The sequence below is a fragment of the Pseudomonas sp. DWP3-1-2 genome (assembly GCF_049896285.1).
In the GTDB taxonomy this organism is placed as follows: Bacteria; Pseudomonadota; Gammaproteobacteria; order Pseudomonadales; family Pseudomonadaceae; genus Aquipseudomonas.
Map to the genome: position 1 here is coordinate 57,105 of NZ_JAFCTZ010000007.1, position 115,343 is coordinate 172,447.

Consider the following 115,343-nt stretch of genomic DNA (forward strand, 5'->3'; position numbering starts at 1 on the left):
CGCGCCCGCCTTGCCGATGGCCAGGGTCGCAACCGGAATGCCCGCAGGCATCTGCACAATGGACAGCAAGGAATCGACACCGGACAGCATCGACGACTGCACGGGAACACCCAGCACCGGCAGGTGCGTCTTGGCTGCACACATGCCCGGCAAGTGCGCCGCGCCGCCTGCGCCCGCGATGATGACTTCAATGCCACGGCCTTCGGCCTGCTCGGCGTACTGGAACAGCAGGTCCGGCGTCCGGTGGGCCGAAACCACTTTGACTTCGTACGGAATGCCGAGCTTTTCCAGCATATCGGCGGTGTGGCTAAGGGTGGACCAATCGGACTTGGAGCCCATGATCACGCCAACCAGTGCGCTCATCGTCGTGCCTCTCATCGGGCGCCCGCAGGCGCATCAAAAAACAAACAAGCCACGCGGGAGGACCGGCGTGGCTTGCTGTACGAATAATGACCGGTCGAACCGGCCAAAGGCCGCGCAGTATACCGTAAAGAAGTGCGTTTAATGCACCCTCGTTGACCATCCGTCTTGCCAGCCGTTTCTGCCCTGTGAGGCACGTATTTACTGACTTGAGGGTCAAGCATTATCCGACGCGGCGCCACCTTCGAGCTTGCGCCAGAGCAACCGCACGTTGGCCTTGCGCACCAGTGCACAGCGATACAATCGAATCTCCAGAGGCACCTCCCATTGCGCGCCGCCACACACCACCAACTCGCCTCGCGCCAGTTCGGCACGCACGCTCAGTTGCGGCACCCAGGCGATGCCCAGCCCTTCGAGGGCCATGCTTTTCAAACTGTCCGCCATCGCGGTTTCATAAACCGTGGTGAAACGCAGGTTGCGCTGGCGCAGCAGCAGATTCACCGAACGTCCAAGGAACGCGCCCGCGCTGTACGCCAACAGCGGCACGCTGCCTTCGCCCTCCAGATCAAACAAGGGCTCGCCTTCAGCATTCGCCGCACACACCGGCAGCATTTGCGTATCGCCAAGGTGCAACCACGGGAAAATCTCCGCATCCATCTGCAGGGCGGCGTCAGGATCGTAGAAGGCCAGCATCAAGTCGCATCCACCTTCACGCAAGGCGTGTACGGCATCGCCCACGTTGGTAGCGACCAGCCGGGTGGCGATATTCAGCCCCTCGTTGCGCAACTGGGCAATCCAGCGCGGGAAGAACCCCAGCGCCAGCGAATGCGCCGCCGCAATCTGTATGACTTCACCCTGCCCGCCTTCCAGATGGTGCAGATGGCGCAACACCTCACCCAGTTGCTCGACCACCGTACGTGCCGTCACCAGAAATAACTGCCCGGCCGCCGTCAATTCGACCGGCGTGCGCGAACGATTGACCAGCGTCAGCCCCAGCGCCGATTCGAGGCTGCGAATGCGCCGACTGAACGCTGGCTGCGTGACGAAACGACGCTCGGCAGCCTTGGAAAAGCTGCGAGTCGCGGCAAGGGCACTGAAGTCCTCAAGCCATTTGCTTTCCAGATTCATCGGGTTCTCCAGAGTTGCCTGTCGATTGGCGGTCATGCTGCAGGAGCCAACTTGTTGGCGAGAAGTCGGGCCAGGGTAAGGCCCAATGTCGCTTCGCGAACACGTTCGCTCCTGCGGGAAATGTCGGACTGCAAGGTTCACACGTTCGTCACATCTTGCACGTCACATCCGCATTATGCCGTTTGTGCATGGGCCAGCGCTTAACAGCATTGGTCAAGTTTAGCCTGAACGCCCAGTATTCGTGGCGTCCCGGCATGTTCCATGCCCTTTTGAGACTCTCTCTATCATGTCCTCGCCTGCATCATCGCGCATCGAAAAAGACCTGCTTGGTGTGCTCGAAGTACCCGCTGACGCGTATTACGGTATTCAGACCCTGCGAGCGGTGAACAATTTTCACCTCTCCGGCGTTCCGCTTTCCCACTACCCGAAGCTGGTCGTCGCGCTGGCGATGGTCAAGCAGGCTGCGGCCGATGCCAACCATCAACTGGGTTACCTCAATGCCACCAAGCATGCCGCGATCAGCGAAGCCTGTGCGCGCCTGATCCGGGGCGATTTCCACGATCAGTTCGTTGTAGACATGATTCAAGGCGGCGCCGGCACTTCAACCAACATGAATGCCAACGAAGTCATCGCCAACATTGCGCTGGAAGCCATGGGCCTTGAGAAAGGCGATTACAAACAGCTGCACCCGAACAACGACGTCAACATGGCGCAATCGACCAACGACGCTTACCCGACGGCCATTCGCCTGGGTCTGTTGTTGGGCCACGACGCCTTGCTGGCCAGCCTCGACAGCCTGATTCAGGCGTTTGCAGCCAAGGGCCAGGAATTCAGCCACGTCCTGAAAATGGGCCGCACCCAATTGCAGGACGCCGTGCCGATGACCCTCGGCCAGGAATTCCGCGCTTTCGCCACCACACTCAATGAAGACCTGAACCGTCTGCGCAGCCTCGCGCCGGAACTTCTCACTGAAGTGAACCTGGGCGGCACCGCCATCGGCACCGGCATCAACGCCGACCCGGGTTATCAGCACCTCGCTGTTTCCCGTCTGGCGACCATCAGCGGCCAGCCGCTGGTTCCGGCGGCCGACCTGATCGAAGCGACCTCCGACATGGGCGCTTTCGTGTTGTTCTCCGGCATGCTCAAGCGCACGGCGGTCAAGCTGTCGAAGATCTGCAACGACCTGCGCCTGCTGTCCAGCGGCCCACGCACCGGCATCAACGAAATCAACCTGCCTGCGCGTCAACCGGGCAGTTCGATCATGCCCGGCAAGGTCAACCCGGTCATTCCGGAAGCGGTCAATCAGGTGGCGTTCGAGATTATCGGCAACGATCTGGCGCTGACCATGGCGGCAGAGGGTGGCCAATTGCAGCTCAACGTGATGGAGCCGCTGATCGCTTACAAGATTTTCGATTCGATCCGCCTGCTGCAACGCGCCATGGACATGTTGCGCGAGCACTGCATCGTCGGCATCACCGCCAACGAAGCACGCTGCCGCGAACTGGTGGAGCACTCCATCGGTCTGGTCACGGCTTTGAACCCCTACATCGGGTACGAAAACGCCACACGTATTGCGCGTATAGCCCTCGAAAGCGGTCGGGGCGTTCTGGAACTGGTGCGCGAAGAAGGTCTGCTTGACGACGCCATGCTGGACGACATTCTGCGCCCGGAAAACATGATCGCTCCACGCCTTGTGCCACTGAAGGCATGACGTGCCCGTTTACATGCTCACCAGGCTGAGGGCCTAGACACCCCTCACCCTTTTGAGGGTCCAGAGATCCTTCTCTCGGACCCTTTTTTTTACCTGCAAAACGCGAAACCCTCAAAAACAGGGAAGTTAGATCGTTACAAAAAGGAAAAACGATTGCAGACGCAAGACAAGCGCACCGGTATAGTGCGCGCCCCCTAAAAACAACAGCGAGGATTTATCAATGCTTGAAGTCATCAACGACTTCCTTTCGGGCAAAGTGCTGATCGTACTTATCGTAGGGCTAGGCGGTTATTTCACGATTCGTTCGCGTTTCGTCCAGTTTCGCCACTTTTTCCACATGTTCGCCGTCTTTCGGGACAGCTTGCGCAGCAGCTCAACGCAACTCAGCTCATTCCAGGCGTTGATGCTCAGCCTCGCGGGTCGGGTGGGCGCAGGGAACATTGCCGGTGTCGGCATCGCCGTGACCATGGGCGGCCCGGGGGCCGTGTTCTGGATGTGGGTGACAGCGCTGGTCGGCATGTCCAGCAGCTTTTTTGAATGCTCGCTGGGTCAGCTGTATAAACGCTGCGACTCCGAAGGCCAATACCGCGGCGGCCCGTCGTATTACATCCAGCACGGTTTGGGGAAACGCTGGCTGGGCATGGTCATGGCGGTTCTGCTGCTGGTGACTTTCGGCTTCGCGTTCAACGGCCTGCAATCCCACGCCGTCACCGACTCCCTGCACGCCGCTTTCGGCCTTGATCCGCTCAAGACCGGCATTGGCCTGGCGGTGTTGCTGGGTCTGGTGTTCATCGGCGGGATCAAGCGCATTGCGGCCATCGCTGACTTGCTGGTGCCGGTCAAAACCCTGGCTTACATCGGTGTCACGATCTATGTGATCGTGCTGCAGTTCGATCAGGTCCCGGCCATGCTGGAAACCATCGTCAAGAGCGCCTTCGGTCTGGACCCGGTGTTCGGCGGGCTGATCGGCAGCGCCATCGTCATGGGCGTGAAACGCGGCGTGTTCGCCAACGAAGCAGGCCTGGGCAGCGCGCCGAACGTGGCAGCCGTGGCACAAGTTGAGCACCCGGTGGCACAAGGCGTGGTACAGGCGTTCAGCGTGTTCCTCGATACGTTCGTGATTTGTACCTGTACCGCGTTGCTGATTCTGCTTTCGGGTTTCTACACCCCGGGCTTTGAAGGCAACGGCATCGCCCTGACGCAGAATTCGCTGGCGGCAGTGGTAGGCGATTGGGGCCGGATGTTCATCAGCGTCGCCTTGGCGTTGTTTGTGTTCACCTCCATCCTCTACAACTACTACCTGGGCGAAAACAGCCTGCGCTTCTTGATCGGTGAGAGCCGCAAGGCGCTGATCGCTTATCGTGCCCTGGTGTTGGTCCTGATCATGTGGGGCGCGGTGGAAAACCTCGGCACTGTGTTTGCCTTCGCCGACATCACCATGACTTTGCTGGCGTTCGTGAACCTGATCGCGCTGGCAATGCTGTTTAAAGTGGGTATGCGTATCCTGCGTGACTACGACGACCAGCGTAAGGCAGGGATCAAGACGCCCGTGTTCGATTCGAGCAAGTTCCCGGATCTGGACCTGGACCTCAAGGCCTGGCCGAAGCCCCCAACCGTCAAGGCTGAAGCCGAAACGGTGCCTGCCGGCAAGCCCGTTACAGACGCTCGGTAACCATCCGGCAGGCCTGACCGGCCTGCCGTTTGTTTGATCACTCAGAGGAAAGGGTATGCACCACGAAGCTCGACACGTCATGGTCCTCTACACCGGTGGCACGATTGGCATGCAAGCCGGTGCCAACGGGCTGGCTCCGGCTTCGGGCTTCGAGGCGCGAATGGCCGGGCAATTGGCCGCTAACCCCGGGTTGACCGTCCCTCAGTGGCGCTTTCGCGAGATGTCGCCCCTGATCGACAGCGCCAACATGACGCCGTCTTATTGGTTGCGCCTGCGCGAAGCCGTGGTCGAAGCCGTGGATGTTGACGGTTGCGACGCGGTTCTCGTGCTGCACGGCACCGACACCCTGGCCTACAGCGCGGCGGCGTTAAGCTTCCAGTTGCTTGGGCTGAACGCTCCGGTGGTGTTCACCGGCTCCATGTTGCCGGCGGGTGTGCCGGACAGCGATGCCTGGGAAAACGTCAATGGCGCCCTGCTCGCCTTGGGCAAAGGTCTGGCGTCGGGCGTGCATCTGTTTTTCCACGGCGAACTGCTGGCACCGACGCGCTGCGCGAAAATTCGCAGTTTCGGTCGGCACCCCTTTGCTGCGCTGAACCGCTCCCATGGCGGGGAATCAGCCGATCCGCGTCCCGCTTCACTGGACTACCGCCAACCGCAAACCCTGGCCCGCGTCGCCGTGTTACCGCTGTTTCCGGGTATAGGTGCGGCACAGGTGGACGCCATGATCGGCAGTGGTATTCAGGGACTGGTGCTGGAGTGTTTCGGCAGCGGCACCGGGCCGAGCGATGATCCCCGGTTTCTCGCCAGCCTCAAGCGCGCCCATGAGCGCGGCATCTGCGTCGTGGCGATCACTCAATGCCACGAAGGCGGCGTTGAGCTGGACGTCTACGAAGCAGGCAGCCTGCTGCGTAGCGTCGGCGTGCTGTCCGGCGGCGGCATGACCCGCGAAGCCGCGTTGGGCAAACTGCATGCACTGCTGGGCTCGGGGCTGGACACCGAACAGGTGCGGCTGTGGGTTGAGCGGGATTTGTGTGGGGAACTGCGGTAACAACATCGTGCCCGCTGCCGCTCAGCAAACATCGAACCCAATGTGGGAGGGGGCCGGGCGGCGTTCCGCTTGTCCTCGAAGGGGGCAGCTCAGGCAACGTTAACGTCTGGACGATCTCATCGTCCGGCCGAGGCGTTAGTCCTGAGGACCGTCTCGGCCAGGGGCGTAGCGATTTTCCCTGGCTTCGCGCTGTAGCCTATCGCTTGCAACTCAAGTGCGGTGACAGCGATCGTCCTCGGCATAAATCGCCGTATGCAGATTACCCTCGGCGTCACGCCATGCCCGATACATGCCTGGCGTGTTGAAGCTCAGCACGGTCTCGCCTGACGGAGAGACGGCGATGACCCCGCCATTGCCGCCCATGGTTTTCAATTCGCCAGACACAACGGTATCGCAAGCAGTGTGAAGGTCTTCGCCAGCCAAAAGTACGCGGGACGCGATGTTGTGAGCGACAACCGTGCGAATGAAAAACTCGCCGTGCCCGGTCGCGGAGATAGCTGCGCTGCGGTTATCGGCCCAGGTTCCGGAACCAATCAAAGGCGAGTCGCCGACGCGTCCGTAACGCTTGTTGGTGATGCCGCCCGTGGACGTGGCCGCTGCGACATGGCCACTGCGATCCAGGGCAACCGCACCTACCGTACCGAACTTTTTGTCGATACCGCCCGGCTCCAGGGAAACGCTATCCGGCTGTTGGCGTTGCCTTTCCCACTGACCACGGCGCAGGTCGGTGTCGTACCAATCGTTGGCGACCCGCTCCAGGTCCTGCTCGGCAAGAAAGCTATCCGCGCCAACACCAGCGAGCAGGACGTGCTCGCTGTGTTCCAGTACCGCTCGCGCCGCCAGAATCGGATTGCGCACATAGTGAATGCCCGCAACCGCACCGGCTTCGCGATTACCGCCGGTCATGATCGCCGCATCCAGCTCGTGATCCCCCGCATGGGTGAAGACGGCACCTTTGCCAGCGTTGAACCATGGGCATTCTTCCAGTTCGATGACCGCCGCCTGCACGGCGTCCAGACTGCTGCCATCCTGCTCCAGCAACACCAGACCCGCTTTCAAAGCACGCAACAAGGCGTCGTGAATCGCGTTTTCATCATCCACCGTCAACAGACCGGGGGTCAGCACGCCTGCGCCGCCGTGTAGCGCAATAGCGATAGGATTGGCCATCAAGCATGGACTCCGTGATCGAGAATCTGATTGAGAAAGCGTCGGGTGCGCTCTGATTCGGGTGCCGAGAAGAAGCGCTCCGGGGTGGCTTGCTCGACAATTTCACCCTGATCCATGAACACCACGCGGTCCGCCACTTTTCGGGCAAAGCCCATTTCGTGGGTCACGCAAATCATGGTCATGCCGTCCTGAGCAAGACCGGTCATGACCTCCAGCACTTCGGCGATCATTTCCGGGTCCAGGGCCGAGGTCGGTTCATCGAACAACATCACTTTGGGCTGCATGCACAGCGCCCGGGCGATGGCGATGCGTTGCTGCTGCCCGCCGGACAGTTGGGAAGGAAATTTGTTGGCGTGGGCGCGCATCTGGACTTTGTCCAATAACGTCAGCGCGCGCTCAATCGCTTCATCCTGCGGCACACCGAGGTTGGAGGTTTGCGGCAAGGTGCAGTTTTTCAGCACGGTCAGATGAGGAAACAGATTGAAATGCTGAAAGCACATGCCGACCTGGCGACGAATCCGCTCCAGCCGTTTCACGTTGTCGTCCAGTACTTCGCCCAGCACCTCGATAACGCCCTGCTGGTGGTGTTCCAGTTGATTGATGCAGCGGATCAAGGTCGATTTTCCCGAACCCGACGGCCCGCAGATCACGACCTTTTCGCCCGGCTTGACCGAGAGTGAAATGTCCCGCAGCACATGAGCGTTGCCGTACCATTTGTTCAGGTTTTCGATGCGCACGATGGGCGCTGCATCAGTCTCGCGATGATCAGTCATGAGCGGTTCTGTTCCAGTTTCTTTTCAAGGTGCCGGGCATAGCGCGACAGTGCGAAGCAAACTACGAAGAAATAAATCGCCAGAAAAATGTAGATCTCATGGCCATAGCCCACCCATTCCGGTGCGGCCGCCGTACTCATGGCGATGCCGACGATGTCCAGCACGCCCACGATCATCACCAGCGTGGTTTCCTTGAACAGGCCGATGAACTGAGTCAGAAGCGGAGCAATCGACTGCTTCAAGACTTGCGGCAGAACAATCTGACCCATGGTTTTCCAATAGCCGAACCCCAACGCCAGCGCCGCTTCGTATTGACCCTTGGGCAGGTTCTGCAAACCGCCGCGCAGGGTTTCAGCCATGTAGGCCGCCGTGAACAGAATCAGTACCAACTGCACCCGCAGCAGGATGTCGAACACCGAACCCGGTGGCAGGAATAGCTGAATCATCAACGAGGCCATGAACAGCAACGAAATGACCGGTACCGAGCGCACCAGCTCGATATACATCACGCTCAAGATGCGAATCACCGGTTTCTTCGACCGGCGCCCCAACGCCAGCAGGATGCCCAGCGGCAAGGCGAAGATCATGCCCACGGTGCCGAGGAAAACCGTAACCATCATCCCGGCAAACTTGGTCGATGAAATTTCCGGCAAGCCAGCGCCACCCTTGAGCAGCCACCACATGACCACCGGCAGCAGCGCCAGATAGCCCATCAGCACGCGACGATCCAGACGCCGGAAGAACAGCAGCACGAACGCGACGACGGCCAGCACCAGCGCCAGCGTCACCCGCCAACGCTCGGCTTCGGGATAGAAGCCGTAGACGAACAGGTTCCAGCGCTGGGTAATGGGCAACCAGCACGCCCCGTGGGGGTTGCATTCTGTGCGGCTGGTCCCGACGAACGTGGCATCAAAAATCAGCCAGCTCAGCGCTTTTGGCACCAGCCAGAACAACAGGGCCAGTACCAGCAGAGTCAGCAAGCCATGACCGATACTGGGAAATAAATGTTTACGGGTCCACACCTGAGCACGTGCCAGCAAAGGCAGGCGCGGCGGCAGGCGTACGACGGCGGCTTGATTGATCGCGTTCATCCTCAATGACCCCGCAGGCTGATACGGTGGTTGTAGATATTCATCGCAATGGAAATCAGCAGGCTGATCACGCAATACGTCCCCATGACCAAGGCAATGCATTCAATGGCTTGCCCGGTCTGGTTCAAGGTGGTTCCGCCCGTTGACGACACCAGTTCCATGAAGCCCACCACGACGCCCAGCGAGGAGTTCTTGACGATGTTCAAGTAGGTGTTGGTGATCTGCGGAATCATCGGGTAAACCGCTTGCGGCACGATGAGCTGGCGCATGGTCGGGCCATATTCGAAACCCAACGCCTTGGCCGCTTCGTACTGGCCGCGCTGTACCGATTGAATCGCGCCGCGCACGGTTTCAGCGATGTAACTGGCGCTGTAGAACGACAACGCCAACCATAAAGCCAGCATCTCCGGCACCAATGCCACGCCGCCGATGAAACCGAAGCCTTTGCGGGTCGGGACTTCCCAGGTCAACTGTGCATCGCTCAGCGCATAGACCAGCAGCGGCAACAGCACTGCGCACCCCAGCAGCCGGGGCCAGCGACGCCCGCCAAAGCCATGCCAGGGCGCTTTGGCTTCGCGCACACGGCAGCTGATATAAGCCAGCAATGCGCCGGTCACCATCAACAGCACACACCAGCCGACCAGCGAACCCTGGGCCAGCCACGGCAACATCAGACCGCTGTTGCTCAAATAGGCGACATCGAACAACGGAATCGCCTGCCTGACGCCGGGCAATGCCAGCGCCAGCCCATACCACCACACCAGGTGCACCACCAACGGAACGTTGCGCAGGAATTCGATACAGGCACCGGCAAGGCGGCTAATCAACCAGTTCTCCGAAACCTTGCACAGGCCCAACGCCACACCCAGCACCGTAGCCATCACAATGCTCATCACCGACACCAGCAAGGTATTGAGCAGCCCCACCAGATACGCACGAGCGTAGGTATCGTTGGGGGTGTAATCGATCAATTTGAAGCTGATGTCGTAGCCGGCCCGCTCATCCAGAAAACCAAATCCGGATGCAATATTCAGTGCCTTCAAATTGAGGCTGGCGTTATGCGCCAACAGGTAAAAAACAGCTGCAACAATGGCCAGCACAAGCCCTTGTTGCAGCACGCTCAGTACTCGAGCGCTCTGCAAGCGTTGGGTCCACATGACAGTTATTCCGTTGGGTGGTGTTGCGATCAGCGGATAGGTGGCGCGTAGAGCAAGCCCTGGTCTTTCCACGAGCGATTCAGGCCGCGAGGAAAGTTGAGGACGGTTTTTTCGCCCAGATTGCGCTCGTAGATTTGCGCGTAGTTACCCACTTGCTTGATTGCCCGATAAGCCCAGTCGTTATCAAGACCGAACGATTTGCCGACAGTCCCTTCGCTGCCCAGCAAACGTGCAACATCCGCTGACCCACCTTTCTTGTCGCGCATCTCATCGACGTTTGTGGAAGTGATACCGAACTCTTCTGCGGTCATCAGCGCGTAGGCGGTCCAGGTCACCACATTGCGCCAAACGGTGTCGCCCTGCGCCACGAACGCACCCAAAGGTTCTTTGGAAATCACTTCAGGCAGCAGCGCGTAGTCCTGCGGGTTATTCATGATTGCGCGTCGGGAGGCCAGGCCTGACAGATCGTTGGAGATGGCATTGCAACGTCCGCTTTGAAACGCCGCGAACAACTCGGGGCTCTTTTCGATGATCACGGTTTTGTACGTCAGGCCGCGCTGACCGAAATAGTCTTCCAGATTCTGTTCTGAGGTGGTTCCCGGTGACAGGCAGAACGTCGCGCCGTCCAGATCGGTCAGTTTCTCGATACCGTCCTTGGCGTGGGTCATGAAACCCTGGCCGTCATAGAACCAGACGGTGGTGAAATCCACACCGAGGCTGGCAACACGATCTGCAGTCCAGGAAGTGGCGCGTGACAGCACGTCGATTTCGCCGGAAGCCAGCGCGGTAAAGCGATTCTTCGCGGTGGTTGCGATGTACTCCACCTTATTGGAGTCGCCCAATACGGCAGCGGCCACGGCACGGCACAGATCCACATCCATGCCCGTCCATTGGCCCTTGTCGTCGATCAACGAAAAACCTGGTTTATCACTGGCAACACCACAGCGCACCGCACCATGGGCTTTCACTTTGTCCAGCACACCTGCCTGGGCGGCGGCAGCGCCCATAAGGCTTGCCAGCAGCATCGATGCGGTAAGAAAACTCTTTAGGCCATTCCGTTTTTGCATAACATGCCCCTTCTACAACGTTTTCGTTTTTTTATATTGGATAAACCACGACGTATCGGCAGGTGGCGACTGTCTGCACAATAACGATAGAAAACAGGGATGCGTTAGTAACTGTTGATCCACTATGCTGAACAGGCTATCGAATTTTGGAATAACACGATGGACATCGATTGGTATCAGGATTTTCTTGCGCTGGCCGACACCGGTAAATTCACTGCCGCCGCCAGCATGCGTGGCTCTTCACAATCAGCACTCAGCCGGCGCATCCAACTGTTGGAGGCGTATCTGGGCGCAACCCTGATTGATCGGGGCAAGAACCCGATCCGCCTGACGGCCGCCGGTGAGGCGCTGCTACCCAATGCTCTGGAGCTGGTGCGCCTGGCGCGCGATTGCGAGCAAAGCGTGAAGATCCTTGATCGGCCGCTGACCTTTGCTTCTCTGCATACCCTGGCCTGTAATTTCTTCCCTGACTGGATCAGCCAATTCTCGTCGCCGCAAACCCCGATGTTCACCCGGATCGACACCGGCTACCGCAGCACCGACGATTACTACATGGCCCTGATGTCGGGCCGTTGCGACTTTATTCTGTTTTACGGAGATGCCCAGACAGAGCCTTATTCGCGGCAGAGCGAATTTGAAGTGGTGTCCCTGGGGCACGACGAACTTTACTGGGTGGCAACCCCCGAGCTGGCGGCGCGCTGTGCGGCATCGGACGACCCGATTCCCTGGCTGACTTACGCCCGCAGCGCCCAGTTGCACGATCTTTCACGCATCCAGATCGAGCGCCATCCTGAACCGCATCGCTTGCGACGGGTATTCGAAGCAACCGTTTCCGAAGCGCTCAAGCCAATGGCCGCCAGCGGCCATGGCGTCGCCTGCATGCCGCACACAATGGTGGCGCCCTTGATCGAGCGCCAGGAATTGGTGCGTCTTTATCCTGACATGCAGTCCGATCACCTCGAAGTCATCCTGGTCCGCTGGCGCGGCAACCGTAATCCCGAGGCGGATGCGTTCTGGCAGAAAATTTCCTGAGGGGCCTTCAAACCAGTAAACATGGAATCTTTAGGCGCCAACGTGTTGGCAAGGCATCAGTACTGCTTAAACAGGACAATCGTTTCGCGAACAAATTCGCGCTTATCAAACAATGCCTACCCCTCTGAATTGAAATGTTTCTGCTTATACAAACGCAAGCATTCAAAAAACAGGACGATTCCTACCGTGCTCGAGGAATCTGCTTATACCCCGCATTGAGAGATAGAAAGAAACTCTTACTACTTTCGTGAGAGGCTGACTTCCAATGCGCAAACTGCTGTCGACGGTTTTTGCTGTTTTATTCATGAGCACACCTGTTTGGGCTGCTACTTGCTCATTCAGCCCTCCGAATTCAAAGTTCCTGAATTATGAACCGGGAAAAGGACTGCCTGTTATCACCGGGCCGTATCAGTTCAACCTGACTGAAAAGCCCAAGGCACTGTTAGCATTTGATGGCGTTATGGCAGTTTATCCGAACAAAGAATATATAAGCTACCAGTTAATCTCAGACGAGATCATCGCCGAAACACTGTCCCAATTCACCACCCGCGTTCTATCCGCAGCCGACCTTGATCGCTATTTGTACGGCGTCTTCAGGCTTGACGAACTTAACGACGCGGATCAAAAACTTATAGTAGCCATGCGTGCAGACCTGAAACTTGAATGTCAGGTACAGATCACCCATTACCACATTGGTTCTGAAGTAGAAGCCCTGCTCCATGAAGGTGCAGGCTCAGAACACCGCATTCTCGTTTTATCAGAAAAATCGACTCACTTGATCAGTGTGAAAGGCACACAAACAAAAGCACTGGAAGTTCTACAAAGCATCAAGAAAAGGAGTTTGTAAGGCATGGATGACAAAGACAAGCGGGAACTGAAAAAAGTACTCGTGACCTGGTATGGACCTCAAGCTGAGAACTGGGAAATGACCCCTGCATTACTGAATCTCGTCATAGAGATGATGAGAGAGATGCGAAGTTGTACTGCCGCGATGATCCTCGTCCCAGAGCCTGTGACATTCGGAAAGGCGCTATCGCAACTGGCCAAGTCAGCGATAACGCGATTTATAACACGGCTGCATGACGACTCAGAAATATTCAAGACGTGTGGAGGGCGAGTTTTGTTGAATTATAAAAGCAGGGTAGCCATGGCCGGGATGGGGATCTGACTGTTTTCAGACGGCATGACTCGATAACCCGGAGCTACTAAACTACTAAAGCCAACTTGCTGACGAGGCACTCATGCTTCTCTCGCGAACAAGCTGGCTCAACATGGGGATTGATTACGGAGTCAAACCGTACTCTCCTCCCGCGCATCCCTCAGCATCGAATCCAGATTGCGTTCGATGTTGTCGCACAGCGCTGTCATTTGAATCTCGTGCTCACTGGCGCTGAACGGGCTTTGCAGGTCGGTGCCGATTTTTTCGATGGCCAGCAGCATGAAGCCCACCACGGTGGACGCCAACGGGGTAAACCAGCCGAGTGTGTCCACCAGACCGATCGGCACGATGACGCAGAACAGGCTGATAAACAGACGCGGGAATGCCACGTAGGGATAAGGCAACGGCGTGTTGGCGATACGCTCCATGCCGCCCTGGCAGTTGGAAATCTCCACAAGGGTCGTTTCGATGCGGGCCAGACGGATGCTGTCCAGGCGGCCAGCGTCGTACTCCTTCGCCAACAGCGCGGCCGAGGCGTTGAGCACGTCGTTGGGGAAGTTATTGGTGTCGTGGCGCCGGGCATATTCTTCGCGGGTGATCAGCGACTGAACATCTTCACCGCAAGAGCCGCCCTTCAAATGCGCAGACAGGCACTTCACGTAGGCCACATGCCGACGCAACAGCACGGCCTTGGTGGGGTTGATGTCGCCGTCATCCTCGATCAGCGTCAGCACCTGGCGGGCAAAGCTGCGGGAATTGTTAACCAGTCCTCCCCACAAGGTGCGCGCTTCCCACCAGCGGTTATAGGCGCTGGAGTTACGAAAACTGGTCAGCACCACCAGCGCCGAACCGAGCAAGGTCAACGGCAATGCGGGCAGGCTGATCTTGCGGTCCAGAAACAGCATGAAATCAACCGTCACGATCACGTCCCAGATCAACAGCCAGAACAACGACCAGCCTACGTAGCCAATGGTTTTAATCAGGAACCGGTACTTCTCGATGATCGCTTGCTGCAATGGGACTACCTCATGGCTACTGCGTAGAACACGCCGTTACCCTGCTTCGAAACTGTTTGCGGGATATGGTTCGCAAACGACGGTGCAAATCGCTGAATCGTTTAAGTTTGCTCGAATCTGCAGCTGTTGCCCATCCACTCCACCTCAATCAGGAGGAACAAACACCCCTTGGGTGTGCTCCACACTTATCAGGATGTTCAGCAGCACGTCACCGAGGGTAATTTCAATGAACTCGCCTTTAACGAGTGAACAAAGCACCGCGCGCGACCAACTCTGTATCAACACCATCCGCACATTGGCCATGGATGCCGTGCAGAAGGCCAACTCCGGCCACCCCGGCACGCCCATGGCGCTGGCCCCGGTGGGCTACACGCTGTGGAACCGGTTTTTGCGTTACCACCCCGAACATCCGGACTGGCCCAATCGCGACCGTTTCGTGTTGTCTGTGGGTCACGCCTCGATGCTGCTGTATTCCCTGTTGCATCTGGCAGGCGTGATAGAGATCGACGAGCACGGCAACCCTTCGGGCAAACCTGCGGTGAGCCTTCAAGACATCCAGCAGTTCCGCCAGCTCGACTCCAAGACGCCCGGCCATCCGGAATACCGGATGACCACGGGTGTAGAAACCACCACTGGACCGCTAGGCCAAGGCTGCGCCAACAGCGTCGGCATGGCCATGGCCGAACGTTGGCTGGCTGAGCATTTCAATCGTCCACAAAAGACCCTGTTCGATTACAGCGTTTACGTGCTGTGCGGCGACGGCGACATGATGGAAGGCGTGACCGCTGAAGCCGCGTCCATGGCCGGGCACTTGAAGCTGTCCAACCTGTGCTGGATCTACGACAACAACACCATCAGCATCGAAGGCCACACCGACCTGGCGTTCAGCGAAGACGTGCAGACCCGTTTCGAAGGCTATGGCTGGAATACGCTGCATGTGGCGGACGCCAACGACACCGAGGCGCTGGCTCGAGCCCTTGAAGTGTTCAAAAAAACGGACGATGCGCCCACCCTGATTGTGGTGGACAGCGTGATCGGCTACGGCTCACCCCACAAACACAACACCGCCGCCGCCCATGGCGAACCCCTGGGCGTCGACGAGATCAAGTTGACCAAAAAATTCTACGGATGGGATGAGAACGCCAGCTTCCTGGTCCCGGAAGAGGCCCGCGACTGGCTGCGCGAGAGCCTTGTGCGCCGCAACGGCGGCACGTATGAAGCCTGGGAAGGCACGCTCAATGAACTCAAACGCAGCGACCCCCAACTGGCTGATCAATTGCAGCGCATGCGTGCCGGTGAGATGCCGGATCAATGGCAGGATCAGCTGGAAACCTTCGAAGCCGACGCCAAAGGCATCGCTACACGGGCTGCCGGGGGCAAGGCGCTCAACGCATTCGCGGCGCAGATTCCCTGGCTGCTGGGGGGTTCGGCGGACCTGTCGCCTTCGACCAAGACCAACCTGACGTTCGAGGGCGCTGGCAGCTATTCCGCCCAGGACTACAGCGGGCGCAACCTGCATTTTGGTATCCGCGAGCACGCCATGGGTTCCATCGCCAATGGCATGGCGCTGTCCTATGTCCGGCCGTACACCTCGACGTTCCTGGTGTTCAGCGACTACATGAAGCCGCCGATTCGCCTGGCCTCGATCATGGAACTGCCGGTCATTTTCGTCTTCACCCACGACTCTATCGGCGTGGGCGAAGACGGCCCGACGCATCAGCCCATCGAGCAACTTACCCAACTGCGCGCCACGCCGGGCGTGCTGACGCTGCGCCCCGGGGACGCCAACGAAACCGTGCAAGCCTGGAAAATCGCGCTGGCACAGACCAGTCGCCCCTCGTGCATTATTCTGTCGCGTCAACCCATGCCGACGCTGGATCGCACGCAATACGCTTCGGCTGAAGGGCTTGCACAGGGCGCTTATGTGCTGGCAGATGCGCAGGACGCAGAACCGCAGGTGATTCTGATTGCCACGGGCAGTGAAGTCGGCCTGGCGGTGCAAGCCTTCGAGCAGTTGAAACAAGAAGGGATCGCCGCCCGCATGGTGTCGATGCCGTGCTGGGAACTGTTCGAGGATCAGGATCCGGCTTACCGCGACAGCGTCTTGCCGCCCAGCGTCACAGCGCGGGTCGCGGTTGAACAAGCCGGCCCCATGGGTTGGGATCGCTACGTGGGCAATACCGGCGCCAAAGTGGTCATGAACACCTTCGGCGCTTCAGCTCCCATTGAGAAGCTCCAGGCAAAGTTTGGCTTCACCGTGGAAAATATCGTGAAGCTGGCGAAGGAGCAGATCGAGCGTTGATTTCAATGAAATCACCTTGTGGGTGCGGGCCACGCAATGCTCCGCGTTCCCATCAATGGAGATATCCGGTATAGATCACACACGACCGATGCCCTTGCAGCTTTTCGGCTATTTATGGAATACTGCGTTCACTACTCAGCCCCGTACGCAGTGATTCAGTTCACTGGCCGTTGGGGTGAAGAAACCGGCCTCCAGGCCGGTTTCTTCGTTTTCAAAGGACTGAAACCTTGCGTACAGCGTGCTTTGTCGACGGCTACAATCTGTTTTACGGCCTTTTAGCAGGCACTCCGTATAAGTGCTCCCTTTTGGCGCATATCATTCGGGTCGAGCATCCAGACAGCACGCTCAGCGACGTCAACTTCTTCACTTCGGGGGTCAAACCCTCACTGGCCAGTCGCGGCATCGCTTCAAAAGAAGCCCAGGATACCTACCTGCGCGCCTTGATCGCGCGAGGTGTAAACGTATTTTATGGCCGTCACCAACTGGAGTCTGGCAAGGCACCACGTTTTGTCGACAAAAACACACCTGCATCCAGAGACGATCAAGTCGAAATCTGGAAGCTGGAAGAGAAAGAAACGGATGTGCATATTGCGATCAGTATGTATCGTCTCGCCGCTCGAGAATCATCGCTGCGGCCTGAGGAGCGGACTCAGCAGATTGTCTTAGTCTCCGCCGATACCGATATGACGCCCGCCATGAGAGCCCTTCGCGAAGATTTTCCGGACCTTCACTTGGGTGTCATTCTGCCCCACCGTGAAGGTATTCAGCGCACAGCTCCCGGCTCTTTAAAACAGCATGCGAACTGGATGCGTCACGCAGTAACCGAAGTCGAGCTTGCTGCGCATCAGTTCCCGCCACGTATCCCCACCCGCAAAAAACCGGCCGACAAACCAGCGTACTGGTGAGCACCCGAAAAGCCTTTCAGCCAGACCGCTCGTTCCAACAGATCATTTTGATTCAGCAGCCGGTCAACCCGACTTGCGGCCTCTCACCCTCGAAAAAGAACGGCCGGAATTTCACGCCCACGACATTCCCCGCATACGCGGCCACGAGCCATAACCAGCCGTGCAGGCTGCCGGACGCAATGCCGCTGAAGTACGCGCCAATGTTGCAGCCATAAGCCAAACGCGAGCCATAGCCCAACAGCAAACCGCCGATTACGGCCGCCACCAGCGAGCGAGCCGGAATCTTCAGGTTGGGCGCGAATCGTCCCGCAAGCCCGGCTGCCAGCAACGCGCCGATCATGATGCCGATGTCCATCACGCTGGTGATGTCCTGCCACACCGGGGCGGCCAGTGCCTTGGCGTTGGCTGGCATTTGCCAGAACGCCCAACTGCCCACATCAACGCCCACCGAGCCTGCCACCTTGGCGCCCCACAAGGCGAACGCCGACGTGATCCCCCAGGGACGCCCGGCCAATGCCAGCGTCGCGTAGTTGAGCAATGCCAGACCAATCGCGCCCCACACCAGCGGCCAGGGCCCGCGCAGGAAACGCCGCAAGCCAACGTGCTCGCTGGTCACTGCAGCTTCCAGTTGGCCGTGACGGCTTTTTTCCAGGCGCAGTGTGATAAAGGCGATCAAGGCAAATACCGCCAGACTCAGCACCAGTGCGGGGATCACGCCGAAGCTTTTCACGATGGAGGTGGCCGGGAACGAGGGCAGCGAGAACCACCAATCGACGTGGTGAGTGGCGATCAGCGAACCGATGATAAAGAACAGCAACGTCACCAGCATCCGCGCGTTACCGCCACCGGCCGTGAACAGCGTACCCGATGCGCAGCCGCCGCCCATCTGCATGCCGATGCCGAAGATGAACGCACCAAACACCACCGATACACCGGCAGGTGCGACCAGACCGGTGACAGGCTGGCCGAACAGAGAGCCCGCGCCCAACGCCGGGAAAAACAGCACCACCGCGATGGCCAGCATGACCATCTGCGCCCGCAACCCGGCACCACGACGCTCACGGATGAACACCCGCCACGCCGAGGTAAAACCGAAGGCCGCGTGATACAGCGTCAGGCCCAGCGCCGCACCGACAATCAACAACAGCACCTGGCGGACGCCGACGCTGCTCAGGAGAAACATCGGCGCGAACAACAATAGAAAAGCAGCAATCAACGCCGCACCCGGCTTGCGCCGAGGCGCCACCGCAAGAGAAGTAGTCATGGGAAGTCTCGGTGGAAAAGTTATGGCAGCGAGTATATCGCGCTGGCAAAACACCTGGGGGAACTCCGCCGTGCAGCAAACTGTGCGACAGCTCGTGGGACCGGCTTCAACCGGGAAGACCTCGAGCGTGACGCCAGAAAATGTATGGCCGGTCGGGCCTTTTCCCGGCTAAAGCCGGTCCTGCAAGGACATTGCCGGGTCGGACCTCTTTGGCGCCCCCCCACAAGGTCATTCCCGGCCTCTATAGCTCGGCTAATCCCGCCAGGCCCGCCGCAGCTTCTCGAGCGCCTCAGCGATATCGACTTCCGGTACGGCCGCAAACCCCAGCACCAGTCCGGCGCGGTTATCCACAGGCTCGGAGGACTCCGGCAGCCAGTAATCGCTGAGCGGGGTGATTTCGACGCCCACGCTTGCGGCCTTTTCGATCAGTTCCTGCTCCCTGGCCAGGCTATCCACCCGGACCGCGACGTGCAGCCCGGCGACGACTTTGGGCATTGGGCTACACCCACGCACGCTGTCAGGCCAGCCGGCCAGCAAAGCGTCACGTCGGGTCAAGGCGGCGCGACGCATGCGGCGGATGTGGCGCTGAAAGTGGCCGGACGCAATGAACTCAGCCATCACCACTTGGGTGCTGGCTTCAGAATGACGCATGTCCACGGCGCGACGCTGGCTGAAGGGCTCGACAAAACCAACCGGCAGTACCAGATACCCCAACCGCAGCGCCGGGTAGACGATCTTGCCGAAGGTGCCGACATACAACACACGCCCCACGCGATCCAATGCGGCCAAGGGAGCCAATGGCGCGCCGCTGTAGCGGTATTCCCCGTCGTAATCGTCCTCGACAATCCAGCCTTGGTTTTTCTCGGCCCAGGCCAGCAGTTCCAGGCGTCGCGCCAGACTCATGACCACGCCCATGGGGTATTGATGTGAAGGCGTTACGTAGGCGAGTTTGCACGCGCTGTGTTCCAGTTGTGCGCAGCACATGCCCTCCTCGTCCACCGAAATACCACGCAGCGTTGCGCCGGCAAGGGCAAACGCATGACCGGCCGCGCGGTAGCCGGGATTTTCTATCGCGACACCCTCACCCGGCTCAAGCAGCAGCTGTGCACAAAGGCTAATGGCTTGTTGCGCACCGCTGGTGATTACTATTTGCTCAGCCTTGCACTGCAAGCCCCGTGATGTGCGCAAATAAACCGCGATCAACTCCCTGAGCCGCCCATCTCCCGCAGGCTCGCCGTAACCCAGCGTCTGCAAATCAGCTTTGCGCCAAAATGCCGCATGCAGCTTGCCCCACACGGTAAACGGAAACAGATCGAATGCAGGGATGCCTACCCGAAAAGCGCGTGGCGCCCCCTTGGCAGGCTTATTCAGATGATGCCGCTTGAGCCGGTCGAGTGCCGGGCTGTGGATAACTTCAATCGATGAAATCTGCTGAGAATCGGACGATTTTGTGGATAAGGTTGTGGGTAAGCCTGTTGATAACCCTGTGGACAGTTTTGTGGATAATTTATCTGGAAGGATCGGCTTTTCGGGCAGCAGCGCGACGTATGTGCCGTCACCGATACGCCCGTGGGTGAATCCTTCCGCGTAGAGTTGATCGTAGGCGCGCATCACGCTATTGCGCGAGATGGACAACGACTCGGCAAGGTCCCGGCTGGCCGGCAAACGCGTACCGCTGCTCAAGCGCCCGTCGAGAATCCGCTGTCGCAGCGCCTGATACAACTGACGACTCAAGCCCTGACGGCGGTCCAGTTCAATACCAGCCAGGTTGAAAGGAAAAGACAGCGGGCGCTCGGGCATCACATTGGTCCTGTCAAATTGGCCTTAAATGGCTCTTACAACGATCCAATAGGCTGCCTAGGATTGCACCCATCGCCAAGGAGAATTTCATGTACCTGCCAGCCGCCTTCAAAGATGACGACATCACAAACCTTCACGGCTTAATGGAGCACACTCGTCTGGCGATTCTGGTTACCTGCGATGAAAACGGCCTGCAGGCCAGCCACCTGCCTTTACTGCTGAACCCGGAACAAGGCACCTACGGCACGCTTTATGGGCATCTGGCCAAGGCCAATCCGCAGTGCCAGGCGTTGGCCAGCGGCGCACAACTCATGGTGATTTTCCCCGGCGCAGATGCTTACGTCAGCCCGTCGTTCTACCCCGCCAAAGCCGAGCACGGCAAGGTGGTGCCCACCTGGAATTACCTGGCCGTTCACGCTTACGGCATTGCCGAGGCGTTCACCGACCCCAAGCGTCTGCTGGAGGTGGTCAGCGGGTTGACCCATAAACATGAGACCAGCCGCGCCAGCCCGTGGTCGGTGGACGATGCCCCCGCCGATTACATCGGAAAAATGCTCGGTGCTATTGTCGGTTTTGCGTTGCCCATCAGTCGCCTGGAAGGTAAACGCAAACTTAGCCAGAACCGGTCCCCCGCTGATATTGCAGGTGTACGTGAGGGATTGGCTGCCAGCGCTGATGCCAAAGACCAGGAACTCGCTCGTTTGATGAACTGAAGGAGAGACCGTGACTGATATTCAGATTCGCCCCGTCACCGAGCAGGATCACGCCGCATGGTGGCCGCTCTGGCAGGCGTACTTGCAGTTCTACAACACCCAATTGCCCGACACGGTCAGCGCCTCCACCTGGCAGCGCCTGCTTGACCCCAGCGAACCCACCCACGCCGCCCTGGCCTGGAAGGACGGCAACGCGGTCGGCATGGTGCATTACATCTATCATCGATCAAACTGGAGCATCGCCAACGCGTGCTATCTGCAGGATCTGATCGTCGCTCAGCAGGAGCGCGGCACAGGCATTGGCCGGTTGTTGATCGAGCACGTTTACGCGACCGCCAAGGCGGATGGCTGTGACAAGGTGCATTGGCTGACCCACGAAACCAATGTCACCGCCATCCAGCTCTACGAACGCATCGCCGAGCGCCCCGGCCTGATTCAATTTCGCAAAGCCCTTTAGGAAGTCTGCCCATGTCGAACGATGAACTGCACTGGCAACCGGCTAGCCTGCCGACCCGCAAGACCCTCGAAGGACGCTTCATTACCCTGGAAAAACTCGACGCGGCGCGCCATGGCGACGGTTTGTGGACGGCGCTGGAAGGGCCGAATTCAGACCCCAAGCTGTGGGATTACCTGCCCTACGGTCCGTTTGATCAGCGTGACGAATTCAACGCCTGGCTGACGCGCCACGCCGCCGACACCGATCCATGGTTCTACGCCATCGTCGATCAGGCCACGGGCGCGGTCGAGGGTGTCGTGAGCCTGATGTCCATCGTCCCGGCTCACGGCCGCATCGAAATCGGCCACGTTACTTTCAGCGCCGCCATGCAGCGCACGCCCAAAGGCACCGAAACGATTTACCTGCTGGCCAGGGAAGCTTTCGCGCTGGGCTACCGTCGTCTGGAGTGGAAATGCAACGGCGACAATGCCCGCTCCAAGCGTGCCGCCGATCGTTTCGGGTTCAGCTACGAAGGCACTTTCCGCCAGCACATGGTGGTCAAAGGCAAGAATCGCAACACGGCCTGGTATTCGATACTGGACAGCGAATGGCCTGACTTGCAAAAGGCATTCGAGGGATGGCTGGGCGAGGGCAATTTCGCGGACGGGCAACAGGTGAAGGGGCTGGAGGCGTTTCGCGGGTAATCACTGGCGCTTCAACCGTCGTCCGTTGGAGCGCCGCCCGCTCGCTCCCACGATCTTTTTACAACCTGACACATCAGCTGATCTGCCGATGCCGCCTCACCACGCCCATCTGCAAACCGAACGGCCGCAGAACCGCATTTAACGACTTCAACGTCGGATTGCCCTCGCCTTGTTCGATCTGGATCAGCGTCCTTACCGAAATCTTGCACATACGCGCGAACGGGCTCTGGTGCAGGCCGGCCCCTTCGACTCGCAAGCGTCTGACGGCGGCCCCTATCTCCAGACTGCCATCGGCAATCTCTTGCTGGACGCTTTCGATCAGCAGGGCGCGTGCATCCATGGAAAGCGTCATTGCAGCCCCCAGGCGATCAAGCGCTGGTCGAGGTTTCGCAACGCGATGGCAGGATGGTTGAACGTTGTTTGCGGCAAGCCACTGTCCCGCAGCAGGTCCGGCAGTGCTCGCAATTGCCGGGCATCACGGCGCAAGCGCTCGAAGGCATCCTGCGGATTGACGATGTCGGCCAATGCGCTACAGGCGGCGCGCCAGTCGACGTTGCCTGCCCGCTCGATGGTCTTGGGCCACTTTGTCGTTCGGGTGACGCCTTCAGCATCCATGACCATCGGCGCGAGGTCATAAATAGGGGCCAGACAATACGCGTCGGTGCCGCGAATGATCGCGGTGTTGCGGCCATGATTGTCCGAGTTGCCCAAGATCTGGTTGATCAGGTCGCGACGCAGGTATTCAGCCACCAGCTCCGGCACTTGGGCGTGTTGACCGGCCTGAGTCCATAGCTTGGCCAACAGCGTAACGACTTCCAGGTGACTCATTGCACTGCCCGCCAGCGTCACGCCCGCCAGCGAGTAGATAGACTCGACCGCAAACCGCTCGACCCCATTCACCGTTGTCTGACGATCAAAGCGCTTCATCCACAAGCTCGGCTTGTTCGCTTCCTCCAGCGCCAGATCGGCAGTGGCGACGGTCTCGATACCCAGCGTTTGCAGGGCCTTGTAGTACAGATGCTCGCTGCGAAGAATGTCTTGATCGTTTGCCAGTGCCTGATGACGCGCTAACTTGATGAACCAGTGCTCGCGGACCTGCGCGTCAGGCAGGATCGCATCCGGGTATAGGAGGCCATCCGCTCCCTGAGTCATCAATAACTTCGGCGCTTCACCACCGGCGCCCGTTGCACCGCCGATGGCCGCGCCCTGCTCGTAAGCGTACTCAAGGAAACGCTGATCACGGCTGACCACATCCTCGCGACTGAACCCCATCGGGTCGTCTACGTCCAGGGACTCGACCGATTCCTTGATGCGTAAATTGCCAACCGGGGCTGGCGTACAGCGCCCCAACAAATACAGGTCATCGCTCATGCCCTCAGGCTTTTCACGGCCCATATGCGCAATGAGAAAACGCTTGGCCGCCCCGGATGGAGCAATGTCATGCAGGAACGCCGGGGCTGCGGGCAATGAAATCGAGTCAAAATCCAGCGGCAGACGCGCGCTAACGGCCTGTGCGAATGGACTCTGGTAAGCGTCCAGATGGGCGTGGACGTAGGCAGACTTGTACGCAAAGCGACAAGGGCCGAGGAAACCTTGGGAAGGCTCGGCGAAGGACAAGGTCATGGCATCCTGCCAAATCCCGTTGCCATAGACCTGTAAGGTGAGATTGAACATGAACCACCTGCAATTAATTGCACTTACCCGGCAGTGCCGTCCGTTTAATCTGCACTATAGTGCATTTATTAACCGTTAAACGGGAAAAAACGCAATTTAATGCAGTGAGTCTGTAGGAACGCCGCCCGCTCGCGCCTACGAATGAGATTTGCGACAGCCACGCAAAAAAAAGGGAGCATTACGCTCCCCAAGAGGTTAATCGTTAAGACGTTTTGCCGAGGCTGTGATCAGCCTTCGATCTCGATCAAAATTTCGCCCGGATTCACGCGGTCGCCTTTGGCCACATGAATGGCCACGACCTTGCCGGCGATGGACGCCTGAACTTCGGTCTCCATCTTCATCGCTTCAGTGATCAGCACGGCCTGCCCGGCTTTGACGACGTCACCTTCCTTGACCAGCACATCAACGATGTTGCCTGGCATGGTGGTGCTGACGTGCCCCGGACCGGTAGCCTGGTTACGTTTACTGGCCCCGCCGCCGACAAACTCATTGAGCGGTTCGAACACCACTTCTTCAGGCATGCCGTCGATGGAAAGGTAGAAGTGGCGCTTGCCTTCGGATTTGACGCCGACACCCGTGATATCCACGCGGTAGCTCTCGCCATGCACATCGATCACGAACTCGGTCGGCACACCCTCGCCGCCCACCTTGCTCACGCCTCCGGCTTCGGGGATAGGCAGGAGTTCTTCGGGCTTCAAGGTACCGGCGGCACGCTCTTCGAGGAACTTGCGACCAATGTCCGGGAACATCGCGTAAGTCAGCACGTCTTCCTCAGACTTGGCGAGCGCACCGATCTCCCCGCGCAGCCGGGTCATTTCCGGCTTGAGCAGGTCCGCTGGGCGCACATCGATCAGCTCTTCGTTGCCGATGGCCTGACGACGCAATTTTTCATCCACCTCACCCGCCGCCTTGCCATAGCCGCCTTGCAGGTACAGCTTCACTTCATTGGTGATGGTCTTGTAGCGCTCGCCCGCCAACACGTTGAAGAACGCCTGGGTGCCGACGATCTGCGAGGTCGGGGTGACCAGCGGCGGATAACCCAGGTCTTTGCGAACCCGTGGAATCTCGGCCAGCACTTCGCTCATGCGATTCAGCGCGCCCTGCTCTTTGAGCTGGTTGGCGAGGTTGGAGATCATCCCGCCTGGCACCTGATTGACCTGCACTCGGGTGTCAACGGAAGTGAATTCGCTTTCAAACTGATGATATTTCTTACGCACGGCGTAGAAGTACAGGCCGATCTCTTGCAGCAATTCCAGATTCAGGCCGGTATCGAACTCGCTGCCCTTGAGCGCGGCGACCATCGACTCGGTGCCCGGATGGCTGGTGCCCCAGGCGAAGCTGGAGATGGCCGTATCAATGTGGTCGGCACCGTTTTCGATGGCTTTGAGCTGACACATGGCGGCCAGCCCGGCCGTGTCATGGGAATGGATGAACACCGGCAGGGATTGCTCGGTTTTGAGCGCCTTGACCAGCTCGCCCGTGGCGTAAGGGGTCAGCAGACCGGCCATGTCCTTGATCGCGACAGAATCGCAACCCATGGCTTCCATCTGTTTGGCCTGAGCCACAAAGGCGCCAATGGTGTGCACCGGGCTCGTGGTGTAGGCGATGGTGCCCTGGGCGTGTTTGCCTGCGGCTTTGACCGCTTCGATGGCCACACGCAGGTTACGCACGTCGTTCATGGCGTCGAAGATGCGGAACACGTCGATGCCGTTGACCGCCGCCTTGGCGACGAAGGCTCTGACCACATCGTCGCTGTAATGGCGATAGCCAAGCAGGTTCTGACCGCGCAACAGCATTTGCAGGCGCGTATTGGGCAACGCGGCGCGCAGCTGACGCAGACGCTCCCACGGATCTTCCTTCAGGAAGCGCACACAGGCATCGAACGTCGCGCCGCCCCAGCATTCCAGAGACCAGTAGCCCACTTTGTCGAGCTTGTCGCAGATCGGCAGCATGTCCTCGGTGCGCATGCGGGTCGCCAGCAGGGACTGGTGGGCGTCACGCAGAACGGTGTCAGTTACGAAAATTTTCTTGGACATTTACGTGTTCCTCACAGGCCTGCATGGGCGGCAATGGCGGCGGCGATGGCCAGGGCCAGCTCTTCGGGTTTGCGCTTGATCGAGTAGTTGGTCAGTTCCGGGTGGCTTTCAACAAAACTGGTGTTGAACTGACCGCTGCGGAATTCCGGGTTACGCAGGATTTCCTGGTAGTACGCGGCGGTGGTCTTCACGCCCTGCAGACGCATGTCGTCCAGCGCTCGCAGCCCGCGATCCATCGCCTCTTCCCAGGTCAGCGCCCAGACGATCAGCTTCAGGCACATGGAGTCGTAATACGGCGGAATCGTGTAGCCGGTGTAGATCGCGGTGTCGGTTCGCACGCCGGGGCCGCCGGGCGCGTAGTAACGGGTGATCTTGCCGAAGCTGGGCAGGAAGTTGTTTTTCGGGTCTTCGGCGTTGATCCGGAATTGCAGGGCAAATCCGCGATGGATGATGTCTTCCTGCTTGACCGACAACGGCAGGCCGGAAGCGATGCGGATCTGCTCACGGACGATATCAATGCCGGTGATTTCTTCGGTGATGGTGTGTTCCACCTGCACCCGAGTATTCATCTCCATGAAGTACACCTCGCCCTCAGCGAGCAGGAACTCCACGGTGCCGGCGTTCTCGTAACCCACGGCCTTGGCCGCTCGCACCGACAAATCACCGATGTAGGCGCGCTGTTCCGGCGTGAGTTGCGGGCTTGGGGCGATTTCGATGAGCTTCTGGTTGCGGCGCTGGATCGAGCAGTCGCGCTCGAACAGATGCACCACGTTGCCGAAACTGTCGCCCAGAATCTGCGCCTCAATGTGCTTGGGGTTGATGATGCATTTTTCCAGGAAGACTTCCGCCGAACCAAATGCCTTGGTCGCTTCGGAAATCACCCGCGGGAAAGCCTGTTCCAGTTCTTCCCGGCTGTTGCAGCGTCGGATGCCACGCCCGCCGCCACCGGAAGTGGCCTTGAGCATGACCGGATAACCAATGCGGTCGCCCTCCACCAAGGCTTCGGCAATGTCTGCGACGTTGCCTTCGGTGCCTGGCGTCACAGGAACACCGGCTTTGATCATGCTGCGACGGGCTTCGGTCTTGTCACCCATGCGGCGGATGACTTCGGCAGAAGGCCCGATGAACTTGAGGCCACGTTCGGCGCAGATATCCGCCAGTTCCGCGTTTTCCGAGAGGAATCCGTAACCGGGGTGCAAGGCATCACAACCGGTTTCCATGGCCAGATTGACCAGCTTGCGCGGGTCCAGGTAACCGGCCAGCGGCTCGGCCCCGATGCTGTGGGCCTCATCAGCGCGTTTGACGTGCAGCGCGTGACGGTCGGCGTCGGAATAGATCGCTACGGAGCGGATGCCCATTTCGGCGCAGGCGCGCACGATACGGACAGCGATCTCACCGCGGTTGGCGATCAGGATTTTTGTTATCACGAGTATTTCCTCGACCATTGAACAGACGAACCGGCAAAGCCGCTCGGCGCAGAAACCGGATATCGCTTCGGTCACTGCTTTTTTGTAACTGCACATGTGGTGCCTTGTCGCAGGAACACCCTATGCCGGATCGAGGATTAACAAAAATGAGTAAATATTGGGATGACTATAAGTAAAAGCTTATAGTTGGCGCTTCAGCTATTGGAGGGAGGCGCTGCAAATGCGTAAGTCATTGATGCGTATGACATTGCGTCAATTACGGATTTTCAACGAAGTCTGTGATTTGCGCTCGTACAGTCGCGCGGCGGATGAAATGGCCCTCACCCAACCGGCTGTCAGCTTGCAGATACGCCAGCTTGAAGAGCTGATCGGCCAGCCGCTGTTCGAATATGTCGGCAAAAAACTGTACCTGACCGAGGCCGCCGAGGCGCTGCAACTGGCCAGCCGCGACATTTTCGGGCGGCTGGAAAGCCTGGACATGCAACTCACTGATCTGCAGGGCTCGCTGCAAGGCCAGCTCAAGCTGGCGGTCGAGTCGAGCTGCAAGTACTTCGTGCCGCATCTGTTCGCCGCCTTCAAGCGCAACTACCCGGAAGTCATCCTCAACCTGACGGTCGTCAACCGTGCGCAGGTCATCAAACGCCTTTCCGACAACCGCGATGACCTGGTGGTGATGTCCATGGTGCCGCAGGACATGGGGCTGGAGTTTCTGCCCTTTCTGAACAATCCGATTGTCGCGGTGGCGCCGCCCGACCACGCGCTGTGCAGCGGACAACCTCTGACGCTGAAGGACCTGGAGCCCTATCCGCTGCTGATTCGCGAAAACGGTTCGGGAACGCGCAAAGCGTGCGAGGAATATTTCAAGGACAAGCGCGTGCATTTCACACAGACACTGGAGGTTGCGTCCCACGAAGCGCAGCGCGAATGCGTCGTGGCCGGGCTGGGCATTGCGTTGCTCACCCGGCATGCCGTCAGCCTGGAACTCGCCACTGGCTTGCTCATCGAGCTGCCCGTGGCGGAGTTGCCGTTGTATCGCAGTTGGTGCGTGGTGCAAGCGCGGGACAGACGCCTGTCACCCGTGGCTCACGCCTTCCTTGGGTTCATCCGCACCGAACGCGCAAAGATCAGCCAGCTTGTCGAGCGTTTCGACGGGCGCCTTCCGACGTCTTAGAGGCTTGCCAGAAATTGCCGGACATACTGTCATCGAAGTCTGAGAGAGCTTGATTCAGTTTGCGCTCTTCCGAATAGCTTTCGATCGCACGGCGAAACGCCATACGGCGCTGGTCTTCCTGCTGACGACGGGTTTTGACGGTGCTGTTGGAGTCATCATGATGCCGAGCCATATCCTGTCTCCCAATGCGTTTGTGGGATTACAGAATGGGCATCATTGGTGACGAATAGAGGGCGCAACGATGACGAATTGATGACGAATCCGTCAGGCCATCAATCCTCGTGGGATTTGACCGACTTGGGCGACAGGCGAAGGCTGCGAAGGCTGCGTTTAACGCTCTTCAAGTGATTGACCAGGCTCGGCCCACGGGCCATGGCAACGCCCATGGCCAACACGTCGATCACCACCAGGTGGGCGATACGCGAGGTCAGCGGGGTGTAGATTTCCGTGTCTTCGTGCACGTCGATGGCCAGGTTCACCGACGACAGCTCTGCCAATGGCGTCTGGCTCGGGCATAAGGTGATCAAGGTGGCGCCGCTTTCCCGGACCAGATTGGCGGTAATCAGCAAATCCTTGGAGCGACCGGACTGGGAAATGCACACCGCGACATCCGTAGGCTTCAACGTCACCGCCGACATGGCCTGCATGTGCGGATCGGAATAGGCCGCTGCACTGAGCAGCAACCGGAAGAACTTGTGCTGGGCATCTGCCGCCACCGCGCCAGACGCGCCAAACCCGTAGAACTCCACACGCTTGGCCGCCGCCATGGCGCTCACCGCCAACTGCAAGGCGTGGGGATCAAGGTTCTCGCGCACTTCCATCAAGGTGTGCAGCGTGGTGTCGAAAATCTTCAGGCTGTAGTCGGCAACCGAGTCGTCTTCATGAATCGCGAACTGACCGAAACTCGCCCCCGCCGCCAGGCTTTGCGCCAGTTTGAGCTTCAGGTCCTGAAAACCGGTGCAACCGATTGCGCGGCAGAATCGCACGATGGTGGGTTCGCTGATGCCGACGCTGTGAGCCAGATCGGCCATGGAACTGTGCATCACAGCCGCAGGGTCGAGCAGCACGTGATCGGCGACTTTAAGTTCCGATTTGCGTAGCAGATCGCGTGACTGGGCAATGTGTTGCAGGAGATTCAAGGGGCAGACTCGATAAAGGTTACGTTGGCCGGGATGTAGCTTTCTTGTAGTTATACTACATGACCTGCGGGACGCCCAGTTAAACGAGCTTGGCCCGTTATGCGCCGGTGATTGAGGGACATATCCAAAGATGATGTAGGAAGCAGCCGACGTTACCCGCCATCTCTGGTGGCATAGTCATTCAAAACCCCTGCCAACGCTCCCGCTTCAATCGGCCGACTGATCAAATAACCCTGCACCTCGTCACAGCCGTTGGTCTTGAGAAAGTCCAGTTGCGCCTCATTCTCGACCCCCTCCGCCACGACCTGCAAACCGAGGCTATGGGCCATGGCAATGATCGCGCGGGTGATCGCCGCGTCTTCGGTGCCCTCACCCAATCCGCGAATAAATGCCTGGTCGATTTTTACGTAGTCCACCGGGAAGCGCTTGAGGTAACTCAGGGAAGAATAGCCGGTGCCGAAATCGTCGATAGCCAGTTTCACGCCCAATTCGCGCAACTGATGAAAGGTCGCGATGATGTGTTCCACGCTGTCCAGCAGTTGGCTCTCGGTGAGTTCCAGTTCCAGCCATTGCGGCGCCAGACCGGTTTCTTCCAGAACCTGACGCACCAGACTGACCAGCTTGCCCTGACGCAACTGATGCACGGACAGGTTGACCGAAACGCGCATCGGGTCGAGCCCCTGGCGTTGCCATTCACAGGCCTGACGGCAGGATTCGCGCAACACGAACTCACCGATAGCGCCAATCAGGCCGGTCTCCTCTGCCAACCCGATAAAATCCCCCGGCGGCACCATGCCCATCTCGGGGTGACGCCAACGCACCAGGGCCTCGACCGCATTGAGCCGACCGGAAGCCAGGCACAGCTTGGGTTGATAGAAAACTTCCAGCTGGCGCTCTTCGATGGCCTTGCGCAGCTGGATTTCCAGCTGTAAGCGCTCGAGGGTGCTGGCTTGCAGGCTTTCGGTGTAGAACTGGAAGTTGTTTCCGCCCAGATGCTTGGCATGTTGCATCGCCATATTGGCCTGGCTGACCAGCGCCGGAATCTCCCGTGCGGAGTCCGGCAACAGGCTGATTCCCACCGAGGCGCTGACCACCAATTCATGGCCCCCCACCGCAATGGGCGTGCGCAATTTGGCCAACAGTCGGCTGGTCACCCGGGCCAGACTGGACAAGTTAGCGTAGGCATCGAACAACACGGCAAACTCGTCCCCCGACAGCCGGGCGATGGTGTCGGCTTCAGGCAGCGCGCTGGTCAATCGACGGGCCACCTGCTTGAGCAACAGGTCAGCGACGTCATGGCCGAGGCTGTCGTTGAGCAGTTTGAAACGGTCCAGATTGATATGCAGCAATGCCAGGCTTCGACCGCCCTGACGAACGCGCAGATTCGCTTCGCGCAGGCGCTCGGTGAACAGTGAGCGATTGGCCAGCCCGGTCAGCTCATCGAAGTGCGTCAAATAGCGCATGCGCTGTTCGGATTCCCGCCGCGCGGAAAGATCGGCGAAGAAGCCGACAATATGACTCACCTTCCCAGCCGGATCGCGCACGGCGCTCAACTGCAACCACTGGGGATACAGCTCGCCGTTCTTGCGGGTTTCAACCAATTCGCCTTGCCAGCTTCCGGTCTGCTCCAGCGCCTGATGAATGGCCTGGAAATGACGGCGGGCATCGCGGCTGCTGGCCACTTCTGTCACTTTGCGTCCCACCAGGTCTTCGTGCTGGTAGCCCGTGACCCGACTGAACGCCTGATTGAAGGTGAGAATGGTGTAGTCAGGGTCGAAGATCACGATGCCTTCGCTGGCCGCCTCAAATACCGTCGCAGCCAGGCGCGGCGGGCTTTGGCTGAGCGTCTGGTTAGCCTCTTCCAGCTCAAGCGTGCGCTGGGCAACGCGCTCTTCCAGGCCCGCCTGCGCTTCACGCAAGCCCTGCTCGGCGTTGCGACGCTGTTCGATTTCCCGGGCCAGTTCACAATTGAGCTGGTCGCTTCTGGCTTGTGCCTGCTGCAGATGTTCGATCAGAGCCTGATTCTGAAAACGCCGGTTCAGCCCGCGCTCGATCAACCGGTTCACCTGCCAGGCGACCACGATAAGCGCGAACATAAGAATCAGCCCGAGCCAGCCCCAGCCACGCAACGGAACATCGCCCCCCCAAAACAGATAAATGATCGGTGGCAGCAGGCAGGGCAACGTAAAGGTCAGGAACGCCGGGATACTGGCGGCATAGGCGACGCTGGCAGACAAGGTGGCTGCGCCAATCAGGCCAAATACCCAGGCCTGCTGCTGGAAGTTTTCCACCGGCACCAACACCAGCGCGGCGCTGGCCAGCGTCAGCCCGCTGGCCCCGGCCCCCAGCAGGAACATCCGCCCCCAGACGGGCTGCGCCTGTCGGTCCGGGGAAGCACCGCGAAACGCCGCAGCCTGGATAACGCGCAGGCTGATCAGCGCTGACAGCCAGCCCAGCCAGATGGCCACCAGCAGGTAGCGTTGCGGGCTCCACAGCAGCCAGGCGCAGACCAGGCCATTGATAAACATGAGCAGTGTTGGCAACAACGAGCCTTGATACAACAGACGTGTGCGCTCGACCGCCAACTGGGTGGCGAACTGCCGGGGGATGGTGCGCCGGTCAGCAGCGGTCGCTTCCTCGGCACTGAAGCTGAAAGTCATGGCGGATTCTTATAATGGTAAGGGCCTTGAGCGTGCGCGGAGCATACACAAGCGCCGCCACGGACCAAACTGTCTCGCTCAATATAAATAGCAGTCAGGTGTGCTTTTTGTGCGTACGCAGATCAATTATTCGACGGCGGGCCACGGTTGTTTCGGCTGACTGGCCGGTCGTCCGGCACTGCGCGTTTATCGTCTGGTGCAAAGCATGGTTTGCCCGGTTTCGCTCGGCACCCTAGAATGCGCCGATGCGCGATGACCTCTCCCTTCTGCTTAACTCCCTCAACGATGCCCAACGCCAGGCCGTAGCTGCCTCCGTGGGTCGTCAGTTGGTCCTGGCCGGCGCTGGTTCCGGCAAAACCCGTGTGCTGGTGCACCGCATCGCCTGGTTGATCCAGGTCGAGCAAGCCTCGCCACACTCCATTTTGTCGGTGACGTTCACCAACAAGGCGGCTGCGGAGATGCGCCACCGCATCGAGCAACTGATGGGGATCAACCCGGCAGGCATGTGGGTCGGCACCTTCCACGGCCTGGCGCACCGCTTGTTGCGGGCGCACTGGCAGGAAGCGGGGCTGTCGCAGACGTTCCAGATCCTGGACAGCGATGATCAGACGCGTCTGGTCAAGCGGGTCATCCGCGAGCTGGGCCTGGACGAGCAGCGCTGGCCTGTCAAACAGGCCCAGTGGTTCATCAATGGCCAGAAAGACGAAGGCCTGCGCCCCAAGCATATCCAGGCCAGCGGTGATCTGTTCCTGGCCACCATGAAGTCGATCTACGAAGCCTACGAAGTGGCTTGCCAGCGTGCCGGGGTCATCGACTTTTCCGAGCTGCTGCTGCGCGCCCTTGACCTGTGGCGTGACAATCCCGGCCTGCTTGCCCATTACCAGCGCCGCTTCCGCCATGTTCTGGTCGACGAATTCCAGGACACCAACGCCGTGCAGTACGCCTGGTTGCGTCTGTTGGCCCAAGGCGGCGACAGCTTGATGGTGGTGGGCGATGACGATCAGTCCATCTACGGCTGGCGCGGCGCGAAAATCGAGAACATTCACCAGTATTCCGATGACTTTCCCGACACCGAAGTCATCCGCCTGGAACAGAACTATCGCTCCACCGCCAGCATCCTCAAGGCGGCCAACGGCCTGATCATCAACAACAGCGGCCGCATGGGCAAAGAGCTGTGGACGGATGTCGGCGATGGCGAACTGATCAATCTGTATGCCGCCTTCAACGAGCACGACGAAGCCCGTTACGTAGTGGAAACCATCGAGAGCGCACTCAAGACGGGGCTGGCGCGCAGCGATATCGCCATTCTTTACCGCTCCAACGCCCAGTCGCGGGTGCTTGAAGAAGCGTTGCTGCGCGAGCGGATTCCGTACCGAATTTATGGTGGCCAGCGCTTCTTCGAACGCGCCGAAATCAAGAACGCCATGGCTTACCTGCGCCTGCTGGAAGGCCGCGGCAACGATGCGGCGCTTGAGCGGGTCATCAACGTGCCTGCGCGGGGGATCGGCGAAAAAACCGTTGAGGCCATTCGTCAGCACGCGCGCCATGCCGATGTGTCCATGTGGGAAGCCACGCGCCAACTGATCGCCAATAAAGGCTTGACCGGGCGGGCTGCCGGGGCGCTGGGTCTGTTCGTCGAACTGATCGAAAACCTGGCCGCCAAGGTCATGGAAATGCCGCTGCACCTGATGACACAAACGGTCATCGAGCAATCCGGCCTGATCAACTATCACAAGGAAGAGAAAGGCGAAAAAGGCCAGGCCCGGGTAGAAAACCTTGAGGAACTGGTCAGCGCGGCGCGCAACTTCGAGAACGCCGAAGAAGATGCCGAGCTGACGCCACTGGCGGCGTTCCTGGGCCATGCTTCCCTGGAAGCCGGCGATACTCAGGCTGAAGAGCACGAAGACGGCATTCAGTTGATGACGCTGCACAGCGCCAAGGGCCTGGAGTTCCCCTACGTGTTCCTGGTGGGCATGGAAGAAGGCTTGTTCCCGCACAAGATGAGTCTGGAAGAACCGGGCCGTCTTGAAGAGGAACGGCGTCTGGCGTACGTCGGCATCACCCGCGCCATGCAACAGCTGGTCATGACTTATGCCGAAACCCGACGCCTGTACGGCAGTGAAACCTACAACAAGGTTTCACGCTTCGTACGCGAGATTCCGCCGTCGCTGATCCAGGAAGTGCGCCTGTCCAATAGCGTCAGTCGCCCATTTGGTGGCACGCAAAAAGTCAGCACCAGCAGCCTGTTCAACGGCACCGGAATCCCGGATACAGCTTTCAGCCTGGGCCAGCGTGTGCAACATGCGGTGTTTGGCGAAGGCGTCATCCTGAACTTCGAAGGCGCAGGCGCCCAGGCGCGGGTACAGGTCAATTTCGCGGAAGGCAGCAAGTGGCTGATGATGGGCTACGCGAAGCTGGAAGCAATTTGAGTCGAAACGATCATTCGCGAGATGACTGTGCGGAGGGTCGGCTTCAGCCGGGAATTGTTGTTCACCTCGTGGGACCTTCACGCCTCGTGGGACCAGCTTTAGCCGGGAAGAAGCCAGGGCGTTCGCTGCATCTGCCTCGCCTGAAATATCCCTTCCCGGCTAAAGCCGGTCCCACGGTGCGAACGCCTACAGAACCCGGCCGCGAGCTGCCTGACAAGACCGTCCAGCTTTTGGGGGGCAGTTCAGATCGCGGGACCTTCAGGGCTCGTGGGACCTGCTTTAGCCGGGAAGACACCAGGGCGTTCGGTGCATCTGCATCGCCTGAAATACCCTTCCCGGCTAAAGCCGGTCCCACAGTGCGAACCCCTACAGAACCCGGCCGCGAGCTGCCTGACAAGACCGTGCAGCTTTTGGGGGGTCAGTTCAGATCGCGGGACCTTCATACCTCGTGGGACCGGCTTCAGCCGGGAAGACACCAGGGCCTTCGGTGCATCTGCATCGCCTGAAATACCCCTTCCCGGATAAAGCCGGTCCCACGGTGTCAGGAAGGTCGTGCGAACGCGGCGCCGTCTCAGCTTGAATCTTCCGCCTGTCAGCTCCATATAGAAGATCAGGCCCGATGAAGACTTCCTACAGAACTTTCACCTACGGCCTACAGACCAACCTTTATAGGGTCTTCAGGCTTTTACGCAAAAGCCGGAAACATTTGGCCGCTAGCCAGATACACAGGCTCTATGCAAGATGGCGCGCGTGCAATCCACAAACGGGAATACCCTTATGCAACGTTTTCTAAGCATCGCTATGGCGCTTTGCATCGGGCTCACCATGAGCCTTGATGTCAACGCTGCGCGTCTCGGTGGCGGCAAGAGCATGGGCTCGGCGCCGACACATCAGGCGCGCCAGACTGCTCCTGCCACCCCTGCTGCTGCGCCTAATGCTGCCGGTCGTCCTGCGGCCGCTGCAAGCGGTGCCTCGCGCTGGCTCGGCCCATTGGCCGGTCTCGCTGCCGGTGGCCTGCTCGCTTCCATGTTCATGGGCGACGGCTTCCAGGGGATGCAGATCTTCGACATCCTGATCATGGCGGTCATCGCCTTCCTGATCTTCCGCTTCATCGCGGCCCGTCGTCGCAAGCAACAAGACCCGCAAATGGCCACGGCTGCCGGTCCTGCTGCTTATCAGCGTGAAAGCGCTCAACAGCCTGCGCAAAACCCGATCTTCGGTGGCGGTTCTTCTGCGGCCGCAGCGCCCGTGATCAACGCACCGGCATGGTTTAATGAAACCCGCTTCATCGAAGCCGCCCGTAGTCACTTCCAGTCGCTGCAACAGCACTGGGATGCCAACGAGATGGACAAGATCTCGGAGTTCGTGACCCCGCAAATGCTGCAGTTCCTGAAAAAGGAACGTGCTGATCTGGGCGACGGCTTCCAGTCGACCTACATCGACAACCTGAACGTTCAGCTTGACGGCGTGGATGATCGTGCAGACAAAACCATCGCGACGCTGACCTTCAGCGGCGTTTCCAAGACTTCGCGTTTTGACCAGGGCGAAGTGTTCAGCGAGAGCTGGAACATGGAGCGCGCTCAAGGCGACGACCAGCCTTGGTTGCTGGCCGGGATCCGCCAGAACGGCTGATCCGCTGCGTAGGAAAGCGTCACCCGAAACCCCGGACTTGTCCGGGGTTTTGTTTTATCCGTTCGAATAGTTATTTTGAGAAAGGCTTTACGCTACTGTATAAACCGCGCCATCAGTTTAGAGGAGCCAGGCCGTGGAAGAAGTCATTGAACAGTTACGCGAAGCGAATGAACCTGTCCCGGTTCCGCTGGAGTTGCCTGACGAAGATCAATTGGTTGAGGTCGAAGAGCAGCTATTCATCAACATCCCGTTCGTCTTCAAGGAATTCCTGCTGACGGTCAGCGATGTGGTGTATGGCAGCCTGGAACCGGTGACCATCACCGATCCGGGATCGCATACCTACCTTCCCGAAGTAGCCGCCAATGCGTGGGACATCGGCGTTCCCCGTGAATTGATCCCGATCTGCCAGGATGGCGAAGACTACTACTGCGTCGAAGAAGACGGCACCGTGGTGCTGTGGTCCGGCGAAGAAGAGCTGGTCACTGAAGAAAGCTGGGAATCGGTCTGGCACTGGGCGCGGGACGTCTGGCTGGAAAGCTGAGTTCCACACGCCGCACTCAGGAGCCGTGCCGGCGCTCAATGCTCGGACGGCTCCTGATGATTGCCCAGGGTTTCCAGCAACGCGATCTGCATGCGCGTATGCACACGGATAAACCAGCGCCACGCGACGGCAGCGACAATCGCCGCAATGATTGCAATCAGAATCAACAGTTCGCTGGTCGGCAGAATGCTCGCTGACAAGGCCGCCAGCAGCAGGAAAATCCCCAGCAACGACAATAACGGAATGACCTCTGCGATCACCTTGCGCACGCGCGCCGTATGACGACCCGCCATCTCCGGCTTGACCCCCATTTCAGCCAGCAACATCGACAGCGCCTTGAGCTTTCTGTAAGCCGCGATCAGAAAAGGCAGCGACAGCAACAGCGCTGCGCCGCAAATCCAGGCTTTCTGCTGGCTCACATCAGTGACCCACTCGCTCATGCACTGGCCGATGTGTTTGGCGAAGTAGCCGCCGCCAAAGAAAATCGCCATCACCAGTGCCAGATTGACCCCCACCTGCAGCAGGATCCTGCGGATCATCGACGCCAGCAGTGCGCCTTCGCCCTGGGGTTGAATGCTGCGCAACCATTCGCCATACATGCCGAACACCCGGGCCACGCGTTGCGGCACGATGCTCGCCAGCTTGTGGGACAGCGGATCCGCTGCGCGTATCAGATACGGTGTCAGCAGCGTGGTGATCACCGAAACGGCCACGGCCACCGGGTATAAAAAGTCGCTGGTGACCTGCAACGTCACCCCCAGTGTCGCGATGATGAAGGAGAATTCGCCGATCTGCGAAAGGCCCATTCCGACGCGCAGTGAGGTTTTGCCGTCATTGCCGGCGATAAACGCACCAAGGCCACAGGACAGTATCTTGCCCAGTACGACGGCAACCGTAATGACAGCGATCGGCCAGGCGTAATCGAGGAGGATTTGCGGATCAATCATCAGGCCGATGGCGACAAAGAAAATCGCGCAGAACATGTCGCGAATGGGTTCTACCAAGCGCTCTATTTTCAGCAACTGACGAGACTCGGCCATGATTGCTCCGATCAAAAACGCGCCCAGGACCATGCTGTATTCCAGCTTGACCACCAGCAGACAGAAGCCGAAACACAGGCCCAGCACCGTGACCAGCAGCATCTCGTTGCTTTCGAATTTCGCAACGTAGCCCAGCAGACGCGGCACCAGCAAAATACCAATCACCAACGCCACAATCATGAACAGAGAAAGCTTCCCCACCGTGGAGAATACCTCCCCGGAACTGACGTTCCCGCTGACGGCGAGCCCTGACAGCAGCGCGATAATGCCAATCCCCAGAATGTCCTCGACGATGAGCACGCCAAAGATCAACTGGGCAAAGTGTTGGTTTTTCATCTTCAGATCGTTGAGCGCCTTGACGATGATGGTCGTCGAGGAAATCGCCAGAATCGCGCCGAGGAACAGAGAATCCATGGGATTCCAGCCGAAGAACTGACCGATCTCGTAACCGATCCAGATCATCAGGGTGATTTCCAGAAACGCCGCGATAAACGCCGTGGCACCCACCTTGAACAGTTTGCGCAGGCTAAATTCGAGGCCGAGGCAGAACATCAGGAAAATCACCCCCAATTCGGCGAGGGTCTTGATGGTCTGCTCGTCGTGGATAAAGCCGAACGGCGGTGTGTGCGGGCCAATAATGAAACCCGCTACGATATAACCCAGTACCACCGGCTGCTTCAGACGATGAAAGAGAATGGTGACAACCCCCGCCACCAGCATGATGACCGCCAGATCCTGAATAAAACTGATGGCATGCATGGTTTCGGCTCCTTGAGTGGTCGGCCTCGTAGCCTCGCCACTGCGAGACCGTCAGGGCGAAAATTCGGCTTATTGCGTAGGAAATAACCCGATCCACGGGCTTTCGCAGGTTAACACCGCGCATTCCTTGGGAAAGCCGGTGCAATATATGGAAACAGATCGCTACGGGCGCGTGACGGCATCTGTTCGCCGTGCGTCCCGATAACTGTTCTTGTTGATAAACGACCCATAAGCACCGCCATAAGGTGCAACCCCAACCCCGAACGCCTTGATCGTGAGTACGCTATGGAACCCGGAAACGCCCAGCTGTCGATGACTGTTTTGATGACCCCGGACATGGCCAACTTTTCTGGCAACGTCCACGGTGGCACCCTTCTGAAATACCTGGACGAAGTGGCATACGCGTGTGCCAGCCGTTACGCGGGCCGCTATGTCGTGACCTTGTCGGTGGATCAGGTGATCTTCCGCGAGCCGATTCACGTGGGCGAGCTGGTGACCTTCCTGGCGTCAGTCAATTACACCGGCAATACGTCGATGGAAGTCGGCATCAAGGTGGTGACGGAGAACATCCGTGAGCGCTCGGTACGTCATACCAACAGTTGTTTCTTCACCATGGTGGCCGTGGACGACCAGCGCAAACCGGCCAGCGTCCCGCCACTGGAGCCCGAAAGCCCTGATGGCAAGCGCCGCTACATCCAGGCCCAACAGCGCCGGCAGATTCGTCAGGAGCTGGAAAAGCGTTATCAGGACATCAAGGACGAGGCGCTCTAGAAACAGATGAATCCCTCTTACAACCTCACCGCGTCAAACTTCACCCGAGGATGAGCGATTCGGTCCTGGGCGCGGACCAGTTCCAGCTCGTAGCTGCCACAGGCCTGGGTTTCCAGCAGGACTTCATGCACCGCCGCGGCGGCGAATTCAAAAGCGGCCACGAGCTCGTCCCCCAATAGAATGCGCGCCAGGAACAACCCGGAAGTCAGGTCGCCAACCCCCACTGGCTGACGTGGAAAGGCCAGTAGCGGGCGACGCAGATGCCAACTGGCGTCAGCGGTCACCAGTAACATTTCAAAGCCGCCAGTGGCCTTGCCGGGGTAATCCAGGTGCTTGACGACAATGGCTTTGGGCCCACGCGCCAATAACGCCTGAGCCATCGTCAGGCAATCGGCCAGAGAATCCGGTTTGCGCCCGGAAAAACTGTCCAGCTCCAATTGATTGGGGCACATGAAATCCGCCACCGCTGCCGCCTCTTCCAGCAAAAAATCACTGACTTCGGCCGGAACGATGCAGCCTTTTTCCGGATGCCCCATCACCGGATCACACAGGTACAGCGCCCTGGGATTGGCTGCCTTGATCTGTGCGACCCCCGAAAGTATCGCCCGCCCCTGCGCCGCGCTGCCCAGATAACCCGAAAGCACCGCGTCGCAATTGCCCAGCTCACCAATGGCGGCGATGCCATTGATCAACTCAGGTATCTGGTGCGGCGCAAGCACTTCGCCAGCCCATTGCCCGTATTGGGTGTGGTTGGAGAACTGCACCGTGTTCAGCGGCCAGACATTGACCCCGACGCGCTGCATCGGAAACACAGCGGCGCCATTGCCAGCATGGCCGAACACAACATGGGACTGGATGGCGAGCAAGTGAGGCGTACGTTTCATGAATAGATCCTGAACACGATGCAAATGCAGTAATGAGAAATTTAAGTCGCGCAGTATGGCTCGAAATCCTCAGAGACAGTTAAGCTGGAGACTCTTCGTTGGAGCGCCCTTTTCATGCTGACCCTGGGAAATATGTTCGTCTTGATGGTGCTTGCGAGTGGCGCGGCCTGGTTATGGCATTCCCACGGCTTGCGCGAACGTGCGCTGGAGCGGGTCAAGCAACACTGCGCGAAACTGGATCTGGAGTTGCTGGACGGCAACGTCGCCCTGCGACGCCTCACCTTCGCCCGGGATGCTCAAGGCCGCAAACGTCTGGCGCGTGTGTATAACTTCGAATTCACGGTCACGGGGGAACAGCGCCACCCGGGCACAATCACCCTGTTCGGTGCCCACAGTGCGCAGATCGAGCTGGCACCCTACCCGTTCGAAATCAAGACGCCACCACCTTCCGCGCAGATCATCCAGTTGAGCGATTGGCGGCAGGAACATAATAAGTGGAAGCAGTAGATCACGAACGCCCTGTGGATAACGTGCGCTAGAGCAAGCATGCCGCCAGTTGCGCCTGCAATATGGCTTCGTCCTGCGCCTGACTGAAGATCAATTCCAGACGCGTATCCTTGCGCCATTCGCTGGTTTTCCACGCCACCGCTGCGCCCTCGAGAGCATTAGCCGAAAACCAGCCCGCCGGGCTGTGGATAACCAGCTTGGCCCGACGCCAGTGCAGGTTGTTCAGCCACTGCTCAACCCGCTGCAGGTCGAAACGCTGGTCGGGATGCCAGCGCCAACCGATGCTCCACCCTTCCGGCTGACCTTGGCTAAGGCAAATGGGCTGGCGTGAATCGACCCATACCGCGGGCAGCTGCCCCATACTCATGGGCAGCACGATGTTATCCACACGAGCGTTATCCACAGCTGCGCGCTGACCCACGCCGGGCACATTTGAAAGTGGCAATGCGCCGTTTTCAGTCCAGAACAGTGGACGATCCGGCAGAGCCTGGGCGATGCGCTGCCGCTCCCCTGTGTCCAACTCTGCGGATTTGTTCATCACCAGCAATCCTGCTTCCGCCAAAGCCGCCTGTTGACTGGGCGGCAGGGCCCGACCTTCGGCGAGGGCCAGCGAATCAAGCACCATCACACCCGGCTGAACAGCCAGCACCCCTTGCCAGGGCGCCTCACGCAATTGCTTGATCAACTGCGCCGGATGGCCGAGTCCGGAAGGCTCGATCAGCAAGCGATCCGGCCTGGCCTTGCGCAGCAAACGAGCCAGCCCGATCTGAAAAGGCGCGCCGTTGACGCAGCATAGGCAGCCACCCGCGACTTCGCCCAGTGAGATACCATCGGCGTCGGTGGCCAACAGCGCGGCGTCCAGGCCGATCTGACCAAACTCGTTGATCAGAATCGCCCAGCGTTCATGCGCCGGTTTTTGGGCCAGCAAATCCTTGATGAGACTGGTCTTGCCAGCCCCCAGGGGACCGCTGATGACGTGGGTCGGAATGTTGTGCAGCATGTGGGTCGCTTCTGACGATGGCGAAATAACGAATTCAGGAAGGCAATCATGCGCGTGATCAAGCGGCCGGTGGGGCTGGCATTGATGCTGCTGGCGATAACATCCAGTCAGGTGTGGGCTCAGGCATGCGTGGTGCGTGCGCAAGGGGAGCGACTTGACGTGAAGGTTTGCCAGGAAAACCGCAACATTCCTGAAAAGCTCTTCAAGGACGGCTTCTGCCAGCCGCAACTGCCTGGGCAAAAAGTCGATGTCACCTTCCTGGAACAATGCCCGACGGGCGCATTTGGCGTGTGCAGCAACGCGCAAGTCGCCAATATGCCTTATCGCGAGAACATTCACTATTACGGCGTCGCCAGTGATGCTCACTACCTCAAACCGTTCTGCGAAGGGCAAAGTCAGGGGCAGTGGCTGGTGCCGTGAGCCGGACGAAGAATCCCCGTCACGACCATCGGATCAGCGCTACGCCAGCCAGTCCAGAGTCAGCAACAAGCGACGCCCGCCATTTCGGGGCTGGGGCGAGCGATGCACCAGGCCAAAGCCTTCGTTGCCGATCCAGCGCTCACCTTTGAGCAACGCGACGTCGCCGCTGTTGATCTGCTGGATCTTCAACGGATCCTGCGGTTCGGCTTCCGGGCGGCCCAACTGGGTGCGGTCAATGGCTCCTTCCTTAAGCCATTGGCTGCCGATTCCGGCATAGGTCGTGATCAGCCGGACCGGCACGTGATCGACGTGAAAGCGCGGGCACATCGCCTTGTCCAAGACCCGAAGACGCAAGCCGATGCATTTCGCCCCCAGCAGGCACGCGTAGGCGCTGACCAGCCAGGAGACGTCAGCGATAAAACCTGAATACCCTTCCAGGTCCGCATACGCCGACGCAAGGCCGCGCAGACCAAGTTCGGCGTCTTCATCGACGATGTCCAGGGTCATGGATTCAGCCAAAGGTTCTTCCAGTGACAGCAGCAACTTGCCGAAATCCTCGATGTGCGCGGGCAACTGGCGCTGCCAGATCGCCAGGTTGACATCGTTTTCAAGGATTTTGCCGAGTACTTCGGGCTTGTCCGCCTGGACCTGGCGAATCAATGGCCGCCATTTCAAAGAGGGGGCAAGCATCAGGCCACCTCCTCTTCATGCCAGGGGCCAAACGGATCGGGCAACGTGTACCAGCCGTTGATCCCCATCGCCATTTCCGCGTCTGTCAGCAAGCACGTGTCCAGCTCTGCCGTGAGTTGGGCGAAGTCGATGTTTTGCCCGATGAAAACCAGTTCCTGACGGCAGTCCCCGGTGTGCGAACTCCAGGTTTGCATGATCGCGTCATTACTTTCTTTGTCCTCTGGCCAATGCACGACAGGCACGAAGCGCCACCAACGACCGGCGAACCCATGGCGCATCAAACCGCCTGCCTGGGACCAACTGCCTGCGTCTTTGGGTTTGCTGGCCAGCCAGAAAAAGCCCTTGGAGCGCAGCAGTTTGCCATTGGTCCATTCGCGATTCACGAAGCTAAAGAAGCGTGCAGGATGAAACGGACGACGGGCGCGATAGGCCGTGGAGGCGATGCCATAGGCTTCGGTTTCCGGCACATGCTCGCCACGCAACTCCTTGAGCCAGCCCGGCGCCAGGGATGCACGCTCAAAGTCAAAACGACCGGTGTTGAGGATCTTGGCCAGCGGGATCTCCCCCATGACCATCGGGATGATCTCGGCCTGCACATTGAGGCGCTGCAAAATCGCCATCAACTCCTGACGTTCACTGGCGCTGATCAAATCGATCTTGCTGATCAGGATGACGTCCGCGAATTCAATCTGCTCGATCAGCAGGTCCGTAATCGAGCGTTCGTCGTCCTCACCGAGGGTTTGCCCGCGGGTCGCCAGGCTTTCGGCGGCCTGAAAGTCCAGCAGGAAGTTTACCCCGTCCACCACCGTGACCATGGTGTCCAGACGTGCCATGTCCGCCAGGCTCTTGCCCGCCTCATCCCGGAAGGTGAAGGTTTCAGCGACCGGGAGCGGCTCGGCAATACCCGTGGACTCGATCAACAGGTAATCGAAACGCCCGTCCTGAGCCAATCGGCTGACCTCTTCCAGCAAATCTTCGCGCAAGGTGCAGCAAATGCAGCCGTTGCTCATCTCGATCAGTTTTTCTTCGGCACGATTCAGGCTGACGTCCCGCTGAACTTCGCTGCCATCGATGTTGATTTCACTCATATCGTTAACGATGACGGCCACGCGCAGGTTGTCGCGATTGCGCAGCACGTAGTTGAGCAACGTACTTTTGCCCGCGCCAAGGAAGCCGGACAGCACGGTAACGGGAAGACGATTTGGCATCAGGACTCTCAATGGCCAGCGGGCCGGATAGCAAGGGTCATACGATGTTATAGTATAACAATGCAATTACGCCAATACTTCCGTGCGACGAGTGATTCGGCCTTCCCCATCAGAAAAACGGACTAGACCTGACCCGACTTCTGCGTCTGTTGCCACTCCACGTAGGAATTGGTTGGCGGGTTACGCTGAAAGTAGCGCTGCAGCCCGGTGAAAAGCCCCTCAGCCACGGCTTGTTGATGACGCGCTGTCACCAGGCGCTGGCTGTCCCGCACATTGGAGATAAAGCCGGTTTCCACCAGAATCGACGGCACGTCCGGGGACTTGAGCACCGCGAACCCGGCTTGCTCAACGCGCTTCTGGTGCAGCGTGGTGATGTCCGCCAGGCTGCCCAGAATGGTATTGCCCAGTTGCAGACTGGCGGCAATGGTGGCGTTCATCGACATGTCCAGAATCACCCCGGCGAGCATCGGGTCCTTATCCTTGAGGTTGAGCAGGCTGGCGGCGCCTAGCAAGTCTGCCCCGTTCTCGCGCTCCGCCATGAAACGCGCAGTGGCGGATGTCGCTCCACCCTCGGACAAGGCATACACCGAAGCCCCGGAGGCCGTCAGCCGTGGCGCGGCATCGGCGTGAATGGAGATAAAAATATCGGCGTTGTACTTATGCGCGACATCCACACGCTTGCGCAGCGGCACGAAGAAATCATCATTGCGCACCAGACGCACATCAAAACCTTTTTCGCGCTTGATCCGCTTGGCCAGCAACTGGGCAATAGACAGCACAACGTCTTTTTCCCGTTCACCCTTGGCCCCCACCGCGCCGGGGTCTTTGCCACCGTGGCCGGGATCAATCACCACCATGATGTCGCGCTTGGGATGTGTCTTGTCGTGCAACAGCGGCGGCACGCTCGCCGCCGCCATTTGGGCGACGGTGTGGCGCTCATTGCTCAGATCCAGCACCAATCGATGGCCCTGCCCGCCGTCAGGCCCCAGCAGAAAACTGTTGAGCTGCACTGGCGCGGTCAAGTCCAGCACGATGCGCGTGTCATCGCCTTGCCCGTAATGGCCGGAGCGAATGGACTTGATCAACGTATTCGCCAATGCCAGCTGGCTGAAATCACCGGTAAGCCGTGCACCGCTGATGTCGATGATCAGCCGGTCCGGCGCGCCAAGGGTGAATGTCTTGTACTGAACGGGCCCGCTTAGATCCAGCACCAGACGGAGCTTGTCTTCAGTGCGCCACAAACGGGCGTTGCGAATCTGCGTAGCGCTGGCGCCCAAGGGCAACGCTAGGGCAGCGCCTGCCACTAAAAGATTGAGCAAGATTTGACGTCTGTGCATGGCATGACCCAATGGAAAAGATCGAGCATCCCAGCCCAAAAAAAGAAATCGTCGAACTAATTGCAATAATATAACATGATGTTTTACCTCTCAGGCGGCCCCCTTCATGAATGTTGCTTCACTTCCGGACATCGCCGCGCAAGTTTCAAGACAGGTTCAACCGCTGGACTGGGTCGGCATGTGTGGTATCGCTTTACCGATCCGGATTGGAGGTCAGCGCCTCAGCGCCAAGGCTGATGTGGGCGTAAGCCTGGATGACGGGGCGGCGCGCGGGATCCATATGTCCCGGCTCTACCTGGCGCTTGAAACGCTGGAAAACGAAGATCTGACACCGGCGTCAATGCGCCGGCTGCTGGAATGCTTTCTGGAAAGCCATGAAGGGCTTTCTAACAGCGCGTATCTGAACATCCATGTGGAATCGTTATTAAAACGGCCCGCCCTGGTAAGCGCCTTGGCTGGCTGGAAGGCTTATCCAATCAGCATTTGCGCGCAGTTGAAGAACGGTATGTTCCACGTGGAACAAAAAATCGACGTGCGCTATTCCTCGACCTGCCCGTGTTCGGCAGCGCTGGCACGCCAGCTTATTCAGCAACAATTTGCTGAAGACTTCCCGACCCACTTGATTGAGTCAGCAGCGGTACTGGAGTGGCTGGGGGGCACCGAAGGCATTGTTGCTACACCCCATAGCCAGCGCAGTACGGCGCAGATCCGAGTGCAACTCCATGAATGTGCTGAAGAATTTCCAACGCGGCAGTTGATTGATCAAGCCGAAGCAGCGCTGGGCACTGCCGTCCAGACAGCAGTGAAGCGGGCGGATGAGCAGGCTTTCGCTTTAGCGAATGGGCAGAATCTGATGTTTTGCGAAGACGCAGTACGACGTCTGCATCACACCTTTAAGCGCAACCCGGCGCTTAAAGGTTTTACGGTGAAGGTTATCCACGCAGAAAGCCTGCACGCGCATGATGCGGTCGCGCAAAGCGCCTGGAACTGGTTAAACGCGTAATCTTCAGGTACGCGGCTTGACGGCCCCACACTGTTGTCCGAGCCAGACCGCACGGGTGTCCATGCTGCCATTCTGTTGCTGGCCCGTCGCATTGAACGTACCGATGACCTTGGTGGTGAACTCACGGTCACTCAGAAACTGCGCCTGACCTGTGCCCTGCGCTTTCGGACAACTGAACTTGAAGTTCCAGTTCTTGCCATTGCGCGCAGTGACTTGCTGATTGCAGCCCGACTTTGGATCGGTGAGGGGAATGTCGTCGGACTTGACCTGAGATTCGGTCAGGCAAAAGCGCACACCCTTACCGCCCAGTGCCACGCCTTGCTTCTCCATCATGCGCTCCATCATTGCGCGCTGTTCAGGTGGCAGGTTTTGCAATTGACCCAGCATCATTTGCAGATCCGGCAACGGCTGACCATCCACCAGCATGTTGCTGGAGGTCAGCTCCCACAGTCCGGGTTGCAGCATTTGGGCCTGCGCCATGGGCGCCGCCAGGCAACACATCAACGCCAACATGCGTTTGTTCATGGGGTGAGTCCTTGTTTCGTGAAATTGAAAAGAAAGGCCATGCAGCATGGACGCGCACGATGAGGCTTAGACGACAGATCCGCCAGCCAGTTGCACCGAGAATAAAATAGCGACATTCACCACCGCCTGTGGTCTGTTAATGAGCAAATGGCCTGGAGCAAGATTGCGCATGGATTATCACAGCCCGTATTTTTTTGGCTATGTCCTTGGATTCATCCATTTGATTGGAGTGGCTGCCGCCATTCACGCACTGCTGACCGTGCGCACCGCACAGGGCTCCATCGCTTGGGCGATGCCTTTGCTATTCATCCCTTATGTCGCGCTGATTCCTTACCTGGTGTTTGGCCGAAGCTCGTTCGACGCCTACATCAAAGCGCGGCGTCAGGCTAACGAGGAGATGCGTGGCGCCATCAGTGACCTGAACTGGCGGCCCTGGATTGAAGAAGCCGTGGCGGCACGCCGTTCCGAGGCGTATGCCTCGCTGCGCGCCATGCCGAGACTGGGCCGCATGCCCGCCCTGGCCAATAACGAAGTGAAGCTGTTGATCAACGGGGACGTGACGTTCGCCGCGATCTTCGAAGCCATCAGCCAGGCGAAAAAAACGGTTCTGGTCCAGTTCTTTATCATTCACGACGACGTGCTCGGGCGCAGCCTGCAGGCGTTGTTGCTGGAAAAAGCCGCTGAAGGCGTTGCGGTCTATGTGCTCTACGATCGAATCGGCAGCCACGCCCTGCCCGCCAGCTACAGCGAGAAGTTGCGGGCCGGTGGTGTGCAAATCAAAGCCTTTGCGACGCGAAGCGGCTGGCTCAATCGCTTCCAGATCAACTTCCGGAATCATCGCAAGATTGTCGTGGTCGACGGCAAAAGAGGTTTTGTCGGCGGGCATAACGTCGGTGATGAATACATGGGCCTCAAACCGCCACTGGCGCCCTGGCGTGACACTCATGTGCAGGTGATCGGCCCGGTGGTGGCCTCCTTGCAGGAATCGTTCACTGAAGACTGGTTCTGGGCCACGCGAGAATTGCCCCCGCTGAGCCTTCCCGATGAGTACCCGGAGGACGGCGTGCTGTGCCAGCTGCTTGCCAGCGGACCGGCTGACGCTCAGGAGACATGCTCGCTGTTTTTTGTGGAGGCCATTCATGCCGCGACAGAGCGAGTGTGGATCACCAGCCCTTACTTCATCCCTGACGAAGCGGTATCGGCCGCCTTGCGTCTGGCCGTATTGCGCGGCGTCGACGTGCGACTGTTGCTGCCCTCTCGCCCTGATCATTACATCGTCTACGCGGCCTCAAGCCTGTACGCCTTCGAAGCGGTGCGCGCCGGGGTTCGGGTTTTTCGTTATCTGCCGGGTTTTCTGCACCAGAAGGTGGTGCTGGTGGACAACGAAATCACCGCCATCGGCAGCGCCAATCTGGACAACCGCTCTTTCCGTCTCAACTTCGAGTTGATGCTGCTCACCGTCGACGGCGACTTTGCCAGCGAAGTGGAACACATGCTCAACGATGACTTTGCCCTGGCACATGAAATATCCATCCAGGAAAGCCGCGAGACCCATCACCTGCAACAACTGGGCATGCGCATCGCGCGGTTGATTTCGCCGATCCTGTAGACCCGCCGAAAGGGCCAGCTTCCGGCGTCGTCACCTACCGATAAATATCTTCACGGGTCCACGGCAACTCATGGCTGCCATCGGCGCAGGGTTTAACCGCCAGAATCTGATGCAGATTGATCCAGCCACGGGCGAAGGCATAAGAACAGCCGGCCAGGTACAAGCGCCAGATCCGCAGGGCCTGCTCGGGCACCATGGCGGCGGCCCGATCAAGATTGGCCTCCAGACGAGCGCTCCAGTGATCCAGCGTCTTGGCGTAATGCAGACGCAGGCTTTCCACGTCCACCACCTCCAGACCGGCTTCGCTGATCTCGGCGCTGATCCGGGAGACGTGGGGCAGTTCGCCGTTAGGAAACACATAGCGCCCGATGAACTCACCCGCGCCCCGCCCGACCGGACGACCATCGATATGCCGGGCGGTAATCCCGTGGTTCATCACCAGGCCGCCCTCGCGCACCGCGCCGAACAGGCGTTGCGCATACAGCTCAAGGTTGGCGCTCCCGACGTGCTCGAACATGCCTACGCTGACGACCTTGTCGAATCGACCGTCCTGGGGCAGGTCCCGATAATCGAGCCAGTGCAAATCAACTTTATCCTGCAAGCCTTCTGCCTTGACCCGTTCGTTCGCCAACGCCAGTTGCTCGCGGCTCAAGGTGATGCCGAAGACTTTTACGCCGTATTCTCGCGCGGCGAAACGCGCCAGCCCGCCCCAGCCACAGCCGACGTCCAGCAGGTACTCACCGGGCTTGAGCCGCAGCTTGCGGCACAGGTGATGAAATTTGTCCTGTTGCGCTTGTTCAAGCGACTCTTCGCCCGTCTTGAAGTAGGCGCAGGAATAGACCATCTCCTTGTCCAGCCATAGCTGGTAGAAATCGTTGGACAGGTCGTAGTGGTAAGAAATGGAGGCGGCGTCTGTGGCTTTGTCGTGTTGAGTCGAAGCGTGGTATTCGCCGTCATCCTCAACCAACGCCTGGCTGAGTTCGTCACAGACCCGAACCACTTCGCTGATCGAGCCTTCCATCTCCAGACGGCCCTCGACGAACGCACTGCCTAGCAGGCCGAGGCTGGGGTGGGTGAACTCGGACACCAGCCTGGGATCCTTGACGACAATGGTGACGCTGGGCGCAGGCCCCAGATCCAGCTCATGGCCGTCCCAAAGCTTGAGACGCAATGGCAGATGAAGGTTCTGTAAAGCCGGTGGAAGTTGCGCGAGCATGTGATGAAACCCCCTGATCCAGAAACTCGAAAAGGGTCGTCCAACTCAAGCTCGCAGCGGCGAGCTGACAGGCTATAGGCTTATAGCAAAACTATATGAATCGACTTCCGGGAACGGCCTTGTGCCCACTGATACGAGCCCACTTTGCAGCCTGGGGTTGAACACCCTTACCTTGAATGACCTTTAATTTGTAACAGAGTTCTTCAAAGCTCAAATGAATTCTTGTACCTGCCCTACTGCTCTAGCTCAAGCTTTTGCGCCGACCCAAAGGTTTCTCAGGCTTGTGGCCCTGTCTGCAACTTTAGTAGTGGCTCCTGAAAACGCAACAATCTGCCCGCGTTGGCAAGCACCAGAAGCGTGCTCAGGTTGTGCAGAATCGCGGCAATCATCGCGCCTGCCGCCCCCAAAAGACCAAAGGCTGCAAACGCGACGATGGCCAGCGTCCAGCCCAGACCGATGATCACGTTGACTTGCAGCGTTCGACGACACTGGCGACTCAGACGCACGCAGGTGCCCAATCGGCGCAGGTCGCTGCCGATCAGCACAATATCGGCCGACGCCAGGGCGATATCAGCCCCGCCCGCCCCCATGGCAACGCCCACGACACCTGCCTTAAGGGCCAGCGAGTCGTTGATGCCGTCGCCCACCACCATGGGCCGGAAGCCGCTGGCGATTTCGCCGCGCACGCGGGTGAGCTTGTCTTCGGGCAGCGCCTGGGATTCCACATCCGCAATGCCGACTTCCAGCGCCAGACTGTCGGCCACGGTTTTTCGATCGCCGGTGAGCAGCAATTGCCGCCCCATGCCGAGTTCTCGCAGTTCAGCCAAGGCAACGCGGGCCTCGGGCTTGAGACTGTCCGCCAGCAGCAGCCAGGCGAGAAACACGCCGTCCATGGCCAGCCCGGCGATAGGCCCGTCGTGATCGGGTACCGCTGAGGTGACGATATTCATGTGTTCGAACAACTCGGGACGGCCCAGCGCTGCTTCGCCATGCCCGGTGAACGCCGTCACGCCCAAACCCTGTCGTTCACGGATATCGGTCAATGCCAGTAATTGATCCTTATCGACCAGACCGGCCAGCGCCCGGCTCACCGGGTGGCTGCTCGCCGACCCGAGACTGGCGGCAAGGGCCAGCACATCCTGGCGGTCAGCATCCACCGCCTGGACAGACTCCAGACGCAGCGTGCCAAAGGTGAGCGTGCCGGTTTTATCCACAACCAGCGACGTCAGGTCGGCCAGCTCTTCAAGAAACGCCGAGCTGCGAATCAGAATCCCGTGACGAGCGGCGACCGCAATGCCTGCAATGGCGGTGGCCGGTGCCGACAACACCAGCGCGCACGGACAGGCGGCCACCAACACCGCCAACATGGCTTGGGCGTTGTTGGTGATGAACCAGGTCACGGCAGCAATCAACAACACCAGGACCATGTAGCTCCCGGCATAGCGCTCCAGCAGCCGCGTGATCGGCGGTTTTGAGCGCTCGGCGCTTTGCATCAGCGCAATCACTTTGCCCAGCGTCGATTCATTGCCGATGCGCGTTACCTGAATACGCAACAAGCCGTCGAGATTGATCGCGCCGCCAAACACCTCAACGCCCGCCCTCGCCTCCAACGGCACCGACTCGCCCGTGATGGGCGCCGTGTCGAGGCTGGCCTGACCGGAGATCACCAGTCCATCGGCGGGCACCCGATCCCCGGCGCGGACCTCCACGTGATCCCCCGCCACCAGCGTCGAGTTATCCACTTCCCGAATGCTGCCGTCAGCTTCGATGAGTCGCGCATGACTGCGGGTCAAGCGGCCCAGCGCCTGGATCGCTTCCTGGGAGCCGATCACGCTGCGCTCTTCCAGTACGTGGCCAAAAATCATGATGATGGGCAGCAGCGCGGCGGTCATCAGGTCGCCGGTTGCCCAGGCACCGAGCATGGCCAGTGCGATCAGTTGATCGGTGATGCCGTGCAGGCTCGGGTAGCGCAAGCTGTGCCAACCGGCACTGACCACCGGAATGGCCACCAGCAACGAGGCAGCGCCCAGCAGCAATTGGCTGACGCCGGTCTGTTCCGGGGCCACCCAGCGCCAGACCAACCCAAGCCCCAACAGGCCAAGCGCCAACATCGCCAGCGTCAGTTGCCGGGCCGCGCTGCGTTGTTCCGCGCCGCTGAGCATGCTGCCAGCGGGCTGCGGTGCGTCGTGGTCGTGGCTGTGTTCGTGAACGGCGTGGCCACTCATTTTTTTGCTCCCTGAATAATCAGGCGGGAATCGTCTTTGGGATCAACCGTGGTCACGGACCCGGCCTGACCGAGGATCTTCGGCACCCGCTCGCGATAGATACGCTGAAGCAAACCGGGGTCGCTGTTGTCCTGCATCGACTGGGCAAGGCTGGTTACGGCGGCGGTGTCGGTCTGCGCCTTGGCGAGACGTTCCGAAGCCTGAGCATGGGCGACTTGCAGGGTGCGGTCGGCTTGCTGGTTGGCAGCCTGATTGAGCTTTTCTGCGTCATTGCGGGCATTGGCGACGGCCTGATCCGCCAACTGGCTGGCGGTCAGCACCGCGTTGAAGGCATTGACCGCGGCCGTGGGCAGGCTCGATTGCACGTCGACCCGGGCCACCTGGATACCAATTCCCACGCCCGTGGCGGCGAGCTCCGCCAAACGCTCATTGATGCCGCGCACCAGATCGCCGCGCAGACGTTCCCGGCGTTCAGCCGCCTGGCTGTCAGCGCTGACCAGTTCGGGTCGGGCAACCAGAATGGTGTCCAGGTCCCGCGCCGCCGTGAGCGCCACGGCGCTGCGATTGACCAGTCGATCCAGGGCCGGCAGCACATGCTCGCCCTGCAACACAAAGGCATAAGGGTCGGTCACTGTGTAGTACACCGTAACGTCCAGTTGTACGACACCCGCATCGCCGGTCAGCAGAAAGCCGGAACCGGCCAGCGCATCACTCATCGGCGCGGCAAAACTCGCCACCCGGTCAGCCTGCACCGCCTGAAAAGAACGCAGCAGCGTTTCGACGCGCCGCTCGATCACCCGGTCCGCCGACGGCAGCAAAACCACTTGCTCGAACGGCTGCGGCCAGGCGATCAGCAGGCCGGCATTCTGGATGCGCTCCAGCGCCCCAAGACGCAACACCACCGCCCGGTTCTGCGGGTCGATTTCCCGAACATTGGACAACGCCCAGCCCAACGCGGCGAGCAAGGTCACGGCGTACAGCGCGATGAACGCCAGGCGGCTGGCTTGCAGCCAAGGGCTGTTAACCGGCGGCCGGTCGTTGCCGGATGAGGCAGGAGTCACAGGGTCGCTCATGGCTGCGATCCGCTTTTGGCATCCAGGGTCGGTGGGCCGTCAACCAGCACGCGGAACGGCGCTGCGTCAGTGCGCAGAATCAATTGGGTGCCTGGCGTGACAATCGTGCCCAACGTGTCCAACGAACGCAGCACGTTGTAGAGCTGCGGCGAACCCGCGTAGGCGCGGCCGTAGATTTGCGCCGCCTCGACCCGTGACTGGGCTTCGATATCCGCCGCCTTGACCGTGGCATCCGCCTCGACGATGCGTGCATCGCGCTCGGCGGCCGAACGAATCTGAGCGGCTTCACGCTTGCCCACGGCTGTGCGTTCGGTGGCGATGGTTTCCCGCTCGGCGCGCATCCGGTCCACCGTGGCGTTGAGCGTCACCGAAGGCAATGTCAGACGCTCGACGCCGACTTGCAGGACGCGCACGCCATAGGTGGTCAGCAATTGCTGGTCGATCTGTTGACGCAGTTGATTTTCGAAGTCGGCAATCCGCACCTTGCTGGCATCGGTGTTGACCAGACTCGACAGGTCGAAGCTGCTGGCTGTGGTTTCCAGCGCCGAGCCGACAAAGGTGCGGATTTGCCGGGCGGCTTCGTCCGGCTGATTCTGCACAGCCCGCATGAAGCGCTGCACGTTGTCCGGGTCGCCTTGAACCTGCCAGGCCACGTAAGCCTGAACAATGATGCGCAGGCCGTCGCGGGTGCCGACATCCTGCAAACCACTGGAGGTCGTGCGCAGACGCAGGTCCACAGGAATCGTCGCCTCGAACGGCGCAGGCCAGCGCCAACTCAAGCCAGGGTCGAGCAAGACGCGGGATGGATTGCCAAAGCGCGTGATGACCGTGGCTTCGCCAGACCGAACCTGCACCAGACTCGCCGCCGCGACGGCAAAGGCGATCAACACCGCCGCCAATGCCGCCCGCCGCCAGGGGAACGCCGCAGGAGCTGCGCCCTCGTCATGGTGGTGGCCGTGATGATGGCCGCTGTGATCGTGCCCGGCGTGATCGTGATGATCGTGGTTATGAAACAGACTCAAGGGTCGACTCCTTAGTGAACGGCTTTACTCGGCGCCGTTGGGTCTGCCGGTAGGGTGAAGGTACGCAAGTCGATGGTCGGCGCGTTGTTTGCGCCGCCCAGACGATGATCGAGCACCAGCAATTTGGCGTGGGCCAAACCCTGGCTGAGTTGGGTCAGGTATTGCTCCAGCAGGAAGGCTTGTCCCGCCTTGGCGAAACCCTGGCGCTCGGCACTGAAGCGCAAATCTGCGCCCTGGGCCGTGGCCAGTACTTCACGGGCGCTGGCCGTGGCCTGATCGTGAGCAATGCTGGCGTTAAGCTGCGCCACGTTGGCCTTGTCGCTAGCGGCGCCGCGCTCCCGGGCAATCAGCGCCTGAGCGCTGATCTGCGCGGCCTGCACGGCGTGATAGGCATTGGCCGCACCGGCTGGCGGATGGATGGCCTCCACCACAGTGGCGAGGATTTCCACCCCGCTGTCCAGTTGCTTGAGGTCTGCCTGCACGGCCTTGCCGATGTCTTCGGCCAGACCGGCGCGTTGTTCGCCGAGCAGTTCATCGAGGGTTCGGGTGGCAAAATCATGCACCAGCACCCGGCTGGCGGTGCTGCGGATCAGGGTCGGAATATCGGCGGCATTGTAAGTGGCGGCCATGGCGGCCTGATCGGTCAGGCCGATGCGGTAGACGAAGCGCACGTCCATGTTGACGATCTGAAAGCCCTGCTTGTCCCCGGCGCTGCTGGCGATCACCTGGGATTTTTCGTTGATGTGGCTGGCGTCCCACAAGCGATTGGCGGTCTGCGGTGGCGGGCCTTCGGCGGGGTCCAGCACCTGCTCCAACGCGCTGGAGTCGGAAACGCTGGTGGCCAATTCATGCACGACGCCGTTTTCCACGGCAATCACCCGACCGAATGGCCAAGGCAAACCGGCATGCAGCCCCGGTCCGAAGACCTGCACCGGCTTGCCGAAACGTTCATAGATGCCTCGCCCTTGCATCGGGATCTCATGCACGCCGCTCAACACCCAGCCCAGCGCCGTAACCACCGCCAGCACCGGCAAAAAGGCACGGCGCATGTAGGTAAACGCCCAGACCTGTCGCAGATCGATGCCAAAACGGTTGTGCAGCTCCTGTTGCAACGTCAACAACGGTTGCGGCGGCCAGCGTAAAAGCCCCGCGACGAAGCTGCTGGCGGTCAGACGTGGCTCAAGGCGCTCGTTGCGCGGGCTGAACAGTGACAGCACGGCGCGCAGCAGGAATTCGCAGGCCACAAGCCCAGGCAAAACGCCGATCAAAACCGCCAGACGCGCTGGCCAGACGCGTTCGGCGCTGGAGAAAAACAGACACAGCGCCCCCACCAGCAACACGGCAATCGCCACGCGGGTCAACTGCGCCAGTTGCCCGGCTTCGGGCCATTCGCTGTGGTGCTCGGAGCTGAACTGCCGCTCCAGCACCAGCAAACCAAACGCCAGCAGCAGAATCGCACCGCCCGCCAGATCGCCCAGTTGCGAAAGAGGCGTGCCCGGCAGCGACAGGTTCCAGATCATCTGAAGGCTGATCAGCGCCAGCAACGCCCAGCCGCCGAGCCACAAGGTCGGCGTGCCAATCTGCGCCAGCAACGACGTACCACGGGTGCTGAGGCGGGCCAGCAAACGCTCATACCAGCCGCCTTCTTCCGTCGGGGTTTGCGCCGTGATGACGGGAGCAACGCTCCCCAACACTTGCGCGCGCCACAACGCAACGCCTTGGGCCGATTGCAGCCCGGCCGCCAGCAGCAACAACGCCGCTGCGCCAGTGGTGAGCACTGCTGTCCACAAGGAGTTGGGGGAGAACAGATCGACGAACAACGACAACACCAACCCGGCGATGCCCACCCCGCCCACCAGCCAGGTCAGCCGCAACAACCGCCCCGCCTGCACCGTTGCCCTTTGAAACCTCGGCAGGCTATCCAGCCTGTCGTGCTCAACACCCAGATCAACCCGCATCACTACCCCAAAACTCACTGAATGTTGCTGTCATGGATTCCTCGCGCTCAAACCGGCTGCGCAGGGGCGTTACGATATAACAGAAGTGGTGAAATTTTTGTTTGTAAAATCGCTCCTGATGAAACGTCTCAGGGTAACTTTCGGAACCCTCCCACAAATCAATTCGCTTGCTTCCGACTTACTGCCCAGTTGCTTACCTGCAAAGTCCTGCCTTTCCCCCAGGCCAAGGACTCGCCCATGCTCAACCCCGCCAATCAAGCCGCGTTCACGCTGGAGATCGAGCAGGTCGAGCATTCGCTGCGCGTCCTGAGTTTCACCGCAAAGGAAGCCGTCAGCCGTCCGTTCAGTGTGCGTATCGAACTGGTCAGCGAGCGGGCCAACGTCAAGCTTGAAGACTTGCTGCATCGTCAGGCGTTTCTGGGGTTTGATGCCCAGGGCAACGGCATGCACGGGCAGATCGGCGAGGTGGCGCAGGGGGATTCGGGCAAGCGGTTCACCCACTACTTCATCCGGCTGGTGCCCAATCTGCTGCGCCTGGAGCATCGACACAACCACCGGATCTTCCAGAACAAAAGCGTGCCGGACATCATCGCCCTGGTGCTCAAGGATCACGGCATTTTGGCCGGGGACTTTGTTTTCAGGCTGGACCGCAAGACCTGCCCACCCCGTGATTACTGCACGCAATATCACGAGAGCGACCTGTTTTTCATCCGAAGGCTGTGTGAGGAAAGCGGATTAAGTTTTCATTTTGAGCATGCGCGCGACAAACACCTGCTGGTGTTTGCCGACGACCCCATCGCACTGCCCGTATTGGCGCGTTCTACGCCTTACCTGCAAGGCAACGGGCTGGTGGCCGAGGAACCGGTGATCAGCCAGTTCAGCGTGCGTCTGGCCACCCGTACCGGCAAGGTCAGCCGCCAGACTTACCACTTTCAGAAGCCCACGCTGGACCTGCTCAGCAGCGCCCAACAGCCGGACGGCCACCGGGATCTGGAGGATTACGCTTATCCGGCCCCTTTTGAGGATCGGCAGATCGGGGCGCGTCAGGCCCAAGTCGTCCTGGAGCGGCATCGCAGCGACTATCAACTCGCCACAGGCCACAGCAATCAACCGGCGCTGCTCAGCGGCCATTTGCTGACCCTCAGCGAGCATCCCCGGGAAGACTGGAACGCCCAATGGCTGCTCACCGCCGTCGTGCACCAAGGCAAACAGCCGCAAGTGCTGGAAGAACACAGCGCCAGCGCGGACCAGCCGGGGGCGTTCACCCAGGGCTACCGCAACCATTTTGAAGCCATTCCCGGTTTGGTGCCGTTTCGCCCGCCACTCAGACACCCCAAGCCACGAATTCTCGGCAGCCAGCACGCCATCGTCACCGGCCCTGCGGGTGAAGAGGTGCATTGCGACGAGTACGGTCGGGTCAAGGTCAAGTTCTACTGGGACCGCGAAGGCGGGCGCGACGAACACGCCAGTTGCTGGCTGCGGGTCGCCACCGGCTGGGCGCACGACCGATACGGCGCGGTGATGATCCCCCGGGTCGGCATGGAAGTGGTGGTCGGCTACTTCGAAGCCGATCCCGACCAGCCTTATGTGCAAGCCTGCCTGCCCAACGCCGCGACCCGCGTCCCGCTGGACCTGCCCGCACAGAAAACCCAGACCCTGCTCAAGACCCAGAGCAGCCCCGGCGGCGGTGGTTACAACGAACTGAAAATCGAAGACCGCAAGGGCCAGGAAGCCATCTGCATCCGCGCCCAGCGTGACTGGCACGAGCACGTGCTCAACGACCAGTCGATCCAGGTCGACAACGCCCGCAGCGTGCAGGTCACCGGCCCGTCAAGCCACGAACTGCACGGCGAAGAACACCGCCTGACCCACGGTGAGCGCAAGACCCAGATCCTGGCGGACGATTCATTGACCGTTGCAGGCAGCCAGCACATCAGCGCGGCGAATCATTTGGTGAGTGCGGCTCTTGAAGTCCACATGGCTGCCGGCAAGCACATGATCATCGACGCAACGCTCACCACCACGATCAAGGCGGGTGGCCACTGGTTATCCATCACGCCTGCAGGAATCTTTACCAGCGTGCCGATTTTGCTGGGCGGTGCACCGATGCCGGGAACGCCTGCGGTGCCGGGGTTGCCACGTTCATTATCGAAATCACTGGCAAAAACGGAGATTCCCAACAGCCCGCCACTGGTGCCTCACAAACAAATTGAAGCCATAGAAAACGGGGAGTTGTTCTGCCCGAAATGCGCAGAAAACAACAAAGAGCCGCTATGAGTACGCCATTGCCAAGCCAGACTCAGCCGTTACCGGCTGATCTGCCCTGGACCCAAACCGCTGGGTTATTGCTTGATGCGCTTCAGGTGGAAGACCTCATCAAGCGTCTCTATGAGTGGTCAGAAGCGCCGCACGTGGACCTTCTTTACCATGGCACCCAGTGGGCCGAAATCAGCCGGCTCTCTCCCTGCCTGGTCGAAATCACCCATCCCGAACATCCGGTTCTGATGCAGTTTTTGGCGAACGCCAAGAGTCAGTGGGGCTATTTGTTGTTCAGTGATGAGCCATGGGCGCAGTTACTGGACCATCTGCGCTGGCTGACCAGCATCCAGCCCGCGCAGATGGATGAGATGTTCCTGCGCATTTCCGACCCTGTCGTTGCCCATGCCCTGTTCGCCGACGAACTGCTGCCCAGTGCAGAGATTTTTGGCCCCTGCTCCCAAGTCGTTATAGCCAATACACCGCTTGATGGCTGGCAGCAATTCAAACGCCCAGGTGCAAGGCCGCAGCCTCAATACCACACACCCTTCGTACCCGCAGAAACCCAGTGGGCTGCATTGCAGGCCGCCGCCTTTCGCAAGTCAATCGGGGAGCTCTATCTGCATATGCAGTACTTCTTTCCTGACTACAAAGCGGATCTTCACCCCGCTCAACGCCTGGAGCATCTCCATCAATTGGCAAATTCTGCTATCGAACACGGCTTTGAAGATGAACAGGAAGTCTGGTTATACGCCAATGTTTTTGGCTTCCTGGGTGAACAGGGCGTGCAGTCGCATCCCGACATCCTCGAATTGCTTACCGTCGAATCCGACCTGACACCCTTCCAGCGGATTGATCGCGCAAGCGAACTTGCCGCGCAACGGAGCCGCCAATGACCGCCGCACACGACACTCCTCGCGGCCACTTGGCCAACTTGAAGAGCAAGGCTCGCAGTGCCAAAAAGTTGGATGCTGGCGGCACATGCCTACTCATGAAGCGCACCGTTCAGTTCCTGCCGCTGCGATATGGCCTTGTGGACAACTTGCAACCTGGTCGCGATATTCCGATGCCCCATGAGCTGCAGAGCCGGAGTATGGGTTTGCGCCTGCTGCGTGACGGCTATCTCTACATCATTGATAACGCCAGCGGTTACCTGCACGAGTACCGTATTGAGCAAGGCTCGGTAAGCAAACTGTTATGGAAAGGTGCACAGGTCAGCGCCGACAACCGCACCAACGCCATTGGTGAGCCAGATCTGGTTTTCGCCCGGCATGGCGCGCTGCATGTGGCGTATTCCGAATTTCAATGGACGGCCTACAAATGCTCTCAGGTGATTGGTCAACCGCCTGAGCGTGACCAGTACATGCAGTTCATCAGCTTCAGTGAGATCGATTGCAAAAAGGTCGGCGCGCACCTGCTGACTGAAAAGCAGACTCGAAACTGGCTGGCCGAAACAGCCGAAACTCCGCTTGCCCGAAACTTGCCTGAAGGCGCGGACCCGGAGGAGAACAAGCCCTATTACTGGGAACACAAACCGCTCTATCGCAAAGCCTGGATTGAGGAACTGACGAGCCAGGTCAACGCTGCCCATAAACATGATTTTCTGTTTCTAGTGGTGCGCGATGACATTGGCGTCATGCTCGATCTGGCTGCAGCGCAAGTTAAAGTCGCAGACTGGATCGGACGCTGGAGCAACGATGACGATACCCAACTCAAGTACCTGACAGGTGCGTACATCCAGTCGATGTATCAGGTCAACCAGAAGCGCCTCAACCAATTGGCCAGCAAGGACAAACGCTACCAGACATTGCTTGATGACACCGACGAGGATCAACGAGAGAAAATTTTCGAGTACTTGCGCGTCAAGCGCGATTATCGCGGACCCACCCTATTGGGCGACGAGCAGAGCTGGCGTAATCAGGCGCACCACAATCCACTGGCCAAGGCCACCGTTGAATTACGTGACGCCCTTGGCACGCAGCTTTTGGATAAACACGGTCCCACCATCACGGACCTTGAACTGGCGACCTGGTATGCGCTCAGTGGCAAGGAAATCGGCGAACGAGGCATCCATCAACTGGTTCATCGCGAGCCCATGGAAGCGTTCGTACTCAAGCACCAAAAGCTGCTGAGCCATTGGCGAAGCCAGCTCAAGAAGATCCGCGCCGACCGGCTGAAAATGATCGTCGAAGGGCATTTTCATCGCGCCGCGTGGTATTACGATTTTCGGCAAAGCGAACAGATTCAACACCGGCTGGAGCGTGAATTCAACTGTGTGGCAGCCATCTGTGACGATGAGCAGGCAACGGAACAACTGCAAGCCTATCTGGAGAAAAATCCGCTGGTGCAAGTGCCTGGCCTGAACACTTTAAACCTGGCCGACCAAGCAGATATACGCAAGAAACTTGCCGCCCTCAGCGACTTCAGTATCAAGCTCGCTGACGCTCCCGGCGTAGTGCGCGATATGGATGTGCTGGCTAACCAGTTCAATAGCCTGATGCGCCAGAGTCTGCCCAACTTTGACAACCTGAATACCCGATTCAGTGGGCTCAACAGTATGCTGGGCAGCGCCTATGATCCGGCGCGGCAATTACGGGTGGCTGCGCGTCTGGCCCAAGCGCAGGTGGATTTTCAGCGGGGCGCATTGATTGATCCCAACGACTTCATCCGCAACATTGGGCCCGTCGCGCGACTGCGCTTGCTGAGCGCCTACGCATCCAGTGGCTTGCAACTTAGAGTCGCCTCCGCCTCCGAAGTCGAACTATTCAACCGCGACCGCAGCGCGGCCCTTGCCCTGCGTGCCGATCTCAGGGCGCTTTACAAAGAGCGCCGCGAAAAACTCAGGGGGCAGATGACGGACGCAGATCCGATAAGTGCTCGACAGCGGCTAAATGACACTATCAACTTTCTTAAATACCAACTGGCCCCCATCGAAGAGCGCCTCAGCCTGGCCCTTACACCCGGCGGCGGCGCAGGTCAGTTTGGTCTGGTGCTGGGTAATATGGACCCGCAACTCAACGAGGAAATGCGCCGCACGGTGAACGATTACCGCAGCACCGGGACATTCAAAGGGCCGATACGCGGAGTGCTGCATTCCAGGGGTGATCAAATTGCTGTGGTGCTGTTTTATTTCCAGGCGATGAAGTTTCTGGATGTGGCTTCGAAAATCACATCCAAAGAGGATCGCGGATGGAAAGACGTATTCGATATTGGCGAGTCGTTGATGACGACATTTTCTGCAGGCTTTGCAGCCGCTCAGGGCTTGTCCATCAATATTCTGCAAGCCCATATTGGCGAAATGGAAAGTGCAGGTGGCAAGCTCAATACCATGAGCTATCTGGGGAAATGGTCTGCTTTTACAGGGGTAGGCACGTTCATTTTTGGGGCTGTATCAGCAGCGATTGATCTGAGCAAACACTCAAAGCAGTGGGCCAATGCATTGTCAGAAGGCGACAGCAAGAGGCTTGCCGCTACCTCCTTACAGATAAGCGGCGACACCTTCCTATTAGGCACTCACAGCTGGGCCTTCAAACATACCTATTCCATCACTAAAGAAATCGTGCGTATGCCGGCACATATGCGTGCTCTTGCCTGGGCCGAACGCAGCCCTCAACTGGTTGGTATCGCGACAAGAGCCAATCTGATCGGCATCGCAGCGACCGCTCTGCAGTTGCTTGGTGAAGGTTTCTTCAATTACCTCAATCTCGATGCGCTGAACACGTGGGTGTTGCACAGCGCATGGGGCCGGCAGTCGCTTGGCCTGAGCCTGGAAGAGGACTGGCGCAAACTCGCCTCCATCGTCCAGCAACCCGTCTGCCAACTGATCCGTACCGACCACAGCACCGAATTGCGCATCACTTTCCCCGGCGTACGCAGCGACGAAATGGAACGCCGTAAAATATGGATCGAAGCGCTCCAGCGTCAGAAGGATTACAGCGGCTCTTACGGATCGCAAAACCCCGTGTACTGGGCTGTGTGTAGCGAAGCTCTCGCAGGGCAACTCAAGCGCGTGGGGCCTGGGGAGGGTGCCTTGGTATTGAGCCTCGATCTGCGCCCGTTGATCTCCGATCACTTTGGCCTCGCGATAGCGGTCAGTTACAACCTGGAAGAGCATCGCGATATCAACCACCGGTCAACGTTCCATGTCCTGGACCTGCATCGCCAACAGGTCGAAGGCCGCTGGCAACCGCGTAAGGGCATCTTCGCTTACAAAGCAGAGACGGAAGAATCAATGCAACTCAAGCCTACGCCACCCTGGCTGTTGCGAGAAGTGGATCTGGACACACCTGATGTTAAATAAACTCTTCAAACGCAAAGCAGAACCGGCGCCGCAATCAGCGGCGCAACATATCCACAACCCGAAGGCAGGAGAGGTACGGAAGTCTGGATTAGAAGAAACACTCTACCTTGCGCCCCTGCCGGTTTATACCGGCCAACAGCCGGTAAGCATGCAAGGTTTTCCTGAGGTTAATGATGTCTACTTGCAGGTTGGGGGGAGTAATTTCGGCATGGTTTGGCAAGGAAAAATGCTGGCATGGGTTATTTGGCTGGTAATTTTTATACTGTTTTTTTGCCCACTAATTATTGCCACGCTATTGTTTTTTATAACGCCAGAAGGAACCAACAATACATTTAGTAAAGATTTAAGTTTGTCCTTTCAGTTTTTCTGGAGCGTTGGTCCATGGGTGTCAGCGTGGGTAATAGCCATTTGCATCCACACCCTAATCTCCCAAACCCGCGAACAAGCCCGCCAATACCCCCTACGCTTCAATCGGCAACGCCGGGAAGTCTGTTTTGTCGACAGCAACACTCATGAAATCCTGATTGTGCCCTGGGAAAAGGTCACCGCTTGGGTATCCCAGGGGCAGATGATCACCCAATACGGCGCAACGACTTTTTATACCTTTGGCATGGCGCTGGAAAACGAAGAGAAAGGTACGGTGCAGCCGATCCTGATTGGCAAGCCCAGCCAGCCCCATGCCATCGGCACTTGGGAGGCGATCCGGCTGTATATGGAACAGGGTGTCCCTGCTGACAAAACAGGTGCGTGGTTGAGACTGTTGTTAGGCCGTGAACTGACGGAATACGAGCTTCGGCCCTACGAGGGATTGCACACTTGGGAAGTTGAAAAGCTGATGAAAATCGAGGACCGGTTTCCCGATGTCGACATGACCGATGATGAGCGGGCCAAGCACGGTTTTCTTCCTCGTGATTACTGGGCACTGCGCTGGTGGTACGTTTGGCGTGTTCTAAGCTTCTGGAAAATGCCCTACATGATCGCCGAATGGGGCCATAAGGCAGGCACGCCAGTGATGCCCGAGCGGGTTCAGCAATGGTCACAACCTATCCCCGCGGATCAATGGGCCAAACCCAGCCCCGCCCTGCAAAAAGCCACTCACGTTGTCCAGCACGCCATGGACAAGAAGAAGATGAACTTCATTGAAGCCTGCAAGCTGATTGATCCTGAGCACTAAAAATTGCCACAGAAAACACGCCCGCCTCCACCTGAGGCGAGTCGCTTGACGCTTTCCGCCTAAAACATTACAACCATCATCTAATCACTCGCGCTCCCTTTCAGGATTCACGAGCTACGCTTCCCTCCATTTCCTATTCAGGAGTCTATGGGCATGAGCAGTTATGACGTTGTCATTATTGGTGGCGGCCCCGGCGGTTATAACGCAGCTATTCGCGCCGGTCAGTTGGGCCTGAGTGTTGCCTGTGTCGAGGGGCGTGAGACATTGGGCGGGACGTGCCTGAATGTCGGCTGCATACCTTCCAAAGCCCTGCTGCACGCTTCGGAACTCTACGAAGCAGCCTCAGGGGAGGCGTTCGCCAAACTGGGTATTGAAGTCACGCCCACGTTGAATCTCGATCAGATGATGAAACAGAAAAACGAAAGCGTGATGGCCCTGACCAAGGGCATCGAGTTTCTGTTTCGCAAGTACAAAGTCGAATGGATCAAGGGCTGGGGGCGTATCGCGGGGCCGGGCACGGTGATTGTGACCGATGCCAGCGGCGTTGAAACCGAGCTGCTGGCCAAGGACATCATCATTGCCACGGGTTCCGAGCCAACGCCCCTGCCGGGCGTGGAGATTGATAACAAACGCATTCTGGACTCCACCGGCGCGTTGTCGCTGGCGCAGGTGCCCAAGCATCTGGTGGTGATCGGTGCCGGGGTGATCGGCCTGGAGCTGGGCTCGGTGTGGCGACGGCTGGGCGCGCAGGTGACCGTCGTGGAGTTTCTGGATCACGTTGCCCACGGCAGCGATCTGGAAGCCGGCAAAACATTGCATCGTTCACTGTCGCGTCAGGGCATGAACTTCAAGCTCAGCTCAAAGGTGACGTCCGCCATCACATCGGAAACCGGCGTCAGCCTGAGCGTCGAACCGGCTGCGGGCGGCCAGGCTGAGGTGATCGAAGCTGATTATGTGTTGGTGTCCATTGGCCGTCGCCCCTTTACCCGTGGTCTGGGGCTGGAAACCGTCGGGCTGGCGCTGGACAAGCGCGGCATGCTGGAAAACAAGGATTATCGCACCGCAGCCGAGGGCATTTGGGTGATCGGTGACGTCACCTCCGGCCCGATGCTCGCGCACAAGGCCGAGGACGAAGCCTCGGTTTGCGTGGAACGCATCGCCGGCAAGGCGGGCGAGATCGACTACAACCTGATCCCGAACGTGATTTATACCCGTCCTGAACTGGCCAGCGTCGGCAAGACCGAAGAACAACTCAAGGCCGAGGGCCGCGCCTACAAAGTCGGCAAGTTTCCGTTCAGCGCCAACAGCCGCGCCAAGGTCAATCATGAAACCGAAGGCTTCGCCAAGGTGCTGGCCGACGAGCGCACCGATGAAATCCTGGGTGTGCATCTGGTGGGGCCCAGTGTCAGCGAAATGATCGGCGAATTCTGCGTGGCGATGGAGTTTGCGGCGTCTTCCGAAGACGTGGCATTGACCAGCCACCCCCATCCCACGCGCTCCGAAGCGTTACGTCAGGCAGCAATGAGCGTGATCGGGTTGCCAACGCAGTCTTGAATGCCAGGCCCTGTTGGAGCGTGGGTTGCCCGCGAAGGGATTCATGATCCGCAACTTCGGTTGAGTGCACCTGCGTCTTCGCGGGCAAGCCGCGCTCCAACGGGCTTTGCGTTCAATACCGTTATATCTCTACCACGACAGCGCTCCTTCGTTGGAGCCTGGCTTGCCCGCGAAGGGATTCATGATCCGCCACTTCGGTTGAGTGTACCTGCCTCTTCGCGGGCAAGCCGCGCTCCAACGGGCTTTGCGTTCAATACCGTTATATCTCTACCACGACAGCGCTCCTTCGTTGGAGCCTGGCTTGCCCGCGAAGGGATTCATGACCCACAACTTCGGTTGAGTGCACCGGCCTCTTCGCGGGCAAGCCGCGCTCCAACGGGCTTTGCGTTCAATACCGTTATATCTCTGTCACGACAGCGTTCCTTCGTTGGAGCGTGGCTTGCCCGCGAAGAGGTCGGTACATTCATCGACTTTTCTGCACCTGAAATGTTGCCTTCGCGGGCAAGCCGGAACGCCGTTCGCTCGCTCCAACGGGATTTCTGTCAAACCGCCGAAAGATGCTCATACAGAATCATCGAGCCCACGATGATCAGCACGACGCCGCCGACGATTTCCGCCCGTTGACCGACGAGGGTGCCCAACGCCCGCCCGAGCAGGGTGCCGATGGTCACCATGGTCATGGTGGCCAGGCCGATGGCCGCTGCTGCCACGAAGATATTCACGTTAATAAACGCTAGGCCGATGCCCACTGCCAATGCGTCGATGCTGGTGGCGATGGCGGTCACGATCAGCAGGAGCAAGCCATGTTGACTGGTTTTCTCCACCTCTTCATCGGCGGTTTTCAGGCCGTTGTAGATCATGTGCAGACCGAGCACCAGCAGCAGCGTGAAGGCGATCCAATGGTCCCAGCTCTCGACGAACTTCGACGCCGCATTGCCGATCAGCCAGCCGATAATCGGAGTGATGGTTTCGACGATGCCGAAAATCAGGCCCATGCGCAGGGCTTCGGAGAAGCGAGGTTTGTGCAGGCTGGAGCCTTTGCCGATGGCCGCCGCAAAGGCGTCTGTCGACATCGCCAGGGCGAGCATGACGAGGGATATGGGATTCACGGTTTGTTTTCTTCCGGTCGGGCATTGAGTCCACGACACTCCCGCACGCCCGACCTTATGGCGCGAAAATGTCGATGGTCTCACCAACCAGAAGGTGTCCGCACCACGGCAGGTTGCCGAGAATGTTGATACGGACGCTTCTTAGCGAAAAGAAGCAGGCTACTCCCCAAAGAGAGCGCGCTTTATACCGGCGCGATTGTGAAAATTTTGTCGCGGCGGAAAATCGCAACATTCGAGAAAAACGCCACAAGCCCCGCCCAGACATCCGTTCATACAATCTGATGGAACTAAATCGTAATTATTTATGTTTTTTTCGAACCGGGTGCTGTGTTTGTTATCTGTTGTGGGTAATTTGGCGTTCAGCAAGGAGTCGTAGCGCGCAATTTCATGTGCAGGAAGCACAGCATTGGTCAGAGGCTTCACTTTATGAATCGCAGGAATCTCCTGAAAGCATCCATGGCGTTGGCCGCGTATAGCACCGTGCCAGCCTCGGGGCTTTATGTTGCACGTGCTTTTGCCGCCGCCGCCGATGGCGAGATCGAGAGTTTCGACTTCGATACGCTCAAGGCCCACGCCAAACAACTGGCTGGCCGTGGCTATGTCAGCAACAAACAAGTATTGCCACCGGTGCTGGCCAACATGACGCCGCAGCAATTCAACGCGATCAAATATGACGCCGGTCACTCGTTGTGGCACGACGTCAAAGGCCAATTGGATGTGCATTTCTTCCACGTCGGCATGGGCTTCAAGACTCCCGTACGCATGTACAGCGTGGACCCGACGACCAAGCAGGCGCGGGAAGTGCACTTCCGCCACGAACTGTTCAATTACGAGTCCAGCGGCATCGACAAGTCGCTGGTCAAGGGTGATCTGGGCTTCGCCGGGTTCAAGCTGTTCAAGGCCCCGGAAATTGCCATCAATGACGTGGTGTCGTTCCTGGGCGCGAGTTATTTCCGCGCCGTGGACAGCAACAAGCAGTACGGCCTTTCGGCACGCGGCCTCGCCATTGATACGTACTCGACGCGTCAGGAAGAATTCCCGGATTTCACCAAGTTCTGGTTCGAAACACCGGACAAGAACGCGACCCGCTTCGTGGTCTACGCCTTGCTCGACTCGCCCAGCGCGACCGGCGCTTATCGTTTTGATATCGACTGTCAGTCCGGGCAAGTGGTGATGAACATTGATGCGACCGTCAATGCCCGCACCGACATCGCTCAACTGGGCATCTCGCCCATGACCAGCATGTTCAGCTGCGGCACCCATGAGCGCCGCATGTGCGACACCATTCACCCGGAAATTCACGACTCGGACCGGCTGTCCATGTGGCGCGGCAACGGTGAATGGATCTGCCGTCCGCTGAATAACCCGCCAAAGCTGCAGTTCAACGCCTTCGCCGACACAGACCCCAAAGGTTTCGGTCTGGTGCAAACCGATCACAATTTCGCCAGCTATCAGGACACGGTCGATTGGTATCACCGCAGGCCGAGCCTTTGGGTTGAGCCCACCACGCCGTGGGGCGAGGGTTCGGTGAACCTGGTGGAGATCGTCACCACGGGCGAAACGATGGATAACATCGTGGTGTTCTGGACACCTAAAACACCGGTCAAAGCCGGCGATACCCTTAACTTTGGCTACAGACTGTACTGGAGTCCTCTGCCACCCGTCAGCACGCCTTTGGCGCAGGTGCATGCCACGCGCTCAGGCATGGGCGGCTTTACCGAGGGCTGGGCGCCGGGCGAGCATTACCCGAAAGTCTGGGCGCGACGCTTCGCCGTGGATTTCAATGGCGGCGGTCTGGAACGCTTGCCGGAAGGCACGGCCATCGAGCCGATCGTCACGGTTTCCAACGGCAAGGTGCAGGACTTCAACATTCTGGTCCTGCCGGACATTCAGGGCTATCGCATAACGTTCGACTGGTACCCGACCAACGATGGGGCTGAACCGGTCGAGATGCGCATGTTCATCAAGTCCCAGGACCGCACGTTGAGTGAAACCTGGCTGTATCAGTATTTCCCGCCAGCCGCTGACAAACGTAAATATCCGTAAGCTTCAACGGCAAGTTTCGAGGTGACTCGGAACTTGCCGTTTGTTGTGATGGGAGCGCCAATTTCAGGATTCGGTGAAACGTCAAATTAACAACGCCCAATAAATTCAATCAGTTACAACATCCATACTGTAACGTTCGTCGGCGATCGCTTTAATTTTGACGAATTAATTGACAGCCTCCCGAACTCAAGCTGTTATAGCCCTTGTCACGCAGTGGGAGCGTCCGCTCCCGACCTGAAAGCCGCACCCTCTCTTCTGCGGCCCCTTACCTCTTGATGGATGCCTCTATTGACCGTTTCAACGGCCGATGGGCGGTAGCGTTGGCGGTTGTATGGCCCCTTCAAACCACACAACCCTCGCTGCCTGAACCTCATGTGGGCGCGCTAGCCCGCGACAGAACATCCCAAACGACGAACGTATCGACTGATCTGACGCTTTTGCGGGCGAACCGCTCACGGTCCCCCGTGGCTGCGAAAACGCGCGGCATCAAGGGTTCGGCGGCATTTCCCACTTCCGATTACAGCGCTACAGAGGCAGAAAACATGATGTTGAACGCTGCGAACAGGGACGACAATAACGCTTCGACACTGTCCTTCTACAAGTCGACGGCCATGGTGTGGGTGGCCATCAGCCTGATTGTGATCGAGACCTTTTCCGGCGCGCTGCGCTATTACCTGGATCAGGTCGGACTGTCGCCGGTGCTGTATGCGCCCAAAGTCGGCTGCCTGATTTTATTGCTGCTGGAGTTACGCACTTACCGGGCAGGCCCCGTGGTGTGGTTGGCCCTGTTGCTGCTGATGATTTCAGCGTTGGTGGCCATGCTGCATGGCGCCACGCTGGCTAACGTCGCGTTCACCCTGTTCGCGCTCAGCCCGCTGCTGTTCGGGATGGTCTGCAGCGAACACCTGATCCATCGCCGTCGGCTGCTGCTGTGGGTCATCGGGCTTTGTCTGGTGGCGTGCATGGTCGGTCTTGCCCTGGACAAGATCACCGCCGTGCCATGGAAAGGCTACAGCTACAACATTGGTGAGACGCAATTGAGCGCCAACACCTCCTGGAGCGCGGAAGACGAGGACCGAAGCGCCGGTTTCGCCAGGGTGTCCAACGTGCTGTCGATCCTGATTGCGATCTACAGCCTGTATCTGGTGATGTTCATGCGGTCACGGCTGCTGATCCTGGCGTTGAGCCTCGTTGCCCTGTACGGCATCGTCCTGACCACCAGTAAAGCGCCTGCCGGTGGGTATCTGCTGACCATGGGCCTCTTGTTGATCGCGCGCATGCGCTGGACCACTCGAATCGCCTGCACCCTGGCCGTGGTCATCGGCATGGTGCTCCCGCTGATGGGGCTGCTGCATGACTTCGATGCGCGCACCGTGAGCAGTGGCGGTTCATCGCTGTCGTCGCTGTATGACCGGCTGATCAATACCTGGCCGAATGTGGTCGAAGCCATGACCAAAGCGGGTTACGGCTACACCGGCGCAGGCTTCGGGTTATTTGGCGCCTCGGTCATCATCTTTCCGGTTCCCGGTGCCGAACTGTTCGGTGGCTCGGACAGTACGTTCATGTACCTGTGGGGGATGTTCGGGGTCTTCGGTCCCGTGTTGTACGCCCTGCAAATCCCGTTGTTTTTTGCCCTTAGCAACAAAGATTCCCGTGTTGCCCGGGCATTGCTGGCGATCACGTTCTGTTGCTGCCTGATCAGCTGGACCACGGACATGTTTGAAGTCGCGGTGGTCAACCTCTTCCTGGGTCTGGCGATCGGGCATGTGCTGTCCGGCAAGTTGCTGGACAGCCGCAAAACCACTCGCCCGCAGCCCCTAAAGCTTTCCACGCTTCCCCGCCTGAACTGAGTCGATGAACATGGCCGCCCACTTACCTGTTGCAACACGTCTGCTGTGCACGGTGGCGTTGATCTGCGGCGCAGTCCAGGCGCAGGAGCCCGTGAAACCGCCGTTTATCCTGGGTATCGGAACGCACCTGATGAACTACCCGGCACCTTCCAGGCCCGCGCTGCAACGGGTTGCCGATGCAGGGATCTCTTCGGTCAAGGATGACGCGTTCTGGTCCACCGCCTCGCCCGGCCCCAATCAGTTGCGCATCGTGCCGCCGTGGCGCAGTTACCTGAACAATGCCCAGAGCCTGGGCCTGAGCAGGCTGACGATTCTCACTTACAGCACCTGGTTCCATGACAACGCCAAGCCCCGCAGCGGGAAGGTCAGAGCGGATTATCTGGAATACGTCGACTACGTCAGCCGCCAACTGGGCAATCGCGTCAACTTCTACGAGATCTGGAACGAGTGGGATATCGAAGCGCCGAAGGACCCGAAACTGAGCGCTGACTATGCCGCGCTGGTCCGTGATGCAGTGCCCTTGATTCGCAGGAACACGCAGACCACCGGCGGCACCCCCGCGAAAATCCTTGCCGGGGCCGTCACGCCCGAAGGCATGGACTACGGTTTTGCTGACCGCCTGATCGACGCGGGCATGCTCGACCTGGTGGACGGCCTGTCTGTTCACCCCTACGCCCACTGTCTGCCCGATGTGGCCCCCAATCCCGAAGCCTGGGCCGTGTGGCTGCGCAATTACGAGGCGCACATCCGCGCCAAGGCCGGTCGCGACGTGCCGTTGTACGTAACGGAAATGGCCTGGCCCAGTCACCGAGGCAATTGTGGCTTCACGCCCGCGGTACAGGCCGCCTATATGGCGCGGATTTTATTCCTTGCTCGCAGCCTGCCCAATATTCACGGCATGTGGTGGTACGACCTGGTCAACGACGGGCCCGACCGGACCGATCAGGAACACAACTTCGGGCTACTCAACGAAGACCTCTCCCCCAAGCCAGCCTATGAGGTGATGAAAGTCATCGCCCCGGTCATCAAGGACTTCAGCTACGACGCCCAGGCCAGTCGCCAGTCGGCCGGTGTGTACCTGCTGTATTTCGACAAAGGCCCCGAGCGCGTGGCCGTTGGCTGGACCACCGGCCCACACCGTCAGCAAGACATCACCAGCGCAGCGCCCATGTCGGGCCCGGTGACGTTGATTGATACCGCGCTCCCCGAAAAAGGCCGTTTCCCCGGCGAGCCCTGGCGGTGCGCGAATCAGCGCTGCTCGATATCCGTGACCCTCACCGGGTTCCCCAAGATCATCACCCTGAGCCCCGCGCAGACAGTGGCCACGCCCGGACTTCCCTCGCCCATACCGTGAATAAACGCCATGGACTTCAGAAAAGACATCAACGGACTACGCGCCATTGCGGTCATCGCGGTGCTGCTGTTCCACTTCAATCCTGCGTGGTTGCCCGGCGGGTTTGCGGGTGTCGATATATTCTTCGTGATCTCCGGTTACCTGATCACCGGGATTATCATGCGCAGCCTGCAAAAGGGTGATTTCAGCCTGATCGGGTTCTATAGATCCCGGGCCAGACGGATCATCCCGGCGCTGGCCGCGCTGTGCTTTATCCTGCTACTGGCGGGCTGGTTTTATTTGCTGCCGCTGGAATACAGCGAGCTGGGCAAGCACATCGCTGGCAGCCTGGGGTTTGTGTCCAACTTCGTCTATTGGTCCGAGGCCGGATACTTCACGGCGGGTGCTCACGAAAAATGGCTGCTGCACACCTGGTCACTGTCGGTGGAATGGCAGTTCTACATGATCTATCCCCTGGCGCTATTGGCGTTGAGTCGATTCATCGCCCAGCGAAATCTGCGCTGGTGGATCCTGGCCGCATGCCTGTCCGGTTTCGGCTTCTGCGTGTTTGCATCGTTCCTGTGGCCGGAACCGTCGTTCTACCTGCTGCCAACCCGGGCCTGGGAATTGTTGGTGGGTGGCGTCGCTTGCGTGTTCCCCATCACGCTGCGAGCCCTGCATCAGCGTCTGCTGGAGACCACGGGCCTGAGCCTGATGCTCGCCAGCTTTGTGCTGCTGACCGATAAAGACGTCTGGCCCGGTTACCTCTCGTTACTGCCAGTCCTGGGAACCCTGGCGGTGATCGTCGCCGCGCGCCAGGATTCATTCATGACCAGCAACCCGTTCTCACAATGGACCGGGAAGCTTTCCTACTCGCTATACCTGTGGCATTGGCCAGTCGTGGTCTTCATGAGTTACGCCGGGCTCCTGGGCGACACACTCCATGCCCTCGTCGGCATCGCCTGCGCCTTCGCGCTGGGCCTGGCGTCCTATCAATGGATCGAAAAATCGCCAAAGGCCGTCACACCCAAACGCCGCTGGAAATTCGCGACCGTCAGCGGGTTGATCACCATGGTCTTCGCCGCCGCCACCGCCGTGAGCGCCACAGAAGGGGCGATTTCGCCACTGCGGACCGTGAGCGTCTCGGACAAAGCGCGCTTCGTTCAGGACTATGCCGACCGTCAGAAGAACCTGTACGAGCTGTATTGGCTCAAGTGCGATGCCTTTTCGGCATTCACCCAGCGTGGTTTGTCGGGCATTGATGAATCCTGTACCCACAAGCAAGGCGAAGGCGGTGTGTTTTTGTGGGGCGACTCCCACGCCCAGGCGCTTTCCTTGGGCCTGAGGACGTCGTTACCGGCAGGCACGCCGTTCTATCAAGTGGCTTCGGCCAGCTGTCGGCCCAGCCTGACCCCGGACAACGGCCGCGCCACATCGACCCGCATCACTTGCAACTACTCCAATCAAAAGGCGCTTGAAAGCATTCAGACGCTGCGCCCGGACGTGGTGGTCATCGCGCAAAAGGACAAACACGACAAAACCCACTGGGGTGACATCGCCGCACGGCTCAAAAGCTATGGCGTCAAACACATCGTGTTGTTGGGCCCCCTGCCCCAGTGGAATCCGTCACTGCCCAGCGTGATCGCCAACCGGCATTGGGGCCTGAATCAATCGCACATTACCGACAACGCGCTGGATCAAAGCGTCATGGCCGCCGACAAAGCGATCCGCAGCCAGATTGATCCCCGGGCGGTGGATTACGTCTCACTGATTGACCGGCTGTGTGTGGCCAATTCCTGTCTGGTCCGGTTGCAGGACAACTCCCTGCTGCAAATCGATTCCGGGCACCTGAGCGAAAAAGGCTCGCTGTATATCGTGAAGAACTTTGTGATGCCCGAACTGAGCACCATCAGCAAAAACTAGCTGATCTGATACCCACCCCAGCCCGCATGGCCCCGCCATCGCGGGCTTTTTTCGTTCAAGCCGGGGACGCGCAAAAGTTCAAAACGAGAAAGCTATCGAGATAATAGTGACAATTGATTCAAGTAATCGCCGCCTCACTTATTAGTCTTCCGATCTCATAAAACTAAAACAGAGAGAGACGAAATGTTCTCACCCTACGCCCGACTGACCGCAAGCGTGATTGGAGCGAGCCTGATCGCCAGCTCGCCCGTCTTCGCCGACACCCTGACCCGCGACAACGGCGCTGCCGTTGGCGACAACCAGAACTCCCAGACCGCAGGCCCGACCGGCCCGGTGTTGCTGCAAGACGTGCAGTTGCTGCAGAAACTCCAGCGCTTTGATCGCGAACGCATCCCCGAGCGCGTTGTGCACGCACGGGGCACCGGTGTGCATGGTGAATTCGTGGCCTCCGGCGATGCGTCGGATCTGAGCAAGGCCAAAGTATTTCAGGCAGGCGAACATACGCCTGTGTTCGTGAGGTTTTCTGCCGTCGTTCACGGCAATCACTCGCCGGAAACCCTGCGCGACCCACGGGGTTTCGCCACCAAGTTCTACACGGCTGATGGCAACTGGGATCTGGTGGGCAACAACTTCCCCACCTTCTTCATCCGCGACGCCATCAAGTTCCCGGACATGGTGCATGCGTTCAAACCCGACCCACGCACCAATCTGGATGACGACTCACGCCGCTTCGATTTCTTCTCCCACGTCCCGGAAGCGACCCGCACCCTCACGCTGCTGTACTCCAACGAAGGCACCCCGGCCAGCTATCGCACCATGGATGGCAACGGCGTACACGCCTACAAGCTGGTGAACGCCAAGGGTGAAGTCAGCTATGTGAAGTTCCACTGGAAAAGCCTGCAAGGCTTGAAGAACCTTGATCCGAAACAGGTCGCAGAAGTCCAGTCCAAAGACTACAGCCACCTGACCAACGATCTGGTGGCCGCCATCAACAAGGGCGACTTCCCAAAATGGGATCTATACGTGCAGGTGGTCAAACCGGCTGACCTGGCCAAGTTCGAATTCGACCCGCTGGACGCCACGAAAATCTGGCCGGGCATTCCCGAGCGCAAGATCGGGCAGATGGTGTTGAACAAGAATGTGGATAACTTCTTCCAGGAAACGGAACAGGTCGCCATGGCCCCGGCCAACGTCGTACCGGGCATCGAGCCGTCTGAAGACCGCCTGCTGCAAGGTCGCGTGTTCTCCTACGCCGACACCCAGCTGTATCGCGTTGGCACCAACGTCCTGAGCCTGCCGATCAACGCCCCGCGCGTTAAGGTTAACAACGGCAACCAGGATGGCGCGCTGAACACCGGTCATACCACGACGGGCGTGAACTACGAGCCAAGCCGCCTCAACCCGCGTCCGGCTGTTGAAGAGGCGCGTTACAGCCAGTTGCCGTTGTCTGGTACGACCCAGCAGGCCAAGACCCAGCGTGAGCAGAACTTCAAACAGGCGGGTGATCTGTATCGCTCGTACAGCGAGAAAGACCAGAAGGACTTGATCCAGAGTTTTGGCGAGTCGCTGGCCACCACTGACGACGAGAGCAAGAACATCATGCTGTCGTTCCTGTACAAGGCTGACCCTGCCTACGGCGAAGGCGTCACCCGGGTCGCCAAAGGTGACCTGGCCAAGGTCAAGCAGCTCGCCGCTGCACTGAAGGACTGACCATCCACCTCGGCCCGCCCGCTCCAGCCATCCGTGCTGCGACCGGCGCGGGCCGTTGTGCCAGAGGAATTCCAGATGCGCCAGTTCATGTGTGTCGCCCTGCTCTGCATCGCCAGCAGCGTCGCTTACGCCAACCCGCCCGCCGACCCTTCAGCCGATACGCAAGGGCAGTTGCGGGCTCTATTTTTTGAGGCGGCACGAGACGGTCGCCAAGACATGTTGACCGAATTCATCAACGCCGGATTCGACCTGAACGTTCAGGATGACAAAGGTTATACAGCCCTGATTCTGGCGGCGTATCACGGCCAGCAAGGCGCTGTGACCCAACTGCTCAATGCCGGTGCCGACCCCTGCGCCAAAGACCTCAGAGGCAACACCGCCCTGATGGGCGCGATCTTCAAGGGCGAACTGAGCATCGCTAACCAACTGGTGGCCGCCGATTGCGCGCCGGACCAGCGTAACAATGCCGGGCAAACCGCCGCGATGTACGCAGCGTTGTTTCACCGCAAAGACGTGCTCGACGCCCTCGCCGCTAAAGGCGCAGACCTGAACGCCACGGATGCCATGGGCAATCAGGTCCAGTCCCTGGAGCGCGGCGAGTTTCAGCCATTGCAACCTTCGCGGTGATCCACGCGATACAGGGTGCTACCCAAACCGACAGGTAGCGCTCGAAAATGCCAACCGGCTGGGCGGCACTCATCCTCACACCTCTTCTCTGTGCGCCAGCGCCCGCAGGTTCTGGATGCCCACCGGTTCATGCTTAAGCAGCGGCACCAACGCGTAACGACGGGCGTGCACAGTGGCGACGGCGGCAATCTCGCGGCGCTCGTTGGCGGCGCGTTGCAGCAACAGCGGGGAATGAGTGCTGGCTGCCGCGATGCTGTTGTTGATGACCCAGGCCCAGGGTTCGATACCGGCGCGGCGCAGATCATCCTGCAGACCGGCCGCCTCCAGCACCGGTGTGGTTTCGGCCAGGGTCACCAGCAGCACCTTGGTCTGTCTGGGGTCCTGCAACTGCATCATCGGCGTGGTGAAATGCACACCTTTGTCGCCCATCTGCCGGGCGATATCCCGGTGATAGGCGCCGGTTGCATCGAGCAACAGCAGGGTATGGCCCGTCGGCGCGGTATCCATCACCACGAACTGCTTGCCGCCTTCGCGAATGATCCGCGAGAAGGCCTGGAATACGGCGATCTCTTCGGTGCAGGGCGAGCGTAGATCCTCTTCGAGCATGGCCCGGCCCTGAGCGTCGAGCTTGGCACCTTTGCTCTGCAGCACCTGCTGACGGTAGCGCTCGGTTTCGGCGTGGGGATCGATGCGACTGACCCGCAGGTTGTCCAGGGCCTCACTCAGGGTTTCGCTCAGGTGCGCCGCCGGATCCGAAGTGGTGAGGTGCACCGGCAGCCCTCGCTGCGCAAGCTCGACCGCCACAGCTGCGGCCAACGTGGTTTTACCCACGCCGCCCTTGCCCATCACCATGATCAGGCCATGACCATTGGCGGCAATTTCATCCACCATCGCCGCGAGCGTGGGCGCATCCAGCGCTGGGGGTGATTCCAGAGGGACAGCGGCGATCTGCGGTTCGTCGCTGTCGAGCAGGTGCTGCAACGCGTCGAGCCCCACCAGATTGAATGCCTTGAGCGGGATCTGGTCGCGGGGCAGCGCCATCAGTTCGGCAGGAATCGCCGCTACGGCGGCCTGTTCGCGAGCGAAAATCGCCGCGGCCAGTTCGTCCCCTGCCGCTTCGGCGGCGGGTAGCACGCCATTGATCACCAGGTACTGCTGACGCAAGCCAATCGCGGCCAATTCCCCATGGGTACGCGCGGCTTCACGCAGGGTCGATGCCTGTGCGCGGGCAACCAGTACCAGACGGGTACGCAGCGGATCAGCCAAGGCATCCACCGCAGCCTGATACTGGCTGCGCTGCTTTTCCAGGCCGGCCAGCGGGCCAAGGCAGGAGGCATCGCCCTTGCCGTCTTCCAGAAAGCCACTCCACGCGCCGGGCAGTTGCAGCAGGCGAATCGTGTGCCCGGTGGGCGCGGTGTCGAAAATGATGTGCTGATAGTCCTGGGTCAGCGCCGAATCGATCAGCAACGCGGTGAACTCATCGAACGCAGCGATTTCCGTGGTGCAGGCACCCGAAAGCTGCTCCTCAATGCCCTTCACCACCGCCTCGGGCAGCACGCCACGCACCGGGCCGACAATGCGGTCGCGATACAACTGAGCGGCCGCCTGCGGGTCGATTTCCAGTGCCGACAAATTCGCCACCGCAGGAATCCGGGTGATTCGATTGCCGATGCTGATGCCGAATACCTGGCCGACATTGGAGGCCGGATCGGTGCTCACCAACAGCACGGACTTGCCCTCGGCGGCGAGACGCACGGCGGTGGCGCAGGCAATAGAGGTTTTGCCCACACCGCCCTTGCCCGTGAAGAACAGAAAACGTGGCGCTTGATCGAGAAATTGCATGGAGGGCTCTCCTGAGCTCAGCAGCAGCGGCCACCGGAGCAGCATGTGCTTTGTGGTTTGACTTCGGCAGACTCGGTCACGCCCAGCCATCGGGCCAGTTCGGATCGGCTGGGATAACGCGGCGGCGTGGATACCGACCGCGGGCATCACTGCAACCGGGTTCAGACACACCGGTTCAATAGCGGACTGGCACCAGGTCAGTCCGAGAAAAAACTTAACGTCCTGCCCGGGGTCAGTTGGCCACTAAATGGCCCCTTGGACCAGGGCTACGACGCCTGGATCGGTTTTAATGAGGCTCAACTGATGGAGGCTGAGATACCGTCCACCCTTGTACTCGACGTCCCGCAGCGTTCCCTCATGAACAAATCCGAGTTTGCGAAGCAGCTGGAAGCTCGCAAGATTTTCGGGCTCAACATCCGCATGCACCCGATGAATGTTCATGTGCACAAAGGCGTACCGAAGAATGTGCGGCAGTCCCCGCTGCATGATTCCGCGCCGCCAGTAGTCTGGCAGAAGCCAGTAACCCAGATCGATTCTATGATCGTCAGGTCGCCAGTCGTTTAATCCACACGCCCCGACCAGTTCATCATTGTCACGTCGGGCAATACCCCACCAGATGCCCTTGCGTTCGAGCAGGAGCTGCTCGTACCAATGCATCTGCTCTTGCGTCGCTTCAAGGCTCTGATAGGAGACACCGTAGTGGGCGATAACATCGGGATGGGAGAGGCCTGCGAAAATAGTGTGAATGTCTTTGGCCTGGATTTTCCGCAGGTCGTAGTTATCCAGATGAAAAATCGGGAAAGCCGAACTTGTTGTGTCCAAATTTTGGTTCACGCGATGACTCAATCAGGGGGCTCATGCCCAGTGGCAACGACTCAGATGAGTAGCATCTGTATAGAGTGGAGCTGTTACCTGAGCAAATCTAACTCGGAGAGGGGAACTACCACTCCTCTCTCTCAACAGTTTTTATTCCTGCACAACAGCAATTGTGTCCAGATAATAAAGTGTGTCACACGCCCCCTTGACTTTGGAGGTCCCCAGCAAGAGGTCATCCAGAGAGAAAAAAAGGCTGTCACACGACCAGCCGTTTCAAAATATGACGGACGATTCCAGTGAATAAAGGTTGTCACAACGACGATCCGATGGAGTCAGGGGGACGACGGAAGTAACGTCGACCCGTCTGGAAGAACCGACTTTTTCAACAGAATCGGCCCAAGTAGACATTCAACGATGGCAAGTTCCCTGCTATCAGACGTTGGACGATTAATCGTCCAACGCAGCGGCACAACGTTTAAGCAACTCGCCTAGAAGCCTGGCCTCTTCTGCTGACAGCATGGAGAGCATCTGCCGTTCCACTGCGTCAGCAGCTTTCGCTCCATCGGTGGCGGCCTTCTGACCGGCTTTCGTCAGATCGGTCATGATGACGCGTCCATGCTTCGGGTGCGGGCTACGCACAATCAGTCCTCCACGTTCGAGATTGACGAGAATCCCCTGCATGGTCTGTGGCGTCACGAAGGCCGCACGAGCCAACTCGGCATTCGAGATTTGCGGATTGCCAGCAACAGCAAGTAGGACTGCGTTCTGAGGCGCCGTTATGCCGATCTGCGCGAGCTCGGCATCCAGACGCTGCCTCAGTCGATGTTGTGCGATTTTCAGGTTGTAGCCAATCCAGTCGACTCCGCTTCGAGGTGCGAGCTTCGGCGTTGACATGTCAGGGTCCTTATAATATTGTCAGGTCCCTTATATTGATTGATCGGAGCTAATATGACAACTCCACTCGGGCCGGACTTCATCGCCTTGCAAGTGCGTAACCTCGCCGCATCCCGCAAGTTTTACATGGAGGTTTTTGGTTTCGAGGTTTCGGCGCACTGTCCACCCGGAGCAACCATTTTTCAGACCGAGCCAATTCCGTTGGCGCTGCGAGAGCCACTGCATGCACTTCCGGAAGTGGGGCCGCTCGGTGTAGGCATGGTGCTATGGGTCGCGTGTCCCGACGCTGATGCACTGCACACCCTCATTATTCAGCGAGGCGGCGTGATGCTCAGCCCGCTCGCCGATGGACCTTTCGGCCGTTTCTTTGCTACCAGTGATCCTGATGGCTATGTGATCACTTTTCATACGGCGCGGAGCTGACTCCATTCATGCTCTACGAGTTGATAGTCTGCCCATTGGGGTAATCGCGTGTGCATCAGTGAATGCTCCGCTGCGCTGCTATTTGCATCGGCCGAGCAGCAGAGCAAACACTCGTGACTGACCGCTTTTGGCCGATTCTGCTGAAAACAGTCGGCCATGGTTTCTACGGCAAAAAAGTACGCGTTTGAGATTGAGTTCTTCACTTTTGGGCAGAAGGTTCCGGGCTCAGATTTCGCGTAGCAGTGCGCAAGAAAGGCGTCTTCAGCGGTCAGTATGCCGGCAGTCTGAAAGAACTGACTTTTTCAACAGAATCGACCGAAAACGGCCAGTTACAAACGCAGGCTGTCGGGCAGCAGCCATAGGGCAACTGAGCGGCCCGGTGCGAAACGCGTTCTCCAGCCGATCGCCTTGGCAGTTAGATTCTCGCCGGTTGGCTGGGCCAGCAACTAATCGCTACCTGCACGCTAGTGATCATCCCCAACCCTACCCGCGCGGGCATGCCTAATGCTCTGATCGAGAACGTGATAACTCATCCAGGCCAGCGCAATGCGGGACATGGCAAGGCCATCCTGACTAAAGCTGTGGAACTCGCATGTGCCGCGAACTGCTAAACGGTGGTGCTGCTCACAGGCTCGCACCGACCGGCCGTGCACAGTTTCTATTTTGAGCGCAGGCTTTGAACAGAACAAGACCGGCTCTCAGATCCGGCGCATCCCCGTCAACACGGTCTAAACTAAACTGTACCGAACGGCACATAGCGAATGCTTGGTCACTCATTCGGGCCGGCGGCACTGGATCGCGACCACCCTACGCAACCACCACTGTTGCCAGAACCATAGTTCTTCGACAAATTGCTGAAAAGGGCTGTATCCGCTCGCGCTGAAAACAAGTTCAGTCCCTCTGAACATGGCAGTTTCGACGCTGGGCTGTTCATGACTATTTCTATCCGATGGATCTTCCTGAACATCGTGTCGACCTGCGACAACAACCGCACAGCGAATGTAAGCAGTCGATAGGGGGTCATGTGATCCAAACTGCGCGAAAAAGTCATTACCGGAACCTAAGTCGACGTTCCAATACATTGCTGGTCAATGTCCTATGCAAACAAGTGTTCAAGTCGCATGCAAATGAGGGGTCAAGTCCATGCAATTACGCATCACAGGCAAGCGCGTAATTGCTTGCGCAGCCAGAGGTGGCTGGAGTCTCTGTCAAAGCGTGCGTGCCAGGTGGCATACAGACTGAAGCTGTCTGTCTCGAACGGCAGCGCGTAGGCGTCGAGTACATTTTTGTAACGGTTCAAAAAGCGCGCCGGCAACGTGCACACCAGCTCACTGTTCTGCAAGATCAGCGGCACCAGACTGTAAGACTGCACCGACACACCGACCTTTCGCGTCAGGCTGCGTTGGGTCAGCAGTTCATCGATACTGCTGCTAAAACCACCGCCCCGCCCGGACACGATCACGTGCTCTAGTGCCACATACTCATCCAGCGTGACGGGCCCGACGCCACGCGGGTGGTCCATGCGCTGGGCCATGCTAAAAGTCTCCTCCAGCAGCAGTATCTGGGATGCACCCGGCACGGCATCGCGCGAGGTCAGCGCAAGGTCGATTTCACCGCTTTCCAACTGGCCGCGCAGCAAGCTGAAATCCAGGGTGCGAAAGACAAATCGAATACCGTTGAAACCGGCATTGCGCGTCAGTTGCACAAGCCGTGGGGCGACTATTGCTGCGGCGTTGTCATTCGAACCTAGGGTGAACGTGCAGTCCGCCGACACCGGGTCAAAAACCGGTGGTCGGCTGACAGTGTCTTCAAGCACCTGCAGGGCACGCCGCAAAGGTTCGCGCAAATGCTCGGACAGCGGCGTCAGCACCATGCCTCGGCCCGATTGCGCCGGGATCAACAGTGGGTCATTAAACAACTCGCGCAACCTGGAGAGCTGCGCCGACAACGCCGGCTGGCTCAAATGCAACCGATTCGCTGCACGGGTGATGTTGCACTCCTCGAGCATCGCATTCAGCGAAACCAGCAGCGCAAGGTTGTGCCCGGACAGATTCATGCAGCTTATCCCTCGTATATTGACGTTCGATTTCACACGGCTTGGCCCACTGCCACATCATGCTGACCTTGCGTTTTCCCGGAGTTTCACATGTCAGTTTTCCACTTGCGCGACAGTACGATCACCCAGGTAATCGAGCAGCGGGGTCTAGGCTACACGCCCGAATTGCTCTATCCCGACTGGGACCCGGGCGTGCTCGAAGCGCACCGCGCGCTGATGATCCCCGACTGCTTCGATGTAGTTTCACAGCGTTTCATTTCGAGCATTCATACCTGGGTGGTCCGCACGCGCCATTATACGATCCTGATTGACACCTGCGTGGGCAATCACAAGACCCGCTCGTTGTCGCGCTTCCATCAACTCAACCTGCCCTTCCTGGCCAGGCTGGCGCAGGCCGGGATCACGCCGGAAAGCGTCGACTACGTGATGTGCACGCACCTGCACGCCGACCATTGCGGCTGGAACACCCACTTGGTAAATGGCCGGTGGGTGCCGACCTTCCCGAATGCAAAGTATGTTTTTTCGCGTGCCGAATATGACTACTGGCTGAGCCAGATCGGTCAGGACGGCTTCAACGCCAACGTGTTCGAAGACAGTGTGCTGCCGGTAATTGAACACGGCCAGGCGCTGGTGGTTGAAGGTACCGAGGCGATCGCCGATGCCTTGCTGATTCATTCCACCTCCGGCCACAGCCCAGGGCACATCACCTTCGAACTGCTTAATAACGGGCGCAGCAGCGGAGGCGCCCTGTTCAGCGGCGACACGATGCACCAGCCGTTGCAAGTGTTCAAACCGGAGTGGAACAGCTGCTTCTGCGCCGCCCCGCAACAGGCCGCCGCCTCGCGCCGATGGCTACTGGAATATGCCGCCGAGCACCGTAGCACCGTGTTCACCGCACATTTCGCCAACACCTCAGCCGGCCGGGTGACGCGCACCGGAGATCGTTTTGACTGGCAGTTTATTCAACACGAGGAACAAGCATGAGCAGCACGATCCCGTACGCAATAGCGCAGAACGAATTCAGGATCCCGAGCAACACCGCGGGCATCGAGTTGTATATGCGCAACAAACGCCGCGCCGATATCCCTGAATTCAGCGGCGAGCGCACGCTGCTGTTTGTCGCCGGATCCACCTACCCCGCCTCGGCCTCGTTCGACCTAGAGCTCGAAGGCATATCGTGGATGGACCAACTGGCACTCGCCGGCTACAACACCTGGCTGGTCGATGTGCGCGGTTATGGGCGCTCCACCCAGCCACCGGAAATGGCCCAGCCTCCTGAGCAGAACCCGCCCGTGGTGCGTACGCCGGTAGCCGTCAACGACGTAGCCAGCGCCGTGGCTTTTGTGCGCGAGCGCGTCGCCGGGGCAGCGATCAACTTGATTGGCTGGTCATGGGGCGCAGCGCTCATGGGCAGCTACACCGCAAGCCATAACGACGCGGTGCATAAACTCGTGCTGGTGGCTCCGCAGTGGACCCGCGAGACCCCCAGCGCATCCGACGCAGGCGGCGCACTCGGTGCCTATCGGGTAGTCAAACGCGCGGTGGCAAAAAAACGTTGGCTGAACGGCGTGCCCGAGGACGCACGCGATAAGCTGCTGCCTCCGGCGTGGTTCGACGCATGGGCCGACGCAACTTTCGGCACCGCCCCCGACGCCTGCATCAAGGCACCCAACGGCACCGTGCAGGACAGTCGCGATTTCTGGTCTGCAGGCAAGCCGCTGTACGAGCCGTCTCAGATCAGAGTACCGGTGCTGATCGTGCACGCTGACTGGGATCAGGACTGCCCGCTGGAGTTGTCCCGTGCGGTATTCGCCCTGCTCACCGGCGCGCCTTATCGGCGCTGGGTAGAGATCGGCGAAGGCACTCACTCGGCATTCATGGAGAAGAACCGCTGGCAGATTTTCGGCGCGGTCCAGGCGTTCCTTGACGAGCGTGCGGATAGGCTCGACGGTACCGACTCTGCGGTGGCTGAGGCGTCAATTAGCTCGCCCCACATGAATAGCAACGCCAGATACGTCTGATTAAAATCGCGTTGGTGATAAGGAACCGGAGCTGCGTCCAACATCCGGTTTTCGGCCAAGAGCCTCAGGTCGCGTTGCTCTGGCAATGTCTCGACCCTTTTGATCAGCCATGTAGCTGAAGACTAGGGTTTTCCATTTTTAAACTCATGCATCGGTTTGTCAGGACAGCTGGATCAAGAATTTATGATCCCTCAAAAACGGCCTTCTGTCTCAGCATGGTCAACAACCGTTCAGCCGCAACTGACAGCTGGCGCCCTGCCCGAACCATTAGGTGCGCCTCAGCACTTTCGAATACTTCGCTGCGAGTCCTAAGCGCGACAAGTGTGCCTTCCGCTACCTCATTGGCCACCGCGTGTGAAGAAAGAAAGGTCACTCCGAGTTGGGCTTTTACATAACTCTTGAGGGTGGTGATTGAGTTGGTGACCAGATTGGATTCGAATTGAAGGCGATCGTGGTATTGCGCCAGCTTAACCAGATTGCTTAAGCCAAAGCCGTTGGACATCAAGCCCACCGGGTAAGGACAAACATCACCCAACTCCAGCGGCTGCTTCTTCTTGGTGAGTGGATGGCCAGGCCAGGTGATGACGCACATTGGCTGTTTGCGTAACATGACCGTACGCACCGCGGGATCAATGGGCGGACGGTATGCCAGGCCAATGTGAGCCTGATCGTTTGCCAGCATCCTTACGGTGTCAACGGCGTTGGCGAACTCCAGAGTCACCATTAGCTTGGGGTATATCTGGCAAAAGTCCTGAAGCACCCAGCGCACCAATTCTTCGCGAAAGCCTTCGCCTGCGACGATGTGGATCTCGCCTCTTTCTAGCCCTTTCAATTCGGAGAGATGGGTCAGTAGCAATGCCTCGCTTGAGCGCCTCTCACGACAATGGTTGAGCACAAACTCTGCGGCCTCCGTGGGAATGACCCCTCTGCCATGACGCTGGAGGAGTTTCACGCCCAACTCACTTTCCAGTTGTTGGATCTGTCGGCTAACTACCGATGGCTCGACATTCAAACGATCTGCGGCCCCACGGATCGAACCGGTTTCCGCAACTGACAGAAAGTAGTGCAAGCGCCGCTCGCTAAGGCCGATTCTCTGCAAAGCTGGCGTCTCCTGTCTGTTGACTACAGGTCAACGCTTGATAGCAATTATTGCTATTGTTCGCAATCTTCCCCCTCACCATACTTTGTGTCAATTGAGCGATGCCAAGCTCATTCAATCCAAATAATAAAAACAACACAGAGTTTTTGAGGACATCACCGTGGCCCAAGCAGCACTTATCAGATCGATTCACCCGGATGACATGGCCCTAAACAAGATGTATCGCAAGATCAGCTGGCGCCTGTTGCCGTTTCTACTGCTGTGCTATGCGCTGGCATATCTGGATCGGGTCAATATCAGTTATGCCAAGATTGCGATGCAGCAGGAATTCGGCCTGACGGATGCCGCTTATGGACTGGCGGCAGGCATATTCTTCATCGGGTATGTAATGTTTGAAGTACCGAGCAATCTCTGGCTTGCGCGGGTGGGGATACGCAAGACACTCGGTCGCATCATGTTCTTGTGGGGACTGGCGTCAACCTCAATGCTGTTTGTCCACGACAACACTACGTTTTACATACTGCGTTTTTTCCTGGGGGTATTTGAGGCCGGGTTCGCGCCAGGCATGATCCTCTATCTGACCTTATGGTTTTCCGGTAAACGCCGCGCCCAAGTAATGGCCTGCGTGCTGTTGGCGGGGCCAGTCTCGAATATTATCGGTGGACCCTTGTCGACCTGGATCATGGGAGCTTTCGCCGGCTTTCAGGGCCTGAAAGGCTGGCAGTGGATGTTCATCCTCGAAGGTGCTCCTTGTATTGTTCTTGGTATCGTCGCGTATTTCTATCTGAGTGACTCACCCGCCCAGGCCAGTTGGCTGAGCGCGGAAGAAAAGCAGCTACTGGCCAATGATCTGGAGCCGTTACAGGCGACAAAGCAACATACGTTTGCAGCTGCTTTGAAGGACTGGCGGATCTACATGATGGCGCTGATTTACTTCTGCCTGATCTGCGGCCTGTACACCGTCAGCTTCTGGCTACCCACTTTGCTTCGGGATGCTGGCGTAAAAAGTATTTTCGAGATCGGGCTGTATTCGGTTATCCCGTACGTCGCTGCCATCGTTGCGATGACGATCAATGCTCGCAGCTCGGATCGTTTTGCCGAGCGCCGCTGGCACGGCGCGGTACCCGCCTTCCTAGGTGCCATAGGCTTGGTATTGACGGGTTTGAATACGGGCAATCTCACCCTGGCACTGTGCAGTATCACCTTGGCAACTTCTTCTACCTATGCCGCCTACGCAGTGTTCTGGGCAAGGCCTTCTATCTATCTTAAAGGCACTGCCGCAGCGGGTGGCATTGCTTTGATCAATAGCATCGGTGCTTTCGGCGGCTTTTTCAGCCCGTCCATTATCGGCTTCTTGAAGACGTTCACGGGTTCGTTCGCCACAGGAATGGCGGCGATGGCAGCGCTGCTGGTCATCGGGGGGTTCTGCACGCTAGCGTTGCGCTTACCGGCCCAGTCTCACTCCTGAGCAGCTGTCCCCATTTGACTGGCTGCATTCGAGCACTTTCGTTTTTACTGACAGGCATACACCGTGATAAAGACTAAACCCCACTATTGCGAAATCGATGACATACGTCCACAGACAGAGGAGCTGACCCGAATCCGTCACCATATTCACCAACATCCTGAAATGGCTTTTGAGGAGTTCGAAACCGCCGCGCTCGTGGCGCAGAGGCTACGCCAATGGGGATTTGAGGTAACTGAAGGTGTCGGGGAAACGGGGGTGGTAGGCACCTTGACGGTAGGGGCCGGCAAACGTATCGGTATCCGCGCAGATATGGATGCTTTGCCATTGACGGAGCAAACCGGCCTGCCTTACGCCAGTGTTCGTGCGGGAAAAATGCACGCCTGCGGTCACGACGGCCATACCACCATGTTGCTGGGGGCTGCTGAATACCTGGGCAGAACCCGAAACTTCAATGGAACGGTTCATCTCTATTTTCAACCCGCCGAGGAGAAAGGTTTCGACAGCGGCGCACAGCGCATGGTGAATGACAGGTTGTTCGAGCGGTTTCCGTGTGATGCCGTGTTCGGAATGCATAACCATCCTGGGGAAGCGCCCGGCACCTTCCTGTTTCGCCGCGGGCCGTTCATGTCTGCCAGTGATAAAGTCTCGATCACCATCCACGGTCTGGGAGGCCATGCGGCTCGTCCGCATCTGACTGTGGACCCGGTGGTGGTGGCCTCCAGCATTGTCATGTCGTTGCAGAGTGTCGTCTCGCGCAACGTCAACCCTGTTGAACCGGCCGTTGTTACCGTTGGTTTACTTCATGCAGGCGTTGCCAACAATGTGATTTCCAACAGCGCCTACCTTGAGCTGAGTATCCGCTCGTTCAGTAAGCCGGTGCGCAGTTTGTTGAAGGAGCGTGTCCAGGCCTTGGCCAACGCCCAGGCTGAAAGTTACGGAGCAACGGTGACCATCGACTACATGGAGGGCTACCCGGTCATCGATAACGATCATGCCCAAACTGAATTCGCTCTACAGGTGGCCCGTGAACTGGTCGGTGACGAGCATGTCATTGCCCACGCCGATCAGCTCATGTCCAGCGAAGACTTCGCTTACATGCTCGAACAGCGGCCCGGCTGCTTCTTACGCTTGGGCAACGGCATTGGCGAAGACGGGTGTATGGTCCATAACCCGGAGTACGATTTCAATGACAAAAATTTGCCAATAGGGGCTGCCTACTGGGCACGCTTGGTGGAACGATACCTGGCGTAACGTTGGACTGAGGGCCTTCCGGCGAACCTTAAACTTGCTTAAGGGCTTTATCTGTTGCGGCGTATGCCTGAGGCGATGTCCGTATCCGTTTGCGACAGAGAGGACGACGTGCTCACAACGCTTCCATTTTGTACACCTCTACCCAGCCGTTCGACCAAGAAGTCGATGAGCGACCTCACGGCAGGAAGAAGACCTCGTGACGCAGTGAAAGCTAAGTAGATAATCTCTTCGGACACCTGCCAGTCTGGCCAAAGTTGGACCAGCTCTCCTGACTTAAGGTCCGATTCACACAGCTGTTCCAGCAACACAGCAACGCCGATGCCGCTGCGTGCAGCGGCGAGTAATGCGGGAACACTGCGACATATCAGCCTGGGCTCATGCTCTAAAGAAAACGCGGTATTCCCAGGACCGGTAAATTTCCAGGTCTTGTGTGATACCCATGCTACCAGCGGATCCGCCATAGCAATGGTTGGCGCCTGCTCAAGCGATTTGATATCGCGCTTCACACCCAGTGTGGCAGCCAATGACGGGCTGGCTACGATGATTTTCCGGGTCTTTCCTAGCATCCGGATTTTCAGGCCAGTCTCTGTCTCGTCTTCTAGGCGGCTGCGCGAACGTATCGCCACATGAACGTGCTCGTCAACCAGGTCGACACGACGATTGGTCGCGAGCACATGAAGTCGTACCAGCGGATACCGCGCGAGGAACTCGGGTAGCAAAGCACCTATGGAGACATCCAGTAGGCCGGTGGGGCAGCTCAGGCGAACGGTGCCTTCTGGTACAGATTTCGCCTTGCAGACGATCCCCTTCGCATTTTCTGCCTCCAGCAACATGATCCGACAGCGATCGTAGAATGCCTTGCCTAGTTCAGTAACTTGAAACCGGTGCGACGTGCGCTCAATGAGGCGTACACCTAATAGCTCTTCCAGCCGAGCAACGCGGCGGCTCAACTTTGACTTTGGGATCTGCAAGGCGCGGCCAGCGGCAGCATAGCCGCCGTGCGCCACGACCTGGGTGAAGTAAAAGTAATCGTTGAGATCGTCCACAACACAAACTCGCAGCTTTGCGTTCCTTTTATAGAACGCTACGATCAATTTATACCGCATTTTCCTTATTGCGTTCCATAAGTATAGTTCCGCTGACTAGCTGACGTTGGGACCACCGTCGTGATCAGCTACTACTCTTCTGGGACTTAATCATGTCGCACTGTTCAAATAACTCCGCCGGCTCCGCGCGAGCGCCATCAGAAGGTGAAGACACGAGCGCTTCTCCTGCTTGGGCTGCTTGGGCTGCTGTTGGCTCGTTGGCCCTGGGTGTCTTCAGTATGGTGACATCTGAATTTCTGCCCGCGAGTCTTTTGACACCCATCGCCCGCGACCTGGGAATTTCCGCCGGTGTGGCGGGACAGACGGTGACTGTCACTGCCCTCGTCGCCGCGTTGGCGGCTCCGCTGATCGTCCTAATGACGGCCAGATTCAACCGACGCGTTGTTGTTTGGGGGCTAACGTTGCTGATCGTGCTAGCAAACCTGTTGGCAGCAGTGGCTCCCAATGTAGGAGTGCTGTTGTTAGCCAGAGTGGGAATGGGAATCTCGCTTGGTGGTACATGGGCCTTGGCTGCCGCATTGGTCATGCGACTGGTCCCCCCGCACCTGCTTCCCAGGGCGACCGCTCTTGTATTTGGTGGCATTGCCGCCGCAACGGTTTGCGCGCCATCATTGGGTGCCTATTTAGGAGACCTATGGGGTTGGCGAGCCGCTTTTCTACTGGTGACATGTCTGGGCCTTCTTGCGCTAGTCATTCAACTATTTGCAATGCCTTCCATGGACCCCCAACCATCCGCAGGCTTCAGAACTTTTGGGGTGCTCCTACGTCGACGCGACATCCAGATTGGATTCATCACCGTATTGCTTGTCTTCTCTGGGCATTTTGCCGGGTTTACGTATTTGCGGTTATACCTGGAGCAAGTGCCGCGGCTGGAAATTAAAGAACTTTCTCTGGTGCTGCTGGTGTTTGGTGTTGGAGGGCTGCTAGGCAACTTTGCGGGAGGATTTATCGCGGAACGTAGCGTCAGAATGTCTATTTTTCTGTCATCGATACTGTTGTCACTTTCTACGTTTACATTGCTTCCTTATGGATCATTAACCCCTATCGTTTTTATTGCTGTCGGGCTTTGGGGCATCGCCTTTGGGGCATTGCCTGTCGGTACGCAGATTTGGACGACGCAGTCAGGAGCCGATCATGCAGAGAGTGCCGGTGCTTTGCTGGTGACTACAACCCAGGGGGCCATCGCTGTTGGCGCAGTCATCGGTGGGCTCCTGGTCAATGGGCTCGGAATATATGCCGTCATCGGGTATTGCTCTCTCGCGGCCCTCATCGGCGGCATCACCATGTTCCTCGGCGGGCATCGACCGTTTGATAAGGCGGCCCCTTAATTCGGACGTTCGCAGCATGCTTGGCCAGGGCACGTGCCGACGATCCGACTGGGAATGAAGCTGTTCCTCTTGACGATGGTGAGGAAAAGTAAACTACAAGATGCGACATAGGATGAAATCTATTTTTACAACGCCGTTTGGCCTATGCCCAAAGAGCGAATGAAGCGGCAGCCCCACAAGCACCACTCAAAATTTTTCTCGCATTTTCGTCACACATACGAACCGCTCAGTGTGTACGGCGAAAGTAACGTCGACCAATACCTCCACATACGCCTAGTCTGTTGAATTTACCATGAAGTAAGGCCCAAGTCGGGCCTAGCGGTGTGGCTGCTTGCGCAGAGGCTGCCTGTGCCGGTTCTGTTCGTCCATTCACAGTGAAGCATTACAGTTTTTTTGAGTACTGCCGATAAATTTCCTAGCCAGGTATTCAGGAATGGCTGATAACAGGGAGGGAATTATCTTGGTCGTTTCAATTAACTCGAATGCATTTTCTGGCTCGCAGGTTTCCAATGTGAAGGCGAGCCAAAATGAATCGCTGATAAAAAGTCAGGTGGCAGCGGAAAACGCTGATGTTGGCAGTCAGAAAGATAACAGTAGCCTTTCTTCACTCTCTCTGCAGTTGAGTGAGAGTGCCGCGCGTGCGGCGGCAAGGGATTCGAGTTTGAGCAGGAAAGAGCTTGGCGCGAAAGCGAGTGAGCTTTTAAGCGAGATTTCCGGCGATGGTTATTTTGCCAACAAAAAAGCCAATGATGCTGAAGTGCCTGATACTCAGGACCCTGGGTTATTGGCACGTGCGGACAATGCAGCGCAGTTTGTAAATGGCAGTGGTAAAAACCCATTTGCGGGTATGTCGAGCGATCAGCTCTCATTGATTATCTATGATGACAGTGGGAGTTTTACGACTAATGAGCGCCGCGCCGCGTGGAGTGAGTCATTCGATCAGGAATCTGCTTGGCGGCAGAAAGTTGTTGCCAATTCAATTGCGGAATATAACGGAACCGGGAAGCTGACGAAATTCTTTACTGCAGCGCTTGAACACTACAAGGATTTGCCCGCTATTGAGCAGGCTCAGTACCCTGATAGTTATGAGGCAAAGTTGCAGGATTGGATAGCACTGGATTTCAACTACAAGACACATACTGCGGAAGGTACGGGCAGTGCACAGGACGTGATGGACAAGGTCTTGAATCTCGACAGGCAGACGTTTGATGACGCTGGTGCAGATACGGCTTGAGTGCGGCACGCACTCATGATTGAGCCTGTCCAAACACAAAGCCCTGCAGGCTTAGCCGGTGCAGCGGGAACAGATGTCGTGTCGTGTCGCCCATCATTTCGATCGGAACGCGTGGAGAATGTCAGGAGCGGGTTCAGCCAGTACATCTGCCCCGATGTACGGTCGGGGCAGAGGCCTGTGACAACATTTTTTGTTCCGTTACAACACAATCAACCCCCCTGTGGATAACTATTCCACAGTCACCGATTTAGCCAGGTTGCGTGGCTGATCGACGTCCGTCCCCTTGAGCACTGCCACGTAATACGAAAGCAGTTGCAGCGGAATGGTGTAGAGGATCGGCGCCAGTGCATCGATGATGTGGGGCATGGCGATGACGTGTGTGCCTTCGCCGTTGGTCATGCCGGCCTGTTCATCCGCGAACACGATCAACTCACCGCCTCGGGCGCGGACTTCCTGAAGGTTGGATTTGAGTTTTTCCAGCAATTCGTTGTTGGGCGCAACCGTCACCACCGGCATGTCACTGTCCACCAGCGCCAGAGGCCCATGCTTGAGCTCGCCCGCCGGATAGGCTTCGGCGTGAATGTAGGAAATCTCTTTGAGCTTGAGCGCGCCTTCCATCGCGACCGGGAATTGTGCGCCACGACCCAGAAACAGCGTGTGGTTCTTCTCGGCGAACAGTTCGGCGACTTTTTCAATGGTGCCGTCCATTGCCAACGCTTCGCCCAGACGAGTCGGCAATCGGCGCAGTTCTTCCACCAGCTCGGCTTCAACACCTTCAGCCAACGTACCTTGAACCTGGCCCAACGACAGGGTCAGCAGCAGCAATGCCACCAACTGCGTGGTGAACGCTTTTGTGGAAGCAACGCCGATTTCCGGGCCGGCCTGGGTCAGCAGGGTCAGATCCGACTCGCGCACCAGGGAGCTGATGCTGACGTTGCAGATGGCCAGACTCGCCAGGAAGCCCAGCTCCTTGGCATTGCGCAGCGCCGCCAGCGTGTCGGCGGTTTCGCCGGACTGGGAAATCGACACGAACAGCGTGTTCGGCTGCACCACGACCTTGCGATAGCGGAACTCGCTGGCGACTTCGACCTGACACGGAATACCCGCCAGACCTTCCAGCCAGTAACGCGCAACCATGCCCGCGTGGTAACTGGTGCCACACGCGACGATCTGCACATTCCGGACGTTGGCGAATAGCTCGGCAGCCTGCGGCCCGAATGCCTGAACCAGTACCTGTTGCTGGCCGAGGCGGCCTTCGAGGGTGCGCTGTACGACCTTGGGTTGCTCGTGGATTTCCTTGAGCATGAAGTGGCGGAACGCACCTTTGTCGGCGGCTTCCGCACCTTCGCGGTACTGGACTGATTCACGTTCTACCGGCAGGCCGTCCACCGACCAGATTTGCACGCTGTCCCGGCGAATCTCGGCGATGTCGCCTTCTTCCAGGTACATGAAGCGGTCGGTGACCTGACGCAGTGCCAGTTGATCCGACGCGAGGAAGTTTTCCCCCAGGCCCAGGCCGATCACCAGCGGGCTGCCGCTGCGGGCGGCTACCAGGCGATCCGGTTGAAGGGCGCTGATCACGGCCAGCCCGTACGCGCCATGCAATTCCTTGACTGCAGCTTTCAAGGCGACGGTCAGGTCCGGCGTGTCCTTGAGCTTGTGGTGCAGCAAATGGACGATGACTTCGGTGTCGGTGTCGGAGGTGAAAACGTAGCCGAGCCCTTTCAGGCGCTCACGCAGGGCTTCATGGTTTTCGATGATGCCGTTGTGGACAACGGCCAGGTCACCGCCAGAGAAATGCGGGTGGGCGTTACGCTCACAGGGCGCACCGTGAGTGGCCCAACGGGTGTGCGCAATTCCCAGGCGGCCTGCCAACGGTTCACCGGCCAGTGCCTGTTCCAGTTCGCTCACCTTGCCCGAGCGGCGACGACGCTCGAGGACGCCCTCATTGCTGAAAACAGCGACGCCCGCGCTGTCGTAGCCACGGTATTCAAGGCGCTTGAGGCCTTCGAGCAAAATGGCGGTGATATTACGCTCTGCAACAGCGCCTACGATTCCACACATACGTTTTCTCCTAGCTGACAGCGGCGCAAATCAGCGCAATGCCGCGGGCTTCAATCTGTTCGCGCGCCTCAGGGGGCAGGCGATCATCGGTAATAAGGGTGTGGATACTGCTCCAGGGCAGTTCCAGGTTGGGAATCTTGCGTCCGACCTTGTCGGCTTCGACCATCACCACCACCTCACGGGCAACTTCAGCCATGACTCGGCTCAAGCCCAGTAATTCGTTGAACGTGGTGGTACCGCGGTTCAGGTCGATCCCGTCAGCGCCAATGAACAACTGATCGAAGTCATAGGAACGCAACACTTGCTCGGCGACCTGCCCCTGAAACGATTCGGAATGCGGGTCCCAGGTTCCGCCGGTCATCAGCAGCACAGGCTCGTGCTCAAGTTCGGTCAGGGCGCTGGCAACATGCAGGGAGTTGGTCATCACCACCAATCCGGGCTGGCCGCCCAACTCCCGAATCATCGCCGCCGTGGTGCTGCCGCTGTCGACGATGATGCGCGCGTGCTCCCGAATCCTGGCGACAGCAGCACGGGCGATAGCTTGCTTGTATTTCGAGACCGGCTGGCTGCTTTCGGTGATGAGTTCCTGAGGCAGCGGCACGGCCCCGCCGTACCGCCGTAACAGCAGCCCGTTGGTTTCGAGTGCCGACAGATCCTTTCGAATCGTAACTTCAGACGTTTCAAAGCGTTTTGCCAGCTCGTCCACACTGACTTCGCCCTGCTCACTGAGCAAAGCGAGGATGTTGTGACGACGCTGAGGCGTGTTGCGCTTCGATATGGACACGGTCTTGTTTCGTTTCGAAAGATAACGAAGGCAATCAAAACCTATTGTGTGACGATGGTCAAGCGATTTGAAAGGCCGGATATCCACCATTGTTCAGGCGATACGCGCTGTTGCCCTGCAAACACGGGCCCGTTGGAGCGAGGCTTGCCCGCGAACCAGACGCCGCGGTGGGCCAGATCCACCGCGTTATCGTTCTTCGCGGGCAAGCCTCGCTCTAACGAATCGGGTTTCAGGGACCAACTGTGGATAACTATTCAACGCGAGCGAAACGCATTGTAGGAGCGCCCGGAGGTTACGACGCCCGCGATGCGGTGTGTCAGGCAGACCGCTATCGCTGCCTCGCGTTGCTCGTGAGCTCCTACAAATGGGGACTTATTCGTCATTGTTCAGGCGATACGCGCTGTTGCCCTGCAAACACAGACCCCGTAGGAGCGAGGCTTGCCCGCGAACCAAGCGCCGCGGTGGATCAGATCCACCGCGTTATCGTTCTTCGCGGGCAAGCCTCGCTCTAACGAATCGGGTTTCAGGGACCAACTGTGGATAACTCCTCAACGCGAGCGACACGCGTTGTAGGAGCGCACGGAGGTTACGACGCCCGCAATGCGGTGTGTCAGGCAGACCGCTATCGCTGCCTCGCGTTGCTCGTGAGCTCCTACACATGGGGACTAATGCCAGCTGTGGATAACTTCAGTCCTTCTTGATCTTCACCGGACGCTTCCAGCCTTCGATGTTGCGCTGGCGGGCGCGGGCGACGGCAAGTTGCGACTTATCCACATCCTGCGTGATGGTCGAGCCAGCGGCGGTGTTCGAGCCGTTGCCGATACTCACAGGCGCAATCAATGAATTGTTGGAGCCGATAAACACATCTTCGCCAATCAGGGTTTTGTGCTTGTTGGCCCCATCGTAGTTAACCGTGATGGTCCCGGCCCCGATGTTGGTGCGTGCGCCAATCACGGTATCACCCAGATAGGTCAGATGGCCGGCTTTCACGCCTTCGCCCAGATGGGCATTCTTGAGTTCAACAAAGTTACCCACATGCGCCTTCGCTTCGAGCACACTTCCCGGACGCAGGCGTGCAAACGGGCCAGCATCGCTGCCCTCCCCCATGATCGCGCCGTCGATATGGCTGTTGGCTTTGATGACAACGCCTTTGCGCAGGGTACTGTCCTTGATCACGCAGTTTGGCCCGATCACCACGTCGTCTTCGATCACCACGCGGCCTTCGAGGATCACGTTGATATCGATCAGCACATCGCGCCCCACGGTCACCTCACCACGCACATCGAAGCGCGCCGGATCACGCAAGGTCACGCCCTGAGCCATCAATCGACGGGCTTCACGCCATTGATAGTGACGCTCCAGCTCAGCCAGTTGCTTGCGATCATTGGCGCCCTGCACTTCCATGGCGTCGTGAGGCTGCTCGGTGGCCACCACCAGACCGTCGCCGACCGCCATGGCGATCACGTCCGTCAGGTAATACTCGCCCTGGGCGTTGTTATTGGACAGCCGCCCCAGCCAGTCAGCCAGACGCTTGCCCGGTACGGCAAGAATCCCGGTATTACCTTCGGTAATCGCTTTTTGCGCCTCGGTGGCGTCTTTGTGTTCGACGATGGCGCAGACGCGGTTCTGCTCATCGCGAACAATGCGGCCATAGCCCGTCGGATCAGCGAGATTGACCGTCAGCAAACCCAGTTGCCCGGCATTGACCTGTTTCAGCAGACGTTGAAGGGTCTCGACTTCGATCAGGGGAACATCGCCATAAAGGATCAGTACGTTCTCGGCGGTCAATTCCGGCAATGCTTGCGCGACCGCATGGCCAGTCCCCAGTTGCTTGTCCTGCATGACGAAATTCAGGTCGTCCGCAGCCAGGCGCTCGCGCACGATGTCCGCGCCATGCCCGATCACCACATGGATGCGTTGGGGCGCTAGCTGGCGCGCGCTGTGGATAACATGCCCAAGCATTGAGTCGCCTGCGACCGGATGCAGAACCTTGGGAAGGGCCGAACGCATGCGAGTGCCTTGGCCTGCGGCGAGAATAACGATATCGAGAGACATGAGGGCTTCCAACTGAGCGAGCCGCGCGCCCGAAAGACCGGGCTGGGCTTATCCTGAAAAAAGAAAAAGGGTAGCCGAGGCTACCCTTTTACTCAATCGCGCAGAATGACGACGGGGTTAGCCGCCGAACTTCTTGCGAATTTGCTGAACGGTACGCAGCTGAGCTGCGGCCTCGGCCAGACGAGCGGTTGCAGATCCGTAATCGAAATCCGCGCCCTTCTCGTTCAGAGCTTTCTCGGCTGCCTTTACGGCTGCCTGAGCAGAGGCTTCGTCCAGGTCAGCGGCACGTTGCACAGTGTCGGCAAGCACCTTGACCATGTTCGGCTGAACCTCAAGGAAACCACCGGAGATGTAATACACCTCGGCTTCTCCGCCCTGCTTGATCAAGCGGATCGGACCTGGTTTCAGATCAGTGATCAGCGGCGCGTGACCTGGAGCGATACCGATATCACCCAGGTTGCCGTGCGCAATCACCATCTCGACCAGACCGGAGAAAATTTCCCCTTCCGCGCTGACGATATCGCAATGGACTGTCATAGCCATTTGCTTGCCTCGACCTGATTAGCGCCCGTTGCCGGGCGCTGGGATTACAGTTTCTTGGCTTTCTCGATCGCTTCTTCGATGCCGCCGACCATGTAGAACGCTTGTTCTGGCAGGTGGTCGTAGTCACCGTTGAGGATGCCTTTGAAGCCAGCAATGGTGTCTTTCAGGGAAACGTATTTACCCGATGCACCGGTGAAGACTTCAGCCACGAAGAACGGTTGTGACAGGAAGCGCTGGATCTTACGAGCACGGTTAACCAACTGTTTGTCGGCCTCCGACAGCTCGTCCATACCCAGAATCGCAATAATGTCCTTCAGTTCTTTGTAGCGCTGCAACACGTACTGAACGCCGCGAGCGGTGTCGTAGTGTTCCTGGCCGATAACGTTCGGGTCCAGCTGGCGCGAGGTCGAATCCAGTGGGTCTACCGCCGGGTAGATACCCAGGGAAGCGATGTCACGGGACAGTACGACGGTTGCATCCAAGTGAGCAAACGTGGTCGCTGGCGACGGGTCAGTCAAGTCATCCGCAGGTACGTATACCGCCTGGATGGAAGTGATCGAACCGTTTTTGGTGGAAGTGATGCGCTCTTGCAGAGTACCCATCTCTTCAGCCAGGGTCGGCTGGTAACCTACTGCAGAAGGCATACGGCCCAGCAGTGCGGATACTTCAGTACCGGCCAGCGTGTAACGATAGATGTTGTCGACGAACAGCAGAACGTCGTTACCTTCGTCACGGAATTTCTCGGCCATGGTCAGGCCAGTCAGTGCTACGCGCAGACGGTTACCCGGCGGCTCGTTCATCTGACCGTAAACCAGTGCCACTTTGTCCAGAACGTTGGAGTCCTTCATCTCGTGGTAGAAGTCGTTACCCTCACGAGTACGCTCCCCCACACCGGCGAACACGGAATAACCGCTGTGCTCGATGGCGATGTTACGGATCAGTTCCATCATGTTTACGGTCTTGCCTACACCGGCACCACCGAACAGACCGACTTTACCGCCTTTGGCGAACGGGCAAACCAGGTCGATAACCTTGATGCCTGTTTCCAGCAGATCGTTGCCACCCGCTTGCTCAGCGAAGGTTGGCGCAGGACGGTGAATGCCCCAGCGTTCTTCGGTGGCGATTGGACCGGCTTCGTCGATCGGGTTGCCCAGCACGTCCATGATCCGGCCCAGAGTCGCTTTACCGACCGGTACGGAGATGGCTGCGCCAGAGTCTGTTACTTCCAGACCACGCTTCAAGCCCTCGGTGGAGCCCATCGCAATGGTGCGGACCACGCCGTCGCCCAGCTGCTGCTGAACTTCCAGAGTGGTCCCTGCCGCGCTTTGAACCAACAGCGCGTTGTAGATACTCGGTACGCTATCGCGTGGGAATTCCACGTCGATCACGGCGCCGATGATTTGAACGATACGTCCGCTACTCATTAGCTGGTTCCTCTAATATTTGAACCGTTAAACCGCGGCAGCGCCGCCGACGATTTCCGAGATCTCTTGGGTGATCGCTGCCTGACGCGCCTTGTTGTAGATCAGCTGCAAATCGCTGATCAAATCACCGGCGTTGTCTGTGGCGTTCTTCATCGCGATCATCCGCGCTGCTTGTTCAGCTGCGTTGTTCTCGACCACCGCCTGGTACACCTGCGACTCAACGTAGCGAACCATCAAGCCATCCAGCAGCTCTTTGGCGTCGGGTTCGTAGAGATAGTCCCAGTGGTGCTTGAGTTTCTGATCCGGGGTTGCCACCAGCGGAATCAATTGTTCCACCGTTGGCTGCTGGGTCATGGTGTTGATGAACTTGTTGGATACCACGGACAGGCGATCAATACGGCCATCCAGGTAGGCATCCAGCATCACCTTGACGCTGCCGATCAAATCATTGATCGACGGCTCTTCGCCCAAGTGGCTGATCGCAGCGACGACGTTACCGCCGAAGTTGCGGAAGAATGCCGCACCTTTGCTGCCAACCACGCACAGATCGATCTCTACGCCGTTCTCACGGTTTACCGCCATGTCCTTGACCAAAGCCTTGAACAGGTTGGTATTCAAGCCACCGCACAAGCCACGGTCACTGCTCACGACGACATAACCGATGCGCTTTACTTCGCGCTCGATCATGAACGGGTGGCGGTATTCCGGGTTGGCGTTGGCCAGATGACCAATCACCTGGCGGATGCGCTCCGCGTAAGGACGGCTAGCAGACATGCGCATTTGAGCCTTGCGCATTTTACTGACCGCCACTTTTTCCATGGCGCTGGTGATCTTTTGCGTGCTTTTGATGCTCGCAATCTTGCTGCGAATCTCTTTTGCGCCTGCCATGTAACACCTATCAGGTTAGCAAGCGGGAGCCTTGCGGCCCCCGCTGCGGCTTACCAGGTTTGGGTGGCCTTGAACTTCTCGATACCGGCTTTCATGCCAGCGTCGATTTCGTCATTGAAGTCACCCTTCACGTTGATCTTCGCCATCAAATCGGCGTGATCGCGGTTGAAGTAAGCAATCAGCGCTTGTTCAAAGCTGCCAATCTTGGCGATTTCGATGTCGATCAGGAACCCACGCTCAGCGGCATACAGCGACAGCGCCATGTCAGCAATCGACATTGGTGCATATTGCTTCTGCTTCATCAGCTCGGTAACGCGCTGACCATGCTCAAGTTGCTTACGGGTCGCTTCGTCCAGGTCAGAAGCGAACTGGGCGAATGCCGCCAGTTCACGGTACTGAGCCAGAGCGGTACGGATACCACCGGAGAGCTTCTTGATGATCTTGGTCTGCGCGGCACCACCCACACGGGATACCGAAACACCGGCGTTCACAGCCGGACGGATGCCGGAGTTGAACATGGCCGATTCCAGGAAGATCTGACCGTCAGTGATGGAAATCACGTTGGTCGGAACGAACGCGGAAACGTCGCCAGCCTGGGTTTCGATGATCGGCAACGCGGTCAGGGAACCGGTTTTGCCGGTCACTGCGCCGTTGGTGAACTTCTCTACGTACTCTTCGGAAACACGCGATGCGCGCTCCAGCAGACGGGAGTGGAGATAGAACACGTCGCCTGGGTAAGCTTCACGGCCTGGTGGACGGCGCAGCAGCAGGGAAATCTGGCGGTAAGCCACTGCTTGCTTGGACAGATCGTCATAAACGATCAGCGCGTCTTCACCGCGGTCGCGGAAGTACTCGCCCATGGTGCAACCCGAGTACGGTGCAAGGAACTGCAACGCAGCGGATTCGGAAGCACTGGCAGCCACGACGATGGTGTTAGCCAACGCGCCGTTTTCTTCGAGTTTGCGAACCACGTTGGCGATGGTCGATTGTTTCTGACCGATCGCTACGTAGACGCAGAAGATGCCGCTGTCTTTCTGGTTGATGATTGCGTCGATGGCCAGAGCGGTTTTACCGATCTGACGGTCACCGATGATCAGCTCACGCTGGCCACGGCCGACTGGAATCATGGCATCGACGGCTTTGTAGCCGGTTTGCACAGGCTGGTCGACCGACTTACGCCAGATCACGCCCGGTGCAACCTTCTCGACAGCGTCAGTGATGACGTTGTTCAGAGGGCCTTTGCCGTCAACTGGGTTACCCAGTGCATCGACTACGCGTCCCAGCAATTCCGGACCAACCGGAACTTCAAGGATGCGGCCAGTGCACTTGGCGCTCATGCCTTCAGCCAGAGTCGTGTAGGCGCCCAGTACCACGGCACCTACAGAGTCTTGCTCAAGGTTCAGCGCCATACCGTAGACGCCGCCCGGAAACTCGATCATCTCGCCGTACATTACGTCGGCCAGACCGTGAATCCGCACGATGCCGTCAGATACGCTGACGACTGTGCCTTCGTTACGGGCTTGGGAGGTTACATCGAGCTTGTCGATGCGACCCTTGATGATTTCACTTATTTCGGAAGGATTGAGTTGCTGCATTGCTCTGCTGCCCCTTCAAACTCAAGATTTCAATGCTTCGGCTAGTTGCGCGAGTTTGCCGCGAACTGAGCCATCGATAACCAGGTCGCCGGCGCGGATTACGACACCACCGATAAGGCTGGCGTCCTCCGCAGCGTGCAGGCGCACTTCCCGGCCGAGCCGTGCACTGAGAACCTTGGCGAGTTTGTCTTGCTGTTCTTGGTTCAATGCAAAAGCACTGGTGACATCCACATCGACCGATTTTTCCTGCTCAGCCTTGTACAGGTCGAACAGTTCGGAAATCTCCGGCAAAAGCGGGAGACGGTCGTTTTCAGCAACGACGTGGATGAAATTCTGTGCCTTGGCATCGAACTTGTCGCCACACACTTCAATAAAAGTGGTGGCCTTGTCTGCGCTCGTCAGTCGCGGGGCCTTGAGTACGCGCTGCATGGTGTCGTCTTGCGACACCGCTGCAGCCAGGCCGAGCATGGCTGACCAATTGGCCAGTTGCTGGTGGGCCTGGGCGTGCTCGAAGGCTGCCTTAGCGTAAGGTCGGGCCAACGTGGTCAGTTCTGCCATGATCGCCCTCGCTTAAATTTCAGCAGCCAGTTTATTAACCAGCTCCGCGTGCGCGTTTTGATCGATTGTGGCACCCAGGATCTTCTCGGCACCGCCGACGGCCAGGCTACCCAATTGGGCGCGCAGCGCGTCTTTGACGCTGTTCAGTTCCTGCTCGATCTCGGCCTGAGCCTGAGCCTTGACACGTTCAGCTTCGATACGGGCCTGTTCACGGGCTTCGTCGACAATCTGAGTACCGCGTTTCTTGGCTTGCTCAATGATTTCAGCTGCCTGAGCTTTTGCTTCGCGCAGTTGCTGACCCACTTTATCTTGGGCCAGCTCCAGGTCGCGAGCTGCTCGGCTGGCAGCGTCCAGTCCATCCGCGATCTTCTTCTGACGTTCGTGCAAAGCCGTTATGACCGGAGGCCAAACGTACTTCATGCAGAACAGCACAAAAATGAAGAACGCAACGGACTGGCCAATCAGGGTTGCATTAATGTTCACGCCAACACCTCGCTCGTTCGTTGTCCATCACACCAATCACCTCGAATAGTCGAGAGATTAGCCAGCGAGTTGACCAACGAAGGGGTTCGCAAAGGTGAAGAACAGAGCGATACCAACACCGATCATGGTCACGGCGTCGAGCAGACCGGCGACGATGAACATTTTGACCTGCAGCATTGGAACCATTTCCGGTTGGCGAGCAGCGCCTTCCAGGAACTTGCCGCCCAGCAGGCCGAAACCAATTGCAGTACCCAGTGCGCCCAGGCCGATCAACAGTGCAACAGCGATAGCAGTTAGACCAACTACAGTTTCCATCTTTCCTCCCGACTTTTACGTCGTATTGGTTAGGTTTTTTAGATTAAAGCGGTAAAACAAATCGTTTCCAGCATCAGCCTTTGCGGTTCCCCGCGTGCGGCTCCTCCCGCCGAAGCGAGAGGTACATCCAGACGCGCCAGGCGAGTCTTAATGGTTGTCTTCGTGAGCCATCGACAGGTAAACGATGGTCAGCATCATGAAGATGAACGCCTGCAAGGTGATGATCAGGATGTGGAATACAGCCCACGCCCATTGCAGAACCACGCCCAGGCCGCTGAGCCAGAGCAGGCCGCTGCCGAACATGACGGCGATCAGGATAAAGACCAGTTCGCCAGCGTACATGTTGCCGAAAAGACGCAGTGCCAACGAAATAGGCTTGGCAATCAGTGTCACGAATTCAAGCAGGAAGTTCACCGGAATCAACAGCGCTTGAACAAGGATGTTCTTGCTGCCGAACGGGTGAAGGGTCAGTTCACCGATGAATCCACCGATGCCTTTGACCTTGATGCTGTAGAAAATGATCAACGCGAACACCGACAGGGCCATGCCCAGGGTGGCGTTAGGGTCAGTCGTCGACACGGCACGGAACGGAATGTGCGAATCGCCGGTGATCATGATCGCCAACTGAGGAATCCAGTCAACCGGGATAAGGTCGACAGCGTTCATCAGGAAAACCCAGACGAAAATGGTCAGTGCCAGCGGTGCAATCACCGGGCTACGACCGTGGAAGCTGTCCTTCACGCTGCCGTCGACGAACTCGACGAGCACTTCAACGAAGTTCTGCAGCGCACCGGGTTGACCGGAAGTCGCCTTTTTTGCCGCCATGCGGAAAATCAGGATGAAGATCAGACCCAATGCGACCGACCAGCCGAGTGTATCGACGTGGAATGCCCAAAAGCCCATTTCCTTCGCCGCAGCGGCGTCGTGGGCAAAGCCCCAACCGCCTTCTGGTAGCTGACCGAACGTCAGGTTCTGCAAGTGGTGCTGGATATAGCCCGAAGCTGTTTGCTCTGCCATGGTTGCCTCAAACGCCCTAAGGTCTCGAAAGTCTTGTTCTCATCAGCAGGGGAGCGAACCAGCTGACCAGTTGGGTCAGCATGAAGACGCCAAATACAGCCAGCGGCGCCAATGGCTTCACACCTGCGAACGTAAGTGCAAACAGCACTGCCGTCAAAATCAGTTTGCCCGCCTCGCCGGCATAAAAAGACCGGACAATGGCTTGCGCTGCTCTAGCCCCGGAGAACCGGAAAGCCTTATGAGCGAAATACAAATTGGGGAGCCAAGCTATCAGGCCTCCGCAGAGTCCTGAATATCCCGCTACGACCCCGTGCCACTGCCACAGCGCCAAGGCTGCCAGCAGCAAGACAATAAATTGAGCCAGCAGTACCGGAAAAACCGCAAGGCGATGGAACGGCAAGCGGTTTGGCATGCGTGATTCCATCACATCTGCTCCTCGTGCGTCGGCCGCCAAAATCAATAACTTGGCATAAATTGTGCCGACAAAATGCGCGCAGAGTATAGGGGCGCTTAAGCCCCTATTCAACCGTCAGGTAGTGATTTCCGACTATACGCTACACAGCAATTGTTTCAGCGGATGTGCGCGAGCACGCCCTGAAGCTCATCCAGCGAGTTATATCGGATCACTAACTGACCTTTTCCCTTCTGACCATGCCGTATTTGCACCGCCGAGCCCAGCCGCTCGGCCAATCGCTGTTCCAGGCGGCTGATGTCAGGATCGGTTTTCACCGGTTCCGCAGCGGCCGGTTTTCCGCTAAGCCATTGGCGAACCAACGCTTCTGTCTGACGCACCGTCAGGCCACGTGCGACAACGTGTCGCGCCCCTTCAACCTGTCTGTCTTCGGGTAAACCGAGCAAGGCGCGGGCATGACCCATTTCCAGGTCGCCATGGGAAAGCATGGTCTTGATGACTTCAGGCAGCGCGATCAGACGCAGCAGGTTAGCGACGCTGACACGGGATTTACCCACCGCATCGGCCACTTGTTGCTGGGTCAGCTGAAATTCCTGCTGCAGACGCTGCAACGCCACCGCTTCCTCGACAGGATTGAGGTCCTCACGCTGGATGTTTTCGATCAATGCCATGGCAATGGCCGTTTCGTCCGGCACATCGCGCACCATGGCGGGGATGGTTTCCATCCCGGCCTGCTGGCTGGCACGCCAGCGGCGCTCGCCAGCGATGATTTCAAAACGGTTATCGGCAATCGGGCGAACCACGATGGGCTGCATCACGCCCTGTGCCTTGATGGACTGGGCCAGCTCTTCGAGGGCCTGCGGGTCCATGTCACGACGGGGCTGATACTTGCCTCGCTGGATCAGGTCCAAAGGTACGTGCTGTAATTCGCGCTGATCGGCCTTGACGGCCTGTTCTTCCAGCGAACTGACGGTTGGACTGCTCAGAAGTGCGTCCAGCCCACGTCCGAGACCTCGTTTCTTGACGGCCATGGGATTCCCTTAAGTTGGCTGAGCTGTGCGCGTATTGCGCCGTTGACGACGAACCATTTCCCCGGCGAGCGCCAGGTAGGCCAGCGCACCGCGCGATGACTTGTCATACGCCAGGGCGGGCATGCCGAAACTCGGTGCCTCGGCCAGGCGGATGTTGCGCGGGATCACCGTGTCGTACAACTGGTCACCAAAGTGCTCCTTGAGCTGGGCGGACACATCGTTGATCAGGCTCAGGCGAGGGTCATACATGGTTCGCAGCAAGCCTTCGATTTTCAGCTGCGGATTGAGCAGTTCCCCAATGCGCTTGATGTTATCCACAAGGTCACTGAGCCCTTCAAGGGCAAAGTATTCACATTGCATGGGGATAATGACCCCGTCGGCCGCAACCAGCGCATTCAACGTGAGCATGGACAGCGACGGCGGACAGTCGATGAGGATGTAATCGTAATTCTCGCGGATCGGCGCCAAAGCATTGCGCAGGCGGCTCTCCTTCATCTGCATTTCCAGCAGATTGACCTCTGCGGCCGTGAGGTCGCGGTTGGCCGGCAGCAGCTGGTAGCCGCCATGCTCGGAAAACTGCATGGCCTGTCCCAGGTCGCATTCGCCAATCAGGACATCGTAGATGGAGTTTTCCAGCCCGTGCTTATCCACACCGCTACCCATGGTGGCGTTGCCTTGCGGGTCGAGATCGATCAACAGAACGCGGCGCTTGGTCGCGACCAATGACGCTGCGAGGTTGATGCAGGTGGTGGTTTTGCCCACACCACCCTTTTGGTTCGCTATCGCGAATACCTTAGCCATTCTTGCTTGTGTTCCCCGTCATGCCGTGCGGCGCAGTATCAGCAGATGGCGTTGGCCTTGGCAACCTGGAACGGTCAAGGCTTGTGCGCTATCGAGGTAAAAATCTGCCGGTAATGCTACCAGCTCATCGGCAGGATGCAGCCCTTTCATTGCCAGCCAGCGCGTATCGGTGTCACCCATATGACGGGTCCACCCGGTAAAGTCCTCAAGGCTGCTGAACGCCCGGGACACAATCCCGGTAAACGGTACTGCGGGCTGATAAGACTCTGCACGGCTGTGGATAACTTCCAGGTTATCGAGTTTCAGCTCGAGTTTAACCTGGGTCAGAAATCGAGTTTTCTTGCCATTGCTGTCCAGCACGGTGATTTTCATCTCCGGGAACAGGATAGCCAAAGGAATACCGGGCATACCGCCGCCACTGCCGACATCGAGCCAGCGCGGCCCTTCGATGAAAGGCACGACGCTCAGGCTGTCGAGCAAATGCCTGGAAACCATCTCATCGGGATTGCGTACCGCGGTGAGATTGTAGGCCTTGTTCCACTTGATCAGCAGTGCCAGATACGCGAGTAGCTGCGCATGCTGGCCTTCACTGAGGTTTACACCCAACTGCTGGGCGCCACGGGATAACTCTTCGGCGTGTTGCGGGGTGACCATAGAACTCAAGCGCTTTGCTCCAACTGACGGCCCGCGCCGCGTTTTTTCAGATGAATCATCAACAGGGAAATCGCCGCTGGCGTAACGCCCGGAATCCGCGAAGCCTGCCCAAGGGTTTCCGGACGCGTTATCCCCAGCTTGCTCTGAATTTCCTTCGACAGGCCGGAAATGCCGGTGTAGTCGATGTCTTCGGGCAGCTTGGTGTCTTCACTGGCCCTGAGTCGGGCGATTTCGTCCTGCTGACGATCAATGTAACCGGCGTATTTGGCTTTGATTTCAACCTGCTCGGCCACTTGTGGATCGGTGCAGCCCGCTCCGGTAATGGAAACCAGGCTGGCGTAGTCGATTTCCGGCCGGGTCAGCAGGTTGAGCAGGTTGTATTCGTGAGTCAACGGCGTGCCGAAGTGACTGGCAATGGCTTCGCCCTGCTCGGTGCCCGGACGAACCCAGGTGCTTTTCAGACGCTGTTCTTCACGCTCGATGCTTTCGCGCTTGGTACAGAACGCAGCCCAACGATGATCATCCACCAGACCCAGTTCACGACCTTTTTCGGTCAGGCGCAGATCAGCGTTGTCTTCGCGCAGGATCAGGCGGTATTCGGCCCGTGACGTAAACATGCGATACGGTTCCTGGGTGCCCAGGGTAATCAGGTCATCCACCAGCACGCCGATGTACGCTTCGTCACGTCGTGGACACCAGCTTTCCTTGCCTTGAGCACGCAGCGCGGCGTTGGCTCCGGCCAGCAAACCCTGGGCTCCGGCCTCTTCGTAACCGGTTGTGCCATTGATCTGACCGGCAAAGAACAGGCCGGCGATGACCTTGGTTTCCAGGCTGTATTTCAAGTCCCGTGGGTCGAAATAGTCGTATTCGATGGCATAGCCCGGGCGAACGATATGGGCGTTTTCCATACCGCGAATCGAACGCACCACTTGCAGCTGAACATCAAACGGCAGCGATGTGGAAATACCATTTGGGTACAGCTCGTGAGTGGTCAGGCCTTCGGGTTCGATGAAGACCTGATGGCTTTCCTTGTCGGCAAAGCGGTGGATCTTGTCTTCGATCGACGGGCAATAGCGCGGGCCGACACCTTCGATGATTCCCGAATACATCGGCGAACGATCAAGGTTGGCTGCAATGATTTCGTGGGTGCGAGCGTTGGTATGGGTAATCCAGCAGCTGACTTGGGCCGGATGTTGTTCTATGGAACCCATGAACGACATGACCGGAATCGGCGTATCGCCCGGTTGCTCAGTCATCACCGAGAAATCTACCGAACGACCGTCGATGCGCGGCGGCGTACCGGTTTTCAGGCGACCGACGCGCAGCGGTAATTCACGTAAGCGTTGTGCCAGGGCAATTGACGGCGGATCACCGGCGCGACCACCCGAATAATTCTGCATTCCGATGTGGATAAGTCCACCGAGGAAGGTGCCAGTGGTCAACACAACTGAGTCAGCCATGATGCGCAGGCCCATTTGGGTCACGACACCACGTACCTGATCCTGCTCGACGATCAGGTCGTCACAAGCCTGTTGAAATATCCACAGGTTCGGCTGGTTCTCAATGACTTCGCGGATAGCCGCCTTGTACAGGACGCGGTCTGCTTGAGCACGCGTGGCCCGGACTGCCGGGCCTTTGCGGCTGTTCAAGACGCGGAACTGAATACCGCCCTTGTCAGTAGCCATCGCCATGGCACCGCCCAAGGCGTCGATTTCCTTGACCAGATGGCTTTTACCGATGCCACCGATCGCCGGGTTGCAGCTCATTTGCCCCAGCGTTTCCACGTTATGGGTCAACAGAAGGGTTTTTGCACCCATACGTGCCGACGCCAGTGCGGCCTCGGTACCGGCATGACCGCCACCGATGACGATCACTTCAAAACGGGAAGGGAAATCCACCACGCACCTCGTGCCTGTTGTAGATGGGAATTTGGGATAGCTGACAAGTATAGGGACTTCACCCCCCTGAAAGGAACCCGTTGAACAAAATTTAACCAGCTGTGGAAAACTCTCAGATATATAAATTAAAAGAGAGAAGATTTATAGAATCTTTGTTTTTATGTTTATTTCTACTGAGCACCTTTTCTGTGGATAGATTGCTACAGGCTATATATATCAATGTGTACAGGGATTCAAAAGTCTGTGGTCATGTGCCTATGAGGGGTTGGGATAACTGCCTTGAGCCTGTGGATTAAAAGGGTACTTTTCCACAGGCAGTGTTTTCCTCAGGTTTAACCCCCGCTTATCAACCGAGCTAAAGGTGCGTTATGCACAGGGCTTATCGGTGAAATTCTTTGAGATTGACCAGAAAAATCAGTCTGAACCAGCGCGTGGTACGCGGGATTTTCACTAAGGGCTGTCAATAAATCCTGAAAAACACGGGTACCGGCGCTCTTGTGAGTTCCAGAAACAAAAGCTAATAATAGGCATTATCATTAACTCGCTCTCCTTGCCTATGCCTTCTCAATCCCACACGACCGCAGTCCAGCGCATTTATGAGCAGCATCACTCGTGGTTGCATGGCTGGCTCCAGGGCAAGCTGTCTAACGCGTGTGATGCTGCCGATCTGGCTCAGGATACGTTCGTGCGGATTCTCGGCTCGGCCAATGCGGCGCAGATCCGTGAACCGCGGGATTACCTGGCGACCATCGCCAGAGGGTTGGTTATTGACCGCTACCGAAGACGGGCCATTGAGCAGGCTTACCTGCAATCTCTGGCTGCGCGACCTGAACTTGCGGTCATCAGCGAAGAGGACAAGGCACTGATCATCGAAACGCTGGTGGCTGTGGATAAAACTCTGGCGAGCCTAGGCCCGCGGGTTCATCGCATCTTCATCCTGTCGCAGATCGATGGTCTGACTTATCAACAGATTGCCGAGCAGTTGCAGGTTTCCCTTACGACGGTGAAGAAGCACATGATTCGCGCGTTCACCGAATGCTCGATGCTGCTGGCGGGTTTGGCATGATCAATGTGCCGGATCGCAAGGTTTTCCAGGCGGCGGCCAGTTGGTACGTGCAGTTTCAGGTGGAGCCGCCGACGCCTGCCGAGCAACACGCCTGGCAGGAATGGCTGAACAGCGACCCGGCGCATCAGGCCGCGTGGAACCAGATGGAGCAATTGCAACGCGGGCTCGGCGGATTACCGGCCGATGTGAGCCGGCGCGCGCTGTCCGAGCCGCGCCAGCGTCGGGACGTTCTCAAACTGATGCTGGTGATCGCCGGCGCTGGCTACGTGGGCTGGAATATCAAGCAGCACACCAGCCTGGGCAATGTCTGGGCGGATTACCGGACGCCGGTCGGCCAGCGGCAACATATTGAACTGGCCGATGGCAGCCTGATCGAGCTGAACACTGACACGGCTATCGACGTGGCGTTTGAGGGTCAGCAACGCCTGATTCGCCTGCGTGCAGGCGAAATCCTGATCCAGACCGGCAAACGCGGTGACACCCGGCCGTTTTTCGTCGAAACCCGCCAGGGCCGTGTTCAGGCGTTGGGCACGCGGTTTTCGGTTCGACAACTGAAAAACACCACTCGCGTCGGTGTCCTGGAAGATCAGGTCAGCCTTCTGCCCAAGGAACCCATCGGCAATCCGGTGCTGCTCAAGGCAGGAGAAAGCGCAGATTTTGACGAGCATCGGGCCAGTCCGGGACGCACTTACGCACTAGCGGAAGCGGCCTGGGTGGACGGGCAACTGGTGGTGCTCAATGCTCGGCTCGGGGATCTGATTGATGAGCTGAGCCGCTATCGGCCCGGCGTCATGCAGTGTGATGAGCACGCTGCTCGATTGCGCGTGTCGGGAGCGTTCCGTCTTGATGCCATCGACGCGGTGCTGGCCAACCTGCAAGCGACTCTGCCGATTCGCGTCAGCCATTTCACGCGTTATTGGGTTTCGGTGAAGAGCACTGCCTGATTGAATCTCGCCTGAAATTAAATATATCCACAGGGTTATCTTTTTTCGGCATGGCACGGCCCTACAGGTATACGCGAAATTCAATCCTTCAGGGCCTTCAAGACCATGCGCTTTCCACCGCTCCCGCTTCCTGCTCGCCAGCGTCTTTTCCGACAATGCTTCAGCTACAGCCTGTTGATGGCCAGCGGCGTCGGCTTCGCTTTGGCGGCGAACAGCGCCATTGCTGCCAGCGTTATGCAAAATTTCAATATCAGTGCCGGGCCGCTGGACAGCGCGTTGAGTCAGTTTGCCTCGGCGGCCAACGTGATTTTGTCGTTTTCCCCAGAGCAGACCGCCAATCGCCGCAGCTCCGGACTGCAAGGCAACTACTCGGTCGAGCAGGGTTTCGCCGTGTTGCTGCAGGGTTCCCGATTGCAAGTTGTGGCGCAGGCACCGGGCAGTTACATCCTGCAGCCGGTCCCGGAAAACGGCTCGGTGGTGCTCGGCCCCACCAATGTGAACAGTTTTCAGGCGGATGACGCCAGTCAGGGCCGTACGCTGGATGTCGGTTACAAGGCTGAAAAGAGCCGCATCGGCACCAAGACCGATACGCCGCTGTTGGAAACGCCGCGCTCAGTGTCCGTGGTGACCGGCCAGCGCATGAAAGATCAGAAGACCCAGACCCTCACCGAAGCGCTCGGTTATGTGCCGGGCATTTTCGCGCCGCCTTTTGCGGCTGGGGATAACCTGGCGGGCGATCTGTTTTTCATTCGCGGTTTCAACGCGACTGATTATGGCTACGGCCTGTTGCGTGACGGTTTGCGTGTGCAAGGCAATCGTTATGACACCACTACCGAGCCTTACGGGCTGGAGCGGGTCGAGGTGTTTCGCGGGCCGTCGTCGATTTTGTACGGCGAAAACGCGCCGGGCGGGCTGGTCAATGTGGTGAGTAAACGCCCGACTGCCATTGCCCAAGGTGAAGTGCAGCTCAGTTATGGCTCAAACAATCGCCGTCAACTGGGTGTGGATATCTCGGGTCCGCTGAACGACAGCGGCAACATTCTGGGCCGTGTGGTCATGATGGGCCGCAACGCTGATACGCAAACCGATCACGTGCCGGACGATCGTATCTACATCGCGCCATCCATGACCCTGAACTTCGACGATTACAACACGCTGACCTTGCTGAGCCACTATCAGAAGGATCACACCAACATGGAGCTTGGCTTGCCCGCCTCCGGCACCTTGCTGCGTAATCCCAATGGCAAGCTGGACAAGGACACCATGCTCGGCGTGCCGGACTGGAACACCTTCGAACGTGAAACCTGGAGTGCCGGCTACGAGTTCAGCCACAGCTTCAACGACGATTGGCAGTTCCGGCAGAATTCGCGCTACTTGCAGTCGCGGATTACTCGCCACGAAACCTGGCCGGGCAATCTCAATAACGCCGGCTTCGGCAGCCTGTTGAACGTCACCGCCTACGACCGTTACAACAAGTCCATGGTGTATTCGCTGGATAACCAGCTCGAAGGAAAATTCAACGCGGGCGGGCTGGAGAACACTGTGCTGTTCGGGGCCAGTTTTGATCGCACCTCATTCAGTCAGGACTGGGACGCCGGTTCGGCAGGACGCATCAATGTTTTCAACCCGATTTATACACAGGACCCCGTCACCTCAATCGCTGTGCAGAACACCCTGCTCGAACAGCAAATGCAGGGTTTGTATGCGCAAATCCAGAGCAAGTACGACAACTGGATCTTCCTGTTGGGCGGGCGTCAGGATTGGGTCGAGAGTGATTTTCGCAACAAGCTGGCGCCTGCCAGCGGTATCAACTCCAACGATCAGAAATTCACCTATCAAGGCGGGGTGATGTATCAGTTCGACAACGGCCTGACGCCGTATGTCAGCTATTCCACCGCATTCGTCCCGGTGCAGCAGATTTCCAATGGAGGCTCGCCGCTGGACCCGATTACCAGCGAGCAATATGAAGTGGGTTTGAAATACGAACCGGCGGGCTGGAACACCACGATGACCGCGTCGGTTTTCGACCTGCGCAAAAAAGACGACACTTATTTCGATTCCACCAGTGCCAGCTACCGGCAAGTGGGCGAGAGCCGTTCCAAGGGCGTGGAACTTGAGGTCAACAGCGACATCAATCGCAACCTGAATCTGACCGCCTCGTACACCTACACCGATGCGCGAGTAACCAAAGACACGGCTGGCTCGTTGATTGAAGGCCATCAAATCACCGGCGTACCGCGCAATCAGGCATCGGCTTGGGCGAAATACCGCTTTCTCGACGGATATCTGGATGGACTACACATTGGCGGCGGTATTCGCTACTTCGACAGCACCTTTGCCTACACGGCGAGTTCGCTGTACGGCAAGCTCGATTCTGGTGACGTGACATTGGTGGATGCGGCAATCGGTTATCAGATCGACAAGAACTGGTCGGTAGATCTGAATGCCAAGAACCTGTTCGACAAGGAATATGTGTCCGGCTGTAACGATGCCGGTCGCTGCTATTGGGGGGACAGCCGAACCTTGCTGGGCTCGGTGAGCTACAACTGGTAAACCTGTGGATAAGTTATTAGCGGCCAGAGTTCGCTGTCCTGGCCGCCAATAACTATTTGCCGATGCAAAAGCTGGAAAATATTCGACCCAATAGGTCGTCCGAGCTAAATGCTCCGGTAATTTCCGCCAAAGATTGCTGCGCCTGACGCAAATCTTCGGCCAGTAACTCTCCAGCGCCCGCCAACGTCAGCTGCGCCCTGCCGTGTTCCAGCGAGCCACTGGCATGACGTAGCGCCTCCAAATGGCGTCGACGTGCGCTAAAGCTGCTCTCTGAGGTCTGTTCGTATCCCATGCAGGCCTTGAGATGCTCACGCAGTAAATCCAGACCTTCGCCTTCAGCCTTGGCACTGAGGCCGATGGTCACGTGGCCATCAGCACTGGTTTGCATTTCAATAGGATCGCCGCTCAAATCGGCCTTGTTTCGGATAAGGGTCACTTTCGCGGGATCGGGTCGCTGTTCCAGAAACTCGGGCCATAGTGCAAAAGGATCCACAGCTTCGGGTGTAGTGGAATCAACGACCAACAGCACTCGGTCAGCTTCACCGATTGCCTTGAGTGCGCGCGCGACCCCGATTTTTTCGACTTGATCGTCGGTATCACGCAAGCCTGCGGTGTCCACGACGTGCAGTGGCATGCCATCAATGTGGATATGTTCGCGCAAGATATCCCGGGTAGTGCCGGCAATCTCAGTCACGATGGCCGCTTCCTTGCCCGCCAACGCGTTCAATAGGCTCGATTTGCCGGCATTGGGCCGCCCTGCGATGACGACAGTCATCCCGTCACGCAGCAAGGCCCCTTGTCCTGCTTCCCGAAGGACTGTGGATAACTCGTCGCGCACGGCATCGAGCATGTTGAGCACATGACCGTCGGCAAGAAAGTCGACTTCCTCTTCAGGAAAGTCGATCGCCGCCTCAACATAGATGCGCAGGCTGATCAGCTTCTCGGTCAAGTTATCCACACGTCGTGAAAATGCGCCCTGCAACGAGCGTAATGCATTACGTGCGGCCTGGGCCGAACTGGCCTCGATCAGGTCGGCAATCGCTTCCGCCTGGGCCAGATCCAGTTTGTCGTTGAGGAAGGCGCGCTCACTGAATTCTCCGGGACGCGCCAGACGACTGCCCAACTGCAGACACCGCTGCAGCAGCATGTCCAGCACCACCGGGCCGCCGTGGCCCTGCAATTCCAGAACGTCCTCACCGGTAAATGAGTTGGGGCCGGGAAAATACAGCGCGATCCCTTCGTCGATGACTTGGCCCGTTTCATCGCAAAACGGGCCGTAATGGGCAAAACGCGGTTTAGGTTCGCGACCGGTGATTGCGACGGCTGCCTTGCTCGCCAGCGGGCCGGAGATACGCACAATCCCTACCCCGCCCCGACCTTGGGCCGTGGCAATGGCAGCAATAGTTTCACGTGGGACGTTCATGGTCCGGCTCCTGGGCAAATGACAGATAGCAAAACGCCCCACTAGGGGGCGCCTTGTACAACTTATTCACAGGTTAGATCAGGCTTCGGCTTTCTTGGCCGCCGCTTCGATCTTGCGAGTGATATAGGCCTGCTGAGTAATGGACAAGGTGTTGTTCACAACCCAGTACAGAACCAGACCAGCCGGGAACCACAGGAAGAAGAACGTGAAGATGATCGGCATCAACTTCATGACCTTGGCCTGCATCGGATCCGGAGGTGTAGGGTTCAGACGCTGCTGGATGAACATTGTGGCGCCCATGATGATCGGCAGGATGAAGAACGGATCCTTGATCGACAGGTCGGTAATCCACAACAGCCACGGGGCCTGGCGCATTTCAACGCTTTCAAGCAGAACCCAGTACAGCGAAAGGAATACGGGCATTTGCACAAGAATCGGCAAGCATCCACCCAGCGGGTTGATCTTTTCCTTCTTGTACAACTCCATCATGGCCTGCGACATTTTCTGCCGGTCATCGCCATGCTGCTCTTTGAGCGCTGCAAGTTTCGGCGCTACGGCACGCATGCGAGCCATGGATCGGTAGCTGGCTGCCGACAGGGGGAAGAAAAGCGCCTTGATCAGCATGGTCAGGAAAATAATCGACCAGCCCCAGTTACCCACAATCGCGTGGATGTGTTGCAGCAACCAGAAGATCGGTTGAGCGATGAACCACAGAATGCCGTAGTCGACCGTCAATTCCAGACCTGGGGATAACTCTTTGAGCACCGCCTGGCTTTTCGGACCGGCATACAGCGTTGCGGTCGCTTCGCCTTTGGCACCCGGCGCAACGGTCAACGTCGGCCCGGTGAAGCCGATGATGTAGTTGCCCTGGCTGTCTTTACGCGTTGTGACCGTGTTGCTGTTGTCCTTGTTCGGAATCCACGCCGTTACAAAATAGTGCTGCAGCCATGCAAC

Annotated in this window: 96 protein-coding genes and 1 riboswitch (2 of these 97 cut by a window edge); of the genes, 42 read left to right on the forward strand and 54 right to left on the reverse strand. The window is 58.4% G+C overall.

Annotation, left to right across the window (positions count from 1 at the left end; all coding sequences use genetic code 11):
* Together purE and ACP7B0_RS16270 are read right to left on the reverse strand one after the other, a co-directional pair.
* Positions 1 to 363 carry the 5' portion of a 5-(carboxyamino)imidazole ribonucleotide mutase gene (purE, locus tag ACP7B0_RS16265; RefSeq protein WP_426142449.1) on the reverse strand. It extends 129 nt beyond the left edge of the window, so only the first 363 of its 492 coding nucleotides appear in the window; it begins with the start codon at positions 361 to 363; its stop codon lies off the left edge, out of view.
* Positions 364 to 576: 213 nt separating this feature from the next.
* Positions 577 to 1,488, reverse strand: a complete 912-nt coding sequence (locus tag ACP7B0_RS16270; protein ID WP_426142611.1) for a LysR substrate-binding domain-containing protein — start codon at positions 1,486 to 1,488, stop codon at positions 577 to 579.
* A gap of 286 nt (positions 1,489 to 1,774) precedes the next feature.
* Between ACP7B0_RS16270 and aspA the strand changes: the two genes are divergently transcribed.
* The 3 genes from aspA (at position 1,775) to ACP7B0_RS16285 (ending at position 5,919) form a co-directional block, all read left to right on the forward strand.
* Positions 1,775 to 3,199, forward strand: a complete 1,425-nt coding sequence (aspA, locus tag ACP7B0_RS16275) for an aspartate ammonia-lyase (protein ID WP_426142450.1) — start codon at positions 1,775 to 1,777, stop codon at positions 3,197 to 3,199.
* 220 nt (positions 3,200 to 3,419) lie between these two features.
* Positions 3,420 to 4,871 carry an alanine/glycine:cation symporter family protein gene (locus ACP7B0_RS16280; RefSeq protein WP_426142451.1) on the forward strand — a complete coding sequence of 484 codons (1,452 nt, stop codon included), beginning with the start codon at positions 3,420 to 3,422 and terminating at the stop codon, positions 4,869 to 4,871.
* A gap of 55 nt (positions 4,872 to 4,926) precedes the next feature.
* The gene (locus ACP7B0_RS16285) at positions 4,927 to 5,919 is read left to right on the forward strand and encodes an asparaginase (protein WP_426142452.1); all 993 of its coding nucleotides are present in this window, start codon (positions 4,927 to 4,929) and stop codon (positions 5,917 to 5,919) included.
* A 210-nt stretch (positions 5,920 to 6,129) separates the two neighbouring features.
* Here ACP7B0_RS16285 and ACP7B0_RS16290 read toward each other — a convergent pair whose 3' ends face one another.
* The 5 genes from ACP7B0_RS16290 to ACP7B0_RS16310 are packed head-to-tail and all read right to left on the reverse strand — an operon-like array spanning position 6,130 to position 11,174.
* The gene (locus ACP7B0_RS16290) at positions 6,130 to 7,086 is read right to left on the reverse strand and encodes an isoaspartyl peptidase/L-asparaginase family protein (RefSeq protein ID WP_426142453.1); all 957 of its coding nucleotides are present in this window, start codon (positions 7,084 to 7,086) and stop codon (positions 6,130 to 6,132) included.
* Positions 7,086 to 7,859 carry an amino acid ABC transporter ATP-binding protein gene (locus ACP7B0_RS16295; protein ID WP_020291623.1) on the reverse strand — a complete coding sequence of 258 codons (774 nt, stop codon included), beginning with the start codon at positions 7,857 to 7,859 and terminating at the stop codon, positions 7,086 to 7,088. The genes ACP7B0_RS16290 and ACP7B0_RS16295 overlap by 1 nt, the downstream gene beginning before the upstream one ends.
* The gene (locus tag ACP7B0_RS16300) at positions 7,856 to 8,950 is read right to left on the reverse strand and encodes an amino acid ABC transporter permease (protein ID WP_426142455.1); all 1,095 of its coding nucleotides are present in this window, start codon (positions 8,948 to 8,950) and stop codon (positions 7,856 to 7,858) included. Before ACP7B0_RS16300 ends, ACP7B0_RS16295 begins: the two co-directional genes overlap by 4 nt.
* Before the next feature lie 2 nt (positions 8,951 to 8,952).
* Complete coding sequence (locus ACP7B0_RS16305) at positions 8,953 to 10,107, reverse strand: amino acid ABC transporter permease (protein WP_426142456.1); 1,155 nt, start codon at positions 10,105 to 10,107, stop codon at positions 8,953 to 8,955.
* Between the two features lie 29 nt (positions 10,108 to 10,136).
* A complete protein-coding gene (locus ACP7B0_RS16310) occupies positions 10,137 to 11,174 on the reverse strand; it encodes an amino acid ABC transporter substrate-binding protein (RefSeq protein WP_426142457.1) in 1,038 nt (345 codons plus the stop codon).
* Positions 11,175 to 11,333: 159 nt separating this feature from the next.
* On the opposite strand from ACP7B0_RS16310, the gene ACP7B0_RS16315 reads away from it, so the two are divergent.
* The 3 genes from ACP7B0_RS16315 (at position 11,334) to ACP7B0_RS16325 (ending at position 13,374) form a co-directional block, all read left to right on the forward strand.
* The gene (locus ACP7B0_RS16315) at positions 11,334 to 12,206 is read left to right on the forward strand and encodes a LysR family transcriptional regulator (protein WP_426142458.1); all 873 of its coding nucleotides are present in this window, start codon (positions 11,334 to 11,336) and stop codon (positions 12,204 to 12,206) included.
* Positions 12,207 to 12,471: 265 nt separating this feature from the next.
* Positions 12,472 to 13,053, forward strand: coding sequence for a hypothetical protein (locus ACP7B0_RS16320; RefSeq protein WP_426142459.1), 582 nt, complete (start codon positions 12,472 to 12,474; stop codon positions 13,051 to 13,053).
* 3 nt (positions 13,054 to 13,056) lie between these two features.
* Positions 13,057 to 13,374, forward strand: coding sequence for a hypothetical protein (locus ACP7B0_RS16325; protein WP_426142461.1), 318 nt, complete (start codon positions 13,057 to 13,059; stop codon positions 13,372 to 13,374).
* 122 nt (positions 13,375 to 13,496) lie between these two features.
* On the opposite strand, the gene ACP7B0_RS16330 is transcribed toward ACP7B0_RS16325, so the two are convergent.
* Entirely contained in the window at positions 13,497 to 14,381 is an 885-nt protein-coding gene (locus ACP7B0_RS16330; protein ID WP_426142463.1) for a bestrophin family protein, read from the reverse strand.
* Between the two features lie 226 nt (positions 14,382 to 14,607).
* On the opposite strand from ACP7B0_RS16330, the gene tkt reads away from it, so the two are divergent.
* Both tkt and ACP7B0_RS16340 read left to right on the forward strand, forming a co-directional pair.
* Positions 14,608 to 16,683, forward strand: a complete 2,076-nt coding sequence (gene tkt / locus ACP7B0_RS16335; RefSeq protein WP_426142464.1) for a transketolase — start codon at positions 14,608 to 14,610, stop codon at positions 16,681 to 16,683.
* A gap of 227 nt (positions 16,684 to 16,910) precedes the next feature.
* Positions 16,911 to 17,588: an NYN domain-containing protein gene (locus ACP7B0_RS16340; protein ID WP_426142466.1), complete on the forward strand. Its 678-nt coding sequence runs from the start codon at positions 16,911 to 16,913 to the stop codon at positions 17,586 to 17,588.
* A 52-nt stretch (positions 17,589 to 17,640) separates the two neighbouring features.
* Here the strand turns inward: ACP7B0_RS16340 and ACP7B0_RS16345 are convergent, their stop codons facing one another.
* Both ACP7B0_RS16345 and ACP7B0_RS16350 read right to left on the reverse strand, forming a co-directional pair.
* The gene (locus ACP7B0_RS16345) at positions 17,641 to 18,852 is read right to left on the reverse strand and encodes a YeeE/YedE family protein (RefSeq protein WP_426142467.1); all 1,212 of its coding nucleotides are present in this window, start codon (positions 18,850 to 18,852) and stop codon (positions 17,641 to 17,643) included.
* A gap of 252 nt (positions 18,853 to 19,104) precedes the next feature.
* Positions 19,105 to 20,652: a PLP-dependent aminotransferase family protein gene (locus ACP7B0_RS16350; RefSeq protein ID WP_426142468.1), complete on the reverse strand. Its 1,548-nt coding sequence runs from the start codon at positions 20,650 to 20,652 to the stop codon at positions 19,105 to 19,107.
* Positions 20,653 to 20,741: 89 nt separating this feature from the next.
* Between ACP7B0_RS16350 and ACP7B0_RS16355 the strand changes: the two genes are divergently transcribed.
* From ACP7B0_RS16355 to ACP7B0_RS16365, 3 genes are read left to right on the forward strand one after another with little or no spacing between them, the layout of a single operon-like run.
* On the forward strand, positions 20,742 to 21,365 hold the full coding sequence (locus ACP7B0_RS16355) for an FMN-binding negative transcriptional regulator (protein ID WP_426142470.1): 624 nt from the start codon (positions 20,742 to 20,744) through the stop codon (positions 21,363 to 21,365).
* Between the two features lie 10 nt (positions 21,366 to 21,375).
* Positions 21,376 to 21,822: a GNAT family N-acetyltransferase gene (locus ACP7B0_RS16360; protein WP_426142471.1), complete on the forward strand. Its 447-nt coding sequence runs from the start codon at positions 21,376 to 21,378 to the stop codon at positions 21,820 to 21,822.
* 11 nt (positions 21,823 to 21,833) lie between these two features.
* Positions 21,834 to 22,505, forward strand: coding sequence for a GNAT family N-acetyltransferase (locus ACP7B0_RS16365; protein WP_426142472.1), 672 nt, complete (start codon positions 21,834 to 21,836; stop codon positions 22,503 to 22,505).
* A gap of 73 nt (positions 22,506 to 22,578) precedes the next feature.
* Here the strand turns inward: ACP7B0_RS16365 and ACP7B0_RS16370 are convergent, their stop codons facing one another.
* The 4 genes from ACP7B0_RS16370 to ACP7B0_RS16385 form a co-directional block, all read right to left on the reverse strand.
* Positions 22,579 to 22,857, reverse strand: coding sequence for a helix-turn-helix domain-containing protein (locus ACP7B0_RS16370; RefSeq protein ID WP_426142473.1), 279 nt, complete (start codon positions 22,855 to 22,857; stop codon positions 22,579 to 22,581).
* Positions 22,854 to 24,179, reverse strand: coding sequence for a type II toxin-antitoxin system HipA family toxin (locus ACP7B0_RS16375; RefSeq protein ID WP_426142474.1), 1,326 nt, complete (start codon positions 24,177 to 24,179; stop codon positions 22,854 to 22,856). The genes ACP7B0_RS16370 and ACP7B0_RS16375 overlap by 4 nt, the downstream gene beginning before the upstream one ends.
* Positions 24,180 to 24,406: 227 nt before the next feature.
* Positions 24,407 to 26,215 (reverse strand): sodium-extruding oxaloacetate decarboxylase subunit alpha, encoded by a 1,809-nt coding sequence (gene oadA / locus ACP7B0_RS16380; protein WP_426142475.1) that lies wholly within the window; start codon positions 26,213 to 26,215, stop codon positions 24,407 to 24,409.
* 11 nt (positions 26,216 to 26,226) lie between these two features.
* Entirely contained in the window at positions 26,227 to 27,642 is a 1,416-nt protein-coding gene (locus ACP7B0_RS16385; RefSeq protein WP_426142476.1) for an acetyl-CoA carboxylase biotin carboxylase subunit, read from the reverse strand.
* Positions 27,643 to 27,862: 220 nt separating this feature from the next.
* On the opposite strand from ACP7B0_RS16385, the gene ACP7B0_RS16390 reads away from it, so the two are divergent.
* A complete protein-coding gene (locus ACP7B0_RS16390; protein WP_426142477.1) occupies positions 27,863 to 28,813 on the forward strand; it encodes a LysR family transcriptional regulator in 951 nt (316 codons plus the stop codon).
* Here the strand turns inward: ACP7B0_RS16390 and ACP7B0_RS16395 are convergent.
* The 3 genes from ACP7B0_RS16395 to ACP7B0_RS16405 all read right to left on the reverse strand — a co-directional run bounded on the left by ACP7B0_RS16395 (position 28,767) and on the right by ACP7B0_RS16405 (position 32,612).
* A complete protein-coding gene (locus tag ACP7B0_RS16395) occupies positions 28,767 to 28,985 on the reverse strand; it encodes a PA3496 family putative envelope integrity protein (RefSeq protein WP_426142478.1) in 219 nt (72 codons plus the stop codon). The two genes, ACP7B0_RS16390 and ACP7B0_RS16395, sit on opposite strands and share 47 nt — an antisense overlap.
* A 100-nt stretch (positions 28,986 to 29,085) precedes the next feature.
* Positions 29,086 to 29,952 (reverse strand): transcriptional regulator HexR, encoded by an 867-nt coding sequence (gene hexR, locus ACP7B0_RS16400; RefSeq protein WP_426142479.1) that lies wholly within the window; start codon positions 29,950 to 29,952, stop codon positions 29,086 to 29,088.
* Between the two features lie 152 nt (positions 29,953 to 30,104).
* Complete coding sequence (locus ACP7B0_RS16405) at positions 30,105 to 32,612, reverse strand: putative bifunctional diguanylate cyclase/phosphodiesterase (RefSeq protein WP_426142480.1); 2,508 nt, start codon at positions 32,610 to 32,612, stop codon at positions 30,105 to 30,107.
* A 245-nt stretch (positions 32,613 to 32,857) separates the two neighbouring features.
* On the opposite strand from ACP7B0_RS16405, the gene uvrD reads away from it, so the two are divergent.
* The 3 genes from uvrD (at position 32,858) to ACP7B0_RS16420 (ending at position 37,214) form a co-directional block, all read left to right on the forward strand.
* Positions 32,858 to 35,041: a DNA helicase II gene (gene uvrD / locus ACP7B0_RS16410; protein WP_426142481.1), complete on the forward strand. Its 2,184-nt coding sequence runs from the start codon at positions 32,858 to 32,860 to the stop codon at positions 35,039 to 35,041.
* Positions 35,042 to 35,818: 777 nt separating this feature from the next.
* On the forward strand, positions 35,819 to 36,673 hold the full coding sequence (locus ACP7B0_RS16415) for a Tim44 domain-containing protein (RefSeq protein WP_426142483.1): 855 nt from the start codon (positions 35,819 to 35,821) through the stop codon (positions 36,671 to 36,673).
* Positions 36,674 to 36,806: 133 nt separating this feature from the next.
* Positions 36,807 to 37,214, forward strand: coding sequence for an SMI1/KNR4 family protein (locus tag ACP7B0_RS16420; protein WP_426142484.1), 408 nt, complete (start codon positions 36,807 to 36,809; stop codon positions 37,212 to 37,214).
* Positions 37,215 to 37,249: 35 nt separating this feature from the next.
* Here the strand turns inward: ACP7B0_RS16420 and ACP7B0_RS16425 are convergent, their stop codons facing one another.
* Positions 37,250 to 39,013: a cation:proton antiporter gene (locus tag ACP7B0_RS16425; RefSeq protein WP_426142485.1), complete on the reverse strand. Its 1,764-nt coding sequence runs from the start codon at positions 39,011 to 39,013 to the stop codon at positions 37,250 to 37,252.
* A gap of 285 nt (positions 39,014 to 39,298) precedes the next feature.
* Between ACP7B0_RS16425 and ACP7B0_RS16430 the strand changes: the two genes are divergently transcribed.
* Positions 39,299 to 39,784: an acyl-CoA thioesterase gene (locus ACP7B0_RS16430; RefSeq protein ID WP_426142486.1), complete on the forward strand. Its 486-nt coding sequence runs from the start codon at positions 39,299 to 39,301 to the stop codon at positions 39,782 to 39,784.
* A 17-nt stretch (positions 39,785 to 39,801) separates the two neighbouring features.
* On the opposite strand, the gene pdxY is transcribed toward ACP7B0_RS16430, so the two are convergent.
* The gene (pdxY, locus tag ACP7B0_RS16435; protein WP_426142487.1) at positions 39,802 to 40,668 is read right to left on the reverse strand and encodes a pyridoxal kinase PdxY; all 867 of its coding nucleotides are present in this window, start codon (positions 40,666 to 40,668) and stop codon (positions 39,802 to 39,804) included.
* Between the two features lie 114 nt (positions 40,669 to 40,782).
* Between pdxY and ACP7B0_RS16440 the strand changes: the two genes are divergently transcribed.
* Complete coding sequence (locus ACP7B0_RS16440) at positions 40,783 to 41,175, forward strand: DUF3301 domain-containing protein (protein WP_426142488.1); 393 nt, start codon at positions 40,783 to 40,785, stop codon at positions 41,173 to 41,175.
* A 28-nt stretch (positions 41,176 to 41,203) separates the two neighbouring features.
* On the opposite strand, the gene ACP7B0_RS16445 is transcribed toward ACP7B0_RS16440, so the two are convergent.
* The gene (locus tag ACP7B0_RS16445) at positions 41,204 to 42,175 is read right to left on the reverse strand and encodes a CobW family GTP-binding protein (RefSeq protein WP_426142489.1); all 972 of its coding nucleotides are present in this window, start codon (positions 42,173 to 42,175) and stop codon (positions 41,204 to 41,206) included.
* A gap of 48 nt (positions 42,176 to 42,223) precedes the next feature.
* Between ACP7B0_RS16445 and ACP7B0_RS16450 the strand changes: the two genes are divergently transcribed.
* On the forward strand, positions 42,224 to 42,595 hold the full coding sequence (locus ACP7B0_RS16450; RefSeq protein ID WP_426142490.1) for an NADH:ubiquinone oxidoreductase: 372 nt from the start codon (positions 42,224 to 42,226) through the stop codon (positions 42,593 to 42,595).
* A gap of 39 nt (positions 42,596 to 42,634) precedes the next feature.
* Here the strand turns inward: ACP7B0_RS16450 and ACP7B0_RS16455 are convergent, their stop codons facing one another.
* The 3 genes from ACP7B0_RS16455 to ACP7B0_RS16465 form a co-directional block, all read right to left on the reverse strand.
* Complete coding sequence (locus ACP7B0_RS16455) at positions 42,635 to 43,285, reverse strand: DUF1826 domain-containing protein (protein WP_426142491.1); 651 nt, start codon at positions 43,283 to 43,285, stop codon at positions 42,635 to 42,637.
* Entirely contained in the window at positions 43,285 to 44,493 is a 1,209-nt protein-coding gene (gene zigA, locus ACP7B0_RS16460; RefSeq protein ID WP_426142492.1) for a zinc metallochaperone GTPase ZigA, read from the reverse strand. The genes ACP7B0_RS16455 and zigA overlap by 1 nt, the downstream gene beginning before the upstream one ends.
* 122 nt (positions 44,494 to 44,615) lie before the next feature.
* Complete coding sequence (locus ACP7B0_RS16465; protein ID WP_426142493.1) at positions 44,616 to 45,830, reverse strand: N-acetylmuramoyl-L-alanine amidase; 1,215 nt, start codon at positions 45,828 to 45,830, stop codon at positions 44,616 to 44,618.
* Between the two features lie 106 nt (positions 45,831 to 45,936).
* Here ACP7B0_RS16465 and folE2 point away from each other — a divergent pair, with 106 nt between their 5' ends.
* Positions 45,937 to 46,833 (forward strand): GTP cyclohydrolase FolE2, encoded by an 897-nt coding sequence (gene folE2, locus ACP7B0_RS16470; RefSeq protein WP_426142494.1) that lies wholly within the window; start codon positions 45,937 to 45,939, stop codon positions 46,831 to 46,833.
* Positions 46,834 to 46,836: 3 nt separating this feature from the next.
* On the opposite strand, the gene ACP7B0_RS16475 is transcribed toward folE2, so the two are convergent.
* Positions 46,837 to 47,358 (reverse strand): DUF3617 domain-containing protein, encoded by a 522-nt coding sequence (locus ACP7B0_RS16475; RefSeq protein WP_426142495.1) that lies wholly within the window; start codon positions 47,356 to 47,358, stop codon positions 46,837 to 46,839.
* A gap of 169 nt (positions 47,359 to 47,527) precedes the next feature.
* Here ACP7B0_RS16475 and cls point away from each other — a divergent pair, with 169 nt between their 5' ends.
* Positions 47,528 to 48,967, forward strand: a complete 1,440-nt coding sequence (gene cls / locus ACP7B0_RS16480) for a cardiolipin synthase (protein ID WP_426142496.1) — start codon at positions 47,528 to 47,530, stop codon at positions 48,965 to 48,967.
* Positions 48,968 to 49,001: 34 nt separating this feature from the next.
* Here cls and cfaB read toward each other — a convergent pair whose 3' ends face one another.
* The 5 genes from cfaB to hflK (ACP7B0_RS16505) form a co-directional block, all read right to left on the reverse strand.
* Entirely contained in the window at positions 49,002 to 50,183 is a 1,182-nt protein-coding gene (gene cfaB / locus ACP7B0_RS16485) for a C17 cyclopropane fatty acid synthase CfaB (protein ID WP_426142497.1), read from the reverse strand.
* Between the two features lie 275 nt (positions 50,184 to 50,458).
* On the reverse strand, positions 50,459 to 52,408 hold the full coding sequence (locus tag ACP7B0_RS16490; protein ID WP_426142498.1) for a heavy metal translocating P-type ATPase: 1,950 nt from the start codon (positions 52,406 to 52,408) through the stop codon (positions 50,459 to 50,461).
* Positions 52,405 to 53,481 carry a protease modulator HflK gene (gene hflK, locus ACP7B0_RS16495; protein WP_426142499.1) on the reverse strand — a complete coding sequence of 359 codons (1,077 nt, stop codon included), beginning with the start codon at positions 53,479 to 53,481 and terminating at the stop codon, positions 52,405 to 52,407. The genes ACP7B0_RS16490 and hflK (ACP7B0_RS16495) overlap by 4 nt, the downstream gene beginning before the upstream one ends.
* Positions 53,478 to 54,503 carry a protease modulator HflC gene (gene hflC, locus ACP7B0_RS16500; protein WP_426142500.1) on the reverse strand — a complete coding sequence of 342 codons (1,026 nt, stop codon included), beginning with the start codon at positions 54,501 to 54,503 and terminating at the stop codon, positions 53,478 to 53,480. The genes hflK (ACP7B0_RS16495) and hflC overlap by 4 nt, the downstream gene beginning before the upstream one ends.
* An 11-nt stretch (positions 54,504 to 54,514) precedes the next feature.
* Entirely contained in the window at positions 54,515 to 56,461 is a 1,947-nt protein-coding gene (gene hflK / locus ACP7B0_RS16505; RefSeq protein WP_426142612.1) for a protease modulator HflK, read from the reverse strand.
* Positions 56,462 to 56,698: 237 nt separating this feature from the next.
* On the opposite strand from hflK (ACP7B0_RS16505), the gene ACP7B0_RS16510 reads away from it, so the two are divergent.
* From ACP7B0_RS16510 to lpdA, 5 genes are all read left to right on the forward strand, one after another.
* Positions 56,699 to 58,738, forward strand: a complete 2,040-nt coding sequence (locus tag ACP7B0_RS16510) for a type VI secretion system tip protein VgrG (RefSeq protein ID WP_426142501.1) — start codon at positions 56,699 to 56,701, stop codon at positions 58,736 to 58,738.
* A complete protein-coding gene (locus ACP7B0_RS16515) occupies positions 58,735 to 59,613 on the forward strand; it encodes a DUF4123 domain-containing protein (protein WP_426142502.1) in 879 nt (292 codons plus the stop codon). Before ACP7B0_RS16510 ends, ACP7B0_RS16515 begins: the two co-directional genes overlap by 4 nt.
* A 95-nt stretch (positions 59,614 to 59,708) precedes the next feature.
* The gene (locus ACP7B0_RS16520; RefSeq protein ID WP_426142503.1) at positions 59,709 to 63,017 is read left to right on the forward strand and encodes a toxin VasX; all 3,309 of its coding nucleotides are present in this window, start codon (positions 59,709 to 59,711) and stop codon (positions 63,015 to 63,017) included.
* Positions 63,007 to 64,191, forward strand: coding sequence for a DUF6708 domain-containing protein (locus tag ACP7B0_RS16525; RefSeq protein ID WP_426142504.1), 1,185 nt, complete (start codon positions 63,007 to 63,009; stop codon positions 64,189 to 64,191). The genes ACP7B0_RS16520 and ACP7B0_RS16525 overlap by 11 nt, the downstream gene beginning before the upstream one ends.
* 153 nt (positions 64,192 to 64,344) lie before the next feature.
* Complete coding sequence (gene lpdA / locus ACP7B0_RS16530; protein ID WP_426142506.1) at positions 64,345 to 65,745, forward strand: dihydrolipoyl dehydrogenase; 1,401 nt, start codon at positions 64,345 to 64,347, stop codon at positions 65,743 to 65,745.
* A gap of 542 nt (positions 65,746 to 66,287) precedes the next feature.
* On the opposite strand, the gene mntP is transcribed toward lpdA, so the two are convergent.
* A complete protein-coding gene (gene mntP / locus ACP7B0_RS16535; RefSeq protein WP_426142507.1) occupies positions 66,288 to 66,854 on the reverse strand; it encodes a manganese efflux pump MntP in 567 nt (188 codons plus the stop codon).
* Positions 66,855 to 66,862: 8 nt separating this feature from the next.
* A riboswitch (yybP-ykoY riboswitch) is annotated at positions 66,863 to 67,034 on the reverse strand.
* Between the two features lie 246 nt (positions 67,035 to 67,280).
* On the opposite strand from mntP, the gene ACP7B0_RS16540 reads away from it, so the two are divergent.
* The 6 genes from ACP7B0_RS16540 (at position 67,281) to ACP7B0_RS16565 (ending at position 76,343) form a co-directional block, all read left to right on the forward strand.
* Complete coding sequence (locus ACP7B0_RS16540; RefSeq protein WP_426142508.1) at positions 67,281 to 68,900, forward strand: glucan biosynthesis protein D; 1,620 nt, start codon at positions 67,281 to 67,283, stop codon at positions 68,898 to 68,900.
* Positions 68,901 to 69,442: 542 nt separating this feature from the next.
* Positions 69,443 to 70,750, forward strand: coding sequence for a hypothetical protein (locus ACP7B0_RS16545; protein ID WP_426142509.1), 1,308 nt, complete (start codon positions 69,443 to 69,445; stop codon positions 70,748 to 70,750).
* Positions 70,751 to 70,760: 10 nt separating this feature from the next.
* Entirely contained in the window at positions 70,761 to 72,104 is a 1,344-nt protein-coding gene (locus tag ACP7B0_RS16550; RefSeq protein WP_426142510.1) for a hypothetical protein, read from the forward strand.
* Positions 72,105 to 72,113: 9 nt separating this feature from the next.
* On the forward strand, positions 72,114 to 74,006 hold the full coding sequence (locus tag ACP7B0_RS16555) for an acyltransferase family protein (protein WP_426142511.1): 1,893 nt from the start codon (positions 72,114 to 72,116) through the stop codon (positions 74,004 to 74,006).
* 183 nt (positions 74,007 to 74,189) lie between these two features.
* Positions 74,190 to 75,716, forward strand: coding sequence for a catalase KatB (katB, locus tag ACP7B0_RS16560; RefSeq protein WP_426142512.1), 1,527 nt, complete (start codon positions 74,190 to 74,192; stop codon positions 75,714 to 75,716).
* Positions 75,717 to 75,791: 75 nt separating this feature from the next.
* Positions 75,792 to 76,343, forward strand: a complete 552-nt coding sequence (locus ACP7B0_RS16565) for an ankyrin repeat domain-containing protein (protein WP_426142513.1) — start codon at positions 75,792 to 75,794, stop codon at positions 76,341 to 76,343.
* 75 nt (positions 76,344 to 76,418) lie between these two features.
* Here ACP7B0_RS16565 and arsA read toward each other — a convergent pair whose 3' ends face one another.
* The 3 genes from arsA to ACP7B0_RS16580 form a co-directional block, all read right to left on the reverse strand.
* Positions 76,419 to 78,185 (reverse strand): arsenical pump-driving ATPase, encoded by a 1,767-nt coding sequence (arsA, locus tag ACP7B0_RS16570; protein WP_426142514.1) that lies wholly within the window; start codon positions 78,183 to 78,185, stop codon positions 76,419 to 76,421.
* Positions 78,186 to 78,428: 243 nt separating this feature from the next.
* Complete coding sequence (locus tag ACP7B0_RS16575) at positions 78,429 to 79,019, reverse strand: GNAT family N-acetyltransferase (protein WP_426142515.1); 591 nt, start codon at positions 79,017 to 79,019, stop codon at positions 78,429 to 78,431.
* A 429-nt stretch (positions 79,020 to 79,448) separates the two neighbouring features.
* Positions 79,449 to 79,895 (reverse strand): MarR family winged helix-turn-helix transcriptional regulator, encoded by a 447-nt coding sequence (locus tag ACP7B0_RS16580; RefSeq protein WP_426142517.1) that lies wholly within the window; start codon positions 79,893 to 79,895, stop codon positions 79,449 to 79,451.
* A gap of 54 nt (positions 79,896 to 79,949) precedes the next feature.
* On the opposite strand from ACP7B0_RS16580, the gene ACP7B0_RS16585 reads away from it, so the two are divergent.
* Together ACP7B0_RS16585 and ACP7B0_RS16590 are read left to right on the forward strand one after the other, a co-directional pair.
* Positions 79,950 to 80,318, forward strand: coding sequence for a VOC family protein (locus tag ACP7B0_RS16585; RefSeq protein WP_426142518.1), 369 nt, complete (start codon positions 79,950 to 79,952; stop codon positions 80,316 to 80,318).
* 434 nt (positions 80,319 to 80,752) lie between these two features.
* Positions 80,753 to 80,929: a GNAT family N-acetyltransferase gene (locus tag ACP7B0_RS16590; protein WP_426142613.1), complete on the forward strand. Its 177-nt coding sequence runs from the start codon at positions 80,753 to 80,755 to the stop codon at positions 80,927 to 80,929.
* A 545-nt stretch (positions 80,930 to 81,474) separates the two neighbouring features.
* On the opposite strand, the gene ACP7B0_RS16595 is transcribed toward ACP7B0_RS16590, so the two are convergent.
* Positions 81,475 to 82,374 (reverse strand): LysR family transcriptional regulator, encoded by a 900-nt coding sequence (locus ACP7B0_RS16595; RefSeq protein WP_426142519.1) that lies wholly within the window; start codon positions 82,372 to 82,374, stop codon positions 81,475 to 81,477.
* A 90-nt stretch (positions 82,375 to 82,464) separates the two neighbouring features.
* On the opposite strand from ACP7B0_RS16595, the gene ACP7B0_RS16600 reads away from it, so the two are divergent.
* On the forward strand, positions 82,465 to 83,358 hold the full coding sequence (locus ACP7B0_RS16600; protein WP_426142520.1) for an MBL fold metallo-hydrolase: 894 nt from the start codon (positions 82,465 to 82,467) through the stop codon (positions 83,356 to 83,358).
* The gene (locus ACP7B0_RS16605) at positions 83,355 to 84,395 is read left to right on the forward strand and encodes an alpha/beta hydrolase (RefSeq protein ID WP_426142522.1); all 1,041 of its coding nucleotides are present in this window, start codon (positions 83,355 to 83,357) and stop codon (positions 84,393 to 84,395) included. The genes ACP7B0_RS16600 and ACP7B0_RS16605 overlap by 4 nt, the downstream gene beginning before the upstream one ends.
* Positions 84,396 to 84,576: 181 nt before the next feature.
* Here the strand turns inward: ACP7B0_RS16605 and ACP7B0_RS16610 are convergent, their stop codons facing one another.
* A complete protein-coding gene (locus ACP7B0_RS16610; RefSeq protein ID WP_426142523.1) occupies positions 84,577 to 85,464 on the reverse strand; it encodes a LysR family transcriptional regulator in 888 nt (295 codons plus the stop codon).
* Positions 85,465 to 85,654: 190 nt separating this feature from the next.
* On the opposite strand from ACP7B0_RS16610, the gene ACP7B0_RS16615 reads away from it, so the two are divergent.
* The gene (locus tag ACP7B0_RS16615) at positions 85,655 to 86,962 is read left to right on the forward strand and encodes an MFS transporter (RefSeq protein ID WP_426142524.1); all 1,308 of its coding nucleotides are present in this window, start codon (positions 85,655 to 85,657) and stop codon (positions 86,960 to 86,962) included.
* Positions 86,963 to 87,028: 66 nt separating this feature from the next.
* Positions 87,029 to 88,213, forward strand: coding sequence for a M20 aminoacylase family protein (locus ACP7B0_RS16620; RefSeq protein WP_426142615.1), 1,185 nt, complete (start codon positions 87,029 to 87,031; stop codon positions 88,211 to 88,213).
* 47 nt (positions 88,214 to 88,260) lie between these two features.
* Here the strand turns inward: ACP7B0_RS16620 and ACP7B0_RS16625 are convergent, their stop codons facing one another.
* Positions 88,261 to 89,259: a LysR substrate-binding domain-containing protein gene (locus ACP7B0_RS16625; protein ID WP_426142525.1), complete on the reverse strand. Its 999-nt coding sequence runs from the start codon at positions 89,257 to 89,259 to the stop codon at positions 88,261 to 88,263.
* 152 nt (positions 89,260 to 89,411) lie between these two features.
* Here ACP7B0_RS16625 and ACP7B0_RS16630 point away from each other — a divergent pair, with 152 nt between their 5' ends.
* Positions 89,412 to 90,647: an MFS transporter gene (locus ACP7B0_RS16630; RefSeq protein WP_426142526.1), complete on the forward strand. Its 1,236-nt coding sequence runs from the start codon at positions 89,412 to 89,414 to the stop codon at positions 90,645 to 90,647.
* Positions 90,648 to 91,080: 433 nt separating this feature from the next.
* Positions 91,081 to 91,881, forward strand: coding sequence for a hypothetical protein (locus ACP7B0_RS16635; RefSeq protein WP_426142527.1), 801 nt, complete (start codon positions 91,081 to 91,083; stop codon positions 91,879 to 91,881).
* Positions 91,882 to 92,109: 228 nt separating this feature from the next.
* On the opposite strand, the gene glmS is transcribed toward ACP7B0_RS16635, so the two are convergent.
* The 16 genes from glmS to mnmG form a co-directional block, all read right to left on the reverse strand.
* Positions 92,110 to 93,945 carry a glutamine--fructose-6-phosphate transaminase (isomerizing) gene (glmS, locus tag ACP7B0_RS16640; protein WP_426142528.1) on the reverse strand — a complete coding sequence of 612 codons (1,836 nt, stop codon included), beginning with the start codon at positions 93,943 to 93,945 and terminating at the stop codon, positions 92,110 to 92,112.
* Between the two features lie 10 nt (positions 93,946 to 93,955).
* Positions 93,956 to 94,723 carry a DeoR/GlpR family DNA-binding transcription regulator gene (locus ACP7B0_RS16645; protein ID WP_426142616.1) on the reverse strand — a complete coding sequence of 256 codons (768 nt, stop codon included), beginning with the start codon at positions 94,721 to 94,723 and terminating at the stop codon, positions 93,956 to 93,958.
* A gap of 693 nt (positions 94,724 to 95,416) precedes the next feature.
* The gene (gene glmU, locus ACP7B0_RS16650; RefSeq protein ID WP_426142529.1) at positions 95,417 to 96,784 is read right to left on the reverse strand and encodes a bifunctional UDP-N-acetylglucosamine diphosphorylase/glucosamine-1-phosphate N-acetyltransferase GlmU; all 1,368 of its coding nucleotides are present in this window, start codon (positions 96,782 to 96,784) and stop codon (positions 95,417 to 95,419) included.
* 117 nt (positions 96,785 to 96,901) lie between these two features.
* On the reverse strand, positions 96,902 to 97,327 hold the full coding sequence (locus tag ACP7B0_RS16655) for a F0F1 ATP synthase subunit epsilon (RefSeq protein ID WP_426142531.1): 426 nt from the start codon (positions 97,325 to 97,327) through the stop codon (positions 96,902 to 96,904).
* A 44-nt stretch (positions 97,328 to 97,371) separates the two neighbouring features.
* Positions 97,372 to 98,751, reverse strand: a complete 1,380-nt coding sequence (atpD, locus tag ACP7B0_RS16660) for a F0F1 ATP synthase subunit beta (protein WP_426142532.1) — start codon at positions 98,749 to 98,751, stop codon at positions 97,372 to 97,374.
* A gap of 27 nt (positions 98,752 to 98,778) precedes the next feature.
* Entirely contained in the window at positions 98,779 to 99,639 is an 861-nt protein-coding gene (gene atpG / locus ACP7B0_RS16665) for a F0F1 ATP synthase subunit gamma (protein ID WP_426142533.1), read from the reverse strand.
* 50 nt (positions 99,640 to 99,689) lie between these two features.
* Positions 99,690 to 101,234 (reverse strand): F0F1 ATP synthase subunit alpha, encoded by a 1,545-nt coding sequence (gene atpA / locus ACP7B0_RS16670; RefSeq protein WP_020292045.1) that lies wholly within the window; start codon positions 101,232 to 101,234, stop codon positions 99,690 to 99,692.
* Positions 101,235 to 101,255: 21 nt separating this feature from the next.
* Entirely contained in the window at positions 101,256 to 101,792 is a 537-nt protein-coding gene (locus tag ACP7B0_RS16675) for a F0F1 ATP synthase subunit delta (protein WP_426142534.1), read from the reverse strand.
* 12 nt (positions 101,793 to 101,804) lie between these two features.
* The gene (locus ACP7B0_RS16680) at positions 101,805 to 102,275 is read right to left on the reverse strand and encodes a F0F1 ATP synthase subunit B (protein ID WP_426142536.1); all 471 of its coding nucleotides are present in this window, start codon (positions 102,273 to 102,275) and stop codon (positions 101,805 to 101,807) included.
* A 57-nt stretch (positions 102,276 to 102,332) separates the two neighbouring features.
* Positions 102,333 to 102,590: a F0F1 ATP synthase subunit C gene (atpE, locus tag ACP7B0_RS16685; protein ID WP_002555987.1), complete on the reverse strand. Its 258-nt coding sequence runs from the start codon at positions 102,588 to 102,590 to the stop codon at positions 102,333 to 102,335.
* Positions 102,591 to 102,737: 147 nt separating this feature from the next.
* Positions 102,738 to 103,607 (reverse strand): F0F1 ATP synthase subunit A, encoded by an 870-nt coding sequence (gene atpB, locus ACP7B0_RS16690; protein ID WP_426142538.1) that lies wholly within the window; start codon positions 103,605 to 103,607, stop codon positions 102,738 to 102,740.
* Between the two features lie 16 nt (positions 103,608 to 103,623).
* Positions 103,624 to 104,031 (reverse strand): F0F1 ATP synthase subunit I, encoded by a 408-nt coding sequence (locus ACP7B0_RS16695; RefSeq protein WP_426142540.1) that lies wholly within the window; start codon positions 104,029 to 104,031, stop codon positions 103,624 to 103,626.
* A 146-nt stretch (positions 104,032 to 104,177) separates the two neighbouring features.
* Complete coding sequence (locus ACP7B0_RS16700; protein WP_426142542.1) at positions 104,178 to 105,050, reverse strand: ParB/RepB/Spo0J family partition protein; 873 nt, start codon at positions 105,048 to 105,050, stop codon at positions 104,178 to 104,180.
* A gap of 9 nt (positions 105,051 to 105,059) precedes the next feature.
* Positions 105,060 to 105,851, reverse strand: coding sequence for a ParA family protein (locus ACP7B0_RS16705; RefSeq protein WP_426142544.1), 792 nt, complete (start codon positions 105,849 to 105,851; stop codon positions 105,060 to 105,062).
* Positions 105,852 to 105,869: 18 nt separating this feature from the next.
* Positions 105,870 to 106,505 (reverse strand): 16S rRNA (guanine(527)-N(7))-methyltransferase RsmG, encoded by a 636-nt coding sequence (gene rsmG / locus ACP7B0_RS16710; RefSeq protein WP_426142617.1) that lies wholly within the window; start codon positions 106,503 to 106,505, stop codon positions 105,870 to 105,872.
* A gap of 5 nt (positions 106,506 to 106,510) precedes the next feature.
* Complete coding sequence (gene mnmG, locus ACP7B0_RS16715) at positions 106,511 to 108,403, reverse strand: tRNA uridine-5-carboxymethylaminomethyl(34) synthesis enzyme MnmG (protein WP_426142546.1); 1,893 nt, start codon at positions 108,401 to 108,403, stop codon at positions 106,511 to 106,513.
* A gap of 556 nt (positions 108,404 to 108,959) precedes the next feature.
* Between mnmG and ACP7B0_RS16720 the strand changes: the two genes are divergently transcribed.
* The 3 genes from ACP7B0_RS16720 to ACP7B0_RS16730 all read left to right on the forward strand — a co-directional run bounded on the left by ACP7B0_RS16720 (position 108,960) and on the right by ACP7B0_RS16730 (position 112,966).
* Positions 108,960 to 109,469, forward strand: a complete 510-nt coding sequence (locus ACP7B0_RS16720; protein ID WP_426142548.1) for a sigma-70 family RNA polymerase sigma factor — start codon at positions 108,960 to 108,962, stop codon at positions 109,467 to 109,469.
* Positions 109,466 to 110,413 carry a FecR domain-containing protein gene (locus tag ACP7B0_RS16725; protein ID WP_426142618.1) on the forward strand — a complete coding sequence of 316 codons (948 nt, stop codon included), beginning with the start codon at positions 109,466 to 109,468 and terminating at the stop codon, positions 110,411 to 110,413. Before ACP7B0_RS16720 ends, ACP7B0_RS16725 begins: the two co-directional genes overlap by 4 nt.
* A gap of 177 nt (positions 110,414 to 110,590) precedes the next feature.
* On the forward strand, positions 110,591 to 112,966 hold the full coding sequence (locus tag ACP7B0_RS16730) for a TonB-dependent siderophore receptor (RefSeq protein ID WP_426142619.1): 2,376 nt from the start codon (positions 110,591 to 110,593) through the stop codon (positions 112,964 to 112,966).
* A gap of 52 nt (positions 112,967 to 113,018) precedes the next feature.
* On the opposite strand, the gene mnmE is transcribed toward ACP7B0_RS16730, so the two are convergent.
* Together mnmE and yidC are read right to left on the reverse strand one after the other, a co-directional pair.
* Complete coding sequence (gene mnmE / locus ACP7B0_RS16735; RefSeq protein ID WP_426142550.1) at positions 113,019 to 114,389, reverse strand: tRNA uridine-5-carboxymethylaminomethyl(34) synthesis GTPase MnmE; 1,371 nt, start codon at positions 114,387 to 114,389, stop codon at positions 113,019 to 113,021.
* 78 nt (positions 114,390 to 114,467) lie between these two features.
* Positions 114,468 to 115,343: the 3' portion of a membrane protein insertase YidC gene (gene yidC / locus ACP7B0_RS16740; RefSeq protein ID WP_426142552.1), read on the reverse strand. It continues 807 nt past the right edge of the window; 876 of the gene's 1,683 nt are visible here — the last part of the coding sequence; the start codon falls outside the window, past its right edge; its stop codon occupies positions 114,468 to 114,470.

Coding starts and splice junctions, on each gene's coding strand:
- ACP7B0_RS16270 (WP_426142611.1), bottom strand. CDS start 1,488: ATGAATCTGGAAAGCAAATGGCTTGAGGACTTCAGTGCCCTTGCCGCG.
- aspA (WP_426142450.1), top strand. CDS start 1,775: ATGTCCTCGCCTGCATCATCGCGCATCGAAAAAGACCTGCTTGGTGTG.
- ACP7B0_RS16280 (WP_426142451.1), top strand. CDS start 3,420: ATGCTTGAAGTCATCAACGACTTCCTTTCGGGCAAAGTGCTGATCGTA.
- ACP7B0_RS16285 (WP_426142452.1), top strand. CDS start 4,927: ATGCACCACGAAGCTCGACACGTCATGGTCCTCTACACCGGTGGCACG.
- ACP7B0_RS16290 (WP_426142453.1), bottom strand. CDS start 7,086: ATGGCCAATCCTATCGCTATTGCGCTACACGGCGGCGCAGGCGTGCTG.
- ACP7B0_RS16295 (WP_020291623.1), bottom strand. CDS start 7,859: ATGACTGATCATCGCGAGACTGATGCAGCGCCCATCGTGCGCATCGAA.
- ACP7B0_RS16300 (WP_426142455.1), bottom strand. CDS start 8,950: ATGAACGCGATCAATCAAGCCGCCGTCGTACGCCTGCCGCCGCGCCTG.
- ACP7B0_RS16305 (WP_426142456.1), bottom strand. CDS start 10,107: ATGTGGACCCAACGCTTGCAGAGCGCTCGAGTACTGAGCGTGCTGCAA.
- ACP7B0_RS16310 (WP_426142457.1), bottom strand. CDS start 11,174: ATGCAAAAACGGAATGGCCTAAAGAGTTTTCTTACCGCATCGATGCTG.
- ACP7B0_RS16315 (WP_426142458.1), top strand. CDS start 11,334: ATGGACATCGATTGGTATCAGGATTTTCTTGCGCTGGCCGACACCGGT.
- ACP7B0_RS16320 (WP_426142459.1), top strand. CDS start 12,472: ATGCGCAAACTGCTGTCGACGGTTTTTGCTGTTTTATTCATGAGCACA.
- ACP7B0_RS16325 (WP_426142461.1), top strand. CDS start 13,057: ATGGATGACAAAGACAAGCGGGAACTGAAAAAAGTACTCGTGACCTGG.
- tkt (WP_426142464.1), top strand. CDS start 14,608: ATGAACTCGCCTTTAACGAGTGAACAAAGCACCGCGCGCGACCAACTC.
- ACP7B0_RS16345 (WP_426142467.1), bottom strand. CDS start 18,852: ATGACTACTTCTCTTGCGGTGGCGCCTCGGCGCAAGCCGGGTGCGGCG.
- ACP7B0_RS16350 (WP_426142468.1), bottom strand. CDS start 20,652: ATGCCCGAGCGCCCGCTGTCTTTTCCTTTCAACCTGGCTGGTATTGAA.
- ACP7B0_RS16355 (WP_426142470.1), top strand. CDS start 20,742: ATGTACCTGCCAGCCGCCTTCAAAGATGACGACATCACAAACCTTCAC.
- ACP7B0_RS16365 (WP_426142472.1), top strand. CDS start 21,834: ATGTCGAACGATGAACTGCACTGGCAACCGGCTAGCCTGCCGACCCGC.
- ACP7B0_RS16370 (WP_426142473.1), bottom strand. CDS start 22,857: ATGACGCTTTCCATGGATGCACGCGCCCTGCTGATCGAAAGCGTCCAG.
- ACP7B0_RS16375 (WP_426142474.1), bottom strand. CDS start 24,179: ATGTTCAATCTCACCTTACAGGTCTATGGCAACGGGATTTGGCAGGAT.
- oadA (WP_426142475.1), bottom strand. CDS start 26,215: ATGTCCAAGAAAATTTTCGTAACTGACACCGTTCTGCGTGACGCCCAC.
- ACP7B0_RS16390 (WP_426142477.1), top strand. CDS start 27,863: ATGCGTAAGTCATTGATGCGTATGACATTGCGTCAATTACGGATTTTC.
- ACP7B0_RS16395 (WP_426142478.1), bottom strand. CDS start 28,985: ATGGCTCGGCATCATGATGACTCCAACAGCACCGTCAAAACCCGTCGT.
- ACP7B0_RS16405 (WP_426142480.1), bottom strand. CDS start 32,612: ATGACTTTCAGCTTCAGTGCCGAGGAAGCGACCGCTGCTGACCGGCGC.
- uvrD (WP_426142481.1), top strand. CDS start 32,858: ATGCGCGATGACCTCTCCCTTCTGCTTAACTCCCTCAACGATGCCCAA.
- ACP7B0_RS16415 (WP_426142483.1), top strand. CDS start 35,819: ATGCAACGTTTTCTAAGCATCGCTATGGCGCTTTGCATCGGGCTCACC.
- ACP7B0_RS16425 (WP_426142485.1), bottom strand. CDS start 39,013: ATGCATGCCATCAGTTTTATTCAGGATCTGGCGGTCATCATGCTGGTG.
- ACP7B0_RS16430 (WP_426142486.1), top strand. CDS start 39,299: ATGGAACCCGGAAACGCCCAGCTGTCGATGACTGTTTTGATGACCCCG.
- pdxY (WP_426142487.1), bottom strand. CDS start 40,668: ATGAAACGTACGCCTCACTTGCTCGCCATCCAGTCCCATGTTGTGTTC.
- ACP7B0_RS16440 (WP_426142488.1), top strand. CDS start 40,783: ATGCTGACCCTGGGAAATATGTTCGTCTTGATGGTGCTTGCGAGTGGC.
- ACP7B0_RS16445 (WP_426142489.1), bottom strand. CDS start 42,175: ATGCTGCACAACATTCCGACCCACGTCATCAGCGGTCCCCTGGGGGCT.
- ACP7B0_RS16450 (WP_426142490.1), top strand. CDS start 42,224: ATGCGCGTGATCAAGCGGCCGGTGGGGCTGGCATTGATGCTGCTGGCG.
- ACP7B0_RS16455 (WP_426142491.1), bottom strand. CDS start 43,285: ATGCTTGCCCCCTCTTTGAAATGGCGGCCATTGATTCGCCAGGTCCAG.
- zigA (WP_426142492.1), bottom strand. CDS start 44,493: ATGCCAAATCGTCTTCCCGTTACCGTGCTGTCCGGCTTCCTTGGCGCG.
- ACP7B0_RS16465 (WP_426142493.1), bottom strand. CDS start 45,830: ATGCACAGACGTCAAATCTTGCTCAATCTTTTAGTGGCAGGCGCTGCC.
- folE2 (WP_426142494.1), top strand. CDS start 45,937: ATGAATGTTGCTTCACTTCCGGACATCGCCGCGCAAGTTTCAAGACAG.
- ACP7B0_RS16475 (WP_426142495.1), bottom strand. CDS start 47,358: ATGAACAAACGCATGTTGGCGTTGATGTGTTGCCTGGCGGCGCCCATG.
- cls (WP_426142496.1), top strand. CDS start 47,528: ATGGATTATCACAGCCCGTATTTTTTTGGCTATGTCCTTGGATTCATC.
- cfaB (WP_426142497.1), bottom strand. CDS start 50,183: ATGCTCGCGCAACTTCCACCGGCTTTACAGAACCTTCATCTGCCATTG.
- ACP7B0_RS16490 (WP_426142498.1), bottom strand. CDS start 52,408: ATGAGTGGCCACGCCGTTCACGAACACAGCCACGACCACGACGCACCG.
- hflK (WP_426142499.1), bottom strand. CDS start 53,481: ATGAGCGACCCTGTGACTCCTGCCTCATCCGGCAACGACCGGCCGCCG.
- hflK (WP_426142612.1), bottom strand. CDS start 56,461: ATGCGGGTTGATCTGGGTGTTGAGCACGACAGGCTGGATAGCCTGCCG.
- ACP7B0_RS16510 (WP_426142501.1), top strand. CDS start 56,699: ATGCTCAACCCCGCCAATCAAGCCGCGTTCACGCTGGAGATCGAGCAG.
- ACP7B0_RS16515 (WP_426142502.1), top strand. CDS start 58,735: ATGAGTACGCCATTGCCAAGCCAGACTCAGCCGTTACCGGCTGATCTG.
- ACP7B0_RS16520 (WP_426142503.1), top strand. CDS start 59,709: ATGAAGCGCACCGTTCAGTTCCTGCCGCTGCGATATGGCCTTGTGGAC.
- ACP7B0_RS16525 (WP_426142504.1), top strand. CDS start 63,007: ATGTTAAATAAACTCTTCAAACGCAAAGCAGAACCGGCGCCGCAATCA.
- lpdA (WP_426142506.1), top strand. CDS start 64,345: ATGAGCAGTTATGACGTTGTCATTATTGGTGGCGGCCCCGGCGGTTAT.
- ACP7B0_RS16540 (WP_426142508.1), top strand. CDS start 67,281: ATGAATCGCAGGAATCTCCTGAAAGCATCCATGGCGTTGGCCGCGTAT.
- ACP7B0_RS16545 (WP_426142509.1), top strand. CDS start 69,443: ATGATGTTGAACGCTGCGAACAGGGACGACAATAACGCTTCGACACTG.
- ACP7B0_RS16550 (WP_426142510.1), top strand. CDS start 70,761: ATGGCCGCCCACTTACCTGTTGCAACACGTCTGCTGTGCACGGTGGCG.
- ACP7B0_RS16555 (WP_426142511.1), top strand. CDS start 72,114: ATGGACTTCAGAAAAGACATCAACGGACTACGCGCCATTGCGGTCATC.
- katB (WP_426142512.1), top strand. CDS start 74,190: ATGTTCTCACCCTACGCCCGACTGACCGCAAGCGTGATTGGAGCGAGC.
- ACP7B0_RS16565 (WP_426142513.1), top strand. CDS start 75,792: ATGCGCCAGTTCATGTGTGTCGCCCTGCTCTGCATCGCCAGCAGCGTC.
- arsA (WP_426142514.1), bottom strand. CDS start 78,185: ATGCAATTTCTCGATCAAGCGCCACGTTTTCTGTTCTTCACGGGCAAG.
- ACP7B0_RS16580 (WP_426142517.1), bottom strand. CDS start 79,895: ATGTCAACGCCGAAGCTCGCACCTCGAAGCGGAGTCGACTGGATTGGC.
- ACP7B0_RS16585 (WP_426142518.1), top strand. CDS start 79,950: ATGACAACTCCACTCGGGCCGGACTTCATCGCCTTGCAAGTGCGTAAC.
- ACP7B0_RS16595 (WP_426142519.1), bottom strand. CDS start 82,374: ATGAATCTGTCCGGGCACAACCTTGCGCTGCTGGTTTCGCTGAATGCG.
- ACP7B0_RS16600 (WP_426142520.1), top strand. CDS start 82,465: ATGTCAGTTTTCCACTTGCGCGACAGTACGATCACCCAGGTAATCGAG.
- ACP7B0_RS16605 (WP_426142522.1), top strand. CDS start 83,355: ATGAGCAGCACGATCCCGTACGCAATAGCGCAGAACGAATTCAGGATC.
- ACP7B0_RS16630 (WP_426142526.1), top strand. CDS start 89,412: ATGTCGCACTGTTCAAATAACTCCGCCGGCTCCGCGCGAGCGCCATCA.
- ACP7B0_RS16635 (WP_426142527.1), top strand. CDS start 91,081: ATGGCTGATAACAGGGAGGGAATTATCTTGGTCGTTTCAATTAACTCG.
- glmS (WP_426142528.1), bottom strand. CDS start 93,945: ATGTGTGGAATCGTAGGCGCTGTTGCAGAGCGTAATATCACCGCCATT.
- glmU (WP_426142529.1), bottom strand. CDS start 96,784: ATGTCTCTCGATATCGTTATTCTCGCCGCAGGCCAAGGCACTCGCATG.
- ACP7B0_RS16655 (WP_426142531.1), bottom strand. CDS start 97,327: ATGGCTATGACAGTCCATTGCGATATCGTCAGCGCGGAAGGGGAAATT.
- atpD (WP_426142532.1), bottom strand. CDS start 98,751: ATGAGTAGCGGACGTATCGTTCAAATCATCGGCGCCGTGATCGACGTG.
- atpG (WP_426142533.1), bottom strand. CDS start 99,639: ATGGCAGGCGCAAAAGAGATTCGCAGCAAGATTGCGAGCATCAAAAGC.
- atpA (WP_020292045.1), bottom strand. CDS start 101,234: ATGCAGCAACTCAATCCTTCCGAAATAAGTGAAATCATCAAGGGTCGC.
- ACP7B0_RS16675 (WP_426142534.1), bottom strand. CDS start 101,792: ATGGCAGAACTGACCACGTTGGCCCGACCTTACGCTAAGGCAGCCTTC.
- atpE (WP_002555987.1), bottom strand. CDS start 102,590: ATGGAAACTGTAGTTGGTCTAACTGCTATCGCTGTTGCACTGTTGATC.
- atpB (WP_426142538.1), bottom strand. CDS start 103,607: ATGGCAGAGCAAACAGCTTCGGGCTATATCCAGCACCACTTGCAGAAC.
- ACP7B0_RS16695 (WP_426142540.1), bottom strand. CDS start 104,031: ATGGAATCACGCATGCCAAACCGCTTGCCGTTCCATCGCCTTGCGGTT.
- ACP7B0_RS16700 (WP_426142542.1), bottom strand. CDS start 105,050: ATGGCCGTCAAGAAACGAGGTCTCGGACGTGGGCTGGACGCACTTCTG.
- ACP7B0_RS16705 (WP_426142544.1), bottom strand. CDS start 105,851: ATGGCTAAGGTATTCGCGATAGCGAACCAAAAGGGTGGTGTGGGCAAA.
- rsmG (WP_426142617.1), bottom strand. CDS start 106,505: ATGGTCACCCCGCAACACGCCGAAGAGTTATCCCGTGGCGCCCAGCAG.
- ACP7B0_RS16720 (WP_426142548.1), top strand. CDS start 108,960: ATGCCTTCTCAATCCCACACGACCGCAGTCCAGCGCATTTATGAGCAG.
- ACP7B0_RS16725 (WP_426142618.1), top strand. CDS start 109,466: ATGATCAATGTGCCGGATCGCAAGGTTTTCCAGGCGGCGGCCAGTTGG.
- ACP7B0_RS16730 (WP_426142619.1), top strand. CDS start 110,591: ATGGCCAGCGGCGTCGGCTTCGCTTTGGCGGCGAACAGCGCCATTGCT.
- mnmE (WP_426142550.1), bottom strand. CDS start 114,389: ATGAACGTCCCACGTGAAACTATTGCTGCCATTGCCACGGCCCAAGGT.